Annotated in this window: 102 protein-coding genes and 4 tRNA genes (2 of these 106 only partly in view); 62 read left to right on the top strand and 44 right to left on the bottom strand. The window is 42.2% G+C overall.

Features of this window, described 5'->3' with window-relative positions; genetic code table 11:
• Positions 1 to 1,983, top strand: the 3' portion of a protein-coding gene (hrpB, locus tag J1N51_RS07325; RefSeq protein ID WP_232842763.1) for an ATP-dependent helicase HrpB. Its footprint begins 591 nt before the window's first position; only the last 1,983 of its 2,574 coding nucleotides appear in the window; its start codon lies beyond the left edge, outside the window; its stop codon occupies positions 1,981 to 1,983.
• A 144-nt stretch (positions 1,984 to 2,127) separates the two neighbouring features.
• Positions 2,128 to 4,392 carry a penicillin-binding protein 1B gene (gene mrcB / locus J1N51_RS07320; RefSeq protein ID WP_208829895.1) on the top strand — a complete coding sequence of 755 codons (2,265 nt, stop codon included), beginning with the start codon at positions 2,128 to 2,130 and terminating at the stop codon, positions 4,390 to 4,392.
• A 131-nt stretch (positions 4,393 to 4,523) separates the two neighbouring features.
• On the opposite strand, the gene hemL is transcribed toward mrcB, so the two are convergent.
• The 4 genes from hemL to J1N51_RS07300 form a co-directional block, all read right to left on the bottom strand.
• Positions 4,524 to 5,804, bottom strand: a complete 1,281-nt coding sequence (gene hemL / locus J1N51_RS07315; RefSeq protein ID WP_208833264.1) for a glutamate-1-semialdehyde 2,1-aminomutase — start codon at positions 5,802 to 5,804, stop codon at positions 4,524 to 4,526.
• Positions 5,805 to 5,842: 38 nt separating this feature from the next.
• Positions 5,843 to 6,847, bottom strand: a complete 1,005-nt coding sequence (locus tag J1N51_RS07310; RefSeq protein WP_208833263.1) for an aspartate carbamoyltransferase — start codon at positions 6,845 to 6,847, stop codon at positions 5,843 to 5,845.
• A 92-nt stretch (positions 6,848 to 6,939) separates the two neighbouring features.
• Complete coding sequence (hemJ, locus tag J1N51_RS07305; RefSeq protein WP_208833262.1) at positions 6,940 to 7,392, bottom strand: protoporphyrinogen oxidase HemJ; 453 nt, start codon at positions 7,390 to 7,392, stop codon at positions 6,940 to 6,942.
• Positions 7,389 to 9,080: a chloride channel protein gene (locus tag J1N51_RS07300; protein WP_208833261.1), complete on the bottom strand. Its 1,692-nt coding sequence runs from the start codon at positions 9,078 to 9,080 to the stop codon at positions 7,389 to 7,391. Before J1N51_RS07300 ends, hemJ begins: the two co-directional genes overlap by 4 nt.
• A gap of 212 nt (positions 9,081 to 9,292) precedes the next feature.
• Between J1N51_RS07300 and J1N51_RS07295 the strand changes: the two genes are divergently transcribed.
• The 4 genes from J1N51_RS07295 (at position 9,293) to J1N51_RS07280 (ending at position 14,731) form a co-directional block, all read left to right on the top strand.
• The gene (locus J1N51_RS07295; protein WP_208833260.1) at positions 9,293 to 9,883 is read left to right on the top strand and encodes a DUF6776 family protein; all 591 of its coding nucleotides are present in this window, start codon (positions 9,293 to 9,295) and stop codon (positions 9,881 to 9,883) included.
• Between the two features lie 69 nt (positions 9,884 to 9,952).
• The gene (gene erpA / locus J1N51_RS07290) at positions 9,953 to 10,327 is read left to right on the top strand and encodes an iron-sulfur cluster insertion protein ErpA (RefSeq protein ID WP_208833259.1); all 375 of its coding nucleotides are present in this window, start codon (positions 9,953 to 9,955) and stop codon (positions 10,325 to 10,327) included.
• A gap of 151 nt (positions 10,328 to 10,478) precedes the next feature.
• Positions 10,479 to 11,603, top strand: a complete 1,125-nt coding sequence (locus J1N51_RS07285) for an efflux RND transporter periplasmic adaptor subunit (RefSeq protein WP_208833258.1) — start codon at positions 10,479 to 10,481, stop codon at positions 11,601 to 11,603.
• A 2-nt stretch (positions 11,604 to 11,605) separates the two neighbouring features.
• Entirely contained in the window at positions 11,606 to 14,731 is a 3,126-nt protein-coding gene (locus J1N51_RS07280) for an efflux RND transporter permease subunit (RefSeq protein WP_208833257.1), read from the top strand.
• Between the two features lie 86 nt (positions 14,732 to 14,817).
• Here the strand turns inward: J1N51_RS07280 and J1N51_RS07275 are convergent, their stop codons facing one another.
• A complete protein-coding gene (locus J1N51_RS07275) occupies positions 14,818 to 14,997 on the bottom strand; it encodes a hypothetical protein (RefSeq protein WP_208833256.1) in 180 nt (59 codons plus the stop codon).
• Positions 14,997 to 17,519 carry a penicillin-binding protein 1A gene (locus tag J1N51_RS07270; protein WP_208833255.1) on the bottom strand — a complete coding sequence of 841 codons (2,523 nt, stop codon included), beginning with the start codon at positions 17,517 to 17,519 and terminating at the stop codon, positions 14,997 to 14,999. Before J1N51_RS07270 ends, J1N51_RS07275 begins: the two co-directional genes overlap by 1 nt.
• A 144-nt stretch (positions 17,520 to 17,663) precedes the next feature.
• On the opposite strand from J1N51_RS07270, the gene J1N51_RS07265 reads away from it, so the two are divergent.
• From J1N51_RS07265 to J1N51_RS07225, 9 genes are all read left to right on the top strand, one after another.
• Positions 17,664 to 18,755 (top strand): pilus assembly protein PilM, encoded by a 1,092-nt coding sequence (locus J1N51_RS07265; RefSeq protein ID WP_208833254.1) that lies wholly within the window; start codon positions 17,664 to 17,666, stop codon positions 18,753 to 18,755.
• Positions 18,743 to 19,318, top strand: a complete 576-nt coding sequence (locus J1N51_RS07260) for a PilN domain-containing protein (protein ID WP_208833253.1) — start codon at positions 18,743 to 18,745, stop codon at positions 19,316 to 19,318. Before J1N51_RS07265 ends, J1N51_RS07260 begins: the two co-directional genes overlap by 13 nt.
• 11 nt (positions 19,319 to 19,329) lie before the next feature.
• Positions 19,330 to 19,923: a type IV pilus inner membrane component PilO gene (locus J1N51_RS07255; RefSeq protein ID WP_408635896.1), complete on the top strand. Its 594-nt coding sequence runs from the start codon at positions 19,330 to 19,332 to the stop codon at positions 19,921 to 19,923.
• Positions 19,923 to 20,450: a pilus assembly protein PilP gene (locus J1N51_RS07250; protein ID WP_208833251.1), complete on the top strand. Its 528-nt coding sequence runs from the start codon at positions 19,923 to 19,925 to the stop codon at positions 20,448 to 20,450. Before J1N51_RS07255 ends, J1N51_RS07250 begins: the two co-directional genes overlap by 1 nt.
• A 30-nt stretch (positions 20,451 to 20,480) precedes the next feature.
• The gene (locus J1N51_RS07245) at positions 20,481 to 22,544 is read left to right on the top strand and encodes a type IV pilus secretin PilQ (RefSeq protein WP_208833250.1); all 2,064 of its coding nucleotides are present in this window, start codon (positions 20,481 to 20,483) and stop codon (positions 22,542 to 22,544) included.
• A gap of 131 nt (positions 22,545 to 22,675) precedes the next feature.
• Positions 22,676 to 23,194: a shikimate kinase AroK gene (gene aroK / locus J1N51_RS07240; protein ID WP_208833249.1), complete on the top strand. Its 519-nt coding sequence runs from the start codon at positions 22,676 to 22,678 to the stop codon at positions 23,192 to 23,194.
• 15 nt (positions 23,195 to 23,209) lie between these two features.
• The gene (gene aroB / locus J1N51_RS07235) at positions 23,210 to 24,274 is read left to right on the top strand and encodes a 3-dehydroquinate synthase (RefSeq protein ID WP_208833248.1); all 1,065 of its coding nucleotides are present in this window, start codon (positions 23,210 to 23,212) and stop codon (positions 24,272 to 24,274) included.
• An 89-nt stretch (positions 24,275 to 24,363) separates the two neighbouring features.
• Positions 24,364 to 25,767 (top strand): AAA family ATPase, encoded by a 1,404-nt coding sequence (locus J1N51_RS07230; protein ID WP_208833247.1) that lies wholly within the window; start codon positions 24,364 to 24,366, stop codon positions 25,765 to 25,767.
• An 11-nt stretch (positions 25,768 to 25,778) separates the two neighbouring features.
• Entirely contained in the window at positions 25,779 to 26,633 is an 855-nt protein-coding gene (locus tag J1N51_RS07225) for a Dam family site-specific DNA-(adenine-N6)-methyltransferase (protein WP_208833246.1), read from the top strand.
• A gap of 19 nt (positions 26,634 to 26,652) precedes the next feature.
• On the opposite strand, the gene J1N51_RS07220 is transcribed toward J1N51_RS07225, so the two are convergent.
• Complete coding sequence (locus tag J1N51_RS07220; protein WP_232842883.1) at positions 26,653 to 26,832, bottom strand: DUF2970 domain-containing protein; 180 nt, start codon at positions 26,830 to 26,832, stop codon at positions 26,653 to 26,655.
• Positions 26,833 to 27,274: 442 nt separating this feature from the next.
• Between J1N51_RS07220 and J1N51_RS07215 the strand changes: the two genes are divergently transcribed.
• Both J1N51_RS07215 and J1N51_RS07210 read left to right on the top strand, forming a co-directional pair.
• Positions 27,275 to 28,150 carry a LysR family transcriptional regulator gene (locus J1N51_RS07215; protein ID WP_208833245.1) on the top strand — a complete coding sequence of 292 codons (876 nt, stop codon included), beginning with the start codon at positions 27,275 to 27,277 and terminating at the stop codon, positions 28,148 to 28,150.
• A 102-nt stretch (positions 28,151 to 28,252) separates the two neighbouring features.
• A complete protein-coding gene (locus J1N51_RS07210; protein ID WP_208833244.1) occupies positions 28,253 to 28,615 on the top strand; it encodes a ComEA family DNA-binding protein in 363 nt (120 codons plus the stop codon).
• Positions 28,616 to 28,699: 84 nt separating this feature from the next.
• On the opposite strand, the gene J1N51_RS07205 is transcribed toward J1N51_RS07210, so the two are convergent.
• Entirely contained in the window at positions 28,700 to 29,926 is a 1,227-nt protein-coding gene (locus J1N51_RS07205) for an EAL and HDOD domain-containing protein (RefSeq protein ID WP_208833243.1), read from the bottom strand.
• Positions 29,927 to 30,261: 335 nt separating this feature from the next.
• Here J1N51_RS07205 and J1N51_RS07200 point away from each other — a divergent pair, with 335 nt between their 5' ends.
• The 3 genes from J1N51_RS07200 (at position 30,262) to metH (ending at position 35,052) form a co-directional block, all read left to right on the top strand.
• On the top strand, positions 30,262 to 31,155 hold the full coding sequence (locus tag J1N51_RS07200) for a methyl-accepting chemotaxis protein (protein ID WP_208833242.1): 894 nt from the start codon (positions 30,262 to 30,264) through the stop codon (positions 31,153 to 31,155).
• 186 nt (positions 31,156 to 31,341) lie between these two features.
• Positions 31,342 to 32,409: a homocysteine S-methyltransferase family protein gene (locus J1N51_RS07195; protein WP_232842882.1), complete on the top strand. Its 1,068-nt coding sequence runs from the start codon at positions 31,342 to 31,344 to the stop codon at positions 32,407 to 32,409.
• A gap of 3 nt (positions 32,410 to 32,412) precedes the next feature.
• Complete coding sequence (metH, locus tag J1N51_RS07190; RefSeq protein ID WP_208833240.1) at positions 32,413 to 35,052, top strand: methionine synthase; 2,640 nt, start codon at positions 32,413 to 32,415, stop codon at positions 35,050 to 35,052.
• A 22-nt stretch (positions 35,053 to 35,074) separates the two neighbouring features.
• Here metH and J1N51_RS07185 read toward each other — a convergent pair whose 3' ends face one another.
• Positions 35,075 to 36,304 (bottom strand): GNAT family N-acetyltransferase, encoded by a 1,230-nt coding sequence (locus tag J1N51_RS07185; RefSeq protein ID WP_208833239.1) that lies wholly within the window; start codon positions 36,302 to 36,304, stop codon positions 35,075 to 35,077.
• Between the two features lie 140 nt (positions 36,305 to 36,444).
• On the opposite strand from J1N51_RS07185, the gene J1N51_RS07180 reads away from it, so the two are divergent.
• The 25 genes from J1N51_RS07180 (at position 36,445) to J1N51_RS07060 (ending at position 58,746) form a co-directional block, all read left to right on the top strand.
• Positions 36,445 to 37,209, top strand: a complete 765-nt coding sequence (locus J1N51_RS07180) for a hypothetical protein (RefSeq protein WP_208833238.1) — start codon at positions 36,445 to 36,447, stop codon at positions 37,207 to 37,209.
• A gap of 3 nt (positions 37,210 to 37,212) precedes the next feature.
• Entirely contained in the window at positions 37,213 to 37,701 is a 489-nt protein-coding gene (locus J1N51_RS07175; RefSeq protein ID WP_208833237.1) for a regulatory protein RecX, read from the top strand.
• 31 nt (positions 37,702 to 37,732) lie between these two features.
• Positions 37,733 to 40,357, top strand: a complete 2,625-nt coding sequence (gene alaS, locus J1N51_RS07170; protein WP_208833236.1) for an alanine--tRNA ligase — start codon at positions 37,733 to 37,735, stop codon at positions 40,355 to 40,357.
• A 43-nt stretch (positions 40,358 to 40,400) separates the two neighbouring features.
• Positions 40,401 to 41,711, top strand: a complete 1,311-nt coding sequence (locus J1N51_RS07165) for an aspartate kinase (RefSeq protein ID WP_208833235.1) — start codon at positions 40,401 to 40,403, stop codon at positions 41,709 to 41,711.
• Between the two features lie 97 nt (positions 41,712 to 41,808).
• Positions 41,809 to 42,000: a carbon storage regulator CsrA gene (gene csrA / locus J1N51_RS07160; protein WP_208833234.1), complete on the top strand. Its 192-nt coding sequence runs from the start codon at positions 41,809 to 41,811 to the stop codon at positions 41,998 to 42,000.
• A 155-nt stretch (positions 42,001 to 42,155) separates the two neighbouring features.
• A tRNA-Ser gene (locus tag J1N51_RS07155) sits at positions 42,156 to 42,248 on the top strand.
• A 21-nt stretch (positions 42,249 to 42,269) separates the two neighbouring features.
• A tRNA-Arg gene (locus J1N51_RS07150) sits at positions 42,270 to 42,346 on the top strand.
• Between the two features lie 20 nt (positions 42,347 to 42,366).
• Positions 42,367 to 42,443: transfer RNA gene (locus J1N51_RS07145), tRNA-Arg, on the top strand.
• An 83-nt stretch (positions 42,444 to 42,526) separates the two neighbouring features.
• Positions 42,527 to 42,603, top strand: a tRNA-Arg gene (locus tag J1N51_RS07140).
• 787 nt (positions 42,604 to 43,390) lie between these two features.
• Positions 43,391 to 43,630: an OadG family protein gene (locus tag J1N51_RS07135; protein ID WP_208833364.1), complete on the top strand. Its 240-nt coding sequence runs from the start codon at positions 43,391 to 43,393 to the stop codon at positions 43,628 to 43,630.
• Between the two features lie 9 nt (positions 43,631 to 43,639).
• The gene (gene oadA, locus J1N51_RS07130; protein WP_208833233.1) at positions 43,640 to 45,442 is read left to right on the top strand and encodes a sodium-extruding oxaloacetate decarboxylase subunit alpha; all 1,803 of its coding nucleotides are present in this window, start codon (positions 43,640 to 43,642) and stop codon (positions 45,440 to 45,442) included.
• Positions 45,443 to 45,446: 4 nt separating this feature from the next.
• Entirely contained in the window at positions 45,447 to 46,580 is a 1,134-nt protein-coding gene (locus tag J1N51_RS07125) for a sodium ion-translocating decarboxylase subunit beta (protein ID WP_208833232.1), read from the top strand.
• A 321-nt stretch (positions 46,581 to 46,901) separates the two neighbouring features.
• Complete coding sequence (locus J1N51_RS07120; protein WP_208833231.1) at positions 46,902 to 48,533, top strand: CTP synthase; 1,632 nt, start codon at positions 46,902 to 46,904, stop codon at positions 48,531 to 48,533.
• A gap of 60 nt (positions 48,534 to 48,593) precedes the next feature.
• Complete coding sequence (gene eno, locus J1N51_RS07115; RefSeq protein WP_208833230.1) at positions 48,594 to 49,883, top strand: phosphopyruvate hydratase; 1,290 nt, start codon at positions 48,594 to 48,596, stop codon at positions 49,881 to 49,883.
• Between the two features lie 77 nt (positions 49,884 to 49,960).
• Positions 49,961 to 50,632: a hypothetical protein gene (locus J1N51_RS07110; RefSeq protein ID WP_208833229.1), complete on the top strand. Its 672-nt coding sequence runs from the start codon at positions 49,961 to 49,963 to the stop codon at positions 50,630 to 50,632.
• A 64-nt stretch (positions 50,633 to 50,696) separates the two neighbouring features.
• Complete coding sequence (locus J1N51_RS07105; RefSeq protein ID WP_208833228.1) at positions 50,697 to 50,990, top strand: septum formation initiator family protein; 294 nt, start codon at positions 50,697 to 50,699, stop codon at positions 50,988 to 50,990.
• Positions 50,991 to 51,033: 43 nt separating this feature from the next.
• On the top strand, positions 51,034 to 51,813 hold the full coding sequence (ispD, locus tag J1N51_RS07100; protein ID WP_208833227.1) for a 2-C-methyl-D-erythritol 4-phosphate cytidylyltransferase: 780 nt from the start codon (positions 51,034 to 51,036) through the stop codon (positions 51,811 to 51,813).
• Positions 51,809 to 52,282: a 2-C-methyl-D-erythritol 2,4-cyclodiphosphate synthase gene (gene ispF, locus J1N51_RS07095; RefSeq protein WP_208833363.1), complete on the top strand. Its 474-nt coding sequence runs from the start codon at positions 51,809 to 51,811 to the stop codon at positions 52,280 to 52,282. The genes ispD and ispF overlap by 5 nt, the downstream gene beginning before the upstream one ends.
• A 1-nt stretch (position 52,283) precedes the next feature.
• Positions 52,284 to 53,324, top strand: a complete 1,041-nt coding sequence (gene truD, locus J1N51_RS07090) for a tRNA pseudouridine(13) synthase TruD (RefSeq protein ID WP_208833226.1) — start codon at positions 52,284 to 52,286, stop codon at positions 53,322 to 53,324.
• 19 nt (positions 53,325 to 53,343) lie between these two features.
• Positions 53,344 to 54,093 (top strand): 5'/3'-nucleotidase SurE, encoded by a 750-nt coding sequence (gene surE, locus J1N51_RS07085; protein ID WP_208833225.1) that lies wholly within the window; start codon positions 53,344 to 53,346, stop codon positions 54,091 to 54,093.
• A 1-nt stretch (position 54,094) separates the two neighbouring features.
• On the top strand, positions 54,095 to 54,733 hold the full coding sequence (locus tag J1N51_RS07080; RefSeq protein WP_208833224.1) for a protein-L-isoaspartate(D-aspartate) O-methyltransferase: 639 nt from the start codon (positions 54,095 to 54,097) through the stop codon (positions 54,731 to 54,733).
• Positions 54,733 to 55,317 carry a YqaA family protein gene (locus tag J1N51_RS07075; protein WP_208833223.1) on the top strand — a complete coding sequence of 195 codons (585 nt, stop codon included), beginning with the start codon at positions 54,733 to 54,735 and terminating at the stop codon, positions 55,315 to 55,317. The genes J1N51_RS07080 and J1N51_RS07075 overlap by 1 nt, the downstream gene beginning before the upstream one ends.
• Positions 55,317 to 56,162 (top strand): peptidoglycan DD-metalloendopeptidase family protein, encoded by an 846-nt coding sequence (locus tag J1N51_RS07070; RefSeq protein WP_208833222.1) that lies wholly within the window; start codon positions 55,317 to 55,319, stop codon positions 56,160 to 56,162. Before J1N51_RS07075 ends, J1N51_RS07070 begins: the two co-directional genes overlap by 1 nt.
• A 56-nt stretch (positions 56,163 to 56,218) precedes the next feature.
• Positions 56,219 to 57,205: an RNA polymerase sigma factor RpoS gene (rpoS, locus tag J1N51_RS07065; protein WP_208833221.1), complete on the top strand. Its 987-nt coding sequence runs from the start codon at positions 56,219 to 56,221 to the stop codon at positions 57,203 to 57,205.
• A 122-nt stretch (positions 57,206 to 57,327) separates the two neighbouring features.
• Positions 57,328 to 58,746 (top strand): hypothetical protein, encoded by a 1,419-nt coding sequence (locus J1N51_RS07060; RefSeq protein WP_208833220.1) that lies wholly within the window; start codon positions 57,328 to 57,330, stop codon positions 58,744 to 58,746.
• 3 nt (positions 58,747 to 58,749) lie between these two features.
• Here the strand turns inward: J1N51_RS07060 and mutS are convergent, their stop codons facing one another.
• On the bottom strand, positions 58,750 to 61,365 hold the full coding sequence (mutS, locus tag J1N51_RS07055) for a DNA mismatch repair protein MutS (RefSeq protein WP_232842881.1): 2,616 nt from the start codon (positions 61,363 to 61,365) through the stop codon (positions 58,750 to 58,752).
• A 147-nt stretch (positions 61,366 to 61,512) separates the two neighbouring features.
• Between mutS and J1N51_RS07050 the strand changes: the two genes are divergently transcribed.
• Together J1N51_RS07050 and recA are read left to right on the top strand one after the other, a co-directional pair.
• Positions 61,513 to 62,007 carry a CinA family protein gene (locus J1N51_RS07050; protein ID WP_208833219.1) on the top strand — a complete coding sequence of 165 codons (495 nt, stop codon included), beginning with the start codon at positions 61,513 to 61,515 and terminating at the stop codon, positions 62,005 to 62,007.
• Positions 62,008 to 62,116: 109 nt separating this feature from the next.
• Positions 62,117 to 63,157 (top strand): recombinase RecA, encoded by a 1,041-nt coding sequence (recA, locus tag J1N51_RS07045; RefSeq protein ID WP_208833218.1) that lies wholly within the window; start codon positions 62,117 to 62,119, stop codon positions 63,155 to 63,157.
• Between the two features lie 71 nt (positions 63,158 to 63,228).
• Here the strand turns inward: recA and J1N51_RS07040 are convergent, their stop codons facing one another.
• From J1N51_RS07040 to J1N51_RS06990, 11 genes are all read right to left on the bottom strand, one after another.
• Complete coding sequence (locus tag J1N51_RS07040) at positions 63,229 to 64,542, bottom strand: hypothetical protein (RefSeq protein ID WP_208833217.1); 1,314 nt, start codon at positions 64,540 to 64,542, stop codon at positions 63,229 to 63,231.
• On the bottom strand, positions 64,499 to 66,886 hold the full coding sequence (locus tag J1N51_RS07035) for a GGDEF domain-containing phosphodiesterase (protein WP_208833216.1): 2,388 nt from the start codon (positions 66,884 to 66,886) through the stop codon (positions 64,499 to 64,501). The genes J1N51_RS07040 and J1N51_RS07035 overlap by 44 nt, the downstream gene beginning before the upstream one ends.
• Positions 66,876 to 67,547 (bottom strand): cupredoxin domain-containing protein, encoded by a 672-nt coding sequence (locus J1N51_RS07030; RefSeq protein ID WP_208833215.1) that lies wholly within the window; start codon positions 67,545 to 67,547, stop codon positions 66,876 to 66,878. Before J1N51_RS07030 ends, J1N51_RS07035 begins: the two co-directional genes overlap by 11 nt.
• Before the next feature lie 48 nt (positions 67,548 to 67,595).
• Positions 67,596 to 68,729, bottom strand: a complete 1,134-nt coding sequence (locus tag J1N51_RS07025) for a retropepsin-like aspartic protease (RefSeq protein WP_208833214.1) — start codon at positions 68,727 to 68,729, stop codon at positions 67,596 to 67,598.
• 22 nt (positions 68,730 to 68,751) lie between these two features.
• Positions 68,752 to 69,855, bottom strand: a complete 1,104-nt coding sequence (locus J1N51_RS07020) for a phosphoribosylaminoimidazolesuccinocarboxamide synthase (RefSeq protein ID WP_208833213.1) — start codon at positions 69,853 to 69,855, stop codon at positions 68,752 to 68,754.
• Positions 69,856 to 69,981: 126 nt separating this feature from the next.
• Positions 69,982 to 71,601 (bottom strand): methyl-accepting chemotaxis protein, encoded by a 1,620-nt coding sequence (locus tag J1N51_RS07015; protein ID WP_208833212.1) that lies wholly within the window; start codon positions 71,599 to 71,601, stop codon positions 69,982 to 69,984.
• A 184-nt stretch (positions 71,602 to 71,785) separates the two neighbouring features.
• The gene (locus J1N51_RS07010) at positions 71,786 to 72,553 is read right to left on the bottom strand and encodes an ABC transporter permease (RefSeq protein ID WP_208833211.1); all 768 of its coding nucleotides are present in this window, start codon (positions 72,551 to 72,553) and stop codon (positions 71,786 to 71,788) included.
• On the bottom strand, positions 72,553 to 73,488 hold the full coding sequence (locus tag J1N51_RS07005; protein ID WP_208833210.1) for an ABC transporter ATP-binding protein: 936 nt from the start codon (positions 73,486 to 73,488) through the stop codon (positions 72,553 to 72,555). Before J1N51_RS07005 ends, J1N51_RS07010 begins: the two co-directional genes overlap by 1 nt.
• 34 nt (positions 73,489 to 73,522) lie before the next feature.
• Positions 73,523 to 74,170 carry a flavin prenyltransferase UbiX gene (locus J1N51_RS07000; protein ID WP_232842880.1) on the bottom strand — a complete coding sequence of 216 codons (648 nt, stop codon included), beginning with the start codon at positions 74,168 to 74,170 and terminating at the stop codon, positions 73,523 to 73,525.
• Positions 74,171 to 74,204: 34 nt separating this feature from the next.
• Positions 74,205 to 75,581 carry a UDP-N-acetylmuramate:L-alanyl-gamma-D-glutamyl-meso-diaminopimelate ligase gene (gene mpl, locus J1N51_RS06995; RefSeq protein WP_208833209.1) on the bottom strand — a complete coding sequence of 459 codons (1,377 nt, stop codon included), beginning with the start codon at positions 75,579 to 75,581 and terminating at the stop codon, positions 74,205 to 74,207.
• 32 nt (positions 75,582 to 75,613) lie between these two features.
• Positions 75,614 to 78,067, bottom strand: coding sequence for a zinc-dependent metalloprotease (locus J1N51_RS06990; protein ID WP_208833208.1), 2,454 nt, complete (start codon positions 78,065 to 78,067; stop codon positions 75,614 to 75,616).
• A gap of 270 nt (positions 78,068 to 78,337) precedes the next feature.
• Between J1N51_RS06990 and J1N51_RS06985 the strand changes: the two genes are divergently transcribed.
• From J1N51_RS06985 to J1N51_RS06970, 4 genes are all read left to right on the top strand, one after another.
• The gene (locus tag J1N51_RS06985; RefSeq protein ID WP_208833207.1) at positions 78,338 to 79,318 is read left to right on the top strand and encodes a class 1 fructose-bisphosphatase; all 981 of its coding nucleotides are present in this window, start codon (positions 78,338 to 78,340) and stop codon (positions 79,316 to 79,318) included.
• 136 nt (positions 79,319 to 79,454) lie between these two features.
• Positions 79,455 to 80,381, top strand: a complete 927-nt coding sequence (locus tag J1N51_RS06980; RefSeq protein ID WP_208833206.1) for a manganese-dependent inorganic pyrophosphatase — start codon at positions 79,455 to 79,457, stop codon at positions 80,379 to 80,381.
• A 47-nt stretch (positions 80,382 to 80,428) separates the two neighbouring features.
• Entirely contained in the window at positions 80,429 to 81,661 is a 1,233-nt protein-coding gene (locus tag J1N51_RS06975; protein WP_208833360.1) for an MFS transporter, read from the top strand.
• Positions 81,654 to 82,079, top strand: coding sequence for a hypothetical protein (locus J1N51_RS06970; protein ID WP_232842879.1), 426 nt, complete (start codon positions 81,654 to 81,656; stop codon positions 82,077 to 82,079). Before J1N51_RS06975 ends, J1N51_RS06970 begins: the two co-directional genes overlap by 8 nt.
• On the opposite strand, the gene J1N51_RS06965 is transcribed toward J1N51_RS06970, so the two are convergent.
• From J1N51_RS06965 to rpe, 12 genes are all read right to left on the bottom strand, one after another.
• On the bottom strand, positions 82,080 to 82,493 hold the full coding sequence (locus J1N51_RS06965) for an acyl-CoA thioesterase (protein WP_208833205.1): 414 nt from the start codon (positions 82,491 to 82,493) through the stop codon (positions 82,080 to 82,082).
• Positions 82,494 to 82,580: 87 nt separating this feature from the next.
• Positions 82,581 to 83,375 (bottom strand): adenosylmethionine decarboxylase, encoded by a 795-nt coding sequence (gene speD / locus J1N51_RS06960; protein WP_208833204.1) that lies wholly within the window; start codon positions 83,373 to 83,375, stop codon positions 82,581 to 82,583.
• A 142-nt stretch (positions 83,376 to 83,517) separates the two neighbouring features.
• The gene (locus tag J1N51_RS06955) at positions 83,518 to 83,922 is read right to left on the bottom strand and encodes an OsmC family protein (protein ID WP_208833203.1); all 405 of its coding nucleotides are present in this window, start codon (positions 83,920 to 83,922) and stop codon (positions 83,518 to 83,520) included.
• Between the two features lie 25 nt (positions 83,923 to 83,947).
• The gene (locus J1N51_RS06950) at positions 83,948 to 84,298 is read right to left on the bottom strand and encodes a DUF3802 family protein (RefSeq protein WP_208833202.1); all 351 of its coding nucleotides are present in this window, start codon (positions 84,296 to 84,298) and stop codon (positions 83,948 to 83,950) included.
• A gap of 38 nt (positions 84,299 to 84,336) precedes the next feature.
• Positions 84,337 to 85,143 (bottom strand): DUF1338 domain-containing protein, encoded by an 807-nt coding sequence (locus tag J1N51_RS06945; RefSeq protein WP_208833201.1) that lies wholly within the window; start codon positions 85,141 to 85,143, stop codon positions 84,337 to 84,339.
• Positions 85,144 to 85,232: 89 nt separating this feature from the next.
• Positions 85,233 to 86,726: a succinylglutamate-semialdehyde dehydrogenase gene (astD, locus tag J1N51_RS06940; protein ID WP_208833200.1), complete on the bottom strand. Its 1,494-nt coding sequence runs from the start codon at positions 86,724 to 86,726 to the stop codon at positions 85,233 to 85,235.
• Between the two features lie 9 nt (positions 86,727 to 86,735).
• Positions 86,736 to 87,761, bottom strand: a complete 1,026-nt coding sequence (gene astA / locus J1N51_RS06935; protein ID WP_208833358.1) for an arginine N-succinyltransferase — start codon at positions 87,759 to 87,761, stop codon at positions 86,736 to 86,738.
• A gap of 81 nt (positions 87,762 to 87,842) precedes the next feature.
• Complete coding sequence (locus J1N51_RS06930; protein WP_208833199.1) at positions 87,843 to 89,048, bottom strand: aspartate aminotransferase family protein; 1,206 nt, start codon at positions 89,046 to 89,048, stop codon at positions 87,843 to 87,845.
• A 323-nt stretch (positions 89,049 to 89,371) separates the two neighbouring features.
• Positions 89,372 to 90,511, bottom strand: a complete 1,140-nt coding sequence (locus tag J1N51_RS06925) for an HDOD domain-containing protein (RefSeq protein ID WP_208833198.1) — start codon at positions 90,509 to 90,511, stop codon at positions 89,372 to 89,374.
• Positions 90,512 to 90,527: 16 nt separating this feature from the next.
• Positions 90,528 to 91,109 (bottom strand): anthranilate synthase component II, encoded by a 582-nt coding sequence (locus J1N51_RS06920; RefSeq protein ID WP_208833197.1) that lies wholly within the window; start codon positions 91,107 to 91,109, stop codon positions 90,528 to 90,530.
• A gap of 15 nt (positions 91,110 to 91,124) precedes the next feature.
• Positions 91,125 to 92,129, bottom strand: coding sequence for a tryptophan--tRNA ligase (trpS, locus tag J1N51_RS06915; RefSeq protein ID WP_208833196.1), 1,005 nt, complete (start codon positions 92,127 to 92,129; stop codon positions 91,125 to 91,127).
• An 86-nt stretch (positions 92,130 to 92,215) separates the two neighbouring features.
• Positions 92,216 to 92,881 (bottom strand): ribulose-phosphate 3-epimerase, encoded by a 666-nt coding sequence (gene rpe / locus J1N51_RS06910; protein ID WP_208833195.1) that lies wholly within the window; start codon positions 92,879 to 92,881, stop codon positions 92,216 to 92,218.
• Positions 92,882 to 93,123: 242 nt separating this feature from the next.
• Here rpe and J1N51_RS06905 point away from each other — a divergent pair, with 242 nt between their 5' ends.
• The 3 genes from J1N51_RS06905 (at position 93,124) to J1N51_RS06895 (ending at position 95,266) form a co-directional block, all read left to right on the top strand.
• Positions 93,124 to 93,783 carry a TorF family putative porin gene (locus tag J1N51_RS06905; RefSeq protein ID WP_208833194.1) on the top strand — a complete coding sequence of 220 codons (660 nt, stop codon included), beginning with the start codon at positions 93,124 to 93,126 and terminating at the stop codon, positions 93,781 to 93,783.
• A gap of 88 nt (positions 93,784 to 93,871) precedes the next feature.
• A complete protein-coding gene (locus J1N51_RS06900) occupies positions 93,872 to 94,135 on the top strand; it encodes a DUF4404 family protein (RefSeq protein ID WP_208833193.1) in 264 nt (87 codons plus the stop codon).
• A gap of 399 nt (positions 94,136 to 94,534) precedes the next feature.
• On the top strand, positions 94,535 to 95,266 hold the full coding sequence (locus tag J1N51_RS06895; protein ID WP_208833192.1) for a SapC family protein: 732 nt from the start codon (positions 94,535 to 94,537) through the stop codon (positions 95,264 to 95,266).
• A gap of 111 nt (positions 95,267 to 95,377) precedes the next feature.
• Here the strand turns inward: J1N51_RS06895 and J1N51_RS06890 are convergent, their stop codons facing one another.
• From J1N51_RS06890 to J1N51_RS06860, 7 genes are all read right to left on the bottom strand, one after another.
• Positions 95,378 to 97,306, bottom strand: coding sequence for an alpha/beta hydrolase family protein (locus J1N51_RS06890; protein WP_208833191.1), 1,929 nt, complete (start codon positions 97,304 to 97,306; stop codon positions 95,378 to 95,380).
• Between the two features lie 133 nt (positions 97,307 to 97,439).
• Entirely contained in the window at positions 97,440 to 98,723 is a 1,284-nt protein-coding gene (locus J1N51_RS06885) for an inorganic phosphate transporter (protein ID WP_208833190.1), read from the bottom strand.
• 42 nt (positions 98,724 to 98,765) lie between these two features.
• Complete coding sequence (locus J1N51_RS06880) at positions 98,766 to 99,443, bottom strand: TIGR00153 family protein (RefSeq protein WP_208833189.1); 678 nt, start codon at positions 99,441 to 99,443, stop codon at positions 98,766 to 98,768.
• A 246-nt stretch (positions 99,444 to 99,689) separates the two neighbouring features.
• Positions 99,690 to 100,394 (bottom strand): phosphate signaling complex protein PhoU, encoded by a 705-nt coding sequence (phoU, locus tag J1N51_RS06875; RefSeq protein WP_208833188.1) that lies wholly within the window; start codon positions 100,392 to 100,394, stop codon positions 99,690 to 99,692.
• A 55-nt stretch (positions 100,395 to 100,449) separates the two neighbouring features.
• A complete protein-coding gene (pstB, locus tag J1N51_RS06870) occupies positions 100,450 to 101,274 on the bottom strand; it encodes a phosphate ABC transporter ATP-binding protein PstB (protein ID WP_208833187.1) in 825 nt (274 codons plus the stop codon).
• Positions 101,275 to 101,353: 79 nt separating this feature from the next.
• Positions 101,354 to 103,003, bottom strand: a complete 1,650-nt coding sequence (gene pstA, locus J1N51_RS06865) for a phosphate ABC transporter permease PstA (protein ID WP_208833186.1) — start codon at positions 103,001 to 103,003, stop codon at positions 101,354 to 101,356.
• Positions 103,004 to 103,035: 32 nt separating this feature from the next.
• Complete coding sequence (locus J1N51_RS06860; protein WP_208833185.1) at positions 103,036 to 105,285, bottom strand: ABC transporter permease subunit; 2,250 nt, start codon at positions 105,283 to 105,285, stop codon at positions 103,036 to 103,038.
• A 238-nt stretch (positions 105,286 to 105,523) separates the two neighbouring features.
• On the opposite strand from J1N51_RS06860, the gene J1N51_RS06855 reads away from it, so the two are divergent.
• Entirely contained in the window at positions 105,524 to 106,036 is a 513-nt protein-coding gene (locus tag J1N51_RS06855) for a glycine cleavage system protein R (protein WP_208833184.1), read from the top strand.
• A gap of 89 nt (positions 106,037 to 106,125) precedes the next feature.
• Here J1N51_RS06855 and J1N51_RS06850 read toward each other — a convergent pair whose 3' ends face one another.
• Entirely contained in the window at positions 106,126 to 107,094 is a 969-nt protein-coding gene (locus tag J1N51_RS06850) for a PstS family phosphate ABC transporter substrate-binding protein (protein WP_208833183.1), read from the bottom strand.
• A gap of 256 nt (positions 107,095 to 107,350) precedes the next feature.
• The gene (locus tag J1N51_RS06845; protein WP_208833182.1) at positions 107,351 to 108,253 is read right to left on the bottom strand and encodes a porin; all 903 of its coding nucleotides are present in this window, start codon (positions 108,251 to 108,253) and stop codon (positions 107,351 to 107,353) included.
• Positions 108,254 to 108,765: 512 nt separating this feature from the next.
• Here J1N51_RS06845 and J1N51_RS06840 point away from each other — a divergent pair.
• From J1N51_RS06840 to J1N51_RS06830, 3 genes are all read left to right on the top strand, one after another.
• Positions 108,766 to 109,689, top strand: coding sequence for a Dyp-type peroxidase (locus J1N51_RS06840; RefSeq protein ID WP_208833181.1), 924 nt, complete (start codon positions 108,766 to 108,768; stop codon positions 109,687 to 109,689).
• An 87-nt stretch (positions 109,690 to 109,776) separates the two neighbouring features.
• Positions 109,777 to 110,712 carry an SPFH domain-containing protein gene (locus tag J1N51_RS06835; protein WP_208833180.1) on the top strand — a complete coding sequence of 312 codons (936 nt, stop codon included), beginning with the start codon at positions 109,777 to 109,779 and terminating at the stop codon, positions 110,710 to 110,712.
• Between the two features lie 9 nt (positions 110,713 to 110,721).
• Positions 110,722 to 111,177, top strand: a complete 456-nt coding sequence (locus J1N51_RS06830) for an NfeD family protein (RefSeq protein ID WP_208833179.1) — start codon at positions 110,722 to 110,724, stop codon at positions 111,175 to 111,177.
• Positions 111,178 to 111,281: 104 nt separating this feature from the next.
• Here the strand turns inward: J1N51_RS06830 and argR are convergent, their stop codons facing one another.
• Positions 111,282 to 111,746 carry a transcriptional regulator ArgR gene (argR, locus tag J1N51_RS06825; protein ID WP_208833178.1) on the bottom strand — a complete coding sequence of 155 codons (465 nt, stop codon included), beginning with the start codon at positions 111,744 to 111,746 and terminating at the stop codon, positions 111,282 to 111,284.
• Between the two features lie 145 nt (positions 111,747 to 111,891).
• Here argR and mdh point away from each other — a divergent pair, with 145 nt between their 5' ends.
• Positions 111,892 to 112,833: a malate dehydrogenase gene (mdh, locus tag J1N51_RS06820; RefSeq protein ID WP_208833177.1), complete on the top strand. Its 942-nt coding sequence runs from the start codon at positions 111,892 to 111,894 to the stop codon at positions 112,831 to 112,833.
• A gap of 92 nt (positions 112,834 to 112,925) precedes the next feature.
• Here mdh and ispB read toward each other — a convergent pair whose 3' ends face one another.
• A complete protein-coding gene (ispB, locus tag J1N51_RS06815; RefSeq protein ID WP_208833357.1) occupies positions 112,926 to 113,897 on the bottom strand; it encodes an octaprenyl diphosphate synthase in 972 nt (323 codons plus the stop codon).
• 267 nt (positions 113,898 to 114,164) lie between these two features.
• Between ispB and rplU the strand changes: the two genes are divergently transcribed.
• The 3 genes from rplU to cgtA all read left to right on the top strand — a co-directional run.
• Positions 114,165 to 114,476 (top strand): 50S ribosomal protein L21, encoded by a 312-nt coding sequence (gene rplU, locus J1N51_RS06810; RefSeq protein WP_208833176.1) that lies wholly within the window; start codon positions 114,165 to 114,167, stop codon positions 114,474 to 114,476.
• A gap of 18 nt (positions 114,477 to 114,494) precedes the next feature.
• Complete coding sequence (rpmA, locus tag J1N51_RS06805) at positions 114,495 to 114,752, top strand: 50S ribosomal protein L27 (RefSeq protein ID WP_208833175.1); 258 nt, start codon at positions 114,495 to 114,497, stop codon at positions 114,750 to 114,752.
• 152 nt (positions 114,753 to 114,904) lie between these two features.
• Positions 114,905 to 115,343: the start of an Obg family GTPase CgtA gene (gene cgtA, locus J1N51_RS06800; protein WP_208833174.1), read on the top strand. 701 nt of this gene lie beyond the right edge of the window; only the first 439 of its 1,140 coding nucleotides appear in the window; it begins with the start codon at positions 114,905 to 114,907; its stop codon lies off the right edge, out of view.

Here is a 115,343-nt window from a genome sequence, read left to right as displayed (position 1 = left end):
TTGACCGAAAAGGTGTGGAAGGCTTTACAACAGGCATTGTCTCAACCGGGTGATGTGTTGGTATTTCTGCCGGGTATCGCTGATATCAATCGATGCTTGGAGTATTCTAAAGACCGCTTCACGGAGAACTTTTCGAGTGCACAAGTTGAGCAAGTTGAGTTTTTGGCATTGCATGGTTCATTGCCATTAGAGCAACAAGAAAAAGCTATCTCTCGCAGTGTTGACGCAACTCGAAAAGTGATTTTTTCTACCAACATCGCCGAAACCAGTTTAACCATTGAAGGCGTTAAATGGGTTATTGATTCGGGTCTAGAAAAAAGGTTGGTATTTGATCCCGCTAGTGGCATGTCCAAACTTACTACTCTTGCGATTTCGAAAGCCTCTGCAGAGCAACGCAAAGGCCGAGCGGGCCGAGTCTCAGAAGGCAACTGCATTCGCCTTTGGAGCGAAACCAAGCACAATAGTCTTGCAGACTTTCAAGAAGAAGAAATACTCAACGCCGATTTGTCCGATGCCATACTTGAGCTAGCAAATGCTGGTCATAGCAACTTTGAAGATATTCCATGGTTAACGCCACCGCCTAAAGCTCATTTTGATTCAACTCGTGATGTTTTAGAGCGCTTGGGGCTGATAACAACAGACGGTAAAATCACGTCCTTGGGTAAACAAGCAAGCCAGCTGGGCGTTCATCCACGATTAGCCAAAATGCGCCTAGCAGCGGCAACACCTAAAGAGGTTACTTTGGCCAATGCGTTAGCGGCGTTATTATCAGAGCGCGATTTTTTGGTAAGAGGCGATAGTGCAGATTTGTCCTTGCGTTTGAATATATTGCTAGAAGCGCTCGCTACTAATAAACGGGCTTTCAAACAAGGTTCATCGCATAGCATTAAAGCCAACACTTTAAGAAATGTCATCGCTGACTACCATGCGTTATCACGTAAATCACCCGATGACTTTGAACTTAAACAGTTCAACGATATTGACCTAATCGATACAGCTGGCTATCTGCTGTTGCAGGCTTTTCCAGAACGATTGGCTCAGCGGCGTAACATCAACAGTCACAGATACAAACTAGCAAATGGCCGAGGAGTGGCCCTTGATGATAATGACCCGCTAGTCCAAGCTGAATATCTTGTGGTCACCGATTGTGATGCAGAGCGTCAAGAAGGCCGCATTTTCAGTGCTTTGGAAGTGAGTAAAACGCTTATTCTTGAACGTTTATCTGAGAGTTTAGAGGAACAAGTTGAGTATCAGCTGAGTGATGGCTCGAAAGGCAGTGGCAGCAAAAAAGTAATAGGGCGAGAGGTTCGTCGTTACCATCAACTCATCATTGAAGAGCGCAAAACCGATAGCGTGCCGCGTGAGTTTTTAATGGATTGTGTACAGTCTTTAATAAAAACAGACCACAAAGAAATACTAAATTGGACTAAAGCCTGTGACGCTTGGTTGACCCGTGTTGAGTGGTTAGGTGAGCATTTATCTTCATTTCCGTCCATGACTTTAACCTCAGTACTGGATCAGGCTGACGAGTGGTTGTTACCTTATATTTCTAATATCAGTAGTATTGCAGAAGTTAAACAGCTTGATGTATTCCCGTTATTGACCTCTTTGATAAGTTACGGCCAAAGCAAAATATTAAATAAAGAAGCACCGACCCATTACATCACCCCAGGTGGTAAAAAAGTGCCCATTCTGTACTGCGAGCATCAAGGTCCAACGGTGTCTGTTGTCTTGCAGGAGGTGTTTGGTGAACAAGGGTCTCCGCGTTTGGCAGGGAATACAGTACCATTGCGGTTTGAGTTGTTATCACCAGCGAAAAGGCCGATTCAAATTACCAGTGACCTGGCGCAATTTTGGAGCGGCTCTTACCATGAAGTAGCCAAAGATATGCGGGCAAAATATCCGAAGCACCGCTGGCCGGAAGACCCGGCTAATGAGCTAGCGGGCGCTTCACTAAAGCGCACTTTTAACTCGAATCGATAACTCATAATCATGTTGAGCATCGGACTGCTAGTAACGTTATTTTAATCAATGAATTAGATTACAAAGTAATCTGCATTTTAGCATGAACAAAGAGGCAAAAGTTTGGTAGGATTTTGCAGTCCTGTTTAACCATTTGAAGTCGGTATGAGTCAACAAGTCGATCCAAACCAAATATTAAAACAAAACGCTTATCGGGTTTTAAAAGTCCTGATCTTCTTGTGCGTATTGTTGTCGTTTTATTTGTTGTACCTCGATGCATGGGTACAAAAACGGATGTCGGGTCCAAAGTGGGATACACCAGTTCAAGTCTTTGCGCGGCCATTAGCGGTTTATCCCTATCGCTTTTTGCCAAAACAAGAATTAATTGACGAGTTAAAGTTACTGGAATACCGCTCGGTTAAAACTATCAATAGTCCAGGTCAATATGTTGTAAATCAGTCCTATGTAGAATTATACCGACGAAGCTTTGTATCCTTTGATGGCTTACTAGTGCCTGAGCGACTGCGGATTGGATTTAAGGACAATCGAGTGGCCGCAGTCGATCGTTTTGTCGATGGTCAATGGCAGGGGACACAAATGGCGTATCTCGATCCTTTGCTTATCTCTCGTCAGGCAACCGAGAGTAAAGAAGACCGAGAAATTTTAGATTTATCAACTATTCCAGAGTGGATGGTTGATGCCTTGTTAGTGGTTGAGGACAAAAACTTTTACCATCATCACGGTGTTGCGCCGCTGGCAATAGCACGGGCATTGATAGCCAATATTGCCGCGGGACGAAAGGTCCAAGGTGGCAGTACCATCACTCAGCAGCTTGCAAAAAACTTACTTTTAAACGACAACCGAAAAGCCTACACCCGTAAAATTAAAGAGGCCTTCATTGCCCTTATTTTGGACTATAGATACAGTAAAGACTCGATTTTAGAGGCGTATTTTAATGAGATTTACCTCGGTCAAAATGGCTCTCGCGGGGTACATGGTTTTGCTCTAGCCAGTAAGTTTTACTTTAATACTCGATTGGCAGAACTTGAGCCAGAGCAATTTGCTTTGCTGGTGGCCATTGTAAAGGGGCCGTCTTATTACAATCCAATACGTCATCCAGAGCGGGCTATTGAACGTCGAGACTTAGTGTTGCAGTTGATGGTCTCAGAGAACGTCATCAGTGCGAGACAATACCAAGTGGCGGTCGATCAGCCATTAGGGCTTAAAGTCAACAAAACTAAATATCGAGCTAGGTTTCCATCCTATCTACAGCAAGTAGAGCGCGAGTTGGCCAAAATTGATGTGATTGCCCCTACTAACAGTGGTTTGATGGTATTTACTGGACTGGACCCTTTACTACAAAGCCGCTATGAGCAAAGGTTTAAACAAAGTGTAAAACAGCTCGAAAAAGCCTATAAACAAAAACAACTCAACGGTGCTGTCGTCAGCGTAAGTCTAGAAAATGGCACTATATTGGCGATGATAGGCGATGTTAACGCCAGCACTGGTGGTTTTAACCGAGCTCTTGATACTCAGCGAAATATTGGCTCGTTAGTCAAACCAGCCGTGTATTTAACGGCTCTTGATAGCCCTGATTATCACTTGGGTAGCGTGTTAAAAGATACCGCTATCTCAATGAAAAGTAACAAAGGCCAGCAGTGGCAGCCAGAAAATTACGATAAAAAACAACGTGGTGAAGTCCTTTTGTTCGAAGCTTTGAGTCAAAGCTTAAATCTACCTACGGTTCATTTGGGAATGGATGTTGGGCTAACGTCTGTGATAAATACATTGCGTAAGTTAGGAGTTGAGCAACAACTGCAAAAGTATCCTTCGTTGTTATTGGGCGCGGTCCCCATGTCGCCATTAAAAGTCGCAGAAGTCTATCAGCCAATTGCTAATTACGGTCAGAAGCTTCCCGTTCAGGCGATTACACATATCACAGACAACAATGGCATTAAGTTACACACCAGTGACACAAGTGGACAGGTCATATTCGATTATGAGACCAGCTACGAATTAGCCCACGCATTAACTCAGGTGACAAAAGTAGGTACTGCCAAGCGACTCGCTAGTGAACACAAGGGAATTGTTTTTGGCGGTAAAACAGGCACAACGGACGACTTACGCGACAGTTGGTTTGTTGGGTTTGATCAAAATAAGGTCACCAGCGTTTGGTTGGGAAGAGATGACAATACCCCGATTAATTTAACTGGTAGTCAAGGTGCTTTGTTTGCGTTTAGTCAGTTACAAAAGGCGCGTTTACCTGAGTCTATTTCAAAGCCCAAGCCTAATAACGTTGAGATCCGTTATGTCGAAAAACAAACGGGTCAGATTTTGTCAGACGATTGTGGCGAGCATATAGCACTGCCTATAACCCAGTACAAAATTACCCAAGTAAAAGACTGTCCTTCCTTATTTGACTGGCTATAACTTTGATTGGTTATAGCCTGGATTGGTGATGCTACCTTTGATTTTGGCGTCATCGATTAAGGCAACGCGAGATACAAAAAAAGCCAGTTCATTCGAACTGGCTTTTCTATTTTCCGATTGGATAACCAAGATTACAGTTCAGCAAACGCTTCGCCGATTACCTCGATAGTCTTGTCCAACATAGCACGGTCGTGTTTGATTGATACAAAGCCCGCTTCAAATGCTGATGGAGCTAGGTATACGCCACGCTCCAAACACAAGTGGAAGAACTTCTTAAAGCGCTCACCATCACATTCACACACCTGGGCAAAGGTATTCACTTGCTCTGCATCCGTAAAGAAGATACCGAACATGCCACCCGCTTGAGCCGTAGCAACTGGAATACCGTGCTTTTCAGCTTGAGCTTTGACGCCATCTAACAAGTACGTAGTTTGTGCAGTAAGTTGTTCATGGAAGCCGTCCGCGCCAAGTTGTTCTAGAGCGGCTAAACCTGCGGCCATCGCAACTGGATTACCTGATAATGTACCAGCTTGATATACAGGGCCTTCAGGCGCTAAGTGGGCCATGATTTCTTTTTTGCCACCAAATGCCCCAACTGGCATACCACCACCGATGACTTTTCCTAACGTAGTTAAATCAGGCGTTACGTTATAAAGACCTTGAGCACTGCCTTTGTGAACACGGAAACCTGTCATTACTTCATCAAAAATCAGAACCGCATTGTACTCGTCACAAAGCGCACGTAAGCCTTCTAAGAAACCCGGTACAGGTGGGATGCAGTTCATGTTGCCAGCCACCGGCTCGACAATAATACATGCAACGTCATCTGGGTATTGCTCAAATAGTGCTTTTACAGAGTCTAGATTATTAAACTCAGCGGTAATTGTGTGCGCGGCAACATCGGCAGGAATACCCGGTGAGCTTGGCACACCCATAGTTAACAAACCTGAGCCTGCTTTTACTAACAATGAGTCAGCATGGCCGTGGTAACAACCTTCAAACTTCAGTAGTTTGTTTTTACCAGTATAACCACGAGCTAAGCGGATAGCGCTCATAGTTGCTTCGGTACCTGAGTTAACCATGCGGACTTTCTCGATGCTTGGCAAAAACTCAGTGATTTTTTCCGCCATAGTCACTTCGATAGCTGTTGGTGCACCAAAACTTAAGCCATTTTCAGCAGCCTTGATGACTGCTTCTTTAACCGCAGGGTTATTGTGACCAAGGATCATTGGACCCCAAGAACCAACATAATCTATGTAGGCTTTACCATCGACGTCATAGGCAATGGCACCGTCGGCTTTTTCAAAGAATACTGGAGTGCCGCCAACGCCATTAAATGCGCGAACTGGCGAATTAACACCACCTGGAATATGTTGTTTTGCTTGTTCAAATAAATCCGCTGATTTAGTCATAAAACGTGTATCACCTTTTTATATATTGCTGCGTACAGCTATTTTGAAGAAACCCAAGGCACATCGACTTGGTACTGATCGACTTTATCAGCGACGCCTAATGTCAGTGCAAATAATGCCATTCGAATTAACACGCCGTTGTCGGCTTGACGGAAAATGGCAAGGTTTGGGTTTTGGTTTAAGTCGTTGTCCAATTCATTCGCATCAGAGCGTGAGTCACGCGGCAATGGATGCATGATGACGGTATTCGACTTACAGTATTTGGTATAAATTTCGCTGTTCAAACGGAACTGACCACGATATTTGTTGGCTTCGTCTTGACTAGCAAAACGCTCCTCTTGGATACGCGTTTGGTATACGATATCCGCGTCTATGTGGTTTTCCATCTTGTCACTGATGGTGATTTTGTGGCCAGCGTTCTCTAGAGTATCAATGACAGATGTCGGCATGGCCAACGCATCTGGAGACACTAAGCTCACGTGGACATTGTTGTACATCGCAAGTAACTTTGACAATGAATGTACAGTACGACCATTTTTTAAATCACCTACCATGGCAATGTGCATACCATCGATGTTTTGACCGAAGGCACTTAATTCTTTTTGAATCGTAAATAGATCGAGTAATGCTTGGGTTGGGTGTTCATTGGCACCGTCACCGCCGTTGATGACTGGCACACGACTGCCCTCTGCAAATTCTGCAACAGAGCCCGCTTGTGGATGACGCATGGCAATCACATCACTGTAGCTACTTATCACTCGAGCTGTGTCATACAATGACTCGCCTTTGGCAAGTGCCGAAGATTGCATCCCCGTTGTTTCACGAACTTCACCACCGAGCAAATTAAAGGCACAACCAAAACTGACGCGGGTACGAGTAGAAGGCTCAAAAAACAGGTTGCCCAATATGGCTCCGTCTAGCACCTTGGTTCGCACTTGGCGCTTGGCATACGGTTCCATTTTGGCGGCAATATCAAAAATGTTTTGTAAATCGTCACGCTCGAATTGGTTGACGGAAAGGATGTGTTGCCCAGTAAATTTCATTAGCTCCAACGCCTTCAAAAAAAGAAATAAATGAGATCGTGTTGGCCGTTAATTTTAACAGACCCTTACCGACTGTGACAGTTTATATTCAGCTAGAATGGCTTTACCACCGCAAGAATTATAATTGCCAATAATATCAATACAGGTACTTCATTAAACACGCGATAGAATTGAGGTGAACGAGTGTTTTTGTCCTGTTTAAAATCAGCCAGTAATTTAAAGCAGTACCCGTGGTACAAATACAAAATAGTTACTAACAGCAACTTGGCGTGTAACCAATGTGACGCCTTGAACCAAGCACTACCGTATTGGTGAATAAGGGCGATACCAAAAACCAAGGTAAAAAGAGCAAACGGGGTGACGAAGTACAATAAACGTCGCTCCATCACTTTAAGTGTGTCAGAGGTGTGTTGATTTGACGACTCAGTGTCACCCGCTTGATTATTTTCCGCGTGATAGACAAACAATCGAGGTAAATAAAAGATACCCGCAAACCAAGCAACCATAAAAAATACATGAAAAGCTTTTAACCAAAGAATCGTCATATTAGTGCGTTCCTGTTCATTAAAATGGTTCGAATGTGTTCCCACGTGACGATACCAACGACTTTGGTTCCAGTGGTACTGGTAATTAACGTCGCGCCATCTCGCTGGTCTTTAATTAATTCCCAAACGTGTGCCATGGTTGATTGAGTGTCCAGAGTTTGTAGTGGGATGTATTTTACTTTGTCGTTGTTGCGACTGTAGCTGGTATCAAATTCTGTCAGCGAGTAATCGACACCTAAATCGTGTTTCATTGCGACGATCAAAAATTCATCTTCTTTTTTGTCACGTAAATGAAAGCGCACGTCTTGCTCGGTGACATAGTTAATCACTTTGATTTTGGTATCCATTTCGGCCAACACACCAATTTTTTCTAGCACGGTTGTTGCCGGTGGTGTTTGATACATTAAGCCTTGGAAATCGAGTTGTTGTAAGAAAATAGAGCGGTTTTTTAACCCCTGAGAACTGGTGATGTAAGCACTTGCTATTACAATAATAGCTGGTGTGATTGATGCTGGGTTATCAGTTAATTCCATCACCGCAACTAGAGCTGCAAGCGGCGCATGAAGACAGGCGGCCATCAAACCTGACATGCCTAATACGGCGTAAGTCCCCATGTACAAGCTACTTGGGTCGAGTAACAATACGGCATTTGCGACGATAAGACCTATGAGTACGCCTAAACCAAATACGGGGCCAATAATTCCGCCCGGAACACCCAAGCCTATCGCAACCCAAGTTAAAAACATTTTAGACGCAAGTAAAATCAACAATAGCTCTAAATTTGTTGGAGCAGTCATTGCTTGGTTGATCGCACTGGTTCCGTCACCCAGTGCTTCTGGCACAAAGTAACCGACCAATGCCGTTAAAAAGCCAGCAAGCATCAGGCGTGGAAACATTGAAACATAACGAAATGTCTTCATTACTCGCATCATATTAGTATTGAACACATAAGCACTGATGCCCAACACGACGCCGAGAATAATCAACCAAGGATAGTGTGTAACAGGCAGGGTAAAGACGCTTAAATATTCAAACTCAATATGCTGTCCAAATACTGCTTGAGTGATGATTGAGCCAGCCGAAGAGGCCAACATAACGGGTATAAAAATATGGATCTTATACTCGCGCAGTACCACTTCCATAACAAAAACGACAGCTGCAAGTGGAGTGTTAAAAGACGCTGATATACCTGCAGCGATACCACAGGCAGTGAGTGTTCGAATTGAATTGTGAGGGAGCTTCAACCAACGGCCAAAATAACTCGCACCACTGGCGCCAATATGCACTGATGGACCTTCACGACCCACCGAAAAACCACTAGATAGTGCCAAGATTCCACCGACAAATTGGTTAACCGTATTCCACAAAGGAATGTTGCCGTAATGGGCCTTGATTCGGTGTAAAACAAAGGGAATGCCGAGGCGATAATGCTTGTATCCTGTTAGGTCAGCAAAAATAGCGATGAGAAGTGCGGCAAAAATAGGTAAACTAGGCAGAATATAAACCAGAAGGTCGTCAAAAGGACCACCTTCGGCAAAGGTATTTTGAATACCTTCAATGGTAAGTCTAAACAGGACAATCAACAGAGCAGCGGCAATACCGCCCATCAAACCCAGTATACTCAGCTGTATACTTGTTTGTGGTATCGCTAGGCGTTTTCGCAATGCATATAGACTGTCTGACAGCATCAGGCTTCCAAAACGTTGAAGAGAATTCTAATAGTCAATTAACCGTCATGAAGTGTACCATAAACCAATGACATTAAACCAAAATTATCGATATGAATGAGTGGCTTAGTTTTCACGGTTTAAAATCTAAATTAGGCCGATTCCAATTTTTATTACTTTTGCTGATTATCCTTGGCATAACGGCGTATGCGAGCTTTCGAATTGGCGCGGATATGAGCCAATGGCAAGAGCAACAGATCGTCAAACAACAAGCCCGTTTGGATGATTTGTATAAAGAAATAGACCAGCATGTGCGCAAAAACAACTATTTGATGGTCGAGCTTGAGGTGGAAAAAAACGCCGCCAAACAAACTCAAACCGAAATGATTGCCTTGCGTGAAGAAGTGTTCCAGCTAGAAAAAGAGCTAAACTTTTACCAAAAAGTACTAGCGCCTGAGTTAGTTGCAGATGGATTAGCTATCGAGCAATTTGCCGTTGAACAAGACAAAGGACAAAATCGTTTTAAATTTCAATTTGCGGTGGTTCAGACCGATAGTAAAAAGCGCAATGCAAAGGGTTATGTCCAACTCAATATCTTAGGCTACCAAGAAGGTAAACGCACCAGTTTAGATTTAGCCGAACTGTCTAAGTTAGACAAAAAGGACCTAAGGTTTAGCTTTAGATATTTCCAATATTTTGAAGGGCAATTTAAGCTACCTGAAGGATTCGAACCGACGGATGTAGAGATAAAAGTGGTTCAGCCAAAAACCAAATGGCAGGCTTACAAAGCCTTTACAGAAAAGCGCGATTGGCCCGATTTATAAGGGCTCAAATACTTGATTAAAATTGTCAGGTATTAGATAATCGCGGCCCAAATTTGAGAGGTACTTTTTATGACTGACATTGTGACACCGACTACAGAACCGACTGACACCCCAGAACTGCCAATCCAGTTTTCTGATGCGGCCGCGACAAAGGTGAAGCAGTTAGTTGAAGAAGAAGAAAATCCGTCGTTAAAACTGCGTGTTTATGTAACAGGCGGTGGTTGTTCAGGTTTCCAATATGGTTTTACTTTTGACGAAGAAGTAAACCCAGGTGATATGGAAATCGAAAAACAAGGTGTCTCTATGGTGATCGATCCTATGAGCTTGCAATACCTTGTTGGCGGTATCGTTGATTACACTGAAGGCCTTGAAGGCTCACGCTTTTTTGTTAACAACCCTAACGCAACAACAACTTGTGGTTGTGGCGCGAGTTTTAGCGTTTAAAGCAGTATTGATACAGATTGACAAATTCTTACAAAGAAAGCCGCATTTAGCGGCTTTTTTTATGGCCATAACCTAGTCGATCTAGACATATTCCATTATCATCTAGCCAAATGTTATTGATTTATAACGCTTGGTCATAGATAGGAACATCATGTCACACACGTCAACTCCAGGAATCTTAGAACGCAAACCTTATATTCTAGCCATTATCATCTTTATTTTACTGGTGTCTTGGATGGCTTCTGGAATGCTTAACTCTGAATCACCAGAAGATAAAAAAGCGCATGTTCTCGAATCGAACAAAGTAGAGAAAAAAGTCCCAAGTGTTGAAGTGACTCGCTTTTTTGCTTCAAACATCAAACGCAGTATTGAACTCTATGGCCGTACTGAGCCGGATCGAATTGTGGCATTAAACGCTGAAGTTGATGGTCGTGTTGCGAGCATAGACGTAAAAGAAGGCCAAAAAGTTTCTGTTGGCGAAACCGTTGTTCAGTTAGCACTCGAAGATAAGCTCGAGCAATTAAACTTTGCCAAAGCGCTATTAAAACAAAGGGAAATTGAATACGAAGGTGCAAAGTCTTTACAGGCAAAAGGGTTACAGGGAGAGTCGATATTAGCTCAAGCAAAAGCCGCACTTGTTGAGGCCAAAGCCTTGGTGAGCTTGCGACAAAACCAAGTTTCTAAAAGTACCATCGTTGCGCCATTTGAGGGTGTTGTAGAGATGCAACAAGTTGAGGTTGGTAGTTTTGTAAACAAAGGGCAAACACTTTTCAATGTCGTTGATTTGTCACCATTGGTGGTTCGAGCTTACGTAACCGAAAACGATATCGCCCAAATCAATCAAGACGCTGAAGTTAATGTGCGTTTAGTGTCGGGCAAACAGGTTCCGGGTCGAATTCGTTACCTAGCAAGTGTCTCAGAGCTTGGTACCAACACTTTCCCAATCGAAATTGAAATCGATAACCCTAACTTAAACATGAAAGCCGGTGTAAGTACCGAAATCAGACTGGCGTTTTCTGATGAACAGGCGATTAAAGTCTCTCCAGCGTTACTTTCGTTGGATAAAGACGGCAATTTGGGCGTCAAAAGTGTAGAGAATGATATTGTTGTTTTTACGCCAATTGATTTGATTAAAGCCGAACAAGATGGGGTCTGGTTAGGTGGCTTTAGCGGTGAAGTAGAGGTTATTACTCGTGGCCAAGGGTTTGTTCGTCCGGGTGACAAGGTCAAAGTGACTTATACAGAAGCAACATCACGCACTGAAGTAGGACAATAATCATGCGTGGAATAATTGATGGCGCTTTAGATCGTACAAGAACGGTTTTATTGATCTTTATTTTGCTCTTAATTTCTGGAGCAATGACCTATAACTCAATTCCAAAAGAGTCTAACCCAGACATCACTATCCCTATTATTTACGTGTCTATCGTGCATGACGGAATCTCGCCAGAAGATGCCGAGCGGATGTTGATTCGACCAATGGAATTAGAACTTCGTTCTCTTGAAGGGGTTAAAGAAATGACCTCGACAGCGAGTGAAGGACACGGGTCTATTCAATTAGAATTTGTCGCTGGTTTTGATCCCAAAAATGCTTTGGCTGATGTTCGAGACAAAGTGACCATCGCCAAAGCAGAATTGCCTGCTGAATCTGAAGAGCCTGTAATCAAACAGGTCAGCATGGCAGATGAGCAACCTGTTATCACGGTCGTACTTTCTGGACCGGTTCCAGAGCGCGGGTTGGTAACGGTAGCTCGTCGTTTAAAAGATGAAATCGAGGGGTTGAGTGAAGTTCTCGAAGTCGAAGTTGGTGGTGATCGTGAAGACATCGTTGAGATCATCGTAGATCCCCTTTTAATGGAAAGCTACGGTTTAGACCAAAACGACATTCTCAATTTATTACAACGAAACAACCGACTTGTTGCTGCCGGTACATTAGATACTGGTGCGGGTCGATTTGCGGTTAAAGTTCCATCGGTTTATGAAACCGTAAAAGACGTTTACGAGCAACCGATTAAAGTGGTTAATGACCGAGTAATTACCTTTGGTGATGTAGCAGAGGTACGACGTTCATATAAAGATCCAACGTCATTTGCGCGATTAAATAACAACCCGGCTGTGTCACTAGAAGTCAAAAAGCGTCCTGGTGAAAACATCATAGAAACGATTGAGAAAGTAAAAGCAATCGTAGAGCAGGGCAAGCAAATATGGCCTGAGCACATTGCAGTAACGTACACGGGTGATCAATCAAAAGACGTAAAACAAATGTTAACCGACTTACAGAACAACGTGCTTTCTGCGGTTTTGTTGGTGGTTATTGTTGTTATTGCTGCACTTGGCTTCCGCTCTGCGGCTTTGGTAGGTATTGCGATTCCAGGTTCGTTTTTAACGGGGATTTTGGTCATTAGTTTGATGGGCATGACGGTCAATATGGTGGTCTTGTTTTCCCTGATCATGGCCGTAGGTATGTTGGTTGATGGTGCGATTGTAGTGACTGAGTTTGCTGATCGCATGATGAGTGAGGGCAAAACCAGAAAAGAAGCATACCGACTTGCGTCTAAACGAATGGCATGGCCAATTATAGCTTCGACCGCGACAACTTTAGCGGCGTTTGCTCCTTTGATCTTCTGGCCTGGCATGATGGGCGAGTTTATGAAGTATTTGCCGATTACTTTGATTGCTGTGTTATCTGCATCACTGATAATGGCACTTATCTTTGTTCCGTCACTCGGTACTATTATTGGTAAGGTTCGTCCTGTTTCCAAAGAAACTCAAGAGCAGTTAATACAAGCAGAACAAGGGGATATTAGAAGTCTTGGCGGATATACCGGCAAGTACGTGCGCTTTTTGGAAGTGGCGATAAAAAATCCCCTCAAGAGTCTCGCGGTATCCATTGTTATAGCAATCGCTGTTTTTATGGGGTTTGGTGCAAGCGGACTCGGTGTCGAGTTTTTCCCTGATGTCGAGCCAGTTGGTGCCAATATTACCGTCCGTTCTCATGGCGACTTGTCGATCCATGAAAAAGACAAAATTATGCAAACAATAGAGCAGCGTCTAGTCACGCTTGATGAAATCGAAACTCTGTATGCAAGAACGGGTGGCAGTGATCAAGTGGGTTATATGCGAATGAACCTTATTGACTGGCAAATTCGCCGAAAAGCCAATGACATTATTGAAGATGTTCATGCCCTGACCGACGATATTGCCGGTGTCGAAATAGAAGTTCGTAAAGACGACAATAGTCCAGGTGGTGGCAAGGCATTGGTATTGGAACTGAGTTCTCGTTTTCCTGATGAGCTAAATGACGCGGTTGTGGTTATTCGCAAAGCATTAGAAGAAACAGGGCAGTTCACTAATATTTCCGACACAGCCAACAAAGACGGTATTGAATGGCAGTTATTAATTGACCGCAGTGATGCAGCTCGTTTTGGTGCTGATGCCACGTTAGTGGGTAGCTCTATTTCAATGGTGACCAATGGATTGAAAATTGGCGAATATCGACCAGATGATGTCGACGATGAGCTCGATATTCGTGTTCGTTACCCAGAAGAAAAGCGCGACATCGGCGAACTGTCCCATGTTCGTGTTAAAACAGCTAACGGTATGGTTCCAGTCAGTAACTTTGTTGAACAAAAAGCGGTGCCAAAAGTAGACGTTATTCGTCGTGTAGATGGTCGTCGAGTTGTTCAGATTGCCGCTGATATGGCGCCAGGTGTGCTTCTTTCCAAAGCGTTACCCGAGCTCCAAGCCAAATTACCTGAACTTGGTTTAAGCCAAACTATCGCAATAAAAGTACGTGGTGAAAACGAAGACCAGGCCGAGTCTCAAGCCTTTTTACAAACAGCCTTTATGGTCGCTCTGTTTGTAATGGCGATCATTTTGGTCAGTCAATTTAATAGCTTTTATCAGGCTGCATTGATCTTGAGTGCCGTGGTGTTTTCTACCGTCGGTGTATTCTTGGGGCTACTAATCGTACAAAAACCATTTGGCGTTGTTATGTCAGGCATTGGGGTTATTTCTTTGGCTGGTATTGTGGTGAACAACAATATTGTTCTTATCGATACTTACAACGTCTTACGAAGAGAGGGTATGAGTATTACTGAGGCGGTATTGCGCACGGGTGCTCAACGATTGCGTCCGGTTATGTTAACCACGGTCACTACTATATTAGGACTCATGCCTATGGTGTTAGAAGTCAACATAGACTTGATGAATCGAGTGATGGAATTTGGTGGACCGTCAACTCAGTGGTGGTCACAACTATCTATTGCAGTTGCAGGCGGATTGGCTTTTGCGACGTTATTAACTCTAGTTTTGACGCCTTGCTTGTTGGCACTAGGGGACCAAACTCGAGCCAAAATACGCCGTTTTAAAGAACGTCGACGAGAGGCGATAACGGCTAATTAAAAGCTTGGAATTAAGTGAAAAAAAAGCGAGTGTTGGTTATGCCACACTCGCTTTTTTATTATTTGAGTACTTAGATTTTGTAGCGCCTAGTTAAGATAGTGATTTAAGCCATACATAAAGCCAAAGAACACTGCGATAGCGACAGAAAACGCGATGATGTAATAAAACCCTCGCTTACCTTGTTCAAGTGTCCAGCCATTTACTCTTAGGTACTGCCACCAGACTAAACTTAGTAATAGTGGAATTAGAAAAAAGAACTTAACCATTAAAATAGACCTTCCTCTTCTTCAATCATGTCTTTTTCTTCATCTATGGTTTGGGGTTCAAACTCATCGACGTATTTGGTCGGCTCGGTACCTTTAATAAAGTATTCGAATCGAGTTGTGTGGTCCGTTTTGCGAGACAATAAGCCGGTTTTTCTGTCAATTCTTACGGATATGACACCTTCTGGGATCTCACGATAGGTTAACGGTACCTTATCTTTATAATCCTGCATAAAGCGAACCCAAGCTGGGAGTGCTGTTACTGCACCTGCTTCTGCCCCTGTCTCTTGTTCTGCATCGGTGAGGTTGCTGTTAAAGCTGGTACGTCCCAAAGGTCTACCTGGTGCATCAAACCCTACCCAAGTAGTTGCTGCAATGTGGGCATTAAAGCCAGAGAACCAAGTATCAATGGATTGGTTGGTCGTACCCGTTTTACCACTAAAATCACGGCGTTTAAGGACTTGAGCTCGCCAAGCAGTGCCATTCCAGCCATTGCCTCTAGCCCAATTACCGCCACCCCAAATCGTAGAGTTCATCGCGTCTGTGATCAAAAACGCATTTTGTTCACTGATAACTCGGGGAGCAGGTAGCTCAAATTTGACCGGGTTGTCACTGTTTAAAGGTAGAGTGTTTAAAGATTGATTGTCCAATTCTTTCTGTTCGAGATTGGCAACTAAGCGAGTGGTTTGGAAAACCTTATTACCCGCAGTATCTTCAACATAATCGATTAGTTGAGGCTCGACTAAAAATCCGCCGTTGGCAAAAGTGCTCATTCCTCTAACCACAGAAAGGGGAGTAAGAGAAGCAGAACCCAATGACAATGACTCATTTGCAGGTAAGTTATTTTTGTCAAAGCCAAAGCGAGTTAAATAATCAATCGTAGCGTCGATTCCTAGGGTACGCATTACCCTTACCGCCATAACGTTTTTTGATTCAGCAAGACCCCTTCTAACCCGAGTAGGACCGTTGTACGTCTCAGGTGAATTTTTCGGTCGCCAAACCATATTGCGTTCCCATTTAGTAATAGGAGCATCATTGACTAGCGTGGCGAGAGTCATACCATTTTCAATAGCGCCAGAATACACAAATGGCTTAACGTTTGAACCGATTTGACGTTCGGCCTGGATAACGCGATTGTATTGGTTGTAGGCAAAGTCATAACCACCGACCAATGCTAAGATATCGCCATTTTGAGGATTCATTGCAACGAGAGAACCGCTGACAATAGGACGTTGAGAAAGTTTAAAACTACCATCTGATTGAGGCTTCAACCAGATAAACGCGCCTTCTTTTAATATGTCATGTGCTGTTTGTGGCGGTGGGCCTTGCTTATCATCGTCAATGTAAGGTCTTGCCCATTTCAAACCATCCCAATGAACAACATCAAATACTTTGCCTTTGCGTTGAACATAAATACTTTCGTCGGTCACATTGGTAACAACAGCAGGAGTGAGCTCACCATAGTCCCTAATCTTTTTGAGATAGTCCTCAATTTTGTCCATATCCCAACTCAACGAGTTGACATCGGTTGCGTCTGCTTTTTCTATGTCCCATAAATAGCGTGAAGGCCCTCTGTAGCCGTGACGTTCATCATAGGCATGTAGGTTTTCTCTGACTGCCTGACGAGCAGCGACTTGCGCGTCCGCGTCTATGGTTGTGTAGACTTTGAATCCAGAGGTATAGGCTTGTTCTTCACCGAACTTTTCAATCATTTCAAGCCGAACTTGCTCTGCTACATAAGGTGCTGATGCAGTTATTTTTGCACCGTGGAACTTAGCCGTTACTGGGGCTGCTTTTGCTTCTTCATAAGTAGCTTGGTCAATGGCACCCACTGCTAACATTCGACCTAAAACAACATTGCGTCGAAATTTGGCGCGCTCTGGGTTTCTGATCGGGTTATAGCGTGACGGTGCTTTTGGTAGGCCAGCTAACATAGCTAGCTGCGGCAAGTTAAGCTCGCCAATGTCTTTTCCGTAATACACTTGGGCGGCAGCACCAATACCGTAGGCGCGATTGCCAAATGGGATCTTGTTGAGATAAAGAGTTAATATTTCCTCTTTTGTCATGATTTGTTCGATGTGTAGGGCAATATACGCTTCTTTGATTTTACGCATCCAACGTTTGTCGAGTGATAAAAAGACGTTTCTAGCCAACTGCATGGTAATGGTACTGGCGCCCTGCGCTTTGGTTCCGGTTGACACTACTACCACAACCGAACGGATAAGACCGATGGGATCAATACCAAAATGCTCATAAAAACGAGAGTCTTCGGTAGCAATAATTGCGTCTTTTAGTTGCTGAGGGATTTCGGAATATAAAACTGGATTTCGTCGCTTTTCACCAAACTGAGAGATGAGTTGGCCGTCTGCAGTGTAGACTTTCATTGGGATTTGGAAGCGAACATCTCGAATAGACTCCTCGGATGGCAAGTCATCTTTAACGTATAAATAAAACGCCAATACCACTGTTAGTGCTATTAACGCTCCAAAAATCATTAACTTCCCTAATTTTTTGAGCCAACCCATTGAATAAACCTAGAAAAAATTTGTGGATGAGGATAATGTAGGTAGTATAACCGGAACAGGATTAGAGAAAAGGCTTTTTATTGATCAAAAAAAAGTCTAATCTTGCGACAATAGGACAAATAACAGGCAGCTCAGTAACTTGACATGTTAGCAGATACAATCAGGAAGTTTTTTACAAAAAGTATCCCATACATGGTAGGGATTGATATAGGTTCGCATTCGATAAAGGCCGTATTGTTATCAGAACAGCATGGTGTATATCGAGTTGAAGAAGCCTTAATCGAACTCATGCCAAAAGGGATGATCAAAGACAGCGAAATTCAGGACATCGAAGCTGTCGCTCGTGTCATTAATAAAATTCGTAAACGCATTCCAAAACAGGTAAAACACGCCGCAGTAGCAATCTCAGGCGCGAGTGTCATTACCAAAGTTATCTATATGGACGTGTCATTGTCTGACGCCGAATTAGAAAGCCAAATTGAAATTGAAGCGGATACACTCATTCCATACCCTCTTGATGAAGTCAGTTTAGACTTCGAAAAGCTCACTGTTAACAAAGCCGATCCTTCAAAGGTCGATGTATTATTGAGTGCGGCGCGGACAGAAAATATTGAAGCGCGTTCTCACGCTGTTATCGAGGGCGGTTTTGAACCTAAAGTTTTGGACGTCGAAAGTTACGCTCTAAGCCGAGCTGGGCAATTGTGCGTAGGCCAACTTCCTGACGATGCAAACGAAAAAGTCGTCGCTTTTGTCGATATAGGTGCACAAATTACCTTACTGAGCATTGTCCAGGGTGAACGTTCGTTATATACACGAGACCAGATGTTTGGCGGTGAACAGTTTACCAACTCAATAGTTTCGTACTACGGCCGTTCGTTTGATGAATCAGAACGAGCCAAAGTAAATGGCGACCTTCCACCTAATTACACTTTTGAAGTACTCGCTCCTTTCCAAACGGCTTTACTACAACAAATTCGTCGTTCTATTCAGATGTTTTTAAACACCAGTGAAAAAGACAACGTCGACTACATTGTGTTGTCAGGTGGCACCTCATTGATTGCCGGTTTGGACAGATTGTTAATTGACGAGCTTGGTATTCATACAGTCATTGCCAAACCATTTGCTGAACTAGAGATCGCAGCCGAATTGGATTCGGAAGAAATTGAGGCATTCCAGCCGCAGTTAATGATTGCAACAGGACTTGCATTAAGGAGTTTCTCAGAATGCCATATATAAATCTTTTGCCATGGCGTGAGACGGCTCGAAAAGAACGCCAACAGCAATTTCTAGCCATCCTAGGGGTGATATCAGGATTGGTGGTCTTTTTGGTGTTTTTGTTAAACATGTATTACTCAGAGCGACTAGCGGGTCAGGAATACCGCAACAACTATTTGCGCAGTGAGATTTCGATTTTGGATCAAAGGATCCGAGAGATCCGTAACTTAAACAAAACCAAAGATGATTTGAATCAACGCATCGAACTCATCGAGCTCTTACAAGAAAGTCGTAATTTAGGTACTCAAATCTTCAATGAAATTGCACGGGTAGTCCCAGCAGGTATCTATTTGACCAAAGTAGAGAAGAAAGGCTCTGGTTTATTGATCAACGGCAAGAGTGAGTCAAATAACCGGTTATCGAACATGATGAGAGAAATTGAACGTTCTGAGTTACTCGAAGGGGCTGATCTAGACTCCATCGTTTCTGCAGAACGCGAAGACCAATTATTGTCAGACTTCTCTATGACTATTGCGGTAAAAGGCTACATCCCTGAACAAAAGCAGGGAGGTAAATCAAAATGAAGCTAGATAAACTGAACTTTGATTTTTCTGAATTTGATATCAACGATATCGATTTTGAGAATATGGGCTCATGGCCCAAACCTGCCAAAGTCGCGATGGCGTTATTCGTTGCAATCGCGGTTGCGATTGCCAGTTATATGCTTTTAGTGAGCTCGAAAGTTGATGCTCTTAAATCAGCCGAAGCAGAAGAGTTGCAGCTCAAGAGTACCTATCGCGTTAAGTATGGTGCCGCGGTTAACTTAGACTCTTACAAAAAACAAATGCAAGACATGGAAGAAAAGTTCTCTTTACTTCTCAAACGTCTGCCAACCTCTCATGAGACTCCGGGCTTATTAGACGACATCACTTATGTCGGTACCACTTCAGGACTAACCTTTATAAAAATTAACTGGCTACCTGAAGTTGAAAAGCAATTTTATACTGAGTTACCTATTCAAATAGAAGTATTGGGCGATTATCACGAGTTTGGTCAATTTGTGAGTCAAGTTGCGGCATTACCTCGAATTGTTACGTTACACGACTTCTCGGTTAGCGAAGACAGAGGAAAACGCTTGCGTTTAAATGTTGTCGCTAAAACATATCGATACAAAGAAGGAGCAAAATAATGCGAATTCTTTTGGTCTTAGTAATGTCGGTATTAACGACGGCGTGTTATGACGACGTAACCGATTTACAACAATACATGAATCAAGTTAAGTCAGGGACTCCGGTTAAGATCGAACCAATCCCAGCAGTAAATGAGTTTGAGCACATTGAATATTCTATGACTTCTCCGCGGAGCCCGTTTGATCTTCCGTCTCCAGAAATCATCCAAGAAAGTTACGAACCCGCTCAAAACTGTCTAGCACCAGATCCAAGACGCAGAAAAGAACCACTTGAAAAATTTGCGTTGGATAATTTAAGTATGCGAGGTACTCTAGGTACAAACCAAGAAGTTTGGGCTTTGATACAAGCATCAGACGGCTCTTTACACCGAGTCACGGAAGGGAATTACGTGGGCTTGTACCACGGTCGCATCACTGCGGTTACTGATAACCGAGTTACTGTCGTAGAATTGATACCAGATGGCGCTGGTTGTTGGAAGGAACGAGACGCCACGGTCAAGCTAGCGGACAGCGCGGCTGATGAATAAAACTAATAAGAATATGGATTACAAAACACAATGAAAAGTAACGTTATGTTTTATAGATTGTTGACGGCATGCTTTGCGCTATTTATGACCTTTTCTGCGGTGTCAGTTCCGTTACTCTACGATGTGCGCTATACCCCCATTGTAAAAGGCGAGACTGAATTAGAGTTCGTGTTTGACGAAGCATTGTATTCAGACCCAAGTATTCAAGTTTTTAACGAACCTTCGCGTATTGAATTGTACTTTGAAGAGACGGATTTCGAAGAAAGCCTCGGCAAAGTTTTAATCGACAAAGAAGGCGTACTCAACATCGAGACAAAACACCGTGACAAAGGTGTTTTGGTTACTATTTTATTGGATCAGCTAAAGCTTTATAAAAGCCGTGTCGAAGGCAATAAGTTTTACATCCGCGTGTCTGACAACCCAAGTATCGAACCATCAAATCAACAAGACGTTAATGTTGATTTGATCAACCGTGTTCAAGCCCTTGATTTCCGTCGTGGCGACCAAGTAAATGGTGCTGTTGAGGGGCGAGTTTTAGTATTCTTGAGAGATAACATGGCCGCGGTTGATGTTACCTCTAAAAACAACCAGATCTTCATTCAGTTCCACAACACTGACATCCTAGATGAGCTGTTATATAAAATGGACGTTACTGACTTTGGCACTGTTGTCAAAGGACTAGAGACGTTTCAAACGGCAAGTTCTTCACAGTTAGTTATTGATGTTGAAGGTGAGTTTGAGTACGACTTCCAACAGTTAGATAATATTTTCACCCTGTCAGTGAACAAAGCTCCAGAGGAGCAAGGTGTACTAGCCGGTGGTACTGAATACCAGGGCCAGCCTATTTCACTAAACTTCCAAGACTTACCAATTCGTACTGTTTTGCAAATCATTGCAGACCTAAACGGTTTTAACTTGGTTGTCTCGGATACGGTAACGGGTACATTAACTCTTCGTTTAAATGGCGTACCTTGGGACCAAGCACTTGAAATTGTGTTGCGAACCAAAGGTCTAGACAAACGAATGGAAGGCAATGTTTTACTTGTTGCGCCTTCTGATGAATTAGCGGCTCGTGAAGCACGAGAACTAGAAGCGAAGAAAAAAGTAGAAGAGTTTGAAGTATTAGTCTCTGAGTTTATTCAGATCAACTATGCCAAAGCCGCTGAAATTGCCGCCTTGCTTAAATCAGATGGCACATCGATTTTGACCCCTCGTGGTCAAGTTTCGGTTGATGAGCGCACTAATACGTTACTTGTTAAAGATACTGCAACAGGAATCGAAACCGTTAAGAAGGCCGTTAAGACCCTCGATATCCCAATCAAACAAGTTTTGATTGAAGCGCGTATGGTTACAATTAGAGACAATATCGACGAGCAATTAGGTATTCGCTGGGGTGTGTCAGGTAACAGCCTAGATGGTACAAATCAACAAACTGGCGTATCAGGCTCACTTGATGGCGCAAGTAGTATTCGTCAAGGCAACATAGGCAGCGATGCTGGCCCTCGTTTAAACGTAAACCTACCCGTCGCGAGTCCTGCCGGTAGCATTGCCGTACAGATTGCTCGATTGGCAGATGGTACACTACTGGACTTAGAGCTATCGGCACTAGAACGTGAAAACAAAGGTGAAATCGTAGCAACACCGAGAATTACTGCATCAAACCAGCAAACTTCAAGTATCGAACAAGGTACTGAAATTCCATATGTACAAGCTGCAAGTAGTGGTGCTACGTCGGTTTCGTTCAAAAAAGCGGTATTGAGTTTAGAAGTAACGCCTCAAATTACTCCGGATAACAGTGTTATCTTGGATTTGAATATTACTCAAAACGCACGTGGTGATACGGTTTCTACACCGACTGGTCCTGCAGTGGCAATCGATACGCAACAATTGAAGACTCAAGTAACGGCGCGTAATGGTGAAACCATAGTATTAGGTGGTATCTACCAGCAACAAGTCATTAATAGTGTGAGTAAAGTTCCACTATTAGGAGATCTTCCATTCATCGGCCGTGCGTTTAGAACCGATACTTCATTTAATGAGAAACGTGAACTTCTAATTTTCGTAACACCAAAAATCGTCACAGACTCGATGTAAAAATGAACGAGTAGTAAGCTTTTCTTGCAATTTATCTACTTTTTTTGCGATAATTCGCGCCTTATTTTTTGGGCGCGAATCATTGTGCCTGGGCTTGTTGTTAACACTAAACTGTATTTGAATTAGGTAATATGGCTGAAAAACGTAACATCTTCTTAGTAGGTCCCATGGGCGCAGGTAAAAGCACAATTGGCAGACATCTTGCCGATCAGTTGCATTTACAATTTGTCGACTCGGATCAGGAAATTGAACGTCGTACAGGTGCTGATATCGCTTGGGTATTTGATATCGAAGGTGAAGATGGTTTCCGTAAACGCGAAGAGTCAGTAATTACTGACCTTACAGAAAAGCAAGGTATTGTATTGGCAACAGGCGGTGGTTCTGTTGTTAGCAAAGAGATCAGAAACCGCTTGTCGGCACGTGGTATTGTCGTTTATTTAGAAACTCCAATCGAAAAGCAAGTTGCTCGTACACAACGTGACAAACGTCGCCCATTATTGCAAACTGAAGAGCCAGCGCGTGATGTATTGGTTCGTTTAGCAGAAGAGCGCAATCCGCTGTACGAAGAAGTCGCTGACATTGTAGTTAAGACTGATGAGCAAAGTGCTCGTGTTGTCGCAAACGAGATTATTAGTAAATTAGATTTTTAAGATAAGGAGCTGTGAATGAAAAGCCTTGAAGTTAATTTAGGTGATCACAGCTACCCCATCTATATAGAAAAAGACGGCAATAGTTTGTCGTCTTTTTTGTGTCCGCATATCAAGGGGCAACGCGTCGTTGTCATCAGCAACACTACCGTTTTGCCCATTTTTAAATCTCAGATCGCTCTCGCTTTAACTGACTTTGACGTTAGTTATTATGAGATGGCCGATGGCGAAGCCAATAAAACCCTAGAGACCTATCACGATATTATGACGTTTTTACTAGAGCAGGGTGCTGCTCGTGATGTCACTCTGATCGCCCTAGGTGGAGGTGTTGTTGGTGATATTTGTGGGTTTGTTGCTGCGACGTTTATGCGTGGTGTGAACTTCATTCAAGTTCCTACTACTCTTTTGTCTCAAGTTGATTCGTCAGTTGGTGGTAAAACGGCAGTGAACCATCCACTTGGCAAAAATATGATAGGCGCATTTTATCAACCACAAGCTGTGTTTATCAGTATGAACTCCTTGAAGACCCTTCCAAAAAGAGAGTTTGCCGCAGGTATGGCCGAAGTGATCAAGTACGGTATTTTAGCTGATAGAGATTTATTCGAATATCTTGAGAACAATATCGCAGCGATACAACAAATGGATGACGATGTAATGGCTTACATCATTCATCGTTGTTGCGAGATAAAAGCCGAAATTGTAGCTGAAGACGAAAAAGAGCAGGGACGAAGAGCTTTATTAAATCTAGGTCACACATTTGGACATGCGATAGAAGCTGAGCAAGGATATGGCAACTGGTTGCACGGTGAAGCAGTAGCAGCGGGGATGGTTCAAGCTTGTCAGTTAGCAAGGCTTAGAGGTTGGATTAACGAAAGTGATGTCTCACGGGTTATCACTCTATTAAACGCATTTGATTTACCAACATCGGGTCCAGATTCTATGTCATGTGATGATTATATTAAACACATGAAAAAAGATAAGAAAGTCAAAGCCAGTACAATCAGATTTATATTGCCGAAACAGCTTGGCCAAGCGATACTGGTGTCAGACGTAACCGAATCAGAACTTCAAACTATTTTGTAATGACTGTGAGCGCGAACAACGGATTTTTCATACCCAAGTCGAGACTTGATTTTTTAGAGTCGCTAATAGAGCAGACGACGCAATCTTGCATGCTTGCCATTGACGGTACGACTGGAGTAGGTAAGACGACCGTATTAGAAGAATTACTAACGGCTTGTTTGCCAGAAGCAAATAAATGTTATTTAACCGCCGCTGCATCATTAAACGAAATTCAAATACGAAGCCGGATCATAGAGCAATTGTTTGGCAATGTACTCTACGATCCAGAGAAGTCGCTACTAAATACATTTCTAGAATTTAATCACCAAACTCCCCTGTTAGTCGCAATTGATAACGGTCACTTCTTGCCTGGCCAAATCATAGGTGAATTACTGCAAGTGGTTGCAGAGCTCAAAAAGCGCGGTTATCACATGGTGGTTTTAGTTACTTTTGACAAAGCCCAATCTAAGACCCTCGCGTCCATAGACTCTGCGTTAATCAGTCACTATACGGTTCCTACATTATCTTATAACGAGAGTTATCAACTGCTAACACGTTATTTTGACGATGTACCAAGTTCTAACAATGTTAAGGTTAAGCGTTGGATAGAAAGCGCGAACGGAATTCCTATTCAATTGCTGGCGTATGACCAAGCCAATCAATCTGGTCTAGGGCAAATCCCTCCCTTGAACCTGAAGTTGTGGGGGGCGGTTTTAGTTGTAGTCAGTCTATTGTTTGCGCTTGGCAATTACTTTTATCGTACGAGCAACACAGACCCAAACTCTGGTCCTACGGCAATTACGGAATTAGTTAATAAAGCAAAAGACAGCGTAACCGCTAAGACTTGGTCTAAGCCGGAAGTGCAAAAGCAAATTGAATTACAGCCGAAAAAAGTAAATGTCGCCTCAGCAGCAGATATTTTTGACGTGATTTATGGTGCAGAGCAAAACCAGCTCACGGCTGAACAGGCAGAGATGACGCCCATCGAGGCTGAAACTCCCACCTTCGCTGAAAAAAAGGGCCAGGAAGTGACCATTACTGGAGAATCCCTTGAAGAGATTGAACAAAAAGCATTTGATGAATCGGTCGTAGAAACCAAAGAGCAGTCATCTTCAACAGACGTCGAAGAAGTACCAGTTCAGGACATAGGCCCTGAGCCTGAAGTGAAAGATACGTCAGTGCAAAACATCATCCCAAGTGTTGCTGGATATAATATCGACAATCAAGCCTTGATGGCTTTGCCTAGTGACAAATACGTCTTACAATTAACGGCAGTCAGCACTGAATCTATTTTAGAGCAGTACTTAAACAGTAAGCGCCTTGATGGAGAGTTAACCAGAATATACAAAATTAAGCGAAATAACTCAGATTGGTGGGTTGTCACTTATGGCGTATTTGATTCTATTAGCGCAGCGCGCGAAACCGCAAAAACTGTCGATAACAATGCTTGGGCAAAGTCTGTCTCAGTCATTCAACAACAAATCGCCGTTTATCAACAAACACTAAGCCAGTAATTGAGCATTAAATGAAGAAAAAAACACGGGCCTTTTTAAAATGGGCCGGCGGAAAATATGGCTTAGTTGAACAGATCAACGCACGACTTCCAGAGGGCAAGAAGCTGATAGAGCCTTTTGTTGGAGCGGGCTCAGTATTTTTAAATAGCGACTACGACAGCTATTTACTCAATGACGTTAATCCTGATTTAATTGCTCTGTATAAATTTGTAAAAGCCAGACCCGTATCGTTTGTAAAAGACGCCAAAAAGCTTTTTGTTAACAAGAACAACGACAAAGTTGCGTATTATGGTTTGCGACAAGAGTTTAATGACTCAGATGATCCATATTATCGCTCGTTGTTGTTTTTGTACCTTAATCGTCACGGTTATAATGGCTTGTGCCGTTACAACTTAAAGGGCGGCTTTAATGTGCCGTTTGGCGATTATTCCAAACCATATTTTCCAGAAGACGAAATTTTCGCTTTTTCACAAAAAGCCAAAAAAGCTAAGTTTGTCTGCGAGGATTATAAAAAGACTTTTTCACGGGCTCGAAAAGGTTCGGTTATATACTGTGATCCGCCTTATGCACCACTGTCAGATACCGCTAACTTCACAAGTTATGCGACGGGTGGATTTGATGCGAATGAACAAGCAAAACTAGCTAACATAGCTGAACGAGCTGCCTACAAGCGTGGTATCCCTGTTTTGATCAGTAACCACGATACCGAATTAACCCGAAAATTATACGACCGTAGTGAACAGTCGTTTGTAAGAGTAAGTCGAAGCATCAGCCAAAACGGCGCGAATCGCCAGAAGGTCGGAGAAATTTTCGCCTTTTATGAGCCATACAAGCTGCCTTTACAAAAGAAAAAACTCAAAGGCTAGAGACTTTGTATTCTGGAGTTTAGGCTAAGACGATTTGGACGATTGTTACTAGCAGTAATACTAAGCCAATGGCTAGGATGACGCCTGCTAATAAAAAGGGGAAAGGAGTGTCAGACTCGAAGTCTTGTTTGTGATTTTCGGATTTTTGAACACCGAAAAATGCGGCCGCGGCACTTTTAAACGCTTGAATGATACTCAACGCTTATCCTTTTATATGCTTAAGTTGGAACCCTTATCTCTAAAGTCTCGGTGGTCACCTTTGTCTCTTTTTACAAACTCAATAAGGTCAAAAAGGTGAAATTGCCTGAACTCAAAGTCCAGCATTTTTTGCCACCATGTCATGGGCTGGTTTGCTGATGTTTGGCATTGTTTTAGTGCTTCATTTTTTGGGCACTGCTCAGCGCTTGCGCTAATGACAAGTGTGAACGCAACAAACGTTACCAACAAAATGGGTTTGAAAGTCTTGAATATAAGCATAAGACTTTAGACCTCTCCATGACATCCAGTGTTAAGCATAATCGGAAATAACTACTTTACCTGATTTCTGCGGTCAATTGCGACTTTTGGTCGTTTAAAATACAAAAAGTTCAAAAAAAAACTGTGCTATTATCGCCAATAATGATTCTTAATAGGTTTTTTCGATGAAGTTACCTAAGTTGCAACAGCTAAAATACCTTGTTGCCTTACATGATACCGGCCATTTTGGCCAAGCCGCCAAAAAATGTTTTGTGTCGCAATCGACCTTATCTAGTGCTATTCAGTCACTTGAAGAGCAGTTGGACTCACAACTTATAGAGCGTGATCACAAAACGTTTGTATTTACCTCTCTTGGCTTGGATGTCGTTGAAAAGTCACGACAGATCATTGAGTTGAGTGCCGACCTAGTTGCGACCTCCAGTTCCGGCGGCGACGAATTTGTCGGTGAGTTACACGTGGGAATAATCCCGACCATTGCGCCATTTGTGTTAACCGAGCTGATCAAGAAGATGCAAATGGACTGTCCACAGTTACAACTGTACGTAAGAGAGGATACCAGTGATAACTGTCTTTCGTTGCTTCGTGATGGTCAGTTAGATATTGTTTTGTTAGCCACTCCTTACGATACCCACGAATTTGTAAAGCTAGATATTGCGTCGGACCGTTTTCATCGTGTATTTCATCCAGAAAATAAAGAACCACGAACGTATTTATTAGAAAGCGAACACTGTTTATCCGAGCATGCAATTAATGGTTGTCACCTTACTGATGATCACAATATTCACCCATTTCACGCATCTAGTTTAAGTTCTCTGTTGGCAATGGTCGAAGGGCACAAAGGTGAAACATATCTTCCTACGTTGGCATTAAACTCGGGGGTACTTAAAGGTTCATCATTACAGGCTGAAAGTATGACCAATCCAGACGCAGCCAGAGAGTTGAGCTTAGTCTGGCGTAAAACCAGTCATCGTAGAAGCTTTTATCTGGCGGTGTCTGAATTGTTTAAAACCGTTATTGAAACTAAATTAGCGGCCGATTAAGCATTCTGTACCAACTCCTAGACTTAGGTACACCGCTAAGCTCAATAATGTTTTCTATACATAACAGTGGGAAATGATTCCCACTTAAATAAGGAGAATGTTATGTATAAAGGCACACTTTTAGTTATACGAATTATTTTGGCGATGGCTTTTGCAAGCACAGTTACAGCAGAAGCTAAGACAACGAGTTCTGTATCGCTATTACCTGTAGCTTTGATGTCCGCAACGGACTCAGTCGAAACGGCAACGTCAGAAGATTTGTCGATACTCAATCAGCAAATTGATATCAATAAAGCGACCGAGTCAGAATGGATAAGCATCAAAGGCGTTGGTCCTAAAAAAGCCAAAGCCATTTTAGAGTACAAAACTTTGATAGGTGGCTTTAAATCAATTGATGACTTATTAGGTGTCAGGGGTATTGGTGAAAAAGCATTAGCAAAGATGCGACCTATGCTGAAGGTTTAGGCCAGCCAATAAAAAAAGGTAATTGCCAAACTGACGATTACCTTTTTTAAAGAAGTTATTTAGCTTAGTTACTTAACCATTCACTTATTCAGTCGCGTGAAGCACATCCATTTGTTCGTCAGCCCAGTTTAAAGCTTCAGTATACAAAGCTGGAATTTCAACGGCTTGTAGGTTGAGTTCTTTTTCTAAGTTTGATTCTTGGCTCCAATTGCCTCGTTCAAACGCTTTGGCCAAGCTTAAAAATTCCGCTAACTTACCTTCGTTATTGATCAGTGCCTGTTTTATTTCTGCTGCGAGTGGCAGTTGCTCCATCACTTTTTCAATGGATTCATCAAGGATAGCGTCAATTAGTGACATCATGCCGGTTAAAAAGGCTTTACCAATGTCTTGGCTACCCTCAGCAATTGCAAGTTGCTCACAGAAACGGGCGCGAATCATCGACATTTTTAATAACTCATCCGGCTTTGAGTCTCCTACTTGCGCAGAGAATAATAGCGACAAAAACTTTTTTAGCTCCAAATGGCCCAACGAAATGATCGCTTGTTTTATTGTGGCAATTTCGGACACTCGATTAAATGCCGCTGAATTTGCATAGCGCAGTAACTTATATGACAAGTTAATATCACGTTCGAAAATCTGCGTTATCTTAGGTAAATTAACGTCTTCATTTGAAGTTTCGTAAAGTAGCTCGGCCAGGGTCATTTGTGCAGGCGATAGGTTTTTGGTTTTAACCATTTCAGGCTTTGAAAAGAAGAACCCCTGAAAGTATTTAAAGCCCAGAGACTTACACCATTCAAACTCTTCGAGGGTTTCAACTTTTTCTGCTAATAGTGCGATTTTAGGATAACTGGCCAAGTCTTTCACAATAACCTCAACTTGATCGCGCTCAGTTTCTCTAAGATCAACTTTAATCAGGTCGATATATGGGAAAAAGTGACGCCATACAGGTTTGTGTTCATAGTCATCTAGGGCCAGTGTGTAGCCAAGCTCTTTGAGTTTTTGAACTTCGGCGAGCAATCGTTTCCCTGGTTGAACCGTCTCCAATATTTCTACGACTAATGATTCTGGTGCCATCATTGTCGGATACTTTTTGACGATGGTGTCGAGGGTAAAGTTAATAAATGCAGGTTTGTTATCCGTAAGATCTTGCAAGCCAAAGTTAATTTGGGCGCCTTCGACAATTCGTGAAGTTGCAAGGTCGCCATCTATTTCTGGGAATACATTATCGACGCCGTCTCTAAACAATAATTCGTAAGCGTAGAGTTCTTTTTCGACATTCAAAATCGGTTGGCGCGCGGCATAAAAATACATATAACGTTGTCTTTAAACAGTGGTTCCATTTCTTGATTGTAATCATAGCCCTTTTTAAACAAAAATCATACGACAGCGGGTGAGTTTGAGGCAGATAATCGATGTGTTTTTATTGAGTGCTTAAATAAAAGCTTTTTAAAAATACATTGAATTTAATAAGAAAATTTCATATTAGTTTACAAATTCCAACTATACTTAGCTGGAATTTTGATTTTAGATAAAGAAATGGTGACGCCGACCGATATTAATGGTCACACGTCGTCTCTAGACAGTTCTGTTTTGGTACGCAGCTTTGTCTCCATGAAGTCTTATTTTAAACGTATAGGTTTACGGTAATGTTGAATTTTTTTAAGTCTGCCATTCCAGATGGTCACACAACAGTTAGCATCAAAGAGTTAACAGAATTAAAGGAAAAAGCAGCGGCATATGATGCTGTTGAGTATTCCGGCGCACTTGCTCTTGCAGAACAAATTTTTTCTAATGCGCAAAAAGTAAATACAACGGCTCAGCACAAGTTGGAAACCGTTCAAGTTGGTTTGGATGAAGTCACTGGTTTTATCAATCAAAGTTCAGAAATTGAAGTTAATTCATCAAGCTCTAAACAGAGCGCTGACGAAACATTCCAAATGAGTCAGGATTCGATCGCCCAATTAGCGAGTTTGGTTTCTAATATTAAAAGTTCAGCGACTTTTATTTCTGAATTTACCCAGCTTCTTTCTTCATTGGATGAAAACAGCAAAAACATCGATCACCTTGTAGAAGCAATCAAAGGTATTGCCGAACAAACTAACTTGCTGGCATTGAATGCGGCGATTGAGGCTGCGCGAGCTGGTGAGCACGGTAGAGGATTCGCCGTTGTTGCTGACGAAGTACGTTCACTTGCGAATACGGCAAATAGCTCTGCGGATCAAATCCAAACAGAAATGAAGAAAATTATGGACATTTCTTCGTCAATTATCACAAAGCAGTCTGAAGTTGAAAGCTTAATGGATACATCGGTATCAATTGCAGATGACACGACTGAAAAGCTAAGTGCCCTGGCAGAATTAGCTGAAACGAGTAAGTCATCAGTAGAGCAAACCATTACAATGGTCCAGCATCAATTGTCGAACTCAGCAGATATTTTGGCTCATCTAGACCAAATTAAAGATGAGACAGAAAAAGCAATTGATGGTTCATCAAAAAATATGGATCTGGCTCGTCAGTTAATCAACGAGCTAAACCGCTAGTTTTATTTCTATACATCAAAACGTTAAGCCAGCCTAAGCTGGCTTTTTTATAAAAACTTTATATGGACGTCTAAACATCTAGATGTTGACATTGTTTTTTTCTGACGTACTCTTAATACAACACCAAATATTAGGTCGATTTGATTTATGCACAACGCATAAGGCCATTAGAATGAGATGCACGTCGTGATAGATAATTTCCAACAAGACAAAACAGAGTTAATCGAAGAACGCCTAAAAGCTCAGGTGTTGACCCTTGATGGAGCGATGGGAACTATGATTCAACGCCTTAAACTAGAGGAAAAAGACTTTAGGGGCGAACAACTTCAAGACTGGCACGTTTTACTCAAAGGAAATAACGACCTACTAACACTCACTCAACCAGACATAATCAAAGATATTTATCGGGCCTACCTCGAGGTCGGAGCCGATATTATTGAGACCAATTCCTTTAATGCGACCGAAACATCAATGGCTGATTACGAATTGGAGCACCTTGCCCAAGACATTAACTATCACGCAGCCAGACTTGCAAGAGAAGCATGTGATGAATTTAGTACACCTGAGAAACCAAGATTTGTTGCTGGTGTGTTAGGTCCAACAGCCAAAACAACGTCTATGTCACCTGACGTAAATGACCCGGGTTATAGAGCGATTGACTTTGATACGTTAGTTAATGATTACTATCATTCAGCACGAGCTTTATTAGCAGGTGGCGCCGACATTTTATTGGTTGAAACGGTTTTTGACACCTTAAACGCTAAGGCTGCCTTGTTTGCTATTCAAACTTTATTTGATGATCTCAACCGCAAGTGGCCAGTGATGATAAGCGGCACTATCACAGATGCATCAGGGCGCACTTTATCGGGCCAGACTACAGAGGCCTTTTACACTTCGATTGCCCACGTTGAGCCTCTCGCAGTAGGACTGAACTGTGCACTTGGGCCAGATATGCTAAGACCCTATGTTCAAGCCCTTGCAGAGATTGCTGAATGTCACGTATCGGTCCACCCAAACGCAGGTTTACCCAATGAGATGGGAGAATATGACCTGACGCCAGAGATCATGGCTGAGCAAATGCAAGAGTGGTTTGATGAAGGTTGGATAAACATCGTCGGCGGCTGTTGTGGTACCACTCCAGCACACATCGCAGCGTTACATACTATTGCTGAGCAAGCCACGCCACGAACGCCGAAAGCAAAAGACACTGAATTGCGTTTATCGGGATTAGAAATATTTAGGTTACAGGGGTAAATGATGTCTGATGTATTTAGTCGTTTCATTAACGTCGGCGAACGAACCAATGTAACGGGCTCTGCAATTTTTAAAAAGCTGATCTTAAATAACGATTACGAGGCAGCCATTGAAGTTGCTCGTCAGCAAGTTGAAAATGGTGCTCAAATCATTGATATCAACATGGATGAAGCCATGTTGGACTCCGAAAAAGCAATGAAGACCTTTTGTAATCTCATTGCTGCAGAACCTGATATCGCCAAAGTACCGATTATGCTCGACAGCTCTAAATGGAGTGTGATTGAAGCGGGACTAAAGTGTGTACAGGGCAAAGCGATCGTTAACTCTATCTCGTTAAAAGAGGGCGAAGAAGAGTTCTTGAGGCAAGCTAAGCTCGTCAAAAAGTATGGTGCAGCGACCGTTGTTATGGCTTTTGATGAACATGGTCAGGCCGAAACTCGAGAGCAAAAGTTTGCTATTTGTAAACGTGCATATGATCTTTTAGTTCAGCAGGTTGGGTTTGCTCCACAAGATATTATTTTTGATCCTAATATATTCGCGGTCGCCACGGGGATAGAAGAGCATAACGATTATGCCGTTGCCTTTATTGATGCTGTCAAAGATATAAAAACTCACTTACCTCACGCTAAAGTCTCTGGTGGTTTGAGCAATGTCTCTTTTTCTTTTAGAGGTAATAATCCAGTTCGTGAGGCAATGCATTCGGTATTTTTATATCACGCCATAAGAGCCGGACTAGATATGGCCATTGTCAACGCCGGTCAATTAACCGTATACGACGACATTCCTGCAGAGCTAAAAGAGGCGGTCGAAGATGTCATTTTAAATCGCGACCCCGACGCGACTGAGCGACTATTAGATATTGCACCTAACTACCTTTCTGATACCAAACAAGAAAGTAAAAAGGACTTAGCTTGGCGACAAGAAACGGTAGAAAAACGACTTGAAATTGCGCTAGTAAAAGGAATAACTGAGTTTATCGAGCAAGATGTCGAAGAGGCGAGGCAACAGTACGACCAGCCTTTATCTATCATTGAAGGACCTTTGATGGATGGGATGAATGTTGTAGGTGATTTGTTTGGCGCCGGTAAAATGTTTTTACCTCAAGTGGTAAAGTCCGCCCGGGTGATGAAACAGGCAGTGGCTTATCTCAATCCATTTATCGAAGCGCTAAAAACTTCCTCTTCCAGCAAGGGCAAAGTTTTGATGGCCACGGTTAAGGGCGATGTACATGATATTGGTAAAAACATCGTCGGTGTTGTACTTCAATGCAATAACTACGAAGTCATTGACCTTGGCGTTATGGTACCTGCCGAGACTATTTTAGAGACCGCCAAAAAAGAACAGGTCGATATTATTGGTTTGTCCGGTTTGATCACGCCATCACTTGATGAAATGGTCCATGTCGCCAAAGAAATGACTCGCCAAGGGCTTGATTTACCTTTGTTAATTGGAGGTGCGACAACGTCCAAAACCCATACCGCGATTAAAATTGACCCTCATTATTCGCATCCAGTTGTTTATGTTCCTAATGCCAGTCGAGCCGTATCAGTCGTTAGTAATTTGTTAAGCTCGTCATTGCGTACTGGCTTTGTCGAACAAGTACAACAAGACTACGAGCGGGCGAAGGCACAACACGCTCGCAAGCATCAGGCTAACTCTTTACTCAGTTTTGCTCAGGCCCGTGAAAACCGATTTAAGCGCGATGATTGGGCTACTCAGGTAACTCGACCCAAACAACTTGGGATTCAAGTTCTTGACCAAATAGACTTAAACCAGCTGCGTGATTATATCGATTGGACTCCGTTCTTTTTGACCTGGCAGTTACACGGTAAATACCCACAGATCCTAAATCACACCGTTGTTGGTGAACAGGCTAAACAGTTATTTGAAGATGCAAATACGCTGTTAGACGAGATCATTGCGCAAAACTCTATTTCGGCAAAAGCGGTCTTTGGATTGTTTGCGGCTAACAGCTTTGACGAATCAATTGAGGTATATCCCAATGAGCAATCCTCAAATCAGGGTGCCGAGCCACTTGAAACACTGCACTGTTTGCGTCAGCAAATCAAAACGCGTAACAACACACCTAACTTTAGCTTGTCGGATTTTGTTGCACCCAAAGACTCAGGCGTTACCGATTATATTGGAGCGTTTGCGGTTTCAGCCGGGTTTGGTGCCGACGAGCTTGCTGAGAAGTTCCTTGAAAAACACGATGATTATCAAAACATCATGGTCAAAGCTGTCGCCGACCGTTTGGCAGAAGCGTTGGCAGAGTTTCTTCACGAAAAGATCAGAACTGAATTTTGGGGATACGCGCCGGATGAGTCATTAACTAACGAAGAGTTAATTCGTGAAAAATACAGAGGCATTAGGCCAGCACCTGGTTACGCTGCTTGTCCAGAGCACAGTGAAAAACAAAAGTTATGGCAGCTGCTCGATGTCGAGAACAACATTGGTATGACCCTTACTGAAAGCTATGCAATGTGGCCGAGTGCGTCGGTATCGGGTTGGTATTTTGCGCATCCAGACAGTCGGTATTTTGCGGTAGGGCAACTTGGTGATGATCAGTTGGCACATTATGCAGAGCTTAAAGGATGGAGCCTTGAGCAGGCAGAAACAATGTTAGCGCCGAATAGACAGTAACACCAAAGTTGTTAAGTCGGCGTTAAACTGATTTTTCTTTTTGTTTAAATGGCAGTCGAGTCTCACACTCTTTAATGTACATTGAGTTGTGTTGACACTCTCGCAAACAAAAATCTTCTACCGCTTGATGAAACGGATCTAAAAACAGCTGGTGGTAACTTCTTGTTATGACAGGCTGAAATCCTCTAGGAATTTTGTGCTCGCCCTGTGTTCCGGGGTTAAACACGGACAAGCCCATCTCAATCGCAAGCTCGATACCTTGGTAATAACACGCTTCAAAATGCAATGCGTCGAATTCGACAGACCCTGATTCACTGTCTTGTCTCGGCGTAAACTCTCGTCCCCAGTAACGTCCATACAAATGACTGTTATCGATAAAGTACAGGGCTCCAGCAACCATTCTGCCGTTTAACTGACAGACTAATAGCCTTACATGGTCAGACAAAGAGTCAAAAACGTGATCAAAAAACGCCCGAGTTAAATAACCTTCTTGGCCGCGTTTGTAATAAGTATTGTGATAAAACTGGTAAAATAGCGCTCGTTCTTCTTCGCTGATCTCGTGGCCACGTCGCCACTCGCATTTGAAACCGGCACTCTCGACTTTGAGCCTTTCCTTTTTGATCATCTTTCTTTTGCGTGCAGTCATGCTCGCTAGATAATCTTCAAAATCATGATAAGGCTGCTGAGTTTCTGGGTGTGTATTAAACCAATGAAATTGACAGCCTTGCCGTTCAATCTGATCAGCTTGTTTATTAAAGTTGTCTTGTGGAAACAACAAGTGCGCACCGGTAATTCCAGAATGCTCAGTAATCTGACAGATCTGCTGCCAAGCCTGTTGCTCGGTTAATGTTGAGTTAGTTAGCCATTTAGTGGCAGGCACTGGCGTAAATGGAATTGCACTCAACAACTTAGGGTAATAGTTAATACCATGGCGGTGGTAAGCGTCTGCCCATGACCAATCAAACACATACTCGCCATAAGAATGGGATTTTAAATAACAGATAAATAAGCCCAATTCCTGCCCTTGTTCATACAAAAAATAGCAAGGTGACCAGCCTGTCTGTGTACCTACACACTGGTGGCGTTCAAGGCCATCTAAAAATTCAAAAGTAATGAAAGGGCAGGTCGGTTCTGCAAACAGTACTTTTCTTTGTGAAGGGCTGAGTTGTGACAAGTTAGTCAGTATCTGCCACTGCGATTGCAGTGATTCGGGAATCGTGAGTGAGGAGGCGGAATTAAGGCTTAGAGTCACAGTCTTTTCTCGATGCGGATTTATCCAAAAGTATTCAAAGTTAAGGTAATGGAAATACGCGTTTAATCAGGTATTATTGACCATTACACCGAATTCACATTGATAATTCTACTCACAAAGCTCAAATTAGGCGCAACGTAATGCAATTAGAAGTACAAAAAAGACCCACTTTGTCGGCATTCCAATGGATTAAACGCGGCTGGCGTGTGTTTACACTAAACCCATCTGTTTTTATGGGAATGGCTGGGATCATGTTACTGGTCGCTGTATTGGGAATGGTGATTCCACTGTTTAATTTTGTCGCGTTTCTTTTAACTCCTTTTTTATCAGCGGGCTTTTTTCAAGTTGCTTCTCAAGTAGAGCAAGAAAACAACGTAGAACTAGGCGATTTGTTCCAATATTTTAATCGTTTTAAAGAATATCGAATCTTTTTTAGTGTTGCCGCTGTGACGATTTTACTCAATATTCCAGCTTCGATTTTGGCGACTGAAATCGTGCAACAAGCAGCTGAGCAAATCCCGCCGTCAATGTCCGATTTGATTGTTATTTCGGTATTGATGTTAGTTAACTTTATGCTAACTGCGTTTTTAGTTCAATCAGCCTGGGTGGCACCAAAATCTTCTGTCATTGATTTGTTAAAGATGAGTTTTAAAGCATGTTGGGTTAATGGCTTGCCTTTGACGGTTTATGGCTTGGTCAGCATGATGATACTGGTTGTGTCTTTTCCGATATTGATCATTGGTTGGGTAATTGGATATGCAGTTTTAACGCTAATGTTCCTGCAGGCGTTTTTGGACATTTACCGCCCGGTACAGAATGACAGTTTTGACACAGACTTTGATTCAGAACAATCAATCGATAAAAATGAACATCAAAATTCAGAAAATAGGCTAGACGGCGAGTAGTTAATGGGCTTTAATCCGGCTATAAAGTACGATCCCATTACAGATCCGAAAAAGCTGTATAATCGGGCACTGTACTGGCTGTCCAAGCGAGATTACTCAATTTCTGACTTTCAAAAAAAGTTAGACAAAGTGTGCGAAGATGAGCGCATGAAAAGTGAGTTGTTAGAGCGTTTGATAGAAAACGACTGGCTGAGTGAAGAACGTTATATTTTAGCGTTTATCCGGTCGAAAACCTCAGCAGGACTTGGCCCCTATCGAATCATCAATGATTTGAAACAACACGGGGTAAAAAGCCAAGACGCTGAACCTCACTTAGACGCTCAAACAACGGATTGGTTTGAGCAAGCCAAAGAAACCTACCAGCGCAAATACGGTAGGAGCGAAATTGGCGACCACAAGGAACGAGCAAAACGCTTTAGGTATATGCAATACCGAGGCTTTTCAATAGACCAAATTAATTATGCGATGTCGGCCGACGATGAGCTGGCATAACTGCAACAAACACGACGATTAGGTAAAGCGAATGTATAACACAACCGCCGCATTACGTACGGCATTTTTAGAGTTCTTTAAAAGCAAAGAGCACCAAATTGTGCAATCTAGCTCTCTTGTTCCAGGTAACGACCCGACGTTGTTATTCACCAACGCCGGTATGGTTCCATTTAAAGATGTGTTTTTAGGGGCTGAACAACGTCCTTATACCCGAGCAACGAGCTCGCAGCGTTGTGTTCGTGCTGGTGGTAAGCACAATGACTTAGAAAACGTTGGTTATACAGCACGTCACCATACCTTTTTTGAAATGTTAGGTAATTTTAGTTTTGGTGACTATTTCAAACAGGACGCAATTAAATACGCTTGGGAATTTTTAACTAAAGTTCTTGAATTGCCAGAAGAAAAGCTTTTGGTAACAGTATACGAAACTGATGATGAAGCCTTTGATATCTGGAACAAAGAGATTGGCGTACCGGCTGAAAAAATCATTCGTATTGGCGATAAATCGGCAGATAAAAAGTACGAATCAGACAACTTCTGGTCGATGGGTGATACAGGTCCTTGTGGCCCGTGTTCAGAGATCTTTTATGATCACGGCGAGCACATCTGGGGTGGTCCTCCGGGCTCACCAGAGGAAGATGGCGACCGCTTTATCGAGATCTGGAACATCGTATTTATGCAGTTTAACCGCTCAGCTAATGGTGACATGGCGCCATTACCTAAGCCTTCTGTTGATACCGGTATGGGTATCGAGCGTATCGCGGCAATCCTTCAAGGTGTGCACTCAAACTACGAAATCGATATTTTCCAAAATCTGATTAAATCAACGGCCGACTTACTTAAAGTTGAAGATTTAGAAAACAAATCTCTTCGTGTTATTGCTGATCACATTCGCTCTTGTTCGTTTTTGATTGTTGATGGTGTAATGCCGTCAAATGAAGGTCGTGGTTATGTTCTTCGTCGTATTATTCGCCGAGCGGTTCGTCATGGTCATAAGCTTGGCGCGCAAGGTATCTTCTTTAATAAACTAGTAGCGACACTCGTTGCGCAGATGGGCGAAGCATACCCTGAGCTTGCCCAGAAGCAAGCTGTGGTTGAGAAGATGTTACGCATTGAAGAAGAGCAATTTGCTAAAACGCTTGAGCGTGGCTTAGCGTTATTAGAATCTAGCTTGGCTGATATGCAAGGCGACGTAATTCCTGGTGAATTGGTCTTTAGCTTGTACGACACATATGGCTTCCCAGCTGACTTAACAGCTGATATTGCTCGTGAAAAAGGCTTGTCTATTGACGAAGCTGGCTTTGAAGCGCAAATGCTTGAGCAACGTAAAAAGTCGCAAGCAGCGTCTTCATTTAAAGCAGACTACAACGATCAAATTACCAGTCAGCAACAGTCGGAATTCCGTGGTTATGATGCAACTGAGTTTGACGGCAAAGTCACTGAACTATTTGCTGACGGTCAATCGGTCGAATCTTTAGCGGATGGTCAGCAAGGTATTTTAGTCCTTGATAATACGCCATTCTATGCAGAATCTGGTGGTCAATCTGGTGACAAAGGTGAGATCACAGTAAGTGGCGGTAGCTTTGTTGTTGCCGATACGCAAAAGTTAGGCAATGCGATTGCGCACTACGGTACAGCAAATGGCTCAGTTAACCTTGGTGATTTAGCCAAAGCAACTATCGATACTGCACGTCGTGAAGCGATTAAGAAAAATCACTCAGCAACTCATTTGATTCACGCAGCACTTCGCAATGTTCTTGGTGAGCACGTAGGTCAAAAAGGCTCTTTAGTAGAAGCAGACAAGTTCCGTTTTGACTTTTCACATTATGAAGGTGTGACGGCAGAACAAATTAAAGAAGTTGAGCGTCAAGTTAACCAGCAAATCCAGCGTAATTTACCGCTAGGAACCGAAGTTATGGCAATCGAAGATGCCAAAGCAAAAGGTGCTATGGCGTTATTTGGTGAGAAGTACGACGATGAAGTTCGAGTGGTTTCGATGGGTGACTACTCGATAGAATTATGTGGTGGTACGCACGTAAATAGCACCGGTGATATTGGCTTATTCAAAATTATCAGCGAAGCCGGTATTGCTGCTGGAGTACGTCGTATCGAGGCCGTAACTGGCTTAGCTGCGGTAGAATACGTACACGGTTTAGAAAACACAATTAACCAAGCAGCTTCAGTTCTTAAAGCGGAACCATCAGCTTTAGTTGAAAAAGTTGAGCAGTCTGTTGCTAAAGTAAAACAGTTAGAAAAAGAGCTTCGTCAACTTCAAGACAAAATGGCGAGCCAACAGGGTAGTAACCTGACTGAGCAAGTTAAAGTTGTTAACGGTGTTAATACACTTATTGTTAACTTAGGCGCAGCAGATCCTAAATCTCTACGTGGTTTAGTTGACGATCTTAAGAACAAGATCGGTTCTGTTGTTATGCTTTTAGTCGCAAGTAACGACAATAAAGTGAGCTTGATTGCAGGTGTAACTAAGGACTTAATTGGTAAGGTTAAGTCTGGCGATTTAGTTAATGCAGCCGCTGCTGAAGTTGGTGGTAAAGGCGGTGGTCGCCCTGATATGGCACAAGCGGGTGGTTCACAGCCAGAAAACATCGATGCGGCGTTAGCAGCAGCTGAAGCATTTATTGCCTCAAAACTCGTTTAATTTATATCAACGCTAGAGCCCTTAGGGGCTCACGGAAATCTAAATGGCGTTATTTGTTCAAAAGTACGGCGGTACATCAGTTGGCTCTATCGAGCGAATACAACAGGTTGCCGACCGTATTATTCACACTATTCAACAAGGTCACAGAGTCGTGGTTGTTGTGTCAGCAATGGCTGGTGAAACCAACCGTTTGACCGAACTCGCCCTACAAATTACAGACACCCCTTCTGCAAGAGAGCATGATGTTTTGGTCACCGCTGGTGAACAAGTCTCAATTGCTTTGCTTTCTATTGCGTTGATAAGTCGTGGTTACTCGGCTGTTTCTATGCTTGCCGACCAAGCGGGCATAAAGGCGGCTGGGCACTTTGGAAATGCCCGCATCGAATCAATTAACACGCAAGTCATTGAAGAACATTTACAACACAATCGAATCGTTATTGTCGCTGGTTTTCAAGGCCGAGATATTGAGCAAAACTTAATATCTCTAGGCCGAGGTGGAACAGATACTACAGCCGTTGCAGTAGCTGCAGCAATCGAAGCAGATGAGTGCCAGATTTTTACTGATGTTGACGGTGTCTATACCACAGACCCTAGATTGGTTAAATGTGCTCAAAAGCTATCTGAGGTAACGTTTGAGGAAATGTTTGAGTTAGCCAGTTGTGGTGCAAAAGTTTTACATAGGCGTTCAGTTGAATTGGCTGGCAAATATCATGTGCCACTGCGAGTGTTATCCAGCTTTTCACCTACCAATTCAGATATTCAGCAAAGTGGGACATTGATCACCTCGTCTGTTACCCGACACACAGAACTTGATCAGAGAGTCAGTAAACAAAAGGTTGCCATGGAAAACAAAAAAATAACCGGTATTACAGCGTCAGAAAATGAAGCAATGATCGTATTTGATCTTCCTGCCGTACCACAAACTGAAGTGTTTGACCTTTTATCGGTTTTGACTGAGCAAGACATTGAGTTGGACATGTTGAGTCACGAAGCGAGTTTTACCCATGAGTCAACCGTGGCAGCGATTCGTTTTGTGATCAAAACAAAAGATTTACCGACAGCCTTGTCCCTATTGCAGCAATATACTGAAAAAAATAAATTATTTTCAGGTCAAGTTATGCAAGTCTCGGATTCTGTTGCTAAGATTTCTGTAGTCGGAGTGGGAATGCGAAGTCATGCAGGAGTGATCACCGCAGTACTTAAGCGATTGGCAAGACAGCAAATTCCGGTTTTACTCGCATCGGCAACAGAAATTAAAGTTTCTGTGATTATTGATAAAAGGTATATGGAACTGGCGGTAAATGCACTTCATGAAGAATTTGCACTGAACGCTGAACAATCAATTAAATTGTAAGATGCTGTGACTGTAGGTAGAATACGCAGTTCGGAGAAGTCCGATACGTAGCTTTCACTTTTGAAAGAAACCTAAGTAAGCATATAAGGAGCTTAGAATGCTTATACTAACTCGTCGTGTTGGTGAAACGTTAATGATTGGTGATGAAGTCACCGTCACCGTCTTAGGAGTGAAAGGCAACCAAGTAAGAATTGGTGTTAATGCCCCTAAAGAAGTAGCGGTTCACCGTGAAGAAATCTACATGCGAATTCAAGCTGAAAAAGGTGGTACACCTTCAGACGCTGAGTAAGCAAAACGACCGGCCTTTGGCCGGTTTTTTTATTTTTGGCTAATAAAATGACGAAAGCCTCGCCAATTGGTTAAAATCAACGCAATTGATGAGCCAATGTTAAATTTTTGTTTGACTTATATTCTTAGATCATTACTATACACCCCGCATTGATTGGAGAGGTGGCCGAGTGGCTGAAGGCGCTCCCCTGCTAAGGGAGTATAGGGTTTGTAGCCCTATCGGGGGTTCGAATCCCCCCCTCTCCGCCATTCAATGTATTTAAGTAATGCGCGCTCGTAGCTCAGCTGGATAGAGTACCTGGCTACGAACCAGGCGGTCGGAGGTTCGAATCCTCCCGAGCGCGCCATTCTTAAAGTTTAATATTGCGCGCTCGTAGCTCAGCTGGATAGAGTACCTGGCTACGAACCAGGCGGTCGGAGGTTCGAATCCTCCCGAGCGCGCCATTTAAACTCCTCAAACTTTTCAATATAAAATCCCCTGCTAAAATGGATATTACAGCTCGATTTTGTTTTTGAGATATTGTTGCGCGCTCGTAGCTCAGCTGGATAGAGTACCTGGCTACGAACCAGGCGGTCGGAGGTTCGAATCCTCCCGAGCGCGCCATCTTCTCAACACACACAAACTTCTATTTTTACACTCAACTAAACGACAAAATAGATCTATCCTAGCTCGGGTCGGATGAGAACCTCTGCAAGGTTCGACAAAAATGTCTGGAACATTTTTGCACGCCTTTAGGCGGCCCGAAGGGCGGAGTATAGGGACATACGGAGTAATCCTCCCGAGCGCGCCATCTTCTCAACACACACAAACTTCTATTTTTACACTCAACTAAACGACAAAATAGATCTATCCTAGCTCGGGTCGGATGAGAACCTCTGCAAGGTTCGAGAGTGAATGGGCTGAGCAGTGACTGGCCTTTATCTCGGCCGCCCAAGTACATCCATGTAATGCTCCCAGCTGCACATCCATGTGCAGCAACGCCTCGTAAACGCTCAGTCAATACTCACCCCTCAAGATTAGTTTAGTTGGCAAGTTTATCGGCACAGTCTATAACTAGCTCGGGTCGGATGAGAACCTCCGTTAGGTTCGACAAAAATTGCACAAAAACAGCGCAAACCCGCCTCGCTAACTTCTGATTTATCAACTAATCTTTAAAAAGTTCGATTATTTATCAAACATTTAGACTTTGGTTTATATCACTATTTGTTTGCGTATTTATGCATTTGCTTGGTGCAAGTAGATAATGTGCTTTATATAAAAATCATTTAAAAATAGTATTTTCTATGTTAGAAAAGAGTTAATACTCTAATTTTTCAACAAGAATGGCTCTTAAATATTCAGTTATTTTGTTGTTTTATTCAGGTTCTTGTTGGCGCTCAAGGGGAAAATGATGCCGATTTCGGAGTTACTTTTAGAAGCTGGGCTGTTGATGCTTGTTGGTATGGTAGTGGTGTTTGTTTTTTTAACACTACTTATCTTTGCAACTAAGTTACTTTCTAAGTTTGCGGGACAAGAAGAGTTACCTCAAACTTTACCAGCTCATCCTACAAGCGGCGAGCAGGCCGTTCCAGAACATGTCGTTGCGGCAATCAGTGCTGCTGTTCATCAATATAAAAAGAATCAAAAATAAGGAATGAACATGAAAAAGCCGTTAAAGCTAACCGAACTTGTATTACGAGACGCCCATCAGTCATTGCTTGCAACGCGTTTACGTCTAGAAGATATGTTACCGATTGCCGAAAAGCTCGACAAAGTTGGCTATTGGTCAATGGAATCATGGGGCGGTGCTACTTTTGATTCTTGTATTCGTTATTTAGGGGAAGATCCTTGGGAGCGTATTCGCGCTCTTAAAAAAGCCATGCCAAATACCAAGCAACAAATGTTGTTACGCGGTCAAAACCTTTTGGGTTATCGCCATTACGCTGACGATGTCGTGAGAAAGTTTGTTGAACGAGCACACACCAACGGGGTTGATGTGTTCCGCATATTTGATGCGATGAACGATATTCGCAATTTAGAAACGGCGATTAAAACGGCGGTTGATATTGGCGCGCATGCACAGGGTACTATTTCATATACGGTATCTCCGGTTCACAACTTGTCGATGTGGCTGGATATGGCAAAACGCCTAGAAGACATGGGCAGTCACTCTATTTGTATCAAAGACATGGCCGGTTTACTCAAGCCTTATGAGTGTGAAGAGCTTATCACTGAATTGAAAAAGACAGTTGATATTCCAATTGCAATGCAATGTCATGCAACGACAGGGTTATCAACAGCAACATATCAGAAAGCTATAGATGCGGGTATTGATATGCTCGATACAGCAGTATCATCGATGAGTATGACTTATGGTCACAGTGCCACGGAAACGATGGTTTCTATTGTAGAAGGTACTGAACGTGACACAGGCTTAGATTTAGTCTTGTTAGAAGAGATTGCCGCATACTTCAGAGATGTTCGTAAAAAATACGCGCAATTTGAAGGAAGTTTAAAAGGCGTCGATTCTCGTATTTTGTTAGCTCAAGTGCCAGGTGGCATGTTAACTAACATGGAAAATCAGCTAAAAGAGCAAGGTGCTGCAGACAAGCTTGATGATGTTCTTAAAGAAATTCCTGCGGTTCGGGAAGACTTAGGTTTTATTCCTTTGGTAACACCTACTTCACAAATAGTCGGTACTCAGGCGGTATTGAACGTACTGACAGGAGAGCGCTACAAATCGATAACTAAAGAAACGGCTGGTGTTTTAAAAGGTGAGTACGGCGCAACAGCAGCACCAGTTAATAAGGAGCTACAACTGCGTGTTCTTGAAGGCAAAGAGCCAATTACTTGTCGCCCAGCCGATGTGTTAGAAGACGAGCTCGACAAACTTACAGCCGAACTGTCTGACCTCGCTAAAGAGAAAAATTTGCGGATTGCAGAAGACAAAATTGATGATGTGCTGACTTATGCTTTGTTTACACAAATTGGTCTTAAATTCTTAGAAAATCGAGATAACCCAGAGGCTTTTGAACCTGCTCCAGGTCAAACAGAAGAATCTAAACAAAGTTCACCTTCTGTTCAGGCTAAAGCAAGTGGAAATAGCGGCCAAGCTGAAAGCTACACGGTTGCTGTTGATGGAAAGAGTTATGAAGTGGTGGTGGCACCTTCGGGTAGCATTGTTTCGGTAGAGCCGCAAACAAGTTCTAGCGCGCCAGCTGAGCAGGCAAACAAAGCCCCTTCTGGTCCAGGCGCAGCACTTAATGCACCATTAGCCGGAAACATTTTCAAAGTCTTAGTAAAACCAGGGCAAGCCGTTAATGAAGGTGACGTCGTGATCATTCTTGAAGCAATGAAAATGGAAACGGAAGTGCGCGCAACTCAATCTGGCCAAGTTGTCAGTATTGATTGTAAAGAGGGAGACGCAGTGTCTACCGGCGATCAACTTCTAACAATAGGATAGTCACATGGAAGGATTGATGACGTTGTGGCAGTCGACGGCTTTAGCCAACTTCCAATCGGGTCAAGTGATCATGATGTTGGTTGGCGGGCTACTGTTGTTTTTGGCAATAAAAAAAGGCTTTGAGCCACTGCTACTTTTACCAATTGGATTTGGTGCCATCTTGGCTAACATTCCGTTGGGAGGTTTTACCGAAGAAGGCGGTGTACTTTATTACATTTATTACATTGGTATCGAAACTGGTGTTTTCCCGCTTCTTATCTTTATGGGGGTCGGCGCAATGACGGACTTTAGTGCCTTAATTGCTAACCCTAAGATGCTGCTGTTAGGAGCTGCTGCTCAGTTTGGTATTTTTGCGACCTTGTTTGGAGCGATATTACTTAACTTGATCCCAGGTTTTAACTTTACCCTACAAGATGCTTCTGCTATTGCCATCATTGGTGGGGCGGACGGTCCGACCGCGATATTCTTGGCTTCTAAGTTAGCACCAGAGTTATTAGGTGCGATAGCCGTTGCGGCATACTCATACATGGCTTTGGTGCCAATTATTCAGCCGCCAATCATGAAAGCGCTGACTACACCTGAGCAACGCCAAATAAAAATGGAACAACTCAGAACCGTGTCACAACGCGAGAAGATCCTATTTCCGTTGGCAGTACTGTTTTTGACAATTTTGTTCTTGCCAGCAGCGACGCCTCTTGTTGGTATGTTTTGTTTGGGTAACTTGATGAAAGAGTGTGGTGTTGTCGATCGCTTGAGCAAAACTGCTCAGAACGAACTGATTAACATTGTCACTATTTTCTTAGGCCTGGCTGTCGGCTCAAAGCTTAATGCGGAAGATTTTTTAAGTGTTGAGACGTTGGGTATTTTAGCTTTGGGTGCAGTGGCATTTGGTGTAGGAACTGCATCGGGAGTGATAATGGCCAAGATCATGGGCAAATTTAGTAGTAAGCCTATAAATCCACTTTTAGGTGCTGCTGGCGTTTCAGCTGTACCTATGGCCGCTCGTGTCGTAAATAAAGTTGGTCTTGAGGCAAACCCACATAACTTCTTGTTAATGCATGCAATGGGACCGAATGTCGCTGGCGTATTAGGCTCTGCGGTTGCTGCAGGTATTTTATTGGCTCTGGTAGGTGGTTAAGGTAGTTACTTTTTCTTGATTGATTTGAGGAGACTTAAAGTACGGGTAGTGTATTTAAATACAATGGGTTGTTAACCAGCGTATTTTAAAATAAACACTCCCCGTATTTTTGATCAAATAGAGCCCGTTATTTTTTAAAAATATCTGTTACTTCTAGATTGTTGGAATACTGTTCGTTTGTTATACTTTTACCCCGTCCTATGTACATCCAAAAACTTTTCTTAAACATGATTCGCATTAGCCTAGCTATTAGCGAATGTTTTTCTATTGGTTTTTGTCATGTATATAACCAGAATAGCACTCTAATTTATTAAGGTTTGTATGACGACTCGATATATTTTCGTAACTGGTGGCGTAGTGTCATCATTGGGTAAGGGCATAGCGGCGGCCTCTCTTGCAGCGATTCTAGAAGCACGAGGATTAAATGTTACCATCCTCAAACTCGACCCTTACATCAACGTTGATCCGGGTACAATGAGCCCAATTCAACACGGCGAAGTATTTGTTACCGATGACGGTGCAGAAACAGACCTTGACCTCGGTCACTACGAACGCTTTATTCGTACCAAGATGACCAAGAAAAACAACTTCACTCAAGGCCGCGTATATCAAGACGTTTTAACTCGCGAACGCCGTGGTGACTATCTAGGCGCAACAATTCAGGTTATTCCTCATATTACCAATGATATTAAACGTCGCGTTATTGAAGGTGCTGAAGGTCACGATATCGCTATCGTTGAAGTAGGTGGCACAGTAGGTGACATCGAATCACAACCGTTTTTGGAAGCATTGCGTCAGCTAGGAACTGAGTTAGGGCGTGAAAACGCTTTGTATATGCACTTAACTTTAGTGCCATATTTAGGTGCGGCAGGTGAAATCAAAACCAAGCCAACTCAACACTCGGTAAAAGAATTACGTTCAATCGGTATCCAACCTGATGTGCTAGTTTGTCGTTCGGACCGCTCAATCCCATCAAACGAGCGCGCCAAAATTGCACTATTTACAAATGTCGAAGAAAAAGCGGTTATCGGTCTTAAAGACGTTGGATCTATCTACCAAATTCCGGCGTTGTTGAAGTCACAAGGCCTGGATGATTTGATTTGTCGACGTTTCCACATTGATGCACCTGAAGCAGACTTGTCCGAATGGGAACAGGTTTTATATGAAGAGTCGAACCCAATTGGTGAGGTGACCATTGGTATGGTAGGTAAGTACGTAGAGCTTCCAGATGCGTACAAGTCAGTTAACGAGGCGCTTAAACACGCTGGTTTGAAAAACCGCCTAACGGTAAACATTCAATACGTTGATGCTCAGGACTTAGAAATTAAAGGAACAGGTATACTCGATGAACTGGATGCGATTTTGGTTCCGGGTGGCTTTGGTGAACGAGGTACAGACGGTAAATTATTAGCGGTAAAATATGCTCGTGAAAACAATGTTCCGTACTTAGGTATTTGTTTGGGTATGCAAGTCGCGTTGATTGAGTATGCGCGAAATGTTGCAGGTTTAGAAAATGCACACTCAACTGAGTTTGACCCAGAAACACCTCACCCAGTTGTTGGTTTGATCACAGAGTGGTTAGATGCAGAGGGGCAAGTGGAACTCCGATCTGAAAGCTCAGATTTAGGTGGTACTATGCGCCTTGGCGGTCAACAGTGTTACTTAAAGCCAAACTCAAAAGCACGCGAAATCTACGGCGACGAATGGATTACAGAACGTCACCGTCACCGTTATGAAGTAAACAACAATTACATCGAAAAACTAGAAGCGGCTGGTCTTGTCTTTGGCGGTTTATCTGCGGATAAAAAGCTTGTCGAAATGATTGAGATCCCGGGCCACCCATGGTTTGTTGCAAGTCAATTCCACCCTGAATTTACTTCGACACCTCGCGATGGTCACCCGTTGTTTGAAGGTTTTGTTGGTGCTGCTGGTCAGTATAATAAAAACAAATAAATTGAGATTAAACGCAGCTTGAGGGCTGCGTTTTTATTGTAAACAAATAAGGAATTGAGAATGTCTCAAATAGTAAAAATTGTTGGTCGTGAGATCATGGACTCACGTGGTAACCCTACTGTAGAAGCGGATGTGTACCTAGAATCAGGTGCAATGGGCCGTGCAGTTGCACCATCTGGTGCTTCGACGGGATCTCGCGAAGCATTAGAATTACGCGACGGCGACAAAGCGCGTTACTTAGGTAAAGGCGTGTTAAACGCGGTTGCTAACATCAACGACAAGATCGCGCCTGCTCTGATGGGTAAAGACGCACAACTTCAAGTTGAAGTTGATCAAGCGATGTTAGATTTAGACGGTACAGAAAACAAAACTGTACTTGGTGCAAACGCTATCTTAGCGGTATCACTAGCAACAGCTAAAGCAGCAGCGCAAGAAAATGGCATTGCTTTATTTGAGCACATTGCATCGTTAAACGGTACAAAAGGCGAATTCTCAATGCCTGTGCCTATGATGAACATCCTAAACGGTGGTGAGCACGCTGATAACAACGTTGATATTCAAGAATTCATGATTCAACCAGTTTCTGCGCCTAACTTCAAAGAAGCATTACGTATGGGTGCTGAAGTATTCCATAGCTTGAAAAAAGTACTAAGCGAAAAAGGCTTAAGCACCGCAGTTGGTGATGAAGGTGGTTTTGCTCCTAACTTAGCATCAAACGAAGAAGCACTTGCTGTAATCGAAACTGCCGTAGAGCGCGCAGGTTACAAACTTAATGAAGACATTACATTGGCACTAGATTGTGCTGCGTCTGAATTCTATAGCGATGGTGTATACAACCTTAAAGGTGAAGGTAAAGAGTTCGACTCTGCAGGTTTTTCCGATTACCTAGCGGACCTATCTAACCGTTACCCAATCGTATCGATTGAAGATGGCTTAGACGAGTCTGACTGGGACGGTTGGAAATTATTAACTGATAAAATCGGTGAAAAAGTTCAGCTTGTTGGTGACGACTTATTCGTAACAAACACTAAGATCTTACGTCAAGGTATCGAAAAAGGTGTAGGTAACTCTATCCTTATCAAATTCAACCAAATTGGTTCTTTGACTGAGACGCTAGAAGCGATCCGTATGGCGAAAGAAGCAGGCTATACAGTTGTTATTTCTCATCGCAGTGGTGAAACTGAAGATGCAACGATTGCCGACCTAGCGGTAGGTACAGCAGCTGGCCAAATCAAGACCGGTTCATTGTGTCGCTCTGACCGTGTTGCTAAGTACAACCAATTGTTGCGTATCGAAGAGCAATTAGGTGAAGTTGCTTACCGAGGCCGTAGCGAAATTAAAGGCCAATAGTGAAATAATTGGTTAAAAAGTGTATAACTAAAGGAGCGATTAATCGCTCCTTTTTTGTACGCAAAGAGAAGAGTTAGATGACAACCAATAAATTGCAAAACGACTTGTGGCAACCAAGTGACAACCGGGCGAAAATCGCCGAGTTGTGTAATGTTTTGTATGAACGTGAGTTAAACCGACTTTCTCAAGAACAAAGCTTATCTAAAGAAGCGTTACAACGGACCATGCGTTCGTTGCCTTATTACATTCAAAAAGCGGCGTACCACATTTTAAACACCGAAACGCCCCTTGAGCTTGACGAGAGCAATGCTAGTTGGCTTGCAAAACAGACAACAGTGCCGTTTTCGGTTAAAGCCGATAAAGACAAGACATCTGAATTTTATCAAAAACACGCCCGTGTCCCTCTTATCGTACCCGTCTCAGTTGATGTTTTTGGTATCGAGCACCTCGTACTTGATTCGATAGACGAAGTCGATGAGTTGAATCAGCGAATTCATTGTAATCAAAATGGTTGGTTTAACTTCGATGGTCGTGCCCAAGAAGATTCTCAAAATACCCAAAAACAGCTTCTCAAGCCAACTAAAGCGGTAATGTCCGCTGCCGTGTGTGGTCATCAGTGGAAAAATCAACATCGTATGGCCTCAAGAGCGCTGGCTTTAAGAGAGTTATTATTGGCTACTCAGGTCAATTGGAAAAAACTGTCGCAACCACTGCCCGTCAAATCTAAAACAGGTAAAAATATCCGCTAGAGGTCTTCCACTTAGCCACATAGGTTTGCATAATAGCCCTATCTAATTGGTGCTGAGGTAATTCGTGAAGCTGTTTAATATCATTTTGATGATTTCTGCCGTGTTGTTGATCGCGAGACTTATTGCCGGTCACAATGGCATGCAGTTTTACAAAGAAAAACGCGAAGCCGTCACTCAACTCAAACAAGACAATGACGAATTGTTAAAACGCAATGAGTTATTATCAGCGGACGTGAAGGATTTGAAAGTCGGCTTAGAGGGCATAGAAGAACGAGCCCGCAACGAGTTGGGCATGATCAGAGAAAACGAGACGTTTTTTCGTTTAATCCCGTCCGAAAAGTCACCTGAAGAACGCTAAATCAGCGCTCTTTTGGCTACGATTAAAGGTCTAACTTATTATTATGTCGCAGAAAACCGACTCTATCTTGCCTAATGTAATTGTTGCCATTCCTGCTGCTGGTGTTGGCAGTCGTATGGGGGCGAGTCAGCCCAAACAATATCTCTCATTGTTAGGTCAAACAGTTTTAGAACATACCGTTAATAAATTTTTGTCATTGGACTGTGTTCAAAACGTAGTGATCGCAATTTCAAAAACCGATCCTTACTTTAACCAACTTCCTATCGCTTCTCATCCAAAGGTCGTCGTAGTCGACGGTGGTAAAGAGCGCGCTGACAGTGTCGCCAATGCTGTAAACTGGGCTAAAGGTAAAGGGAACGATTGGATCTTGGTGCATGATGCGGCAAGACCTTGTGTCGATAAACGAGATGTTTTAAACCTCATTAAGCAAGCCCAAACATCGCAACGAAATGCCATATTGGGAATGCCGGTTAAAGACACTATGAAACGAACAAAGAAACACGCGTATTCTCAAGACTTCATCCAATCCACTGGAGCGTCTGTAGCAGGTGAACAAATTGATCACACAGTGAGCCGCAATCAACTCTGGCACGCATTTACCCCTCAGTGTTGTAAACTATCAGAGTTATCCAGTGCATTAACCGAGTTGACCAATGATAAAGGGCAGTTGGATGGCCGAGTGACTGACGAAGCTTCAGCACTAGAATTGTGTGGATTTGATGTCGACATTATCGAATCGAGTCCCAAAAACATAAAGATAACGGTCCCTGACGATTTGTTGTTGGCCGAATTTTATTTAAAGAGTGAAAATAATGAACATTAGAATTGGAACTGGATTTGATGTCCACAAGTTTGGCGGTGAAGGACCGATAGTGCTTGCGGGAGTCAAAATTCCATACGAGCAAGGTTTTTTAGCACACTCAGATGGCGATGTGGCGATTCATGCCCTATGTGATGCAATGTTAGGTGCACTCGCTATGGGCGACATAGGTAAACATTTTCCCGATGACGCAGACCAGTATGAAAATATCGACAGCCGTATTTTATTGCGCCACGTTAACAACCTAATCAAAGACAAAGGGTATGAAGTTGGTAACTGTGACATCACGATTATTGCTCAAGCTCCTAAAATGGCACCGCATATAATTGCCATGAGACAGATTTTGGCTGAAGACTTAGGGATTGATGCGGATCGCGTGTCAGTTAAAGCAACAACCACTGAAAAGTTGGGGTTTGAGGGCCGAAAAGAGGGCATTGCCGTACAAGCTGCAGTGTTACTAACTGGATTATAAGATGACAGACTCTCCACATTTTAAAGACTGGGACTTGTCTCACTGGGCCTATTTAAATGGCAAGCCTGAAGCTGATGCAGTATTTAAAGCATTGCCAGAAGATTTTGTTGTCACTGAACAATTACCGTTTGAGCTTACTGGTGATGGTGAAAACCTTTTTATTTTAATCGAGAAGCGTGAGCTGAATACTCAACAAGTCTGCCAGCATCTTGCGAAAGTATTGGGCAAGCGATTGAGAGATGTCGGTTACGCGGGTCTTAAAGACAAACAATCTGTGTCGCGCCAATGGTTTTCGATTCAAGCAAACGTGAATTCAGACATCGATCTTAGCCAGGTAGAAAACGAAAACGTTAAAATCATCGAGACCCGTCGCCATTTGAAAAAATTGAAAGTAGGCGCATTAGCGGGTAACCATTTTGATATTCGTTTGAAACAAGTCGGCATGATTGATGACTTATTGCGTCGATTGGCTGTTGTTAAAGCTCATGGTGTACCTAATTACTTTGGTTTACAGAGATTTGGCTTTAACGGCAATAATTTAAATTGGGCAAATCGCTGGTCCGAAGGCGAGCCAATTCGCGACAAAAAAATCAAAGGATTTGCGCTCTCGGCCGCTCGTTCGTATTTGTTTAACGAAGTTGTCAGTGCCCGAATAAATCAGCAGTGTTTTTCTACGCCAATAAGTGGTGATACATTTATCTTAGCAGGTTCAAATTCATACTTTACCGATGAAATTGATGCGACTGTGCTTAAGCGGTTATCCGAACGGGATATATATTTATCAGCGCCAATGTTCGGCAAGGGTGACAACCCAAGTCAATCAGATGCCGCCGAATTAGAGGCTAAGGTGCTCGACGAGCATCCACTTTGGCAACAATTGCTTATTGAGCAAGGATTGGAGTTTCAGCGCAGGGCAATACAACTTTTTCCATTAAATATGGAGTGGAAGGTTGATGGGGAAGATGTCATCGTAAGTTTTGATTTACCAAGTGGTGCGTTTGCAACTTCTGTTTTGAGAGAGTGTGTTAACTTTAGAGATTAATCGAACAGGAAAGTCGATAATGAGAATATTGTTAAGTAATGACGATGGTGTCTTTGCACCAGGATTAGAATCCTTACACGAAGCGATAAAACAGGTCGCCGAGGTAACGGTTGTTGCACCAGATAGAAACTTGAGTGGTGCAAGTAGTGCATTGACGCTGACAAATCCATTACGAGTACAACAGCACAAAAACGGCTTTTATAGTGTTAACGGTACTCCTACTGATTGTGTTCATCTGGCAATAAACCAGCTTATGCCAGAGCCACCTGATATGGTAGTTGCGGGTATTAATCATGGTGCCAATCTCGGAGACGACACCTTTTATTCTGGGACTGTCTCTGCAGCAGCTGAAGGACGCCACTTAGGCTTACCAGCCATAGCTATGTCACTAGTGTCTAAAAGTGAAGACAACATGCACGCTGCGGCTTTAGTCGCTCAAAAAATTGTAAAACACTTACAAGCTAACCCTTTGGCATCAGACCGAATTTTAAATGTAAATGTCCCCGATTTACCGTATGATCAAATTCGCGGGTTTGAAGTGACTCGATTGGGTCGTCGTCACAAAGCAGAAGTCATGACCAAGGAACAAGATCCTTGGGGGCGTGATATATACTGGTACGGCAAACTCGGAAAAGAATTGGATGCGGGAGTCGGAACTGACTTTCATGCCGTAAGCAACGGAAATGTGTCTATTACTCCGTTAAGTATTGATATGACAGCATATTCGAGTATGGATTCTGTCGCCTCTTGGGTAGATAAAATAAAGTAGTATGAACAATCAATTTGCGCGAAGCGGAGGAGCTCTAGCTTCACAATTACAAGGACTTGGTATAACTAACGCCAAAGTGTTAGAGGCAATTGCATCGGTACCTCGTCACCAATTTGTTGAGCAAATTTTAGCGCACAAGGCCTATGAAAACACTGCGTTACCTATTGGTAATGGTCAAACGATCTCTCAGCCATACATTGTCGGTAAAATGACTCAGTTATTAGTAGACCACGGAGTCACTACTAATGTTTTGGAAATTGGTACGGGTTCTGGTTATCAAGCGGCCATTTTAGGACGCGTGTTTGACAAGGTTTTTTCAGTTGAGCGTATCCGTCACTTACAACTCGTTGCTAAGCGTCGTTTACAAAGTCTTGATATCTATAATGTTCAAATGAAACACGGTGATGGGTGGCAAGGTTGGCAGTCGAAAGCGCCATTTGATGCAATTATTGTTACGGCGGCACCTGACAGCATCCCTGTTGCATTAAAAGAGCAACTTGCCGAAGGAGGCATCTTAGTTATTCCAGTCGGCACAACACAGCAAAAATTAGTCACAGTTGTAAAACGCAACGGTGAGTTTATCGAAACCATTCACGAGGCGGTAAAGTTTGTTCCTTTGGTCGCTGGAGATACTATGTAATGAAAGTGTTTACTCAGTTGTACGATGCATGTATTCGTTGGGCAAAACATAAATATGCGACGTTTTATTTAGCTTTATTGACCTTTTCTGAGTCGGTGTTTTTTCCTATCCCACCCGACGTTATGCTCGCTCCGATGGTGATAAGTCAGCGCCAAAAAGCTTGGTACCTAGCGTCAATTACTACAATCGCGTCAGTAATTGGCGGAATCGTCGGTTATTTTTTGGGAGCATTCCTGTACGAGCCTGTGGTGTTACCATTTATTGAAATGATGAATTATCAAGATAAGTTTGCTGCAATTGTGGGTTATTTTGACAAATATGGCGTGTGGATCGTGTTTTTGGCGGGTTTTACGCCAATTCCATATAAATTATTTACTGTCAGTGCAGGCATGTTAGCCATGACATTCTGGCCATTTGTTATTGCATCTGCGATCGGTCGAGGTATGCGGTTCTTTTTAGTTGCAGGGATCTTGTACTTTGGCGGAGAAAAAATGGAACAAAAGCTTCGTCAGTATGTCGATGCTATTGGTTGGGCTGTTGTCGGCTTAATTGTATTTTATCTAATTTACAAACAAGTGAGTTAATGAAACTAGTTGTTGTTGGTTTATTTTTATTAATGATTGTTGGGTGCTCCACTCGGAAGTACCCTGCGCCTATTGTCCAGATAGACCAAAGCCACAGCCCTTATTCAGAAAGCCACAGGAATTCTCTCGATTCCGATTTTTATACCGTCAAAAAAGGCGAAACTTTATACTCGATTGCGTGGCGCGCTGGCATCGATTTTAGGTTGCTGGCACAGATGAACAATATCAAAAAGCCCTATGCAATATACCCGGGTCAGAAGATAGCTTTATCGCAAAAAGTCGCAAAATCCGTTAAATATCAAAAATCAAAGGCTGCTGTTTCTAATTCAAATACAAATCAAAAATTTAATAAAAAAACTATTGCAAAAGAAAAATCAGAGGAGTACGGTAAAAAACAAGCGGATCAAAAAACAAAAAAATCGGTAACGCAAAACGTTAAAAAAGAAGTAAAAAATGATTCGTTTCCAAGCAAGGTTCGCCACTGGCGTTATCCTAGCAACGGAAAAATTATCGATACCTATTCCACTAGGGAAAACGGAAATAAAGGAATCGATTTCGGAGGCCAAAAAGGCGATCCCATTCTTGCCGCAGCAGATGGCAAAGTGGTTTACGCAGGTAGTGCGCTAAGAGGGTTTGGTAATTTAATTATTATCAAACACAACAATGATTATTTGAGTGCTTATGCCCACAATCGTGTTCTTAAAGTGAAAGAGCAGGATTGGGTTAAAGCAGGTCAATTGATAGCGGAAATGGGCGACTCTGGAACCGATAAAGTCAAATTGCACTTTGAAATCCGATTTCGTGGTCGAACCGTCAATCCTCTCAAATACCTGCCAAAACGGTGATAAGCATAGATCGTTAACCTGACATGCCTACGAGCAATGTCGATAGGAGGCGTACTATGAGTCAAGAACTTGTACACGAAGTGGAAGAAAGCACAGTAAAAGCAGATGTCGACTTTGAATCAAGCGATATCAATGAAGTCAATGACACTCAAGAGAGTGACAAAGACGAGGAAGTCGTGCTAAAAGCTGAACAGCCAAAGAACTTAGATGCAACCCAAATCTATCTTAGTGAAATTGGTTTCTCACCATTACTTACAGCGGAAGAAGAAGTATATTTTGCTCGTAAGGCATTGAAAGGCTGTGAAGCCTCTCGCAAACGTATGATTGAAAGTAACTTAAGACTGGTTGTTAAAATAGCTCGTCGCTATAACAACAGAGGCTTAGCGTTACTTGATCTAATCGAAGAAGGTAACTTAGGTCTAATTCGCGCCGTTGAAAAATTTGATCCTGAACGTGGGTTCCGCTTTTCGACTTATGCAACTTGGTGGATCCGTCAAACCATCGAACGCGCGATTATGAATCAAACACGCACGATCCGATTGCCTATTCATGTAGTAAAAGAGTTAAACGTTTATTTAAGAACCGCTAGAGAGCTCGCCCAAAAGTTGGACCACGAGCCTACTGCAGAAGAAATCGCTGCACAGCTAGACAAACCTGTTGAAGACGTTTCAAAAATGCTTCGCCTCAATGAGCGTATCAGCTCAGTTGACACACCAATTGGTGGTGATTCTGACAAAGTTTTACTGGATGTGATTGCTGATGAGCGTGGCAAAGGGCCAGAGCATACAACGACTAATGATGACATAAACAACAACATCGTCAGTTGGTTAGAACAACTCAATCCAAAACAACGCGAAGTACTAGCACGTCGCTTTGGATTGTTAGGCTATGAACCATCAACCCTAGAGAATGTTGGCAAGGAAATCGGTCTAACTCGCGAGCGTGTTCGTCAGATCCAAGTTGAAGCGCTTCGTCGACTAAAAGACATGGCTCTACATGAAGGATTAAATATGGAATCCTTATTTCAAGTTGAAGAAATGTAACCTGATTATTAGTAGTTCTTGTATTAGGTAAAAAGCTCGCAGTTGCGAGCTTTTTTTTGTTAAACTCAGGCGTCCAATAGAGGTACTTATTCTCTAATTGTTAGAAACCGAGTTAAAGTTTAGTGAACATTTATAAGCAACTGTTATTAATTTTTTTATTATTGCCAGCGTTAGCCAACAGTAATGAAGTAGTAGGCAAGTCCAATAACACCCCAAATGTAGTCACATTACGCACTCCCCCACCTATTGAACAAGGTTATTACGTCCGAGATTTGTTGGTAGAGGCGTACCAAAAAATTGGTTACGAAATTGATTTTATTTCACTACCTGCGACTCGAGAACTAAACTTGGCCCAAGAAAATAGAATATCTGGCGTGCTAGCCAAAGATATCGTAGTCGAACAAAACTTTCCTGAGTTGATTAGAGTGCAATTTCCACTGTTCGAATATCAAGTTGTTTATGTTGCCGATAGACGTGAGTGTGGGTATTGCTTTTTAGATTCTATTACAGCCATTGGTTATCCACGTGGTGGTCAGGTGTTTCCCCCACTTATTAAAAAGTTTTTTCCCAATGCTACAGCAACAGATCTAAGCTGGACGAGTAATGTAGAGGAAGTTGTTTCGAAAGGCCGGCTTCCCTCGTTTATGACAACTAACATAGGTTTTTCAAAAGTGGTTTGGGATAACCCACACACAATTGTTCACGAACTCGATCGCCGCTATGATTTTCATTATTTATCTCCGGGTGCCGGACACTTAAGAGAAAAGCTTGAAGAACAATTAAATGAAATGAAGCGCTCAGGCCGTATTGATGAGTTATTGGAAAAACATGGGTTATTAGAAGATAAGTCGACGAAAGTAGCGTTTGAGCGTGAAAAGGTAAAAGCTGTTTCAGGGTACTGGGCCGAATATACTGAGCAAGATGGCTCTGGGGTTTACTGGGATATTGTTGATACCGCTATGCACAGAAGAGCTGTTGTCGAAAAAGAAGCTACCGAATGGGTGCGCGCCGTTAGGCTTTTTGAAAACGGCAAAGCGGATATGTTAGTTGGAGCCTACAAAAATCTTCCTTCAGGTTATTTATCTTCTAAATATCATATCGATTACGAATCTGAAGCTGTATCAGTCGCGAAGTCACAGGATATATTAGAGCGATTTGAACAGGGTGATTTAAACCTTAGTGTATGTGCGTCAGAGACGATAGAACTTGTCAGAAGAGAAGCCAGCAAGCGTGCTTTTATATATTATTCAGAGTTTTCCAAATGCTATGAGCTATTTGAAAGCGACCGAGTTGACCTTATAGTTGACTACCCTTACAACTTAGGCGAACTAATGGAGCAATTTCCGTCTGCTCCGTTTTATCCATCGCTGCCGTTATATGTACTTTTTCATAACAATGAAGAAGGTAAATTACTAAAAGAGCAATTTGATCAAGGTATGGAGCGTGCGGCCAAAAAGAATAAATTGGCCGAGCTGTTTTTGAGTGAAGAGGACTATGTCTTTGCAAGGATGACGGAGCTTCAATCAGCCAGTCCTCCTTAGCAATTATTGTAATTGATGCTTTATCTTGCTCAGTAAATCCCATGCTTGGCGAGGAGAAAGGTCATCCAAATCAGTGCCACGAATAATGTCAACCACTTGCTGGCGTTCCAAATCTAACAAGTTTAACTGACCATTAGGTACTGATGTTGTCGTTGATGACTCCAGTACGCCATTATTTTTTGCTTCTTCATTGTGGCTAACTTCAAGTGCATGCAGCTTATGTTTGGCAAAGTTTAATACTTCAGAAGGTAAGCCTGCTAACTTGGCAACTTGGATTCCGAAGCTTTTACTTGCTGAGCCTGTTTGTACAGCGTGCATAAAAACAATGTCATCGCCGTGTTCCTGTGCGTCTAAGTGAAGGTTGATTACACCCTCGTGGTTATTTGCAAATTCTGTAAGCTCAAAATAGTGAGTCGCAAATAAGGTCAGAGCTTGGATTTTGCTTGCTAAATATTCAGCACTTGCCCAGGCGAGACTTAAACCATCGTAGGTACTAGTACCTCTGCCTATTTCATCCATCAATACAAGTGAGTGAGCACTCGCATTGTGCAAAATGTTTGCTGTTTCTGTCATTTCAACCATAAACGTTGAACGGCCAGAGGCAAGATCATCAGAAGCACCGATTCGGGTGAAGATTCGGTCAATTTCGCCTATTTGAGCCCGCTCTGCGGGAACAAACGAACCAATGTTGGCCATGAGTGTTATTAAGGCTACTTGGCGCATAAACGTCGATTTACCACCCATATTTGGGCCGGTGATCACAGCTAAACGTTGTTTATCCGACAAAGACACAGGATTGGCGATAAAGGGGTCTGTCATTACTTGTTCAACAACCGGATGACGACCTGCTTCTATGTTGATAACTCGGCCATGGACTAATTCAGGTTTATAGTAATTGAGGGTCTCTGCGCGTTCTGCAAAGTTACACAAAACGTCAGTTTGAGCCAAAGCATCCGATAACAATTGTAATGGCTCTAAATTTTCTACTAAGGCTTCGATAATTTGTTCGTACAGGCGTTTTTCTAGTGCAAGAGAACGACTTTGACTCGATAGAACTTTTTCTTCGTGTTCTTTTAACTCTGGAACTATATATCGCTCGTTGTTTTTTAACGTTTGACGTCGAATGTAATGATCCGGAACCTGCGCTGAATTCGCTTTACTGACATCGATATAAAATCCGTGAACTTTGTTAAAGCCTACTTTTAAGGTCGAAATACCCGTTTGTTCGCGTTCGCGCTGCTCGAGCTCTTCAACAAAACGTGTTGCACCGGCACTAAGCTCCCTCAGTTCATCGAGCTCTGCGTTATAGCCAGGCTTAACCACACCGCCATCGCGAATAAGAACCGGCGGGTTGTCGATAATTGCACTATCCAAAAACGCAGCAACTTCAGGCATAGGATCGATTTGTTGATCAAGTACTTTTAGGCGGCTTGCATTTAATGTCGTTAATACCGACTTTATTTCGGGTAATGCTTGTAACGCATTTCTCAATCGAGCTAAGTCTCTTGGCCTTGCTGAACGAATAGCCAGTCGGGCAACGATACGCTCTATATCACCGATTTGTTTGAGGCTAGTTTGAAGAGACTCGAATGCCCCGGTTTGCAACAGGTTTTCTACGGCATCAAGTCTGCCATTGACTTCCATTTGTTCACGCGATGGCATATGAATCCAGCGTTTTAACAAACGGCTGCCCATAGGTGTAGAAGTGTTGTCTAAAACACTTGCTAGAGTATTGTCTTGTCCACCCGAAAGGTTTTGGGTTAGTTCTAAGTTTTTTCGCGTAGCTGCATCGATTAAAATAGACGATGCGGTTGACTCAACTCGAACAGAACGAATATGTGGTAACGCCGTGCGTTGCGTGTCTTTTACGTATTGCATCAAACAACCTGCAGCTGCGATACCGCAAGGGTGGTCCATCACACCAAATCCAGTCAATTCACGGGTGTTAAATTGCTGATTTAAGACTCGATGTGCGGTTTGTAAATCAAATTCCCACTCGGGCCTGCGACGCGCTCCTTTTATGTGGCTAAGCAAATGAGTCGCAACAAAGTCTTCTGGGTACAAAAGTTCCGCTGGATTTATTCTCGATAGCGTCGCTTGTAAATCTGCTTCAAGTTCAAATTGGTTTATTAAAAACCGGCCGCTATTGATATCCAAATAGGCCAAACCAAAGGTCGTTTTGTCTTTTTGAGTATGGCTAAAAACCGCCGAAATTAAGTTGTCTTGACGGTCTGGAAGTAGGTTTTCATCGGTGACCGTGCCAGGTGTTACGATTCGGACTACTTTGCGTTCCACCGGTCCTTTGCTGGTGGCCGGGTCTCCGACTTGCTCACAAATAGCTACCGATTGACCAAGCTGGACTAATCGCGATAAATAGTTATCTACTGCATGGTATGGAACACCCGCCATCGGGATCGGTTGGCCGTGTGCAGTGCCGCGTTTTGTCAGTGAGATATCTAATAGATCTGCCGCTCTTTTGGCGTCATCAAAGAAAAGTTCATAAAAGTCACCCATGCGATAAAACAGTAAAATGTCTTGGTGATCTTTTTTGATCTTTAAAAACTGCTGCATCATTGGTGTTTGTGCAGAGATGCTTTCATTACTGTATAAATCTATCATTGGTATCTATAAACTAAACGCGAAAAAACAATATTGTTATTGTCACAAATTCATTTACATCTGTCTTGTAAAAATACGATTTAAGCCTCTCATTATGCGGTAACTGACTACAGAATCTACTTTGGGAATAGTTAAAAAGGAAATGGTATGGAACAACTGACATTGGCAAAACAGCTGGTAAGCCGATTACTCACACTGAAGAAGAAAATAACCACTGCCGAATCTTGTACAGGAGGCGGTATTAGTGCCGCTATTACGGATGTTGCGGGAAGTTCTTCAGTATTTGAATACGGCTTTGTAACCTACAGCAACAAAGCTAAGCAAGATCTTTTGGGTGTTCAGGACTGTACTTTGCAAAACTACGGCGCAGTATCTTCACAAACAGTAGAAGAGATGGCAAAAGGGGCTTTGACAGCAGCGGGTGCTGATTTGGCTATATCCATAAGTGGTATTGCTGGTCCTGGTGGAGGTTCAGAAACGAAACCCGTTGGGACAGTTTGGTTTGCCATAGCCAATTTAAACAACCAAAATAATCAAATATCCGTTACAACTGATCATCAGTGTTTTAGTGGTGACCGAATTGAAGTGCGACGAAAGTCGGTGAAACACGCATTAGAGCTAGCTTTGAGTAAGTTAGATTAAATTATTTTTGAAAAAATGTTCATACAGTATTGATACTGTTTAATTATACAGTATACTCACTGCATTGATTTGGCAGCTTGCCTAATTTTTAGAATTTCTGGAGAAATAAATGGACGCAAATAAAGAAAAAGCACTCGGTGCCGCGTTGCAACAAATCGAACGCCAATTTGGTAAAGGTTCGATTATGAAACTAGGTGATAGTAAAGCGCTTGATATTGAATCGGTTTCTACAGGTTCATTAGGTCTTGATATCGCACTAGGTATAGGCGGTCTACCGTGTGGTCGTATTATCGAAATTTATGGTCCAGAGTCTTCAGGTAAAACAACCTTAACATTACAAGTCATTGCCCAAGCCCAAAAACAAGGTAAAACTTGTGCGTTCGTTGATGCCGAGCACGCCCTAGACCCGATCTATGCAGCAGCGCTAGGTGTAAATGTTGACGAACTTCTGGTTTCTCAGCCTGATACAGGTGAGCAAGCGCTAGAAATCACCGACATGTTAGTACGCTCTGGTGCAGTAGATGTATTGATTGTTGACTCGGTAGCAGCATTGACACCAAAAGCAGAAATCGAAGGTGACATGGGTGACTCACACATGGGTCTTCAAGCTCGATTGATGTCACAAGCACTTCGTAAGTTAACGGGTAATATCAAGCGCTCTAATACGCTTTGTATCTTTATCAACCAAATCCGTATGAAAATTGGTGTTATGTTTGGTAACCCAGAAACAACTACTGGTGGTAACGCACTTAAGTTCTACGCGTCAGTACGTTTAGACATTCGTCGTATTGGTTCTGTTAAAGAAGGCGACGAGGTAATAGGTAACGAAACGCGAGTTAAAGTCGTTAAAAACAAAGTAGCACCTCCGTTTAAACAGACTGAATTTATCATCATGTACGGTCAAGGTATCTCGAAAGAGGGCGAATTGATTGACCTTGGTGTTAAGCATAACGTAGTTGACAAATCTGGTGCTTGGTATGCGTACGGCGGCAGTAAGATTGGCCAAGGTAAAGCAAACTGCATTAAGTTCTTGAAAGAAAACACCGACGTAGCGGAAGAAATCGAACAAAAACTTAGAGATATGTTGTTACTTCAAGCAACAATCAAAGACGAAGAAGCAGAAGATAAAGATGCTACTTTAGAAGGTTAATTAACCTTCTTTACAGAATGACCCTTGTAAAGTCGCTATTTCCTTTTTGGGATTAGCGACTTTTTTTATGATTAAAACCTGAGTTGGGATATTAAAGAGTATTTGGTTTGGTCTTGCTGGCCTCGCCAATTAGTCCACAACGTTCTGTTTTGATTATTACTATCTACATACGTTACTTCAGCACCTAAATGCCATGTTTGGCCAAACCAACCTGACGTTGGGACGTAACGCCAATTTAAGGTCCAACTGTTTCCTTTGCTTTGATTTGGATCGAAAGAGTTGAGGTCTTTGTCATTAACGTCAAAGGCGTCATAGCGCACGGTAAATCTGTGTTGTGCGAGTTTTTTGTTATATAAAAGATACCAGGCTTGGAAGTCATTATGAACACCACCAAGGTTGTCGCCCATTTCTGTACTGCCATTCATATATTGAAAAAGAACCCGAGAGTCTCGATTTAACTTGTGCAATACCGAGAGTGAGGCGAATTTAGTTCGCCAACTATATTGCATATCCGGTTCTAAACCGAATGGGTCTGCTAAGTTATCGTACAGATATACTCTAAAATCTGTGCGCTTTAAGTATTGATAATGAGCCCCTAAGTAAAAGCCAACTCTACCATCGGTTTCTTTATTGATATCAACATAGGTGGGGTTAGGGTGCTCAACAGGCATGAACTGAAAATAATTGGCAAAGTCGACTTTTTCACCAATTACTGATTGACGATTGTGAATGGCCCAACCACGCCATGATAATAGCGATGCTACGCCATCATTTTGTTGGTAGGCGGCGGCGACAAACTCATAGCTATGAGGCGATCGGACTTGACGTCCCGGGCGGCTTATTGTCCATTCTATACCCAATGGACGAACTTCCTCCGCAACCCAACTGTTGATGGCCGAAAAATTGAAAGTGTAAGGTGACGTCCAGCCTATATCTGTATTTTCTAAACTAAACTCAGGATAAAAGTAGCCAATCCTGAGTTGATTTCGTATTCCTCTTAATCGGCCCTTAGTCGGAAGTGGGCGATAATTTAGATGGAATTCTGTGGCGCCAAAGTGTTCATTACCATCTAGATTACTTTGAAGTACAGAAGTAATACTCCATTCAACATTTATATCAGCATGTAACTCGACAGTGGCAAAATCCAATCCTATGTTGAGCCCTTCATTTTCTCTTAGCACACCAGTACCACCGTCTAACCATGGCGACAGCCAGGGGGCAGAATGGTCAGAGTAATGTAGTCCAAATTGGGCAAGTCCATTGACTTCAATTTGGTCAACGGCTGCAACAGTATTACTTGCACCCATAATTAACAGTACGGCTATGTTTGGAATTGTCTTTTTATTGATCTGCGGTAACTTTTGTATGTTTTGAATCTTTGTCATCCGAACTAAATACTCCACTGTTTCCCATCAGCCAGGCTTTTAGAAGTTTGGCTTCAAGTGGTTTACTCATGAAATAGCCTTGGCCTGTTTCAACACCCAAGTCGGCAAGGATTGCCATGGTTTCTTGGTTTTCAATTCCTTCAGCAACTATGGTAAGTCCAAGGTTATGAGCCAAACTCGTAATGGATTTGACGATGATCATGTCATCACTATTGTTCGACAGGTCAAGAATAAAGGATTTGTCTATTTTAAGTTCATCTACCGGTGTTCGTTTTAGTTGCTCCATAGAGGAGTAACCTGTACCAAAGTCGTCAATGGAGAGCTTAATGTTCATATTTCGCAACATGTTAAGGGCGGTAATAGCTTGTTCAGGATCAGCCATAATTGCGCTTTCTGTTACTTCAAAAATCAACACGTTGGGTTCGACTTGATACTTGGATAGCAGGTTGGCTACAAAAGGAGGCAATGCGAGATCAATCAAATCAACAGCAGAAATATTGATCGCCATTTTAATATCAAAACCATGCTCTTTTAATGCGAGGTGTTGTTTGATGGACTCTTCGATTGCCCAATGCGTTAAATGACGAATGTTTCCGGTTTGCTCAGCAAGAGGAATAAATTCGTCAGGGAAAATATAGCCATGTTCAGGATGACGCCAACGAACTAATGACTCGACACTGACTATTTTACCTGTCTTAAGGTCAACTTTAGGTTGATAGTTAAGCTGCAGTTGACCCTTTTCGATACCACTTTTTAATTCGGTCATTAAACTCAATCTTACTACCGAGTACTTATTAGAAGCCGCGACAAAACGACTTACATTGTGGTGCATCTCTTTGCACTCATACAATGCGATATCGGCAAATTGCATTAACTGTTCTGGTGACTGGCTATCTGTTGGATAAACTGATACGCCGATGCTGACAGACACGTCTAAAGCGACGTTTTTCACTATAAATGGTTGGTCAAATATATGGCTCAATTGATTCGCTGCTACCATCGCATTTTGTTCATCTTCCAAAGGAATTATGGCCGCATATTCATCACCATCAAGATAGGCCAAAAAGGTACTTTCTGATTTATTGTCATCCAATCGCTGGGCAATAGACTTTAACACTGCATCGCCAAACTCATGCCCAAGGGTATCGTTGATATCTTTAAAGCGATCGACATCCATCCAAAGAACAGCAAATGCTTGGTTTGGATTATTGGTAATAAGTTGATTTATTTGTGATGCAAAATAGATCCTATTGGGTAACTCCGTCGCTGCACTGAAGTAGGCCAATTGGTAATTTTCTTTTTCCCTATTTTTTATCGCCTCTTGCATGTCTGACAAAGCCATGGAGAGGGATTCTACTTCATCGAGTGATTTATCTAGCTGAATGACCGGGTATTTACCCTTGCGTATTTCGTTGGCGACGTCTGCCAGCATTCTAAGAGGTCGAGCAATACTCTTTGAGAAAGAGAAGGTTAAAAATGATATTAGAATCAAAATAACCACAATCGCGGCACTCAATTGAATGATCAGGTTGTCATAATTTAAGTGGGCTTGATGACTAGGCAGAGTAAAGAATACTTCTATAGGCTCGTCTTGCAGTCGGCTCAGAAGGGTTTTGTAAACCACGACCTCTTTATTATTTATATTTGCTTGGCGCTGTTCTTGAGACTGTTGTCTCGAATTGGTTGTTGGTATTGTTGCAAGCCCTTCCGTTAAAGCTGTCAGAGACATATTTGGATTGGTGGTGGCTCGTACTACACCAAGATAGCGAATACTGATATCAAAGTTAGTAATGGTTCGTAAGTCTTGGCTTAATAATTTAGCGACTTTTATACCACCCACGAGCCAAGCATCTGGGTTCGGAACGTTTTCAACAAATTTTACTGGCTGAACAACAACTGCATAAAGCTCCTGTTGGTGAAAAATAAATTGTAGTGGTTGTAAATTAGTTTCATTTACTGAAGCTTGCTGTGGAAAGGGTAGGTCTTGAGTAATGGCGGTTTTATTTCTGTCGTATACGACAATAAAGTCGTTTTTTAACCGGCTTTGATAGTTTTTTAAAGCAAGGGCTAGAGACTCTGTATCGGTACTACTACGTCGGATTAATGTCTTAATCGAAAAATCTCTACTTGCCGTCGCTAATCCACGACGCAAAGCTAAAATATCGGCTTCTAATTTGTATTGTAAAACGGAGGAGGAGCTTTTGTAGTGCGCTTTAAGTTGATTGGATGAATGTTGGTACGTCTGCGTCAGAGTTACGGCCAGCACGGCACTCACCGTGATGACAAGGGCAAACATGAATAATAAAAAGTTACGGTTTTGTAGTGAACGAAAATTAATACGCATCGAACTCATCCACATCATTGAATTCGTCCAGGCCAGGCAATAAAGGATCGCTTAGGGTGATACTCATACTTTGTTTGCCCTGATTTGTGACTTGCAAGGTTTGTTTAAAATTGAGATCGGTTTTCTGTAAAAGTGGGCTATGGATGGCAATCTCGTATTCACCTTTAGGAAGTTCTATTGTTATTAGCCCTGATTGATTGGTTTTTCCAAAAAAAGGAGTATCAACGACAAATACATACCCCAACATCCAGTCGTGTATGTTACAGCCAAGAGTAACTGTCCCTTCATTTTCAAATGGTAGAGGTTCTGGTTTTTGATCTTTATATAATTTTAATTCGAAAGTTTTGGCCTCAGAAAATGAATAAACGTGGTGCTGGACTGAATCCGAGTTTGGAAAACTAATTGGTGCGCCTTTTTGGGCCATTAAGATATGGGGAACAAACTGAGTGTTTTGCTGATCCATTATTTGTGGTTGAGGAGGTGTGTTTGAATAGGGCTCCGGTAAAGTGAATTTGGGAACAAAAGATACCCCAATATTTTCGGCAACCTGTTTGTCATGTGTTAACACTAGTAGGTTCAATGACGTAGCGACAGCAGTGTGACTAAAACTAATACAAAATAAAGTGGCAAAAAAAGAACTAAGTGTCCGAGCTACATACATAAAAGCCTCATAAAGCGAATCGGCAAAAGTGGAAAGTTACAGGACCATTCAATCAGGTAATGTTAAAAACAGCAAGTGGCCTTGTTGATCAATTTCAAACTCAAATTGTGATAAGAAATTCATTCCTAACAGACCGTCGTATGGCACGTTAAATTCCAAAAGGGCAATCGAGGTGTCATAAACTACAAAGTCATTGATCTTGATTTCAACTGGATAAAGGACAGCACCCTCTACTTTACCTCCTGCAGTATTAAAGGTTTGGCGACGAATTTCGTCTGGGTTGAGCGGTTGACTCATTCGGTTATAGGCATCTTGAGTCAATACTGTTTGAGATGCGCCGGTATCAATTAATAAATTAACTTCATTATCGTTGATCATAACGGTTACTAAGTAGTGAGCGCCCCACTGACGTAGTGGAATTGCTTTACTTGAGCTCAGAGCTAGCTCTTGAGCAAAACTCAACTGATTAGAAAAGTGATTCAAATCTGCTTTTGCGGCATGAACATGAGACCATTCTTGAATGAAATACTCGAGCTCCTGATAGCGTTTTGCATCTAAAAGTCGATTGGCGTGTTTATGAGCTAACTCTCCCCAACCTTCTTGTTCGAGTAGGGTATCTTGGTATTGCAGATATAGTGATTCTAGGGTTAACCAATCATTACTGAGGGCTAAGTCTTTTCCATAGCGGTTTAAGGTATAGAGCAAAAGGGTACGGGCACGTGTTGTTTGCTCGTGACTTTGTGCATACTGCAACGCTTCGTATAAGTGACTCGCGGCTTCATCAAAATCGCCGAGCTCACCTTGGAGCTTACCTAAACGCATTAACAACAACGGCTCATAAGGCCACTGTTGTAGCCACTGGTTAATTTGATGGATTTGCTGTGCGTAAGGAGTGTTTGCCATTTCAGGCAACTGCGATAACGCGTCGGTCAGCTGTGTAGTAGAACTTTGAGGTGATGAGTTTTGAGATAATGAGTTGACTTTTGGGTTATCAGTTAAGCGCTTATTATTTGATGTGGAGTATATTAACTCTTGAGAGTCGACAGACGTTTGTTCACTGATACTCGTTTGATGATCTAGAACTTCAGGCTGTGTTGTAACTCGCTCTATCAACAAATAAATAATAACCGACAACGAGATGAGAAGTGCGACGACCAAAGACTTAATGGTGGTTTTGTTCATCGCAGTTCTCTCTTGGTTTAGACTATTTAATTAATTGATATTGTTCGTTCAAGATATCAATAATTTCTTGTTTTGGATCGTCAGAAAGGTGAATTTTTTGTCCGGTAATCTTTTCTGCTATACCTCTATATGTTTCTGAAACTTGCATCATAATTTCCAGCGGTAATGCGTTATTTTTGGCAAGTGCAAATCGTTCAGGCATGCGGTTTTTGTTTAACAGAATATCGGGATCGTCAAAGCGATTGAGCAACAATTGACGGAAGCCTTCTTTTGAGTTTTCTACAACGTTTCCTTTGCGATATTCAGTGCCATCCCAAATGCGCGATGAATCAGGGGTACCGACTTCATCCATGTAAATTAGTTTATTTTGTCCAGCTGCATCTTTTACATAACCAAACTCAAACTTGGTGTCGACAAAGATCTGATCAATTTTCTCAAGCTCTTTACTAATCAGGTTAAAGCCGTCTTTCAGAAGTTGTTGATATAAACTAACGTCGCTTTTAGATAAAAAGTTAAATTTATCAAAGTGAGCCAGAATATCTGCGTTGCGAATATTGGCATCATCGGCTTCTGGGACATTTGGGATACCTTTGAGAACACCTTTGGTTGACGGAGTGATTAAAATCTCTGGAAGCTTTTGATCTTTGCTCAATCCCTCAGGTAATTCAATCCCACAAAACTCTCGCTCACCATTGGCATAACTGCGCCACATTGAACCAGTAATGTATTGTCTTGCAATGGCTTCGATCATGACGGGTCTTGCCTTTTGCACAATCCACACAAAAGGGTGGGGAATGTCCAAAATGTGACTGTCGGCAAGCCCTTGTTCTTTGAAACATTTAAACCAGTGGTTCGAAACAGCATTTAACGCGGCGCCTTTACCCGGTACGCCATTTAAACCATCTTCACCATGCCAGACACAGTCGAACGCTGAAATACGATCGCTGATAACCATAATAGCTAAGGGTGTGGATGGATCGACATCATAACCCTTTTGTTCAATCAATCGGCGGCTGTCCTGTTCGGTTAGCCAGTAGACTGAGCGTACTTTTCCACTGTGTACAGGTAGATCGGTTTTGATCGGAAGGTCATCGTTTACAGCAAGAACGGATTTTGCCAGAGTCATTTTGTTTTAAATCCAAAAAAAGAGGGGATCGGTGTGGCTCTAAAGTCTAGCAAATGCGTAAAAAACAAAAAAGGCCGAAATATCGACCTTTTGTTAATTTTGACAAATATTTGTAAGTAAAATGACCTACAGCTTGAATTTAGACGCTGCTTCTAACAAGTCATCAGATAATGTGTGTAGGCTCTTAGATACATCTCGGATACCGTCTAATGCTTCTAGTGAGCTACCGATTGACTTGTTCATATCGGTAACATTGACCATAACCGTATTAGCTACCGATGTTTGTTGCTCTGTGGCAGTTGCGATTTGAGTATTTAAACCGTGAATTGTATTGATGTGTTTGGCAATTTTGTCGACTGATTCACCAGTTTGTGCCGCATACTGCTCATTGCGTTCTGCTTGTGCACTTGCACTTTCCATCGACTCTACCGAAGCGGTTGCTGCATCGGTTAGGGCATTTAATAACTCACGGATTTCAGTTGTTGATTTTGAGGTTCTTGATGCTAGTTCTCGAACTTCATCCGCAACGACTGCGAAACCTCGACCTTGTTCACCTGCACGCGCTGCTTCAATTGCCGCATTTAGTGCAAGAAGGTTGGTCTGTTCTGCGATAGACGTAATAACATCAAGGATCTGGTTAACGTTTTGAGTGTCTTCCGCCAGTTTATGGATAACTGATGAGGCACCTTTTATCTCGTTGTTTAGCGCTTGAGAAACGGCCATCGAGCGACTCAAAATATCTAGACTTTGACGTGCTTCCTGCTCTGCGTTTTCGGTCGCAACTGCGGCCTCATTTGCAGATCCTGAAATTTCATTAACACTTTGATTCATCTCTTCCATGGATTGTTTCACCATTTCAGAGTCTTCGCTTTGTTTGTGCATTGATGACTCTGCAATTTCCATTCGCTGAATCAGTCGAGTTGAGTTGTCTAATAAAGGTTGAACCACAGCCATAACATCGCTGATCGCACTGCGAAGCACTTCCATAAAGCTGTTGAAGTTTTTGGCCATTTGACCAATTTCATCTTCACTGGTGACATTGAGTTTAGATTTTAAATCACCGTCACCCTGAGCTAACTCACCAAGCGTTTCTGCAGCATCTTGGGCTGCTTGACGAATAACTTTGCCGATAAAGAAACCCAGTGCAACAACAATAAGAGTAAGTACAACAGCTATTACAATACTCTGCAAAATGGTGCTTTCTGAGCGAGCTTTAGCGTTTTCAGCTAACTCAACGTATTCGCGATCTGATTGCGACTTGTATTGGTCAAGGTTTTCATTCAGACGTTGAAAAAGCTCAGACTTTTCTTTACTTTTTTCTTGGATAACATTGAAGTCGGCACTGCCAGATATAAACGATACAACAATGTCTTTAGCGATTTCGTTATATCTGTCTAACGTCGACTCAAACTGATTGAGTTTTTGCAGGTTTGTTTTGTCTAAGGCTTTAATCTGCTCGATGTTCGCAGTAAGCGTTTTGTATTGTTCTTCAGCAGTGTTGATTAGCTCTTCATCACCAAAAGAAACCGCTTGTGTATATAACTCGTCAATACGGTTAATGATAAAAGAGTTTGCGGTTGATATTTTGGCGATCTGATAACGTTTGTCTTTGAGCTCATCAATACTCACGTTGTTTTGTTGATTCGCCAAGGCATTTAATACAATTACGATAATCAATGCGACCAACGCAATCAAGGTAATGGTATTTATTTTTATGAAAACACTTAAGTTTTGAAAATTTTTCACTGCTTCTACCTGTTATATTTTCCAAGCCTAGAGTATATCGGCCTTTGTGACAGTTGCCTTAGCTAAAATTAAGCCAATACGTGCTAAGTGTATACTTAGTAGCCATTAACGGCTAATGTAACTAGTTGTATCGACTTAAGTTTAGTCAAAGAATCCGTTCTAACAAGAAGTAGTGAAATATTTCTTAACTTCTGATCCCAATTCCTTTATTGATTAGTGTCATTGCGATGCTAAAAAATATCACAACAAAGGCGATAATCATCGCGATCGCAATTGATAAATCCACATCAGACACACCTAAAAAGCCATATCTGAACGCATTTACCATATAGACGATAGGATTAATTTTGGAAACTCCCTGCCAAAATTCAGGTAACAAACTCAAACTATAAAACACCCCACCTAAATAGGTCAGCGGCGTTAAGATAAACGTTGGAATGATTGAGATATCGTCAAATGAATTAGCAAAAATCGCATTCATCAAACCAGCTAAAGAGAATACCATTGATGTCATTAACACAGTCAAAACCAAAATACTGATGCTGTGAATTTGTATATCAACAAATAACATAGACACGCAGGTTACGATTAATCCGACAAGTAGGCCTCGAAGCATCCCCCCACCAACGAAACCTAAAACGATAACGAAATTTGGTACCGGGGCAACCAGCATTTCTTCAATATTGCGTTGGAACTTTGCACTGTAAAAAGAGCTTGCAACATTGGAATAGGAGTTCGTGATTACTGACATCATGATAAGACCTGGAACGATGAATGACATATAGTCAAACCCACCCATCTCACCAATACGAGATCCGATTAAATTACCAAATATGACGAAATATAATGTCATCGTGATTGCCGGCGGAACGAGAGTCTGAACCCAAATTCTTAAAAAGCGCGTGCATTCTTTAATTAATATCGCTTTTAATGCAATAGAATAATTACCCATTATGCCGCTGCTCCTTTTTTACCTTCTTCGACTAAACGAACAAACAGCTCTTCTAGTCGGTTTGATTTGTTTCTCATGCTCAACACCTGAACCCCTTGTTCTGTTAACTGACTAAATACGGTATTTAAGCCTTGCTCTTTGGCGACTTCAATTTCTAACGTATGGTTGTCAGTCGCCGTGCAATTAAACCCTTCTAATCTCGGAGCCTCTTCAAACTCAGTCGTATCAAGGATAAAGGTTTCGATATTGAGTTTGGCCAACAAGCTCTTCATCGAGGTATTTTCTCCGATCACCCCTTTGTCAATGATGGCAATGTTGCGGCATAACATTTCGGCTTCTTCGAGGTAATGCGTCGTCAAGATGATCGTAATGCCTTGCTTGTTGAGGTTCTGCAAGAACTCCCACATACTGCGACGAATTTCGATATCAACTCCTGCTGTTGGCTCATCTAAAATGAGCAACTTCGGCTCGTGCATTAACGCTCGAGCAATCATCAAGCGGCGTTTCATACCACCAGAAAGAGAACGAGCGGCAGCATCACGCTTTTCCCACAAGTCAGTTTGTTTTAAGTATTTCTCAGCACGCTCGAATGCGGTTTTACGGTCAACCCCATAATAACCGGCCTGATTGACGACAATCTGCTGAACAGTCTCAAATTGGTTGAAATTGAACTCTTGTGGAACGAGCCCTATATGTGATTTGGCCGCTTCTAAATCGGTGTCTATGTCATTACCAAATACTTTTACCTTTCCGGCTGTTTTGTTTACTAACGAGCTGATAATACCAATGGTTGTCGATTTACCAGCACCATTTGGGCCTAACAATGCGAAGAAATCGCCTTGTTCTACGTTGAGGTTAATGCCTTTAAGCGCCTCAACGGTTCTACTTTTAGATTGATACGTCTTTTTTAAGTCCGTAATTTCGAGTGCGTACATAACTAACGAGTCTCGCTTGTGTCGTGATTTGCGTTTATTTAGTGTAGCCCCAGCGCGGCACTAGGGTCTGGTCGATGTTTAAATGATCCATAATACGAGCGACCATAAAGTTGACTAAGTCTTCGATGCTATTGGGGTGATGATAAAACCCTGGAGCTGCTGGCATAATTGTCACGCCAAGATTAGACAACTTTAGCATATTTTCTAGATGAATAGATGAAAACGGGGTCTCTCGTGGTACTAGTATTAGCTGGCCACGTTCCTTAATAACAACATCGGCAGCACGCTCTAGTAAATTGTCTGATGTACCTAACGCGATGGATGACAATGTACCCGTAGAGCAAGGTACTACAACCATTTGTTTAGGGGCGGCAGAGCCTGATGCGGGTGGAGAAAACCATTCGTCTTTTCCTAACACAACGATTTGCTGTTGTTTGGCCTTGAAATAGTCTTGGCACCAATCCGTCGCCTTAGCTGGATTACCAGGCATTTCTAGTTCGGTCTCAGTTTTTAATACGACTTTGGCAGCAGAGCTGAGCAGCAAAAATATTTGGTAGTTGGCGCTGACAAGCTGTTTGATTAATTCGATAGCATATGGGGCTCCAGAAGCCCCGGTCATTGCAACGGTAATGCGACCTGAAAAAGACGCATTGTGGTAGGACATAGTGTCACTTGCAGACATGATACAGAGATCCTTTGTTATTAAGGCGATTGATTCAGCTTGTCTTATCTAATTTATCGATGAGGCGCTGGTGAATGGCTTCGAAGCCACCGTTACTCATTACCACTATATGGTCACCCTCGGCTACGAGTTCAACAGTTTGCTCAATAATTTTTTCTACCGAATCAATAAACTGAGTAGGCACTGAGTTTGTCGGTAAATTACAACGCCACTCGGGATTAGGTTGGTATACCAAAACATGATCGGCATCTTGCCAACTCTCTCCCAGTGTATCCTGGTGTACATCTGATTTCATGGTGTTTGATCTTGGCTCAACTATCGCGATGATTTTACGCTTACCAACTTTAGCTCTATGACCTGCGAGTGTTGTTTTGATTGCAGTGGGATGATGAGCAAAGTCATCGTAAAGATGAACGCCATTGGTAATGGCTCTTAGTTCCATTCGGCGCTTAGCGTTTTGGAATGTGCAGAGTGCCTCGATACAGGCATCTAAAGACATGCCACAATGTCGAGCTGCTGCCAATGCCATCAAGCCATTGTGAACATTGTGCTCACCACTCAAAGTCCAGCTTATAGTGCCCTTTGATTCACCATCTAAAATCACCTCATAGCGGCTGCCATCTTTTTGGCCGTCATGATTCGGCAGTATATTTGCCTGCCAAAGACTGTTGTCATTACCTGTGAGGTTGATGGTTTCGGTTGGTGTCCAACAGCCTTGGTCGAGTGTTTCTCTAACGCTCTGCTCTGCTGGATTAAACAAAATCAGACCACCATTTGGAACCGTTCTTACGAGGTGATGAAATTGACGTTGGATGTCTTTGAGTGAATCAAAAATATCTGCATGATCAAATTCTAAATTGTTTATGATCAGTGTTTTAGGTAAGTAGTGAACGAACTTACTTCTCTTATCAAAAAAAGCAGTATCGTATTCGTCCGCTTCAATAACAAAAAATGGGCTGTCTCCTAGTCGTGCAGAAACTTCAAAGTTTCCGGGTACGCCACCGATCAAGTAGCCTGGTTTCATGCCGCAAGACTCGAGCAACCAGGCCACCATTCCAGAGGTAGTGGTTTTGCCATGGGTGCCAGAGGCCGCGATGACCCAACGTTGTTGTAGTACTTCACGCTTTAGCCACTCAGGGCCGGATGTGTATGGAATATTGCGTGACAAAACATATTCAACGGCAGGGTTACCTCGGCTTAAGGCGTTGCCGATAATGACCAAATCCGGTTCTGGTTGAAACTGCTCGGTGTCCCAGCCACGTGACAAAGTGATGCCTAATGCCTCTAGTTGCGTTGACATCGGCGGGTATACGTTTAAATCTGAACCCGTGACACGATGGCCGAGCTGTTTGGCTATGGCTGCGATACCACCCATGAATGTACCGCAGATACCAAGAATATGAATGTGCATACAATCCTTTTTGTCTAAAGCTTTTAAAAAAATTAAATTGGCGAGCCTGGCGGTAGTGTACTCATATCTGTTAGCGGTAACCACTTTCTGTGCTCAAAATACCAGTCCAAATGAAAGCTCATCAAACGGTAAAACCCTTGATGCCCTGAAGTCGGGTTAAGGCTTTCTTTTTTGAGCCAGTTATTTATCTTGTGTAAAACTGTAAATACATCGCCTTTTACCTCTACTGGGGTCGTCTCTGAGTTTGCTAAAGCCACTAACTTTTCTAACGTCACAGCTGCGATTCGCTGTTGAACTAGAGAGGCATGGCCACCCTCAAGAGGTGATTGAACTCCAGTCGAAGCAATTTTTGTTAGGTACTCAGTTAAGGTCCAAAGGCCACTATCCATACTCGATTGTTGAGCAATTCTTGATAGTCGTGCTGGATTTAACAGTGCACTAAGAGTGTGGTTTGCGGCTGCAGCTGCTAACGTCACAGGGTCAAAAACAAGGCCGGTTTTGCTAGGCCCAGTTTCTCTGTTTTTGTAACTGCCGTAAGCTTTCGGAGGAATGCTCTTTAATACATTTGAGGGCAATGTAAGTGTTTGGGCTGAAAGAGTACTTAAAAGGGCCTCAAGTGCAGCATTTTGTTGTTGAGCGGAAACTGTTTTTAAAACATCCGGTAGTTGGTCTTTTACATCGTACTGATAATTCACACCACCAATCAACTTAGCTGCCGCAGTAACTTGATAGCGATGGTAGTAGTACAAAGGCATTAAAATCTCTTGTAAGTCGGATAGAGGCTGGTTAGGCGCTAAGTTGTCTTTACCAAATCGCGCTAAAGCGTGGGCGCGCACGGCAAGTACTCTAGTTAGTTCGGCCGCAGCGTCTTTGCCATTGTCCCACAGGTGCCCAGTTGGATGGGCACCACTTAGGGGCCTTGCATCCGGGTCGGACATATACAACAAACCGGCATTTTGAGCCTTACTGACAAGTTGGTTAAGTTGACTGCGTTCTTCTGTTGAATTGTTAAATTGGCTGTAACCATATTTAACGACGTATTTATCCCACTCGCCAATACCTTCTGCATAAGCGTCGGACAAGTCGATTTTACCTTGATTAAGTTTAATCAAAGGGTGAGGGTAATCCATCACTGACGCTCGCTCATTGGTCGACGCAGCAAAGTTGTGCGCGATACCTAGCGTATGACCTACTTCATGGGCCGAAAGTTGACGAATTCGAGCTAACGCCATTGCTTTTATAGGAGAAGTATCAGCTTGTTCTGAGTCAAATGGGCCCGTTAAGGCTTGAGCTAATAAATAATCGTGGCGGACCCGCAGAGAACCAAGGGTAACGTGGCCTTTGATTATTTCGCCGGTTCGTGGGTCTATTACGGAAGCTCCGTAACTCCAGCCCCTTGTTGCCCGGTGAACCCATTGAATTGTGTTATAGCGCACGTCCATAGGGTCTGCATGTTCAGGTAGCATTTTTACTTGAAAGGCATTGATAAAACCGGCGGCTTCAAATGCCTGATTCCACCAACGCGCTCCATCTAATAAAGCGGTGCGAATCGGCTCTGGGGTGCCCGGATCTAAGTAATAAACAATAGGCTGCTTGGCCTCGCTTTTTTCAGCATTCGGGTTTTTCTTTTCCAATCTGTGACGAGGGATAACTTTGATGTCCATGCTGTCATCGAGACCTACGGCATAGTCTTTGTGAGAGATGCTCCAAAAACCACTAAACGGATGAAATGCACGGGGTTGGTATTTATCATCAGGCAGTTGAATTAAAGAGTGATGCATATGAACCGTGATGTTGTTTGGATCAGGCGCGACTTGGCGAACATATTGACCAGGGTTAGAGCCTTTGAAGGATATGATGGCTTCGAGTTCTGTATTTTTAGGAAAACCTTTGCTTTTGGCAAAGTGGACCGCACTGCGATCTCTCATTAAGCTATAGCTACCTTGATTTTTAGCTTGTAGCGTTTGGCTAACACCGTGGATATCACTCAATAAAAATGGCGTGTAATCGACGAGGGCCGTACCACGATTTTTTGCCAAAATTTCGAATCCTTGAATTACCGATTTGGCAAAGGCTTGAGCTACGCTCTTTTGTTCGGCTTTGTTATCACTGTTCGCTCTATAATCCATATTAAGCTGAGTCAAAAGCACTTTGTTGCCATAACTTTCGAACTGCACAACGCGAGTATCGCCTAATTGACCTCGGTCCAAACCAATATCATTGGAGCCTAAGCCGTGAGGCAAAGAACTTTGAAAAAGAAAAGGCTGCTCAAACTTATCGATTTCTAGGTATAACTTATCTGACGATTTGTCGTAGTAAAAGTTGAAGTAACCGTCTACCTTTAGCATGTCGGATGTGAATTCAGAGATGCTTTTCACACCTGCATGGGTAGTACCTGTCATAAAAATGAATAACACGCTGAGTAAACTGAACACTCTGATCAAAATTGATTGAGATTGAGTGCAATGAGATCGAAAAGTTTCCATGGTGAGCCCTATCATATTATTTTGCCGTAATCAGATTAGTGTGCCGCAGAATTGCTGGTAAGTGAACTATTTAACGATTTTGTAACTCACTATGAAAGTTTTCATAAATTTGATTTAAAAAACTGCAAAAAAGATCCAAATTTGGTTAGAATACCCGCGTTATAAAAATTGGCCTTATTGAGTAAACAATAATTAAAAAAGATTTAGTAAGCGCCAATGCAGGTTTCTCCTGTTAAATGTCAAATATCAATATAAAAGGCTGTAAAAACAATGCAAAGATTGGCACCTGAGTTACGAAAGGATGGCGTAGAGCTCGACTTGATCTCTTTAATTCGAACCATTTTGGCGGCCTGTAAAGACATCTCATTTCGCGTCGGTCAAGCTGACTTATCAGGTGTACTAGGTTCCACTTTAAATGAAAACATCCAGGGTGAGACACAAAAAAAGCTAGACGTGTTATCCAATCAGCTATTAAAAGACATGTTATTAGAATCGGGCTTTGTACGCGCGATTGCCTCGGAAGAGGAAGACGACATTGTTGAAGGAGAGCATGGTGGTCGCTTTTTGGTGGCATTTGATCCACTCGACGGTAGCTCTAATATAGATGTGAACAGCTTAACGGGTACTATTTTTTCTATCCTACCTGTACCTGAGGAAAAGCTGGACGGCGCGCCAATCACTATCGATGACTTTTTACAGCCAGGACGCAACCAAGTTGCAGCGGGTTATGTGATGTATGGTCCGTCAACTATTCTTGCATTAACAACTGGTAATGGCGTGGATTTCTACACCTTAGACAAGACCCATGGTTCATTCCTAAAAACTCGTGAAAATATTCAAATTCCAGAAGAAACTCAAGAGTTTGCTATCAACAGCTCAAATCAGCACAAGTGGGAAATTCCGATGCAGCGTTACATCCGAGACATTTTGGATGGCAAACAAGGTATTCGTGGTAAAAACTTCAACATGCGCTGGATTGCCTGCATGGTGGGTGACGTTCATCGCATATTGTGCCGAGGTGGTATTTTCACTTACCCTGCACATACTGATAAGCCTGAAAAACCTTATAAGTTACGCTTGTTATACGAAGCGAACCCAATGGGTCTTTTGGTTGAGCAAGCGGGTGGTTTGATCTCTACCGGTGAGCACAACATCTTGGACATTAAACCGACCGAATTACATCAGCGTGTTCCGGTAATCTTAGGCTCGAAGCAAGAAGTGAAGATCTGTTTGGATTATCACAACCAATAACACTATCGCGTTCCTCAGAAGCCAGTTCGTAAAGTGCGTGCAATACACTTTGCGGACTGGCTTTTTTTAACTCAAATCCGTTATAATTCTGGCATTCAATTTTTACCAATTAGACATTACTCGTTAAGGGTTTGATATGCCAAATTATGTTGTGGGTCACAAAGTTCCTGACTCAGATTCAATCTGTTCTGCGATAGCGTTATCGTATTTAAAAACAACCCTCGGTGAGCCGACGGTACCTGCGCGTTTAGGTGAGTTATCACCTGAAACAAAATTTATTCTTGAGCGCTTTGGTTTTGAAGAGCCAGAACTAAAATTATCGTACGCAGGTGAGAGCCTATACATTGTTGATCACTCTGACCGCGTACAAGGTCCTGACGATATCGATGATGCGACTATTTTAGGCATTATTGATCACCACAAACTTGGTGATATCACGACATCTGCTCCACTAGAGTGTTGGATTCGTCCAGTTGGTTGTACAAATACCATTATCAAAATGATGTACGACTTCCACGACGTAGAAATTCCAAAAGACATCGCAGGCGCGATGATGTGTGCAATTTTAAGTGACACGGTAATTTTTAAATCACCAACGTGTACTACTGCAGACATTAAATGTGTTGAAGCACTGGCGGAAATCGCAGGTATTGATGATCCTAAAGAATTAGGTATGGAAATGTTCAAGGTTAAGTCTGCAGTTGAAGACACGCCAATGCGCGACCTTGTTCTTCGTGACTTTAAAGATTTCAACATGAACGGTAACCTAGTTGGTATCGGCCAGCTCGAAGTTGTGGACTTAGCTATCTTTGATTCGTTCAAAGATGACCTGCACGCAGACCTAAAAGCGCTTCGTGAAGAGGGTAACCGCCACTCAACGATTCTCTTATTGACCGACATCATGAAAGAAGGCTCTGAGTTATTAGTCGTTTCTGAAGATGAAAGCGTTATTGAAAAGGCGTACGACGTTAAACTTGATAATGGCCGTGTTTGGATTGATGGCATCATGTCTCGCAAGAAGCAGGTTGTGCCACCACTTCAAGACGCATTCGGTGCTAAATAAGCACAATACTTAGGCTACTATTAACGTAGTGATTGAGTGTAAAAGCCATGCAGACGCATGGCTTTTTATTATCTGCTGAAAAAGGAAAACCTGTGAACCGTACTTCACCCCAAACATTTTTGCTCGCTATGGCTTTTGTTATGCCATTTGTATTTTCGACGTGGATGGCTCTACTAAATAACTTTGTTATCGAAAAAGCGGCCTTTACCGGCGCAGAAATTGGCTTGTTACAATCAATTCGCGAGGTGCCAGGATTTTTAGCCTTTACGGCGATTTATGTACTCCTATTTGTTAAAGAGCAAAGATTTGCAATTTTATCTATTGGTGTGATGAGCGCAGGTGTTGCTGCGACCGGGTATTTTCCTACGGAATACGGTTTGTATTTAACAACACTTATTATGAGCATTGGTTTTCATTATTTCGAAACGACTCAACAAAGTTTGACTCTGCAGTGGCTTGATAAAAAAGAGTCTGCTCACTTTTTGGGTAAATCCCTCGCGGTTAAGTCGTTTGGTTCCTTGCTTGCGTTTGGCGGAATATGGTTGTTAATGGAGTGGTTTGAGGTTAGTTATCAGACCACGTATTTACTCGCTGGTGGTATAGGCCTAGTCGTCGTTATATTTTTGTGGTTTGGTTTTCCGATGTTTGAGCAACCGGCGACTCAAACCAAAAAGCTGGTGTTGCGAAAAAACTACTGGCTGTATTACATGTTGACCTTTTTAAGCGGAGCGCGCCGCCAGATCTTCGTCGTATTTGCAGGCTTTATGATGGTGGAAAAGTTTGGTTATAGCGTGGGTGAAATCAGCCTTTTATTCGGCGTGAACTATGTGTTCAACCTTTTGTTCGCCGCTAAAATTGGTAAATGGGTTGGGGTGATAGGTGAACGAAAGGCATTGACCTTAGAGTATGTCGGTTTGATATTGGTATTTGTTGGTTATGCGTTTGTCACTAATCCCCATATTGCGGCGGGTTTGTATATTATCGACCATATGTTTTTTGCCTTGGCGATTGCGATTAAGACATACCTACAAAAGATTGCTGATCAGAAAGACATTGCCGCAACTGCATCGGTGTCATTTACCATTAACCACATTGCGGCTGTAGTGATCCCGGCTTTGTTGGGCCTAGTATGGTTATACTCGAGTACCCTAGTATTTTTAATTGGTGCGGGCTTTGCTCTGTGTAGCTTAGTGGCCAGTCAGTTGATACCTAATGAGCCAACAGAATTAATACCGACTAAGCTGGCAAAATCCGTAAGTACAGAAAAAGAGTATGTTTAAGAGACAGAATTTCGATAAGAAAAGAAGCCATAGAAGTGGTTTTAGGCAACGTCGCGGTGGTATTAAAGATGAGTTGATCAACCGACAAGTGTTGGTGATCCACCGTGCCATTGCCGAAAAAATGCTGAAAGCACATCAGGCTGGTGATGACAGCTTACGGCAAAAAGTATTGGAGACGATTTCTACTCGATATGATTTGGGCAAAATGCGTTACGGCGAGTATTTGACGTGGCAAAGTGTACTTGAGTTATTAGACTCACCTGAAGATTTCGTCAAAGGTATAATGGAAGACTCCCCACAAATGAATAAGTATCGCCGTCGTACACCTTTTGTCGGTATATTAACCGAAGATGAGCGACAGCGAGTACTCACTCAAGATGCGCTGGGTAGCATCGATGATGTCGCTATTTTGTTTTAACTAGTTAGATAACAATTCGTCTTTGTCGACTAGGTGTTGCTCTAACGCTTTGCGTTCTTGTTCTGAAATCGGACTTGCCTGATTGGTCTGATAATCAAATTTAACCATGACCGTCTCACCCCACGCAGCTCGCTTTCCGGATTGCCATACCTCTTGCAAAATAGTCATACTAGAGCGGCCTAATTTACTGATGTGAGTACGGATTTCTACTTCTGGTCCATAGTGGATCTGAGCGAGATAGTTCACTTCGATTTTGGCGATAATTAAATTCCACTCTTGGATATTTTGTTCTGGGTTAAATATTTTAAAAATACCTGGTCGAGCGCTCTCGAACCAAACTGGAATGACCGTATTATTGATGTGCTGCAAGGCATCGGTTTCGGCAAACCTCGGCTGTAATGTAATACTAAACATAAAAGACAAACCCTGTTATTTTAATTATAAAAAAACGGTCCGAAGACCGTTTTTTGTTTATTTTTATAACTCATATGATGGCATGCTTTACGGCATGTTTCGAGCATAAAAGATCTCAGACATTTCTTGGCGTAACTTATGACGAATTTCTTCTTCCTGTTCGTCATCTAGATCGTCGGTATTGATCCCAAATAAATAGTTATTCAAATCATTGTCTTTGATCATCATTTTAGTGTGGAACATGTTTTCTTGATATACGTTCACGTCAATCATGTCGTATTGTTCAAGGATGTCGTCACCGATGAAGTTTTGGATCGAGTTTATATCGTGGTCGATATAGTGTTTATTACCTTCTGTATCGCGGGTAAAGCCACGTACTCGATAATCCAACGTAACAATGTCTGATTCCAACTCATGAATTAGGTAATTCAATGCCTTAAGAGGCGAAATAACACCACAGGTCGATACTTCGATGTCAGCACGGAATGTACAAATACCGTCGTGTGGGTGTACTTCAGGGTAAGTGTGAACACAGATGTGGCTTTTATCTAGGTGACTAACCACGCTTTCCGGAACTGGTCCAGGCGCTTCAGTCTGGTCAACTTCGTCAGGAGCTTTAATTTCTTCTTCACTGACTAAGATTGTTACTGATGCACCCTGTGGGTCATAGTCTTGGCGTGCCACGTTTAAAATGTTGGCGCCAATAATGTCACAGACTTCAGTCAAAATATCCGTTAAACGATCCGCATTATATTGCTCGTCGATGTACTCGATATACTGGCGACGTTGCTCTTCAGTTTGAGCATAACAAACATCATAGATACAAAAGCCAAGGCTTTTTGTTAGATTGTTAAAACCGTGTAATTTAACGTTACTTTTCAATCAACCGTTCCTTACAAACATTTAGATAAATTAAGGCGCGGATGATAAATCAAACGAGCCTGTTCACAAAATGATTTTTAGTAATATAGATTGGATTTTTAAGACATGCAATGCAGCTAGTTTGTCACTAGCTGCAATGAAGCTAAGAAGCGTGGATTTCGAAGCTGTGAGAAAGCTTCACACTCGCCTCTAACATTTTTGCGACAGAACAATACTTATCGGCTGATAATTTAACTGCGCGCTCAACGTGTTTTTCGGCGACGTCTACGCCTTTAACAACAAAGTTTAGGTGTATAGCTGTAAATACTCTCGGTACCGTTTCGGCACGGTCAGCCTCAACTTCTACGATAACATCGTGGACAGTTTGACGAGCTTTTTCGAGAATTGAAACAACATCCACTGCACTGCAACTGGCTACAGACATTAACACCATTTCCATCGGACTTGGTGCTTTCCCTGGGTTCTCACCATCAAGCAGAACTTTATGACCAGACTCTGATTCACCTAAAAAGGCAATACCATCTTGCCAAGTAACTTTTGCTTTCATGTTATTCCTTAAGTTAGGTGCCTATTTAATCGAGAAGATCAGCAATGGCACCATCAAAGATATTTTTGATAAGGCCCGCAAATTCGGTGACGAAGTCAACATGTGCCTGAGTCACTGGTTGTAGCCAGTAGTCATAAAGCACTTGCTGCATGTCGTAAACAATGCCGTCTACTTCGCGGACTATGATAGATCTATGGTTAACTTCTATGTCGTCATGTTGGCTGCACAAAGTGATGACTTGGTTGGCAATTTCACGCTCTACTAGAGCTTCAAGGGTCAAATCATCAATTGTTGTGTCATCGCGTTGGGCAAATATATCGCGACTCGAGTACAAGTACTCCATGAGTTCGTCGTATGCCGGCTTATCAGTTACCATTCAATTTATCCTTTTCTGAATACTGCTAAAGGGTAAATTTAACCTTTAACGTTTGTACTTTCAAAGATCTTATCGGCTGATGCAGCAACAAAGCCAGAATAAAGCTTACCTGGAGCAATTTCATAACGGCGAGCAAACTCATAAAAACAGCTAGGAATAGTATGCGCACCATCACTGAACTGAACAGTTGCTTTGTCGGCCATTGTTGATGACTGCTCTAATAAAACTTCTGGTGAGCCTTTGATTTCGCCACCTGAAGTATTAAGAACAAAACCTGCTTCTTTTAGGGCTTCGTTAACTGACTCAAGCGTCTCGTATTTAGTTAACTGATTAACACTTACAGTGAAGTGGTTAGGAATATAACCCCAAGCTGACATCCATGCAGCATATTCACTTTCTTCCAACAAGGTTAAGTAATCTTGGTGACTAACCTGCCAATGCGTGCCTGAATACAAAAAGTTATCCGCGGTTACTGCATCTTCATCGATTTGATCAACCATATTACGAATGATCGCTTGAGTTTGTTCAGAAAACTCTTCGACTAATAATTCACTGATGAATACTTTTGGTAATGTCTCGTCTTCGTGTTCGAAGTGCTTTGCCTTTAGTTTTTTGGCTTCAAAGTCATAGTCGCCGCCGTCTTTATAACCTAAAGCAAGTAAATGCTGGGCTAGCTTGTCCAAGTTCACCTTAGCAATATTAAATGTGCGAAGTGCAATGTGGTCATTGATCACATCTTTGCCGTTATCTTCACCTAACAGGGCGTGGATCTTTTGTGCTGAAGGAGTAACGGTTAGGTACTTTGACCACATGTTATCAAACAGTTCGTTAACATTAGAATGCATGATATTTCCTTGATATTTCTCTGATATTTAACAATGTTGTTATTGTCTTTTGTGTTTGATTAAAAAAAGCGGCCTAGGCCGCTTTTCTATTATATTTTTAGGCCTGGGCTTAAAGAGTCAGGCATTACCACTTCGTCTAATTCGACTGAAGCGACTGGGTACGCACAGTAGTCTGCGGCGTAGTACGCGCTTGCTCTGTGATTACCTGACTGACCAATACCACCAAATGGCGCGGCACTACTTGCACCGGTAATTGGGCGGTTCCAGTTAACAATACCAGCTCTGATACGACTTAAGAAACGGTCGTATAAAGCAGCATCATCACTTAGTAAGCCTGCTGACAAGCCATAGCTTGTATCATTTGCGACTTTGATGGCTTGATCGAAATCATCAAAACGGAATACTTTTAATAAAGGACCGAAGTGTTCGTCATCAGGGAAGTCTGCGATGTCAGTACAATCTATGATACCTGGTGATACAAAACCTGTGTGCTCTTTTAGGTGAGTCAATTCAACCAACACTTTACCACCAAGCTTGACAAGCTGCTGCTGCGCTTCGACCATGCCTAACGCCGCTTTTTCAGAAATCATTGAGCCCATAAATGGTTGCTCAGCGCCTTCTTCAAGTGAGTCACCAACAACAATGTTTTTGGTCGCTTCGATTAATTTGGCTAGGATTGCATCGCCTTCTGGACCAACAGGTAATAAAAGCTTACGAGCACAAGTACAACGTTGACCACTAGAAATAAACGCAGATTGAATGATGTCGTGCACCGCTGCATCTGTGTTTTTAACGTCGTTAACTATAAGTGGGTTATTGCCACCCATTTCCAACGCAAGGATTTTGCCAGGCTGTGCCGCAAATTGCTTGTGTAGTAGGTGACCAGTACCAGAGCTACCAGTGAAGAATAAGCCGTCAATTTGAGGGTGGTTTGCTAATGCTTTACCTGTTTCTACTTCACCTTGAACTAAGTTAACCACACCTTTTGGAAGACCTGCTTTTTGCCATAGTTCAACGGTAAGTTGAGCAACCATTGGTGTCAGTTCACTTGGCTTAAATACGACAGTGTTACCAGCAATTAGAGCCGGTACAATATGACCGTTTGGTAAGTGACCAGGGAAGTTATATGGACCGTATACAGCAACCACACCGTGTGGACGGTGACGCAACATGGCTTTACCTACTGGCATTGGGTTTTCTTTAGTGCCAGTGCGCTCGTTGTATGCTTTTTCAGAAATAGCGACTTTACCGATCATCGCGCCTACCTCTGTGCGAGTTTCCCACAAAGGTTTACCCGTTTCTTGGGCCATAGCTAATGCCATTGGTTCTTTGTATTCCCCAAGAAGTTCGGCAAAGCGCTTAATGATCTCTAAGCGCTCTTCAACGGTTTTATCGGCCCATGGCAAAAACGCTTCGCGAGCGGCCATAACTGCTGCATCGACTTGTTTTTCTGTCGCTGACAACGCTTGCCAAATCACTTCATCCGTTGCTGGGTTAACTGATTCAACTAAATCACCTTCACCCGCTAACCATTCACCATTGATGAATTGACCATTAATGTATTTGTTTTCTGTATTTGACATTGTGAAATCCTATTTTAAGACCGCAGCTCGAACTTGATCTCCGCCTTTAACCTTAAGTATATCTGCATATTCTTGAGTTAGAGTGATGATCTTTTGCTCTTGATCTAATTTGGTTTTGGCTACGGTTGCTCTGAACTCTTCGACGAATGTGTTAGAGATAATGATGTTTTTATCAGAATCAAGGGCGTCGACGATTTCTACTGTGTACAGATCACTGTTTTGAACTGTGTGAATATTAGCAATGTTGGCTTCAACTGTAGGGCCGCCATCAAAGATATCCACGTAGTTTTTGTAGCTAAAGCCCTCAGACTTTAACAACTTGAGTGCAGGCTCTGTATTTTTGTGAACTTTGCCGATCACAGCTTGTGCATCTTCTGAAAGAAGGTTTACGTACACTGGATATTTTGGCATTAATTCGGCGATAAACACCTTTTGGCCAATACCAGTGAGGTAATCTGCGGTTGGAAAGTCCATCGAGAAAAAGTGCTTCTCTAACCATTGCCAAAACGGCGAGTCACCATTTTCATCGGAGACGCCGCGCATCTCAGCAATTACCGTACTCGAAAAGCGCTCTTGGTGTTGCGCTAAAAACAAGAAACGGAATTTCGATAAGACACGACCTGTAATGCCTTTTCTAAACTCTTCTCGCAAGAACAAAGTACACAACTCCGTCGCACCTGTGTAATCGTTACACAATGTTAGAATATCTGCTGTGTTATAGATATTTAACTCACGGGAGTGATGAACTACTTTGCCAAGGTGGTAATGGTAAAATGCGTCCTCAAGACCAACAGCAGATTCAATACCGCTGGTGCCCATGATTTTACCGGTCGCAACCTCTTCCATTACAAATAAAAAGCCATGTTCTTCAGGTTGTTCAGAAACTTGAGATTTGAACGACGCCTCGGCACGCTTAATCTTGTTGCTGATCAGTTCTTCGTTAACTGGTAACGAAGTAAAACCATGGCCTGATTCCTCTGCAATTTTTAGCAGTTCAGGATAATCTTTTTCTTGGATTGGACGAATTACAAACATCACATCTTCTTCCTGTAGAAAAAAGCCAATGCCGGGCATTGGCTATTTAAATAACTTTCGCCTATTAAGCTAGATAGCTAATTAAGCGTTTACGATGTTTGCAACACCTTTTTCAAAACGTGCCATACCTTCTTCAATGTCAGCCATTGGGATAACAAGAGAAGGAGTGAAACGGATAACGTTTGCACCAGCAACAAGACTCATAACGCCTTGGTCTAATGCTGCGCTTAAGAAGTCTTTCGCACGGCCTGTGTACTTATCGTTTAACTCCGCGCCTACAAGTAAGCCTTGACCACGAATGTCTTTAAATACGTCGTATTTGTCATTGATTTCAGCAAGCTTGTTTTTGAAAATTGCTTCGCGCTCTTTAACACCATCAAGTACTTCTTTAGTGTTTACTGTGTCAAACGCAGCTTCAGCAACGGCACACGCTAGTGGGTTACCACCGTATGTTGAACCGTGAGTACCGATTTTAAGGTGCTTAGCAAGTTCTGTTGTTGTTAACATTGCGCCAATTGGGAAACCACCGCCTAATGCTTTAGCAGATGCTAAGATATCAGGGTTAACACCAAGGCCCATGTACGCGAATAATTCACCAGTACGGCCAACACCAGATTGAACTTCGTCGAAGATCAACAATGCGTTGTTTTCGTCACATAACTGACGAACACCTTCGATGAATTCTTTAGTTGGAGGAACGATACCGCCTTCACCTTGGATAGGCTCTAACATAACCGCACAAGTTTTATCAGAAATAAGCTCTTTAAGGCTGTCTAAGTTGTTGTACTCAGCGTGTACAATGTCACCAGGCTTAGGACCGAAACCGTCAGAGTATGCAGGTTGACCACCTACTGTAACTGTGAAAAAAGTACGACCGTGGAAACCTTTCTTAAAAGAAATAATTTGTGTTTTTTGTTCGCCGTGTACGTCTAATGCCCAACGACGAGCAAGTTTAAGTGCCGCTTCGTTTGCTTCTGCACCTGAGTTTGCAAAGTACACTTTTTCTGCAAATGTGCTGTCTACTAATTTTTTAGCTAGACGTAATGCCGGTTCGTTTGTCATTACGTTTGACAGGTGCCAAATTTTTTCACCTTGTTCTTTTAATGCACCAACAAGGGCAGGGTGACAGTGACCAAGACAGTTAACCGCGATGCCGCCAGCAAAGTCGATGTACTCTTTGTTTTCTTGATCCCATACGCGAGAGCCTTCACCTCGTACTGGAATTACCGCTGCTGGTGAATAGTTAGGAACCATTACATCATCAAATAAAGCACGTGTTACAGTCATGTTTGTGTCCTTATGTTAAGCCCAAATTTGAATTTTATTGTTTGAAAATTGTTCTAAAATTTGAGGTCTAAAAAAGTAAATACCGGGCCATTATCGCAGATTTTTTGGCAAATGTCTGCCTGTTAGATGTCCGCAAACCCTTGCTGTCTCTGGATATTCACAATATATGAATAAAAAGTGAATAAATATTTTATTAGAATGAACGGGGGGCAAAAGGTTGCAGGGCTGAAGGCTTTTATTTCATTATCGGTATAACGACTCTAGGTAATAATTGCCCAATTTCAGTGCAAAAATCTAACTGCATATATGCCCAAAAAAAATTTTTAAATATGGGTCGAAGTGAGATTGAGTCGGCTTAGGTCAACTTGGTTGAGATTAGATATAAACTCGTTATTGATTTTGGCACCAGTCAAAAAGCGTTTAGCTTCATTCAATTCAATTAAGCGTGCTTTTTGTAAAACTTTGTATTGGCTGTAGGTACTGGACTTTACAAGAAGTGCTGCCAAAGGTTGTTCGATCGGTTCTTCTGGCCAAACTTCAACTTGTTCTATGGCTGGTAAAAGCGGAGTCAGTTTTAAATCTAGCTTTTTAATCAGACCGTGGCTCAAGGACCAGCCGTGTTTAAAAATAACTTCCGAAGCAAACTCACCATCGAGTTGAAGTTGATCTAAGGCCTTTTCAATGTCGGGCCTCGAAGCTTGACGCGCTTTTTTCATTTCGTTTAAACGGACTTTTTCAAACGAGCGTAAGTAAAGTCTGAGTGCTAACCCAAATCCAACACCATGAGCAAGACCCAAGAAATAGGCTTGAAGCGGCTCTATCCGGTAGTTAGGCGCAAGTTGCTCCATGCAATTGGCGGTAGCAACCGAATATTGCCATAGTTTGGTCTTAGAGTCGTGATATGGTTCAGTACTGTGGGGCTGCCAATGTTTGACTATTAACGCCAGTATTGGCATTCGAATATTGTCAGGGCCAACGTACCGTACAGCTAACATGACATCGTCTAGTAGCGGTCGCGAGGACCCTTCTTCTCTAAATGGTGGTTTGTTCACTACACCGAGCAAATCTTTTTTTAACCATGGGAGTTGAGTAACGAGTTCGGCGATTTGATTGGCGCTTGAATTTTTGTTTAAGCAGGTCTGAACTAGTTTTGTAACATGAGCGTCCAGTTTAAAAATATCGCCAAACAGAACACTGTTATTATCCGCTATCTGATCAATATATGTGAGTAGCGCATCATGAAAGTACTCGTTTATATAAATCAAAAACTCTTCGGCGGTTTTTGAACGTCGTAATTTTTCTTGTTGAGCTTTTGCTTCTACGGATAATAAATTTCTATTTACTTCAGCCGTCTGCTCTTGATTTATCAAACCCAAGCGCTTTTTTGTCACTTGATTAGAGACTATAAAGTCGGTGAAGCGATGGAACACAATTTGATTTAGTTTGATATTTTGAGCGTCCATTTTTAGTAGAAATCCATTACAACGTTAAAAAGTTAGACAGTAATTTCAGCCCTTGCTCTGACATTATTGACTCGGGATGAAATTGGACTCCGGCAACTGGGTAGTCTTTTAAGCTGAGTGCCATTAGTCCATGTTGCTCTTTTGGTAGAGTTTGGTCAACCCATGCTGTCGGTTCAATAAATTCAGGTAAGCTTTGCTCTTCTACAATTAAAGAGTGATAGCGCGTAACCGTCATAGGGTTGGGTAGGTTCGCAAACAAACCTGTTTGGTTATGAGTGATAGACGATGTTTTACCGTGCATAACCTTATTAGCGCGCACCACATTTGCTCCAAACTGCTGAGCAATAACTTGATGACCTAAACACACTCCTAAAATTGGAGTCTTGGTATAAAAGTGTTGAACGGCTTGTAATGAAATACCCGCTTCGTTCGGTGAACAAGGCCCAGGTGAAAGAACAATTTTATCTGGATTTAGGGCGGTTATTTGCGAAATAGAGAGCTCGTCGTTGCGTTTGACGAGCACCTCTTGGCCTAACGACTCTAAATAATTTACCAAGGTAAAAGTAAAAGAGTCGTAATTATCTATCATTAACAGCATTGATAGGGCCGTTTATTAGTATGGTCTTGGGATAAAACCTAATGCGTCGTATACCGACGCCAATGTTTTTTCGGCTCTGACAGACGCTTTTTCTGCACCGTTTTTCATGATGCGCTCTAGTTCAGTTTGGTCTTGGCGAATCTCGTTAAAACGGGCTTGAATCGGTTCAATCATGCTAACGACGGCTTCAGCTGTATCTTTTTTAAGGTGACCGTACATTTTGTCTTCGTATTCCGGCACTAATGCGTCAATGCTTTTACCCGTTGCAACACTTAAAAGAGTTAGTAGGTTAGACACACCTGGCTTTTCATCGGTATCAAAATAGATACGAGCTTGTTCGTCAGAATCAGTTACGGCCTTTTTAAGCTTTTTCTCAATCTTTTTAGGCTCATCTAACAACATGATGTAACCGTTCGGGTTTTCATCTGATTTAGACATCTTCTTCAATGGATCCTGAAGACTCATAACACGAGCACCAAACTGAGGGATCTGAGGCTCTGGAATCGTGAATACATCACCATAGATATTATTAAAACGAGTTGCGATATCGCGAGTTAGCTCCAAGTGTTGCTTTTGGTCTTCACCAACAGGTACTTGGTTGGCTTGGTATAAAAGGATATCTGCAGCTTGTAACACAGGATAACTAAATAACCCTACGTTAACGTTATTGCTGTGTTTTGATGACTTGTCTTTAAACTGAGTCATACGGTTAAGTTCGCCCATTTGCGCGTAACAATTAAGGACCCAAGCGAGTTGTGCGTGTTCTTTTACATGTGACTGAACAAATAACGCTGACTTGTCTGGGTCGATGCCACATGCAGTGTATAGCGCAACGCCATCTAAAACTCTACTTCTCAGCATTTCTGGTTCTTGACGAACAGTAATGGCATGTAGGTCGACCAACATAAAATAACAGTCATTGTCATTTTGCATCGTACGCCACTGATTGATGGCACCAATATAGTTGCCAATAGTCATGCCGCCGGTTGGTTGAATTCCACTTAGTACTGTACTTGTCATTATTTTGCCGTTTTTAAAATTCTAAATAGGTTGTAAAGTGCGCCATTGTAACCTGTATTAAAAATGGCGCAACGGATTGCGAGCAGTTACGATAAATTTGCGATGATCTGGGCGACACGAGCCGCTCTATTTTCGGCGTTGAAAATAGCAGAGCCCATTACAAATGTATCAGCACCACAATCAGCTATTTCTCTCACGTTGTCTTGGTTTACACCGCCGTCGACCGAAATTCGGATGTTGTAACCAGATGCGTCGATTTTGGCGCGTAAGCGTTTTATTTTATCTAAGCTGGCTGGAATAAAGGCTTGGCCACCGAACCCGGGATTGACTGACATAACCAATACGAGATCAATCATTGGTAGCACTTCGTCCAATACCTCAATAGGAGTTCCGGGGTTAAGTGCAATTCCTGCCTTGCACCCTGCGTCTTTTATAAGTGACAGTGAGCGGTGCAAATGCTTGGTTGCTTCAGGGTGAATGGTAATTAGGTCGGCGCCGGCTTTGGAAAATTGCTCAATCATACTGTCCACGGGCTCAACCATTAGGTGCACATCGATTGGAGCATCAATCCCATGATCTTTTAGGGCCTTACAAATCATCGAGCCAAAGCTTAAATTTGGCACGTAATGGTTGTCCATGACGTCAAAGTGGACCCACTGGCAACCTGCCGATAGCACTTCATTTACCTCGTCACCGAGTTTTGCAAAGTCAGCTGAAAGAATAGATGGAGATAAAATAAATTCGTTTTTCATACTTATTCCAATAAGTGAGCACCAATAAAGGGGCTGAATGCACCAAAATTGGTCAAGGATTAGCCTGTGATTTTTCTTTATTTAAAATAAGCTATTAAAATCAAATGCTTATCCATGGGTATAAAACTTGAAACACATTTAAGTACGACAAGTGCGAATCACTGGACTACTTTCGATGGTGTTTAAAGCAACGATAAATTACAACAACTATTAGTTTATAAAAATAATAAGGGAACTTCGATATGAAATTAACAGCTTCTTCAATTGCTATTGCCTCTTTATTGGCGACTTTATCTTTGACGTCTGGCCAAGTTGCCGCAGAAACATCGGCAAATGTTGGTGTGACAACAAATTATTTGTGGCGTGGCTTTGAACAAACTGAGGGTGATCCAGCGGTATTTGCAGGTTTAGATTGGTCCTCATCTGAGGGGTGGTACGCAGGGGTTTGGGCTTCAAGTATTTCTGGTGCCGACGCTGAAGTTGATGTGTATGGCGGTTATACATTTTCAAATAGCGGCATCGATTATGACTTAGGTTATATTGTTTATCTTTATCCTGGCCTGACCGAAGCGAACAACTCAGAGATTTATGCACTTGCTAGTTACAACAACTTTTCAGTAGGTGCTTGGTTATTAGCCGAGGCTGATGGCGCCGACTTTGCTGACACTCTTTATCTAGAGGCTGGCTATGATTTACCAATTGATGATGACAGCTCGGTAAGCTTTCACTTAGGTCACTATTCGGGTGATGCCATTGATAATGACTCTGTGGATCTAAAAGTTGAGTATGCATACAAAGGTTTCAATGTAGGTATTTCTAAAGTACAAATCAGTGACGTCGACGCTGGTGATACAGAAGAAGTAAAACTGTACGCAGGTTTTAGTCACTCTTTCGATTTGTAAAAATTCACATTTTTAAACTTCCTGTCTAAGCTTGTAGTAGGTCGTCATATTGTGTTTTGACGATACTACTTAGGCAGAGGAGTTTGTCATGTTACCGTCTGAACTTGTTAATTCTCTTGCGAAATTACACGCAGAGTTAGAAACCGCAAAAAATGTTGACCCACAAATCAGAGAGCAAGTTCGTGAATTGGACAAGCAGGTTAGTGAATTGATTAAATCGGATGAATTACAGGCAGAAGAAACCATTCATTCGCAACTGCTCGCCCTCGAAGCTAAGTTTGCTTCTGAACATCCCACCCTTGAACGCATCACTCGAGAAGTCATAGACAGATTAGCTATGATGGGCATTTAGTTATAACAAGTCGATTCTATATAGTGAGTGTGCACTAAGTTGACGGATTATTGACCAAGTAAAAAATAAATTGGCTTTTTCTGTTGCGGCACGCTTTATTTTTGGCTTATTGTCCTCATGTAGACCTTAAGTTATCAACATGTAGAAGACTCAGATGGACTTTTCATCCCTCAATAAGCATTCTGCAAATACCTTTAATAAGCAAAAAGCGCTAATAAAAAAGGTACTAGCAGGTAAACCAGTTAATTGTCCTACATGTCAGCAACCTTTGGTTATTGCGCCTCAAGAGCAACAGCTCGTCATAACATGCGCAAAAGGTTGCACCGATATACTACTTGATAAAGAATAATAAAATTAAAAAAGCGTCAATGACGTAAATGGAACATTTGGAGAAGTCCCATGGCTGCAGAATACCAAGCTTTACACAACGAAAAGCACAAAAACGTAAAAATCAAATCAAAAACAAGCGTTGAGGATCTTAAAAACCAACACGCACTTGGTTTAGTTGTTCAAGAATTTGCCCTAGCTGGTGCTGAATTCCCGGTTGTATTTGTACGCGACGAAAAAGCTGAAGCAACATTCCCAGTTGCTATTTTAGGTGTAGAGCAAAACACAAACTTATTCGTAACTGAAGAAAACAAGTGGTCTGGTCGTTATGTGCCAGCGCGTTACACTCACGTACCATTAAGTGTTATCCCACATCAAGAAGATGAAAACCGTTTTGCTATTGCGATTAACGTAAACAGTGAAGTGGTAAGTGAAGACGAAGGTACAGCTTTATTTAACGAAGACGGTTCTGAGTCTGAGTACTTAGCTGAGCGTAAAAAAGCACTTATGGGCTACGTTGAAAACGAAAAAATCACTAAAGCATTTATTGCAGCTTTAGAAGAAAATGAGTTATTAGCTCCTAAGAACATCAACGTAAAAGTAATGGACCGTGAATATAACTTAAACGGTTTGTTGATGGTTGATGAGAAGAAACTTTCTGAATTGTCTGACGAAGCGTTTTTATCACTTCGCAAGCGTGGTTTCTTAGGTCCAATCTATGCTCACCTTAGCTCAATGCACAAAGTTGCTGACCTAATTGAGCGTCAAGGCGCACGTTTAAAGGCGCAAGAAGCGGCTGCTTAATTAATTTAAGACAGTAAAAAAGCTCGCTATATAGCGAGCTTTTTTGTATCTAGCCAATTCATCTAAACGGATTTAAAAAGTGGCTGAGTATCGTTGATAACAGTCATGTGATTAGATGTACTTATTTATAAAAGTTATGCTCTCTTGCAAAAACCGAGTACGGGTTTCTGGCTTACTAAACCAATGGTCAGCGCCATCTATTTCAATGTGCTTACTTTCTTTAACGCCCTTTTCAAGTAATTTATTGTGCATGGCCTTTGATTGACCAGGCTCAACAACCGTATCTTTAGCGCCATGAATTAGCAACATTGGTGATGAATTAGCTTTTACAATGTCTTGCGGGGAAAACTTCATAAGCTCTTCTTTGTTTGAGTAATCGCCAATGCTTTTTTCCCAATAAGAAATAGAGTTCTTTTGGTTTTCTGAATGCATCATTAAATTAGCCAAACTACTTACACCACCAAACGAAACTGCGCATTTAAATAATTTTGGCTTTTCGATAGCTGCCATCATGGCAACATAACCGCCATAACTAGCTCCAACAATACAAACCCTGTTGTTATCAATATTATATTTATCAATAACGGCGTTAACACCATCATATACGTCTTGTTGCATGGCTTTACCCCATTGACCGTAACCGCTGGTGGTAAAGTTTTTTCCATAACCCGATGAGCCTCTAAAGTTAGGTTCAAACACCACAAACCCGTTCAATGCATAAAACTGGCGTAACCAATCAAACGACATATCGGTTCTGGATTCGGGGCCTCCGTGAGGCAACACTATAAGCGGAAGTTTATTGTCAGAAACTTTTGCAGGTATAGTCACATAAGATTGAATTTCTGTGTCATCCGACGCTGTGTAAGTGAATTTGGCGACATTACCGAGTTGGGCTCTGTCTTTTACTTCATAACCTTGCATTAAATAATCAAGTGATTTTTGTTTGCGATTATAAATGTAGTACTCGTTAGGGTAATCATCACCACTAACCGCGATTGTTAATATTTGCTTGTCGGGCGTATAGGCTGTGATACGTACAGAAGCGTTACTAAAAGTCGCCTTGAGCCCTTGTTGGATGCGATTTAACTCATCATCAAAAAAGTAGCTTTCAGGATAATCATCAATATAGACGTACCCGTTTATGTCGCTCGAGTGATAATTTTTAACTGTGTAATCAACATCCAGTCCTTGTTGCTCAGCGATGACAGTAGGTACACCTACTTTATTACCTTCTAGTGGTGCTTTTTTAACAATGTAGGTTTGGTCGTCATTCAAATCGTAGTAGTAAATTGAATTCGTTTTTTTATCAAAACCGGTAATGTTGTAATCAAATAGGGCTTCTCCAGACTCATCCTGTAATTCGACAAAGTCGTCGGATTCTTTGTCTAGAACATAAGTGACGTAAACGTTTTGTTTGCCGTCCCATCTCTGATAACTGATAAGATTACCTTTAGAGTCGAGATGTGCATTTCGAGAATCGGATTTTTTGAAGATATCTTCGCGTTCTTCTTCTTCGAGATCGATGATATGAACCGTGTAAACATTACCAGCACTTTGACCAACTCCGCTGTAGTAATATGACATAGCGACTTTGTTAGGTTGATCAGCTAGCTTATTTAGTAGTTTGGGCGCTGAGATGTTGTACCTATACCTATTGGTATTAAATGGCCAGTACACTTTCATGGTGTCGATGTTCAATACACCTGAGCGGGCTAGAGTAAAGGTATCATTATCCGCTTTAGAGTAATGGGTAGCCGTGCCTGAAAACCAAACATGTTTGGCTGACAACCACTCTACGTCTCGTAAAGTACCAGTGCCGACTTCCATATATTTGGGCGCCATTTCGCCTTGCTTTACAGAAGTGATTGTTATCCAGTTTTTGCCATTAACTGCATTTAAAAAAAGAATATTTTTTCCATCTGGTGATACTTGAACGTCACTTACCTTTGGAAGTTGGCCAAGGACAGAAATGTGTGGGTCTGTGTTCGCATTGGTGTGCAATGCAAATAACAGAGTCAGCAATAATATAAGTTCCTTCATCTTAGTTCCTTGTTGTATTTTTATAATTTTTAGTGGGTTAGTGTAACAGAAACACTGCTGAACACTCATTAAGTGTAAACACAAAAAAGCCCGAGCATTGCTCGGGCTTTTTCATCAAGAATCGTATTTTAGATTAGGCAACGCCAAACGCTGCTTTAAGACCTAAGAAACAGATAATTGATAGAGCTGCACCGATAGGTAATGTGATTACCCAAGATACTACGATGTTACGTACAACACCTAAGTTAAGTGCCGCGATACCACGTGCCATACCTACACCTAATACAGCACCAACAAGAGTTTGTGTTGTAGAGATAGGAAGACCAGTACCAGACGCGATGATTACTGTAGATGCTGCAGCTAATTCAGCAGCAAAACCACGGCTAGGCGTTAAGTGAGTGATACCGTTACCGATAGTACGGATTACACGGTGACCAAATAGTGCAAGACCTGCAACGATACCAAATGCACCTAGTGGTAAAATCCACCAAGCTAGAGACGCTTTCGGTAAGATTTGACCGTCGTTAGATACGATACTTACAACCGCAGCCAATGGACCAATCGCGTTTGCAACGTCGTTTGAACCGTGAGCAAATGCCATACAACACGCAGTAACAACCATTAATACCGCAAAGATTTTTTCAACGTTGTTGAAGTGCATTTCTTTATCAGCAGTAGGGTCAATTTTAATACGACTAATGAAGTACTTACCAATCATTGCTACAGCGATACCGGCAAGGATAGCGTATACGTATGCTTCAGTGCCTGAAATGTTTAAGTCACCAGATTTAACAACGTGCTTAAGACCTTTCTTGATTGTAACTAGCGCCATTACAAAGCCAGCTAGGAACATGTAGAAAGGAACATATTTTTTCGCGTTTTTAAGTGGCTCTTCAGTATCAAAAATTAGCTTTTGAGCTGAGATGAATATTAGATATGCAATCAGACCTGACAACATCGGTGTGATAATCCAACTTCCGACGATACCGCCAACTTTACCCCAGTTTACTGCGTCCATACCAACACCAAACGCTGCGAAACCAACAATAGCACCAACGATTGAGTGAGTCGTACTTACCGGCCAACCCAAGTAAGAAGCAACAGCTAACCAAATAGCAGCCGCGAATAGGGCAGAAATCATACCTAAAACCAAATATTCTGGGTTAGGAATGAATGGAGCTGAATCAATAATACCCTTACGAATTGTTGATGTTACTTCACCACCGGCTAAGTAAGCACCCGCAAACTCGAATACCATTGCTATGATGATAGCTTGTTTGATTGTTAAAGCTTTAGATCCAACTGAGGTGCCCATTGCGTTTGCAACGTCGTTTGCACCAATACCCCATGCCATAAAAAAGCCGACAATGGCAGCTGTGGCAATCAACATGACGCCATACGTAGATATAATATCCATTAGAATTACCTAATTATTTTTAATATAAAATTGAGAGTGAGCTTATCGCGCTAACATCAGTTCTAAACGTGAACCAACGCGCTCTGCTAAGTCGGCTAAGTCCCCAATCCATTCAATCATTCTGTATGTCACCATGACATCGATAGGATTTAACTCGTCTTCGATTTTTCTTAGTTCCTGGCGGATAGAGATCTGCATGCTGTCTGTATCGTCTTCGATAGAATCCAATTCAGTGATCATGCGTTCTACTAGTTCGACTTCGCGGCCGCGAAAACCCGTTTCTAGTAGTTCGTCAAATTCATTGATTGCTTTTGCTGCTTGCTCAATTGCGTCAATGCTACGAGCTACGAAGGCTGTAAAGCTTGTTTGAATTTGAGAAGGAATAACTAATTCTCGACCAAGAACTTGGCCAGAGATATCTTTTGCTTTGTTTGCAATTTTATCTTGTTGAGTGATTAACTCTAACAAATCTGTACGCTCAACTGGCAAAAATAAGCCACGAGGTAGATTCATACGAACTTCACGTTTAATTTCGTCTGCTTCTTTTTCCAGCTTTGAAATTTGACCGCGAACTTCTTTAGCTTTGGTCCAATCTTCTGCGTATACAGCCTCAAAAAATGGTGTAAGAAGCTTTGCAGCTGAATAAGCAGTATCTATGTGTCTTTCTAATGCTTTTAGTGGTGACTTAGCAAAAACATCTAAAATTGAGTTAATGGCCATAGTGAACCCTTAATTTAGTGACAAAAAAAAACCAGCACATATATGCAGGTTTAATTAAAGTTGCATTTTACTTGCTTCGCTACAAGTTTCATAGACAAAATGACAACTTGTTAACAATTATATGACACTTATGTTACAGATTTGTTACAGGAAGAAAGGCAATTAAAAAGCACCTTAGCGAGAGTGCGGCAGGTGCTTTTGAGGAAAAACCAAGAGGAGTATTTTTATCCTCTTAAAATCAAATGTTTACAAAACGTTTTCTTTTATATCATCTTCAGAGGTGTGACGGACGTCTTTACCTTTGACGAAATAAATAATGTATTCTGAAATATTTTGGCAACGATCACCGATGCGTTCTAACGAACGGACTGACCATAAAACGTCCATTACTTTAGGAATCGAACGCGGATCTTCCATCATGTAGGTCATTAATTGACGGGTAATGCCTTCATATTCTTTGTCTAATGCTTTGTCTGATTGGTGAACTTCAAACGCGGCGTCGACATCCATACGCGCAAATGCATCCAAAACATCATGTAACATGGTGGTCGCTTTGCGGCCCATATTATCCATTGATACCAAAAATTCTTGCTGTGCTTTGTTAAAAGACTCAAGCGCGACACGTGCAATACGCTCCGCTTCGTCACCAATACGCTCAAGATCAGTGATGGTTTTGATGATGGCTAGAACCAAACGTAAGTCAGAGGCAGCTGGTTGGCGCTTGGCGATGATACGCGTACACGCTTCATCAATTTTAACTTCCATTTTGTTGACGTGAATGTCGTTTTCTAACACTTGTTTTGCCAAGTCATGGTCGAAATTGTTGACTGCGTTGAGTGCGTTGGTGAGTTGTTGTTCAACCAAGCCACCCATTTTTAAAACGTCGTTTCTGATCTGTTCTAATTCAACATTAAACTGGCCAGAGATGTGTTTGTTTAAATTGATTTCCATAGTGTGCCTCTCTAAAAACGTACTGCTAATTTGAAAAAAATGAGCGAATTATCGATTAACCATAACGGCCAGTGATGTAGTCTTCCGTCTTCTTCATTTTAGGCGTAGTAAACAATGCATTAGTGTCTGCGTGTTCAATTAACTGACCCATGTACATAAAGGCAGTTTGGTCTGATACACGTGCTGCTTGTTGCATGTTATGCGTAACAATAACAACTGTATACTTATCTTTGAGTTCAGTAATTAATTCTTCAATCGTCAAGGTTGAGATTGGGTCAAGTGCTGAGGTTGGTTCATCTAACAGCAATACTTCTGGTTCGATAGCAATCGCTCGAGCAATAACCAAACGCTGTTGCTGACCACCTGAAAGGCCCAGTGCACTCTCGTGAAGACGATCTTTCACTTCGTTCCACAATGCCGCATTTGTTAGCGAGCGTTGTACTACTTCGTCTAAAATGCGACGGTCGTTTACACCTTGAAGACGCAAACCGTAAACAACATTTTCGTAAATGCTTTTTGGGAACGGGTTAGGGCGTTGGAATACCATACCGACTTTGCGACGAAGTGAGGCTACATCTACCGACTTGTCGTAGATGTTTTGGTTGTGAAGCAAAATCTCACCTTCGATTTTACAGGTATCAACTAAGTCATTCATACGGTTGATACAACGTAGAAGGGTTGATTTACCACATCCTGATGGACCGATGAAGGCTGTAACTTGACCCTTTGGGATCACCATGTTGATATTTTCAAGCGCTTGCTTTTGACCGTAAAACAAGTTTAGGTCTTTAATTTCAAGAGCAATTTGCTCAGGACTTAGGTTGTCTAAATCAACGCTTGATGACGTTTTGTTACTCATATCCGGTGCGACAGAAATCATCTGGAACCTCTTAACTTCAATTAATTCTTTTGTTGGGCCAGCCTTGGCTGGCCATTCATATTCTGGTTGATGCTCTAGATTAATGCTCTAGAGACTTATACTTCTCACGCAAGTGGTTACGAATACCAATTGCGGTAATGTTCAATGTCACAATAACGGTGACGAGTAATAGCGACGTCGCATAAACAAGTGGACGTGCAGCTTCAACATTTGGACTTTGGAAACCAACGTCATAGATATGGAAACCTAAGTGCATAAATTTGCGATCTAAGTGGATGTACGGGAAGTTTCCGTCAATTGGTAACGTCGGTGCCATTTTAACTACACCAACCAACATCAGTGGTGCTACTTCACCTGCAGCTCGAGCTACGGCTAGGATTAATCCTGTCATGATAGCTGGTGACGCCATAGGAATAATAATTCGCCAAATCGTTTCCGCTTTAGTTGCACCCAATGCAAGTGAACCTTGACGCAACGAACCAGGAATACGTGCTAAACCTTCCTCAGTCGATACGATAACAACAGGCAAGGTCAAAATAGCAAGCGTCAACGCTGACCAAATTACACCTGGTGTACCAAAGGTAGGACCTGGTAGTGCTTCTGGGTAAAACAATTGGTCAATTGAGCCGCCTAGCATGTATACAAAGAAACCCAAACCGAATACACCATAAACAATTGATGGAACACCTGCTAGGTTGATAACCGAAATTCGAATAATTTTGGTTACTGCATTGTTACCTGCGTATTCGTGTAGGTAAATCGCTGCGATAACACCAAATGGTGTGACGATCACCGCCATCAATAAAACCATGAATACGGTACCAAAGATTGCTGGGAATACACCACCTTCGGTGTTGGCTTCACGAGGATCATCCGCAATAAATTTACCAATTTGTTTAACGTATTGACCTACTTTCGCAAAGAAACCCATGTCGTTCGGGAAAGACACATCCAAAATGTAAAACACAGGCAAAACAACTGACTCACCACGCATGTCTTTAACCGTTACCGAATCACGGCGCGCTTCATCGCGGTAAGCAAAAAGTTGTTTCTCGTAGACCTTGTACTCAGCTCTTAGCTCAGCACGACGTGCATTTAAAGCAGCTAGGTTTTCTTCAGTTAACTCACCGTCAAGCTCATATTTACGTTCTTTTAAACGCAACTGTTCGAGTTCGTAGTTGATGGCACCGATTTCATCGTTTTGTAAGTCTAGGGCTTTATCATTTAACTCTACTGCGCGATCGATAGCTTCAAACAAAGCGTCTTGAGTGTTTTCTGTGATAACTTTGCCATCCATAGTGACAGACTCGACAAAGCCGTAAAAGTTACCGTTTTTGCTTCGTTCAAAAACTGCGATACCAGATGGCGTAGATTGTTTTTTGATTTCTGGGCCTAGCAACCACTGGAAGTCTAAGTCGACATATTCGCGGTTACCTGTTTTTACAAGGTAGCGCTCAACATACTCGCCTTGAACTGAATCAAATTTAACGCCTGATTCGATGAGACGTTGAGTCGGAACTTGTTCCGAGTCATAGATCTCACCAATGATAGTACGCTGTTTGCCATTGGCATCGGTTAATTCAAACTGATGAATATCCGATGGCCAAAAGAACGATAAACCACGTGATGCAATAAGTAACAGTAGGCCGATTACTGATAACAAACTGATACTAACTGCACCTGCTGTCATCCACACCCAAGGGGCACCTGATTTAAACCACAACTTCATATTTATTCTCCAAATCTTTTCTTAGGTGCGCATTAAAGTGAGCTGTATTTTTCACGTAATCGCTGACGAACAAACTCAGCAATCGTGTTAAATACAAAGGTAAAGATGAATAGTACGAATGCTGCCAAGAATAAAATTCGGTAGTGAGAGCTGCCTACTTCTGATTCTGGCATTTCAACTGCGATGTTCGCACTCAAGGTACGCATACCTTCAAAAATACTCCAGTCCATAATTGGCGTGTTACCGGTTGCCATAAGTACGATCATGGTTTCACCAACGGCGCGGCCCAAGCCCATCATAACTGCAGAAAAAATACCTGGACTAGCGGTTAACAATACAACCTTTGTTAAGGTTTGCCATTGTGTTGCACCAAGTGCAAGTGAGCCACTAGACAAGGCTTTAGGAACACTAAACACCGCATCTTCAGCAATCGAGAAAATGGTTGGGATAACGGCAAAGCCCATCGCGATACCGACGATTAAAGAGTTGCGTTGGTCAAACGTAATACCTAGCTCATTGGTAATGTATAGACGCGTATTACCGTCGAATAATATTTCTTCAACCCAAGGGCTCATCGCAAACGACACATAACCAACGATTGCAACGATCGGGATTAAGATAATTGAGTCCCAACCAGCAGGTACACGGTTTTTGATGTTCTTTGGAATGTTATGCCAAACAAAAGCGGCAATAAATATCGCAAGCGGGAGCAGTATTAAGATCAGAATAACTGCAGGTAACTTCTCTTCTATAATAGGTGCTAACCAAAGACCTGCTAAGAAACCTAAGATAACCGTAGGTAAGGCTTCCATGATTTCAACGGTCGGCTTAACAACTTTACGAACTGACGGGGCCATGAAGTATGCTGTGTACACCGCAGCAGCAAGACCAATAGGAACCGCAAACAACATCGCATATGCAGCGGCTTTTAACGTACCAAATGAGATTGGCACTAAGCTAAATTTAGATTCAAAGTCATCACTCGCAGAAGACGACTGCCAAATGTAATCTGGCTCAGGATAACCTTCGTACCAAACTTCTTGCCACAAGCCAGACCAAGTTACTTCTGGGTGCTCGTTTTCAATATTGTTAACTTGAATCGCGTTTTGACCCAATACAACAAACGTATTGGCACGTGGTGAAAATCGAATGTCAGTGACATTTTCAGTATTTAGTTGACCTTCCCATAACTCAGCTTCTGAGGTGGTGTGGAATAGGTTTACTTCACCTGACTGTGTTGCAGCGATAAAGGTACGACGGTAAAACTCAGGATAGATAGCAGTAACCGCTTTATCAGCGTTGTTAGTTTGCATCTCAAACTTGCGAACTAAAACGAAGTCACGACCATCGGCACCGTTTGATTCAAACCATTGATTAATAACACCATCACTGTATGCAAGCATTAGTGAATTGGCACCGGCTAAAAGGTTTGAAGCAGTTAAATCAACCCCTTTACGGCTTATTTTATTGTTGTAAAGCAACTCGGCTTCACTGCCATAACGAGTGTTGATGACATAGAGCTCGTGCTTGGTAACGACAAATGTGCGACTACCATCTGGTGAAATTAGTAAATTTTTGATTTCACCTTTAACAAAATCAAGTTCCGACTTTTCAATTTCCCACTCGATTTCTTCGGTCATGAAGTTTTCTTCGCCCTCAAGTTTAGCGAAGTGCAACGAGCCATTGCTCAATTGATAAAGGACACTGACCACACTTTCTTCGACAGCAAAGGCAAATCGAGTGATCGTTTCGTCTTGAGATTCAAAAAGCGACGGTAGACCTTCTTCACCAAATGGATAGTTTACTCTTGGTGATAAGGTACGCTGATTGTCTTTGAAGTCGATTTTAAACATTGGTTTTACGATGGTGAGTTCTGCGTCATCACTCATGTAACCAAAGAGACCTTGGTGAGGAGCTGAATTAGCAACTGCCACCACGTTTTGCGGGACACTCGCTTGAATAGAATCAAGTTGAGTGCCTGCAGATTCACCTTTAACATTGAAAAAATCAACTAGGCCCGATTTTGTCAGGGCGAAAGATATTTCGGTTTGCTCTTCTATGCCTACTGCAAAATATGATTTATCAACGGCTGTTGTCGCTGGACGCGCTTCTACATGTGCAGAATTAAACACAGGTTGAACGACGTACAATAGATAAAAGAAAATAAGTAACAATGCGCAAAGTACTAAAATACCGCCCGTCATGACGCCGTATTTAGCGGCTTTATCTTTAAAAAGACGAGTTGATTCGGTTTTTAACGCGTTGTCTAATGTTTGAGACATACTAAAATACCTACCCTAATTTAGATGGCGCGAAGTATATGTCATTATTGTTACAATAATGTGACAAGCCTTATTGGACGGCCCACTAACAAGCGCAAAAAGTTGATAGCCAGTATAGGAGTTTTTCTGGGTTTTGCCGTTAAATAGGCACAATTTTAACCAGTGTGTCACTGGATTAATTTATATTTTTTGTTAATACTCAAACTACAAATAAGAATAAAAAAAGGTACAGTCATTAATGAAGCATTTGGTGTTAACAGTCATTGCTGAAGACAAAACGGGTTTGGTAGAAAAAATATCAAATGTTGTTTTTGCTCATGAAGCAAATTGGCTGGCGAGTAATTTAAGTATTTTAAGCGGCTATTTTGCGGGTGTTATTGAGGTGATGGTGCCCGAAACCCAATTGGCCGAATTGCAAAAAGAACTAAGTGACCTCCCTGGGATGCAGATCACTACCCATTTATGCGAGGCACTCGAAACTAAACCTGCGCAAGACTTAGAGTTAGTGATTACAGGAAACGATCGCAAAGGGATCGTCCAAGAGTTATCTACAGTGATCAACCATAAAGGCGCTAACATTGTTAGCTTTGTTTCGTCGCATCAGTCGGCTCCAAACTGGGGAGGTGAGTTGTTTCACGCTGTTGCTAAAGTAACGTTACCAGAAGGAATGGATCCAGACGTGATCGTAAATGCTTTAGAGCAGATCGCTTCTGATATTATTGTTGATATAGAGTTAGAAGAGGCTGTGTAAACGAGTTATTCCGCCACTTGTTTATTCCTGACTTAACAACAAAAAAGCCGAGCATTAGCTCGGCTTTTGCGTGTTAGGACTTGGCTTAATTATTTAAGGCCAAGTTTTGCAAGTTGCTTTTGAACAACAGCAGCTGGTAGAGGGATATAACCGTCTTTTTCAACGATCTTTTGACCAGATTGTGACAATACCATTTTTACAAACTCAGCTTCCATTGGCGAAAGAGGCTTGTTCGGGTGCTTGTTTACGTAAACGTACAAGAAACGAGATAGTGGGTATTCGCCAGATACTGCATTTTCTGTAGTCGCGTCGATGTAGTTTTCACCGCGCTTCGCAAGAGGAACTGTACGAACGCCAGAAGTCTTGTAGCCGATACCAGAGTAGCCAATACCGTTAAGCGATGAAGATACTGACTGAACAACAGAAGCAGAACCAGGCTGTTCATTTACGTTGTTTTTGAAGTCACCCTTACAAAGGCCTTTCTTCTTGAAGTAGCCGTATGTACCAGATACCGAGTTACGACCAAATAACTGAACGTCTTTTGCTGCCCACTCACCAGTTAGACCTAAGTCACCCCAACGGTCTACATCTTTGTCACCACCACACTTACGAGTTGACGAGAAAATTGCATCAACTTCAGAGATTTTAAGACCTTTGATTGGGTTGTCTTTATGAACGAATACCGCTAGTGCATCGATTGCAACAGGAATAGCAGTTGGCTTATAACCGTAGCGCTTTTCGAAAGATTCGATTTCTTTTGACTTCATCGTACGGCTCATTGGACCAAATTGAGAAGTACCTTCTGTTAATGCTGGAGGAGCAGTAGAAGAACCCGCAGCTTGAATTTGGATGTTAACGTTAGGGTAAAAACGTTTAAACTCTTCCGCCCAAAACGTCATCATGTTAGCTAGTGTGTCAGAACCAACTGAAGAAAGGTTACCTGAGATACCACTGGTTTTTTCATACGTTGGGATATCCTTGTCTACTGCAACGGCAGAAGTGCTTACAAGTGATGCTAAGGTTAGGCCTAACGCGCCAACTAGTGCTTTTAGTTTCATTTTATTGCTCCAATAGTTTAAGACTTTTTGTTCAGTGGTTGGGACTGAACTGAAACTTAATTCGTTTTAACTGTGGTCATACTAGGCGATGAATATGACAAGTTTATTACACAAAAACTGTTTTATCCTTTTTTTAGGATCATTATTGTTAACCGTATGATCCTATTTATTTTTAATGTTACAACTAGGTGTTTTAAAACGAAAAAAGCCGCATTTAAGCGGCTTTTTAGAGTGTCTTTTTAAGCTAAGGATCGAATTAGAACTTGTGTTCTAAACCAAGTGCTAAATAGTTTTCGTCTTCAGACATATCCATGTTGTATGTCGTATAGAAACCGAATACTTTGGTATTTTTACCTAGCTTGCGGTCAGCGCCAATTGTAAAGCCATTGTCATCTTCTAGAGACTGGTATTGGCCTTTGAGGTCGTACTTACCTAACTTGTATTGTGCACTAACTAAGAAACCGTCTTTCTCTTCACCTGACTCAACGTTTTCTTGAGTTTGGAACATAAAGCCCAGTTTTACGTCAGATACTTTAGTACCTAGCGTTAAACGAGTTGCATCGTAACCTTTAACTTCGCTGTCGATAGCGATAGCTGCGTAGTACTTACCTTTTTTAAGTGCACCGTCACCGTATGTTAAAGAAAGTGAAGTTGCTGCATCATCAGCGTCTTCGTCAAGGATGTAACTGATGCCACCTTGGAAACCGTTGATGCTTGGCGTTTTATAAGAAATGCTGTCGCTCATTCGGTTTTCACCTTTCCACAACACTTTGATATCGCCCTCTAAATCAGAGAACAAGTCAAATTTGCCCTGTGATTGCTTAAACATAGTGTCGTTGCGACCGATAAGAACCTCACCAAATGCACCTTTTAAACCAACGTACTGGTTACGAGATTTTAAGTTTTTCTCACCAGACTCATCAGATACATCAACTTGTAGTTCGTATTTGTATACAACTTCCAAACCGCCATCTAACTTTTGTGAGCCTTTTACACCTAGACGAGAGTTGTTGCTTTTTAGTTCTGTGATTGACTCAGAGCCATCGTCAGAGCTTTGTACAGTTACGTTAACTTTACCGTAAACAGTAGTGTCAGCCATGACTGGCGCTGCCATTGCTGAAAGAACAGAAGCCGCTACAAGAGTTTTTAACATTTTCATAAGAGTACCTGTATAAGGAAATTGTAATACTAATAATGCCAATTTGGCTTAAACCAAATTGAAGTGGCGTTATTAGACTACATAAATGTTACAAAAATATTTCATTGTGAAATATTTGTGACATTTGTATTTAAGTTGTCGTAATTATTACACTTTTATTTCATTAAAAAAGTGACAATTAAGTCCTTAATACTAATTAATGCATCGTTTATCGAAAAATTTACTGCAGAAAAAAGTGCTGATCCCTGATGCTTTTAAAGTGACTGACTATTGTCATCCACAGTTAAGCTGTCCGTAAATATAGCTTAAGATTCCACAAAGCCAATAAATTAGGGGCTTTGAGAGCACTTTTTTGTAATTTTATTGCCCTAGCGCAAAGTTTGTAATTTTACAGATATCAGCTCTTCGATTTATAACCTCTAAGCACACAATAAATTCGAGCTTTGTTTTTTGTTCACTTTTGGCTAAATCTATTTAAAATAAAAACAAATACGGAATGCGGGTTTTTATAAATGGCGAGAGAGCAGTGGGGAATATGCAGTGAAGCAAATTTGCATGGCTTGCATTTGTTTTTTAATGCCCATGAGGGATATGAGCCTGCGATTCGTGAAGCGTTAAGTCAACTGCCGAAATTATTTGAGCAACTTGGCGATCAGTTTTCAGAAGCAATGTTTAGTGGCGTTGTTGCCATCGGCGCTAATTTTTGGTCTGAGTTGTATCCCAACAACAAGCCTAGCGGCCTAAAGCCGTTCCCTGCTATGCGTCACGAAGACAGACACATGCCAGCCGTACCGGTCGATCTGTTTTTTCAATTGCGATCTGACCGTCAAGATGTCAATTACATTGCCAGTCAAAAACTACACCAACTGTTTGGTGAAATGGTTGAGTTGATTGAGCAGGTTCCTTGTTTTAGATACCTCGATGGCCGTGACTTGACTGGCTTTGTCAAAGGCACTGCTAATGCCAAAGGTCGTAAAAGACGTGAAGTCGCTCTGGTAACAGAACCTGGACCTTTTGTCGGAGGCAGTTATTTACATGTTCAACGTTACCGACATCATCTCAATCGTTGGCAGCGCACTCCAACTGAAGAGCAAGAGCTAATCATTGGCCGTTACATAAAAGATAATGCAAAATTAGCCCCAGAAGACTTACCCGAAACAGCACATACGTTTCGTGCCAGATGCTTTAATCGCGAAGGGGAAGTTATTGAGCTATTGCGTCAGGGTATGCCCTATGGAAATCTAAATACGCAAGGTTTATTGTTTTTATCTTATTGCAAAGAGCCCGACAGTTTTGAAAAGATCTTGGCCAACATGGTGTTTGGTTCGGATGCGGGCAATTATGACCACTTACTAAATTACACGACAGCGGAAACAGGAGCTGCTTTTTTTGCGCCGTCGATAGATTACTTAGAGAATCAAGGAAACCTCGATTAACTCTGATTTATAAGCAACATTTGTAACATCACACTGGAAACAACAGGTCATTTAAAATGACCATATAACTATAAAGAAGGAACTACCATGAGTGAACTACTAAACATGGTGCTGTCATTTGAATTTGCAGCTCTAGTTTTGGTTATCGTGTTACTAAAGTCTTCAATAAAGTTTGTCCCGCAAAACAGGGCTTACGTCATTGAACGATTTGGTAAATTTAATAAAACGATTGAAGCCGGTCTCAACTTCATCGTGCCATTTATCGACGTCGTTGCATACGATCGCTCGTTGAAAGAACAAGCTATTGATGTGCCAGGCCAATCTGCAATTACTAGAGATAATATCTCGTTAATTGTCGATGGCGTGTTGTATTTCCGCGTTTTGGATCCTTACAAAGCCTCTTACGGTGTAGACGACTATGTGTTTGCTGTTATTCAGTTAGCTCAAACTACTATGCGAAGCGAAATCGGTAAGATGGAATTAGACAAAACGTTCGAAGAACGTGATTCTTTGAATACCAATATCGTCTCTTCGATCAATGAAGCCTCTGCGCCATGGGGTGTTCAGGTGTTGCGTTACGAAATCAAAGATATTGTGCCACCATCTTCTGTTATGGAAGCGATGGAGCGCCAGATGAAAGCTGAGCGTGAAAAGCGTGCACAAGTTTTGGAATCAGAAGGTGACCGCCAAGCAGCAATCAATGTTGCAGAAGGTGAAAAACAAGCACAGGTTTTGGCCGCGGAAGCTGAAAAAGCAGAACAAATCTTAAAAGCTGAAGGTGAAGCTCAAGCAATTATGCAAGTCGCCGCTGCACAGGCAGAAGCGTTAGAGCTAGTTGGTAATGTAGCTAAAACTGAGCAAGGTCAAAAAGCGATTCAACTTGATCTTGCAACTAAAGCGATTGAAGCTAAACAAGCCATTGCGAAAGAATCTTCAGTGGTTCTTCTACCAGATGGTTCAACGGATGCATCTAGTGTAGTCGCACAAGCGATGACCATTATTGACACTCTGAATAAGAAGTAGGAGGGCGGTATGTGGATTTTTGATGATACTGCGCAAATCCTAATGGCGATAGGGATACTTATGGCCGTTGTCGATATCGTTATCCTTGGATTTGCGACGTTCTTTTTAACCTTAATTGGCTTGGCGGTGTTAACAACGGGTTTGTTATTAAACTTCGGTATCTTTACTGATACTTGGGCTAATATTTTAATCTCAATTGCGGTTCTTTCTGCATTGTATACTGCGCTGTTATGGAAGCCATTAAGTCGTCTGCAACAAGACAGCAAACCACAAACGGTGAAATCAGATTTGATAGGTCACCAGTTTGTTTTAGAAACCGATGTTACCTCAGTACACCCTGGTATGTATTTGTACTCAGGAGTAAATTGGAAAATCGAAGCGGATTCTGATTTAACGGCGGGTGCTAAAGTCGAAGTGATAGAAGTACAAGTCGGAACAATGAAAGTGGCTCCTGTTACTGAGTAATGACAAAAGGTCATAACTATCAAATGGCTTCAAAAAAACAAAAAGGTCTCAATGTAAATTGAGACCTTTTTATTTCTTTTAAATTAGATTTTATTAGTTATCTATTAAACTGTTTCGAATAGGGCTTTTACATTTTCTAATGTGTGCTCGATTTCGCTAACTTTTAAAGGTGCGATAAAAATCGTGTCATCACCGGCGATGGTACCTAGCACGCCTTCAGCCTTACCAACTGAATCTAACAAACGAGCAATTAATTGAGCCGCACCTGGGCTAGTTTTGATGATGACCATAGCTTCGTTGTGATTAACGTCCAACACCAATTGTCGTAATGGACTCTTTGCCGTTGGCATGCCTAATTCAGCAGGCAAACAGTAAACCATTTCTTGTTTGGCGTTGCGAGTTCGTACCGCACCGAAACGGGTTAACATTCTAGAAACTTTTGACTGACTGACGTTATCAAAACCAAGGGCTTTCAACGCATCTACGATGTCACTTTGTGAACCGAAGCGTTCTTCGTTCAAAATGTCTTTAAATGCTTTGATCAGGGCGTCTTGTTTGTTTTGACTCATTGTATTTTTTCCTTGCCAGTCTTTTAGGCGGAATTTTAAAGCATTTCGCCATATAATACTAATTGCGAATTGAGTTTAGCTGGATAATTGAGTATGGTTGCCGGCAAATTTCACTTCTGAATCATTCTTTAAATTGGAGATTAATATGAAAGTAGCAGTGTTAGGTGCCGCTGGTGGTATCGGTCAGGCTTTATCTTTATTACTAAAAACTCAGTTACCTGCGGGTTCTGAATTATCGCTATATGACGTAGCTCCAGTCGTTCCAGGTGTTGCTGTTGATCTAAGCCACATCCCTACTCAAGTAAAAGTAGAAGGTTTTGGTAAGGACGACCTAGAAAAAGCATTAACGGGTGCTGACATTGTATTAATCCCAGCGGGTGTACCTCGTAAGCCAGGTATGGATCGTTCGGATCTATTCAACATCAACGCAGGTATCGTTAAGACTTTGGTTGAAGGCTGTGCGGACTTCTGTCCAGAAGCATGCATTAGCATCATCACTAACCCTGTTAACACTACAGTTGCAATTGCTGCTGAAACGCTAAAAGCAAAAGGCAAGTACAACCCAGCTAAATTATTCGGTGTTACGACTCTAGACGTAATCCGCGCCGAAACGTTTGTTGCTGAAGCAAAAGGCCTTAACTGTGAAGACATCGTTGTTCCAGTTATCGGTGGTCACAGTGGCACAACTATTCTTCCTCTTCTTTCTCAAGTTGAAGGTGTTGAGTTCACTCAAGAAGAAATCGAAAAACTAACTCACCGTATCCAAAACGCGGGTACTGAAGTTGTTGAAGCAAAAGCTGGTGGCGGTTCTGCAACACTTTCAATGGGTCTAGCGGCTGCGCGTTTCTGCTTGAGCCTAGTTGACGCATTAAACGGTGAAGAAGATGTATTCGAATTCACATACGTTGAAGGTGACGGTTCTGACGCTCGTTTCTTTGCACAACCAGTTCTTTTAGGTAAAGACGGTGTTAAAGAAATCTTTGATTACGGCGAACTAAGCGACTACGAAGCTAAGTGTAAAGCAGAGATGCTTGACGGCCTTCGTGGCGACATCACTTTAGGTGAAGAGTTCGTTAACGGCCAATAATCGTAGGCAGTAAACTAAAAAAGCACCTTAGGGTGCTTTTTTTGTGTCTTCGATTTGATGATTAAAAAGAAGCGAGTTGAGCCAAAGTGTTGTTAGGCCGAGCGATGGACCGCAACGTGAGCAAGACTGATTAGCGCTTGTTTAAATTCATTGTCCGGGATCACGCCCAACGCCTCTATTGCCTTGTCGGCTTCCTTTTCAGCTTGTTGACGTGTGTATTCAAGCGATCCAGTTTGTTTCATGACAGATAAGATATGATCTAAATGATCCATGCCATTGGCATTTTCGATCGCACTGCGGATCAAAGCCGCATTTTCAGGATCCGTATTCCACATAGCATATAGAAGAGGTAATGTCGGTTTGCCTTCGGCTAGGTCATCACCCACGTTTTTACCCATATCATCGGCATCTGATGTGTAATCCATCACATCATCAATTAACTGAAATGCAGTACCTAAGTGCATGCCGTATAATTGCATCGCTTTTTCGGTTTCTTCATTTGATCCTGAAATGATCGCGGCAAGTTGTGTGGCCGCTTCAAATAACCGAGCCGTTTTGCCATAAATCACATCAAAGTAGCTTTTTTCTGTCGTATCAGGATCGTTGCAGTTCATCAACTGCAGAACTTCGCCTTCTGAGATCGTATTTGTTGCATCAGCAAGAATCTTCATCACTCGCATCGAGTCCAACGTAACCATCATTTGGAACGAACGGGTATACAAAAAGTCGCCAACCAAAACACTGGCTTGATTACCAAAAACAGCATTTGCAGTTTCTTTACCTCGACGCATTGTTGACTCGTCAACAACATCATCGTGTAGAAGGGTTGCAGTATGGATAAACTCAATAATGGCGGCGAGAGTGTGGTGTTGTTCACCTTGATAACCTAGTGCGCGTGCAGCTAGTACAGTGAGCATAGGTCTGATGCGTTTTCCGCCACTGTTGACGATATACATGCCAAGTTGGTTGATAAGCGCAACGTCGGAGTTGAGCTGATCGCCTATGCACTTGTTTACGCTTTGCATATCTTCGGCAGCAAGTTCAATGATTTGTTTAGTATCCATGTACAGCTGTTTAGTCAATTGCCAATCGGAATGGTTGCGGAGTTTACCTGACAAACCCCAAAAGCCAAAATTTAATCGTAAAAACTCCGGTAAAATACCGATAAAACGGCATGAACTTGTGGTACTTTATGAACCTGTTACAGAAAGGTTTAAAATTTATTAAATTAACGCCAAATTAGTCTTGCTAAAAGCGGGGAAGTGCTTTAGAATTCGCGCCCTGTTTTACAGAATTAATTTGTGCGAAGAGCGCACAGGAGACGGAGTAATATGTACGCGGTATTCCAAAGTGGTGGTAAACAACACCGTGTTGCTGAAGGCCAAACCATTCGTCTAGAAAAACTTGACGTAGAAACTGGTTCTACAGTTGAGTTTGATCAGGTGTTATTAGTTGCTAACGGTGACGACGTAAAAGTTGGTGCACCATTAGTAGCTGGCGGTAAGGTTTCAGCTGAAGTTGTTTCTCACGGTCGTGGTGAGAAGGTTAAAATCGTTAAATTTAAACGTCGTAAGCATTCACGTAAGCAAGCGGGCCATCGTCAATGGTTCACTGAAGTGAAGATTACTGGCATTAACGCTTAATAAAGAAGGTACTTTAATATGGCACATAAAAAGGCTGGTGGTAGTACTCGAAACGGTCGTGATTCAGAAAGCAAACGTTTAGGTGTTAAGCGTTTTGGTGGCGAATCAGTATTGGCTGGTAACATTATCGTTCGTCAACGTGGTACTAAGTTCCACGCTGGTCAAAACGTAAGCATGGGTCGTGACCACACGTTGTTCGCGACTGCTGGCGGTAAAGTTAAGTTCGATACTAAAGGTCCACTTAACCGTAAATACGTAAGCATCGTTGCTGAATAAGTTTAACGAAAGTTACAATTTGAAACCCCGCTTATTGCGGGGTTTTTTATTTCCCCAATTCCATATTAGTAGCAGACTGGCAGTCTAGTCACTTCAGTCATATAGTTACTAGTATTGTTACACGTGTTCCAACCCAAAGAGTTAGTAGTCGAATGAAATTTGTTGATGAAGTTGAAATTAAAGTCGAAGCCGGTGATGGTGGTAATGGTGCCTCGTCTTTTCGTCGCGAAAAATACGTCCCAAAAGGTGGCCCAGATGGTGGCGACGGCGGTGATGGCGGTGACGTTTTCCTAGTCGCAGATGAAGGTTTAAATACCCTAATTGACTACCGCTTTGAACGCTTTCATAAAGCTCAGCGTGGCGAAAACGGGATGGGACGCAATTGTACAGGTTCTCGTGGTGAGGACTGCTTGTTGTCGGTTCCTGTCGGAACACGCGCTCGTGACATCGACACTGGTGAAGTGATTGGTGATCTACTTAAACACGGTCAGAAGTTACTAGTTGCTAAGGGTGGTTATCACGGTTTGGGTAACACGCGTTTTAAAAGCAGTGTAAACAGAGCGCCACGCCAAAAGACCAATGGCACGCCAG

The sequence above is a fragment of the Psychrosphaera ytuae genome (assembly GCF_017638545.1).
GTDB classification, from domain to species: domain Bacteria; phylum Pseudomonadota; class Gammaproteobacteria; order Enterobacterales; family Alteromonadaceae; genus Psychrosphaera; species Psychrosphaera ytuae.
The sequence above is the reverse complement of the archived record's forward strand: the minus strand, read 5'-3'. Positions and strand labels throughout refer to the sequence as shown.

What these genes read in the sequence shown, in the direction of transcription:
- mrcB (WP_208829895.1), top strand. Translation starts at nt 2,128, where the DNA reads ATGAGTCAACAAGTCGATCCAAACCAAATATTAAAACAAAACGCTTAT.
- hemL (WP_208833264.1), bottom strand. Translation starts at nt 5,804, where the DNA reads ATGACTAAATCAGCGGATTTATTTGAACAAGCAAAACAACATATTCCA.
- J1N51_RS07310 (WP_208833263.1), bottom strand. Translation starts at nt 6,847, where the DNA reads ATGAAATTTACTGGGCAACACATCCTTTCCGTCAACCAATTCGAGCGT.
- hemJ (WP_208833262.1), bottom strand. Translation starts at nt 7,392, where the DNA reads ATGACGATTCTTTGGTTAAAAGCTTTTCATGTATTTTTTATGGTTGCT.
- J1N51_RS07300 (WP_208833261.1), bottom strand. Translation starts at nt 9,080, where the DNA reads ATGCTGTCAGACAGTCTATATGCATTGCGAAAACGCCTAGCGATACCA.
- J1N51_RS07295 (WP_208833260.1), top strand. Translation starts at nt 9,293, where the DNA reads ATGAGCCAATGGCAAGAGCAACAGATCGTCAAACAACAAGCCCGTTTG.
- erpA (WP_208833259.1), top strand. Translation starts at nt 9,953, where the DNA reads ATGACTGACATTGTGACACCGACTACAGAACCGACTGACACCCCAGAA.
- J1N51_RS07285 (WP_208833258.1), top strand. Translation starts at nt 10,479, where the DNA reads ATGTCACACACGTCAACTCCAGGAATCTTAGAACGCAAACCTTATATT.
- J1N51_RS07280 (WP_208833257.1), top strand. Translation starts at nt 11,606, where the DNA reads ATGCGTGGAATAATTGATGGCGCTTTAGATCGTACAAGAACGGTTTTA.
- J1N51_RS07275 (WP_208833256.1), bottom strand. Translation starts at nt 14,997, where the DNA reads ATGGTTAAGTTCTTTTTTCTAATTCCACTATTACTAAGTTTAGTCTGG.
- J1N51_RS07270 (WP_208833255.1), bottom strand. Translation starts at nt 17,519, where the DNA reads ATGGGTTGGCTCAAAAAATTAGGGAAGTTAATGATTTTTGGAGCGTTA.
- J1N51_RS07265 (WP_208833254.1), top strand. Translation starts at nt 17,664, where the DNA reads ATGTTAGCAGATACAATCAGGAAGTTTTTTACAAAAAGTATCCCATAC.
- J1N51_RS07260 (WP_208833253.1), top strand. Translation starts at nt 18,743, where the DNA reads ATGCCATATATAAATCTTTTGCCATGGCGTGAGACGGCTCGAAAAGAA.
- J1N51_RS07250 (WP_208833251.1), top strand. Translation starts at nt 19,923, where the DNA reads ATGCGAATTCTTTTGGTCTTAGTAATGTCGGTATTAACGACGGCGTGT.
- J1N51_RS07245 (WP_208833250.1), top strand. Translation starts at nt 20,481, where the DNA reads ATGAAAAGTAACGTTATGTTTTATAGATTGTTGACGGCATGCTTTGCG.
- aroK (WP_208833249.1), top strand. Translation starts at nt 22,676, where the DNA reads ATGGCTGAAAAACGTAACATCTTCTTAGTAGGTCCCATGGGCGCAGGT.
- aroB (WP_208833248.1), top strand. Translation starts at nt 23,210, where the DNA reads ATGAAAAGCCTTGAAGTTAATTTAGGTGATCACAGCTACCCCATCTAT.
- J1N51_RS07230 (WP_208833247.1), top strand. Translation starts at nt 24,364, where the DNA reads ATGCTTGCCATTGACGGTACGACTGGAGTAGGTAAGACGACCGTATTA.
- J1N51_RS07225 (WP_208833246.1), top strand. Translation starts at nt 25,779, where the DNA reads ATGAAGAAAAAAACACGGGCCTTTTTAAAATGGGCCGGCGGAAAATAT.
- J1N51_RS07215 (WP_208833245.1), top strand. Translation starts at nt 27,275, where the DNA reads ATGAAGTTACCTAAGTTGCAACAGCTAAAATACCTTGTTGCCTTACAT.
- J1N51_RS07210 (WP_208833244.1), top strand. Translation starts at nt 28,253, where the DNA reads ATGTATAAAGGCACACTTTTAGTTATACGAATTATTTTGGCGATGGCT.
- J1N51_RS07205 (WP_208833243.1), bottom strand. Translation starts at nt 29,926, where the DNA reads ATGTATTTTTATGCCGCGCGCCAACCGATTTTGAATGTCGAAAAAGAA.
- J1N51_RS07200 (WP_208833242.1), top strand. Translation starts at nt 30,262, where the DNA reads ATGTTGAATTTTTTTAAGTCTGCCATTCCAGATGGTCACACAACAGTT.
- metH (WP_208833240.1), top strand. Translation starts at nt 32,413, where the DNA reads ATGTCTGATGTATTTAGTCGTTTCATTAACGTCGGCGAACGAACCAAT.
- J1N51_RS07180 (WP_208833238.1), top strand. Translation starts at nt 36,445, where the DNA reads ATGCAATTAGAAGTACAAAAAAGACCCACTTTGTCGGCATTCCAATGG.
- J1N51_RS07175 (WP_208833237.1), top strand. Translation starts at nt 37,213, where the DNA reads ATGGGCTTTAATCCGGCTATAAAGTACGATCCCATTACAGATCCGAAA.
- alaS (WP_208833236.1), top strand. Translation starts at nt 37,733, where the DNA reads ATGTATAACACAACCGCCGCATTACGTACGGCATTTTTAGAGTTCTTT.
- J1N51_RS07165 (WP_208833235.1), top strand. Translation starts at nt 40,401, where the DNA reads ATGGCGTTATTTGTTCAAAAGTACGGCGGTACATCAGTTGGCTCTATC.
- csrA (WP_208833234.1), top strand. Translation starts at nt 41,809, where the DNA reads ATGCTTATACTAACTCGTCGTGTTGGTGAAACGTTAATGATTGGTGAT.
- J1N51_RS07135 (WP_208833364.1), top strand. Translation starts at nt 43,391, where the DNA reads ATGCCGATTTCGGAGTTACTTTTAGAAGCTGGGCTGTTGATGCTTGTT.
- oadA (WP_208833233.1), top strand. Translation starts at nt 43,640, where the DNA reads ATGAAAAAGCCGTTAAAGCTAACCGAACTTGTATTACGAGACGCCCAT.
- J1N51_RS07125 (WP_208833232.1), top strand. Translation starts at nt 45,447, where the DNA reads ATGGAAGGATTGATGACGTTGTGGCAGTCGACGGCTTTAGCCAACTTC.
- J1N51_RS07120 (WP_208833231.1), top strand. Translation starts at nt 46,902, where the DNA reads ATGACGACTCGATATATTTTCGTAACTGGTGGCGTAGTGTCATCATTG.
- eno (WP_208833230.1), top strand. Translation starts at nt 48,594, where the DNA reads ATGTCTCAAATAGTAAAAATTGTTGGTCGTGAGATCATGGACTCACGT.
- J1N51_RS07110 (WP_208833229.1), top strand. Translation starts at nt 49,961, where the DNA reads ATGACAACCAATAAATTGCAAAACGACTTGTGGCAACCAAGTGACAAC.
- ispD (WP_208833227.1), top strand. Translation starts at nt 51,034, where the DNA reads ATGTCGCAGAAAACCGACTCTATCTTGCCTAATGTAATTGTTGCCATT.
- truD (WP_208833226.1), top strand. Translation starts at nt 52,284, where the DNA reads ATGACAGACTCTCCACATTTTAAAGACTGGGACTTGTCTCACTGGGCC.
- surE (WP_208833225.1), top strand. Translation starts at nt 53,344, where the DNA reads ATGAGAATATTGTTAAGTAATGACGATGGTGTCTTTGCACCAGGATTA.
- J1N51_RS07080 (WP_208833224.1), top strand. Translation starts at nt 54,095, where the DNA reads ATGAACAATCAATTTGCGCGAAGCGGAGGAGCTCTAGCTTCACAATTA.
- J1N51_RS07075 (WP_208833223.1), top strand. Translation starts at nt 54,733, where the DNA reads ATGAAAGTGTTTACTCAGTTGTACGATGCATGTATTCGTTGGGCAAAA.
- J1N51_RS07070 (WP_208833222.1), top strand. Translation starts at nt 55,317, where the DNA reads ATGAAACTAGTTGTTGTTGGTTTATTTTTATTAATGATTGTTGGGTGC.
- rpoS (WP_208833221.1), top strand. Translation starts at nt 56,219, where the DNA reads ATGAGTCAAGAACTTGTACACGAAGTGGAAGAAAGCACAGTAAAAGCA.
- mutS (WP_232842881.1), bottom strand. Translation starts at nt 61,365, where the DNA reads ATGATAGATTTATACAGTAATGAAAGCATCTCTGCACAAACACCAATG.
- J1N51_RS07050 (WP_208833219.1), top strand. Translation starts at nt 61,513, where the DNA reads ATGGAACAACTGACATTGGCAAAACAGCTGGTAAGCCGATTACTCACA.
- recA (WP_208833218.1), top strand. Translation starts at nt 62,117, where the DNA reads ATGGACGCAAATAAAGAAAAAGCACTCGGTGCCGCGTTGCAACAAATC.
- J1N51_RS07040 (WP_208833217.1), bottom strand. Translation starts at nt 64,542, where the DNA reads ATGACAAAGATTCAAAACATACAAAAGTTACCGCAGATCAATAAAAAG.
- J1N51_RS07035 (WP_208833216.1), bottom strand. Translation starts at nt 66,886, where the DNA reads ATGCGTATTAATTTTCGTTCACTACAAAACCGTAACTTTTTATTATTC.
- J1N51_RS07030 (WP_208833215.1), bottom strand. Translation starts at nt 67,547, where the DNA reads ATGTATGTAGCTCGGACACTTAGTTCTTTTTTTGCCACTTTATTTTGT.
- J1N51_RS07025 (WP_208833214.1), bottom strand. Translation starts at nt 68,729, where the DNA reads ATGAACAAAACCACCATTAAGTCTTTGGTCGTCGCACTTCTCATCTCG.
- J1N51_RS07020 (WP_208833213.1), bottom strand. Translation starts at nt 69,855, where the DNA reads ATGACTCTGGCAAAATCCGTTCTTGCTGTAAACGATGACCTTCCGATC.
- J1N51_RS07010 (WP_208833211.1), bottom strand. Translation starts at nt 72,553, where the DNA reads ATGGGTAATTATTCTATTGCATTAAAAGCGATATTAATTAAAGAATGC.
- J1N51_RS07005 (WP_208833210.1), bottom strand. Translation starts at nt 73,488, where the DNA reads ATGTACGCACTCGAAATTACGGACTTAAAAAAGACGTATCAATCTAAA.
- J1N51_RS07000 (WP_232842880.1), bottom strand. Translation starts at nt 74,170, where the DNA reads ATGTCTGCAAGTGACACTATGTCCTACCACAATGCGTCTTTTTCAGGT.
- mpl (WP_208833209.1), bottom strand. Translation starts at nt 75,581, where the DNA reads ATGCACATTCATATTCTTGGTATCTGCGGTACATTCATGGGTGGTATC.
- J1N51_RS06990 (WP_208833208.1), bottom strand. Translation starts at nt 78,067, where the DNA reads ATGGAAACTTTTCGATCTCATTGCACTCAATCTCAATCAATTTTGATC.
- J1N51_RS06985 (WP_208833207.1), top strand. Translation starts at nt 78,338, where the DNA reads ATGCAAAGATTGGCACCTGAGTTACGAAAGGATGGCGTAGAGCTCGAC.
- J1N51_RS06980 (WP_208833206.1), top strand. Translation starts at nt 79,455, where the DNA reads ATGCCAAATTATGTTGTGGGTCACAAAGTTCCTGACTCAGATTCAATC.
- J1N51_RS06975 (WP_208833360.1), top strand. Translation starts at nt 80,429, where the DNA reads ATGCAGACGCATGGCTTTTTATTATCTGCTGAAAAAGGAAAACCTGTG.
- J1N51_RS06970 (WP_232842879.1), top strand. Translation starts at nt 81,654, where the DNA reads ATGTTTAAGAGACAGAATTTCGATAAGAAAAGAAGCCATAGAAGTGGT.
- J1N51_RS06965 (WP_208833205.1), bottom strand. Translation starts at nt 82,493, where the DNA reads ATGTTTAGTATTACATTACAGCCGAGGTTTGCCGAAACCGATGCCTTG.
- J1N51_RS06955 (WP_208833203.1), bottom strand. Translation starts at nt 83,922, where the DNA reads ATGAAAGCAAAAGTTACTTGGCAAGATGGTATTGCCTTTTTAGGTGAA.
- J1N51_RS06950 (WP_208833202.1), bottom strand. Translation starts at nt 84,298, where the DNA reads ATGGTAACTGATAAGCCGGCATACGACGAACTCATGGAGTACTTGTAC.
- J1N51_RS06945 (WP_208833201.1), bottom strand. Translation starts at nt 85,143, where the DNA reads ATGCATTCTAATGTTAACGAACTGTTTGATAACATGTGGTCAAAGTAC.
- astD (WP_208833200.1), bottom strand. Translation starts at nt 86,726, where the DNA reads ATGTCAAATACAGAAAACAAATACATTAATGGTCAATTCATCAATGGT.
- astA (WP_208833358.1), bottom strand. Translation starts at nt 87,761, where the DNA reads ATGTTTGTAATTCGTCCAATCCAAGAAAAAGATTATCCTGAACTGCTA.
- J1N51_RS06930 (WP_208833199.1), bottom strand. Translation starts at nt 89,048, where the DNA reads ATGACTGTAACACGTGCTTTATTTGATGATGTAATGGTTCCTAACTAT.
- J1N51_RS06925 (WP_208833198.1), bottom strand. Translation starts at nt 90,511, where the DNA reads ATGGACGCTCAAAATATCAAACTAAATCAAATTGTGTTCCATCGCTTC.
- J1N51_RS06920 (WP_208833197.1), bottom strand. Translation starts at nt 91,109, where the DNA reads ATGCTGTTAATGATAGATAATTACGACTCTTTTACTTTTACCTTGGTA.
- trpS (WP_208833196.1), bottom strand. Translation starts at nt 92,129, where the DNA reads ATGACAAGTACAGTACTAAGTGGAATTCAACCAACCGGCGGCATGACT.
- rpe (WP_208833195.1), bottom strand. Translation starts at nt 92,881, where the DNA reads ATGAAAAACGAATTTATTTTATCTCCATCTATTCTTTCAGCTGACTTT.
- J1N51_RS06905 (WP_208833194.1), top strand. Translation starts at nt 93,124, where the DNA reads ATGAAATTAACAGCTTCTTCAATTGCTATTGCCTCTTTATTGGCGACT.
- J1N51_RS06900 (WP_208833193.1), top strand. Translation starts at nt 93,872, where the DNA reads ATGTTACCGTCTGAACTTGTTAATTCTCTTGCGAAATTACACGCAGAG.
- J1N51_RS06895 (WP_208833192.1), top strand. Translation starts at nt 94,535, where the DNA reads ATGGCTGCAGAATACCAAGCTTTACACAACGAAAAGCACAAAAACGTA.
- J1N51_RS06890 (WP_208833191.1), bottom strand. Translation starts at nt 97,306, where the DNA reads ATGAAGGAACTTATATTATTGCTGACTCTGTTATTTGCATTGCACACC.
- J1N51_RS06885 (WP_208833190.1), bottom strand. Translation starts at nt 98,723, where the DNA reads ATGGATATTATATCTACGTATGGCGTCATGTTGATTGCCACAGCTGCC.
- J1N51_RS06880 (WP_208833189.1), bottom strand. Translation starts at nt 99,443, where the DNA reads ATGGCCATTAACTCAATTTTAGATGTTTTTGCTAAGTCACCACTAAAA.
- phoU (WP_208833188.1), bottom strand. Translation starts at nt 100,394, where the DNA reads ATGGAAATCAATTTAAACAAACACATCTCTGGCCAGTTTAATGTTGAA.
- pstB (WP_208833187.1), bottom strand. Translation starts at nt 101,274, where the DNA reads ATGATTTCTGTCGCACCGGATATGAGTAACAAAACGTCATCAAGCGTT.
- pstA (WP_208833186.1), bottom strand. Translation starts at nt 103,003, where the DNA reads ATGAAGTTGTGGTTTAAATCAGGTGCCCCTTGGGTGTGGATGACAGCA.
- J1N51_RS06860 (WP_208833185.1), bottom strand. Translation starts at nt 105,285, where the DNA reads ATGTCTCAAACATTAGACAACGCGTTAAAAACCGAATCAACTCGTCTT.
- J1N51_RS06855 (WP_208833184.1), top strand. Translation starts at nt 105,524, where the DNA reads ATGAAGCATTTGGTGTTAACAGTCATTGCTGAAGACAAAACGGGTTTG.
- J1N51_RS06850 (WP_208833183.1), bottom strand. Translation starts at nt 107,094, where the DNA reads ATGAAACTAAAAGCACTAGTTGGCGCGTTAGGCCTAACCTTAGCATCA.
- J1N51_RS06845 (WP_208833182.1), bottom strand. Translation starts at nt 108,253, where the DNA reads ATGAAAATGTTAAAAACTCTTGTAGCGGCTTCTGTTCTTTCAGCAATG.
- J1N51_RS06840 (WP_208833181.1), top strand. Translation starts at nt 108,766, where the DNA reads ATGGCGAGAGAGCAGTGGGGAATATGCAGTGAAGCAAATTTGCATGGC.
- J1N51_RS06835 (WP_208833180.1), top strand. Translation starts at nt 109,777, where the DNA reads ATGAGTGAACTACTAAACATGGTGCTGTCATTTGAATTTGCAGCTCTA.
- J1N51_RS06830 (WP_208833179.1), top strand. Translation starts at nt 110,722, where the DNA reads ATGTGGATTTTTGATGATACTGCGCAAATCCTAATGGCGATAGGGATA.
- argR (WP_208833178.1), bottom strand. Translation starts at nt 111,746, where the DNA reads ATGAGTCAAAACAAACAAGACGCCCTGATCAAAGCATTTAAAGACATT.
- mdh (WP_208833177.1), top strand. Translation starts at nt 111,892, where the DNA reads ATGAAAGTAGCAGTGTTAGGTGCCGCTGGTGGTATCGGTCAGGCTTTA.
- ispB (WP_208833357.1), bottom strand. Translation starts at nt 113,897, where the DNA reads ATGGATACTAAACAAATCATTGAACTTGCTGCCGAAGATATGCAAAGC.
- rplU (WP_208833176.1), top strand. Translation starts at nt 114,165, where the DNA reads ATGTACGCGGTATTCCAAAGTGGTGGTAAACAACACCGTGTTGCTGAA.
- rpmA (WP_208833175.1), top strand. Translation starts at nt 114,495, where the DNA reads ATGGCACATAAAAAGGCTGGTGGTAGTACTCGAAACGGTCGTGATTCA.